This window comes from Mycobacterium sp. NGS27 (genome assembly GCF_059813005.1).
Genome location: NZ_JCALDT010000002.1, coordinates 562441 through 677783, shown reverse-complemented (window position 1 = coordinate 677783; position 115343 = coordinate 562441). Strand labels below are relative to the sequence as shown.

The window sequence follows — 115343 nt, the reverse complement described above, 5'->3', positions numbered from 1 at the left end:
CGAACTCGTCGCTGCACGCCTGGCTGGACCACGACGAGGTTCTGGCCACCGCCTCCCTGGTCGTCGGCCACGGCGGGCACAGCACGGCCATGCGGGCGCTGTCTTTTGGTGTGCCACTGGTGATCATGCCCGCCAACACGCTGATCGACCAGCGTCGCGTTGGTGCCGCCATCGAACGCCTCGGTGCGGGGATCCTGCTGCGCAAACACGCCGGTGTACGGCGCATCCGTGCGGCGATCGGCAAGGTGTTGCAGGACCCGACCTACCGGGAAACGGCTGCGCTTGTCGGGGCGGAGATCCGCCGGCGCGACGGCGCCGAAGTGGCGGCCGATGCTATCAGCCAGTTCACCAAGGCGTCCGCGACTCATGCACTGCGGCAAGGGCATTGACAACCTACGCGATAGGCTTTGGTTCAGCCGTCACCGCGCGTCGAACATCGCGTCGATGAGCCGGTGCAACACCTGACCGATTTCTCGACGGGTCCGTTGCGGGTCGTCGGCGGTGGCTATCACCATCGCCGCCTCGTCGAGCGCACCGATCAGCACGTGCGCCAACGGCCGCACCGGCTGCTCGGCCAGTTCGCCGACCCGAATGGCCTCGCTGAGCATCTGCTCGGTCATGCCGAGGCTGTATCGCTGTGCGACATCACGGAATTCGGCCCAGCCGAGCACGCTCGGCGCATCCAGCAGGATCAGCTGGCGCACCTCGGGATCGCCGGAAACCTCGAGCCACGCGTCGACCGCGGCCCTGACCGCCTCGGTCGGCGTAGCGGCCCCGGATTCGGCCACGACGACGGCCATCCGCGCCATCACATCCTGCTCGACGACTTCGACGACCTCACGGAATAGGGCTGCCTTGTCGGCGAATTGGTGATACATCGCGCCCCGGGTGACCCCGGCCGCGGTGGCGATCTCCGGCGTGCCCACGTCGGAGTAGCCCCGCAGCCCCCACAGCTTGCGGGCAGCCGCAATCAGCGCGTCGCGGGTCGCCGCGGAGCGCTCTTCCTGGGTCCGTCTCTTGCTTTCCATACAACCTGTTGGTAACTTACGAACAGGCAGCCTGTTTGTAAGTATATCTCTGAAGTAGGAGTTTGCTATGTCGACGATCGACATTAGTGCCGGAACCATCCATTACGAAGCAACCGGACCCGAGGACGGCAGACCGGTGGTCTTCGTGCACGGGTACATGATGGGCGGGCAGCTGTGGCGCCAAGTCAGCGAGCGCCTGGCCGCCCGTGGTTTGCGCTGTATCGCGCCGACCTGGCCGTTGGGCGCGCATCCGGAGCCGCTGCGCCGCGGCGCCGACCGGACCATCACCGGTGTCGCCGGCATGGTCGCCGAGGTACTCGACGCGCTGGACCTGCGGGACGTGGTGCTGGTCGGCAATGACACCGGCGGCGTCGTCACCCAGCTGGTGGCCGTGCACCATCGCGAGCGGCTGGGTGCGCTGGTGCTCACGAGTTGCGATGCGTTCGAACACTTTCCGCCGCCAATCCTCAAGCCGGTCATTCTGGCGGCGAAGACCAAGCCGACCTTCCGGGCCGCCGCACAGGCCATGCGGCTGCCGGCGGCGCGCAAGCGCGCGTTCGACGGGCTGGCGCATCGCAACATCGACGCCCTCACCGAGGCCTGGGTGCAGCCGGGGCTCTCCGACCCGCGCATCGCCGAAGACCTGCGCCAGTTCACGCTTTCGATGCGCACCGAGGTGACCACGACGGTGGCGGCCCGGCTGTACGACTTCGACAAGCCGACGCTCATCGCGTGGTCGGCCGACGACGTGTTCTTCGAGCAGGAAGACGGGGCGAGGCTGGCCGCGACCATTCCCAACGCCCGCCTCGAAGTCATCGCGGGGGCCCGAACCTTTTCCATGGTCGATCAGCCGGACCGGCTCGCCGACTTGCTCTCGACGATCGCGGTGCGCGCCTGACCGACCGACCGGCCGACGCCACCGCGGCGGATCCCGCCGCTCGCGGTAGCGTCAACGCATGTCAGATTCGACGCCTCCCCTGCTCGGCCGGCGAATCCTGGTCACCGGCGGCGCCACCGGCATCGGCGCGGCCGCCGTCGAAGTCCTCACGGCGGCGGGAGCCCAGGTCGCGGCGACCTATCACCAGACACCACCGCCGGAGGGCCTCGCCGCCGAGTGGTTGCAGTGCGACGTGCGCGAGGCCGAGGCGGTCGCGGCGATGGTCGGTGCGGCCGCCCAGCGCTTCGGTGGTCTCGACGCGTTGGTGAACGCCGCGGGGTTGTGGCAGGCGGGCGTTCCCGGCTACATCGGCGCCGACGACATCTCGTTTCTGTTGGACACCAACATCAAGGCGACCATCCTCACCAACCAGGCCGCATACGCGGTGATGAAGGACCAGGAACCCAAGGGCGGGCGCATCATCAACTTCGGCTCCTCGGAAGCCGTGATGGGCAGCCCGATCTCGGCCGTCTACGCCGCGACCAAGGGCGCGGTGCAGGCGTGGACGCGATCGGCCGCCAAAGCCTGGGCCGCCGACAACATCACCGTCAACGCCCTTGCGCCCGCGGTGCAGACGGCCGGTGCCGACCGGCTGCGCGAGTTCCTCGGCCCGGACGCCGCGGCGCTGATCGACCAGCAGATGCAAATGATGATCCCGCTCGGCGGCACGTTGGGCGATCCCGCCCGCGACGTCGGTCCGATGCTGGTGTTCCTGGCCGGACCCGGCTCGGGTTTCATCACCGGCCAACTGCTGGCCGTGGATGGCGGGTTGATGATGGTGGGTGGATAGCGCGGCCGCGCATCAACTTTGGCCGTCGTCCTTCGGCGCTGGCGATCCGGCCTGGTACCGCCGGCCGGACAAGTCCGCCGATCGCGATTGTGAGAGTTCACGACGAAATTCCCGCGCGCGATTCCTGAGCAGGAGCAGCGACCTGTGCAACTCGAACAGCATGAGCCAATGATGGCTGTTCGACCTCAACGGCCTCGCGATACACGCGGTCCGCGAAACGGAATCGTGAGCGAAATAAGTATGAAAACTTCACAACACAGGGGTGGTGCAAGGCGGCAGGGCACTTACCACGGCGCCGAGCCGCCCGCTACTATAAGACGGACCGTCTCGTCTCGTAGGGCGAGCGGAGTGAGGGTGGATCCAAACGGATGGCTGACGACACGATTCAAGCGCTGCTGCGCACCCGCTCATCCGATGCTGGAATCGCGGTGAAATACCGCGATATGCAATGGACTTGGCGTCAATACCTGACGGGCGCCGCCGCGCGGGCCGCCGCACTGTTGGCCGCCGCCGACCCGCAACGGCCGATGCACATCGGCGCCCTGCTGGGAAACACGCCCGAGATGGTCAGCCAGATGGCGGCGGCGGGGCTGGGCGGCTACGTCCTGTGCGGCCTGAACACCACCCGGCGCGGTGAGGCGCTGGCGGCCGACGTTCGGCGCGCCGACTGCCAGTTTGTCGTCACCGACGCCGAACACCGGCCGCTGCTGGACGGCTTGGATCTCGGCGCAACGCAGATCCTCGACTCCTCGACGCCGCAGTGGAGCGAATTCGTCGACGCCGCAGGGGATCTGAAGCCGCACCGCGAGGTCACCGCGGCGGACGCCTTCATGATGATCTTCACCTCCGGGACGAGCGGAAACCCGAAGGCGGTGCAGGTATCCCACCTCATGGCGACGTTCGCCGGTCTCAATCTGGTCCAGCGCTTCGCCCTCACCGAACGCGACACCTGCTACGTCTCGATGCCGCTGTTTCACTCCAACGCCGTCGTCGCCGGATGGGCGCCCGCGGTGTGCTCCGGTGCCGCGATGGTGCCGGCGAAGTTCTCGGCGAGCAGTTTCCTCGACGACATCCGCCGCTACGGCGCTACCTACATGAACTACGTCGGCAAGCCGCTGGCCTACATCCTCGCCACCGCGGAACGCGACGACGACGCCGACAATCCCCTGCGGGTGGCCTTCGGTAACGAGGCCAACGACAAGGACATCGACGAATTCGGCCGCCGCTTCGGTGTGCAGGTCGAGGACGGCTTCGGCTCCACAGAGAATGCCGTCATCGTGATCCGCGAGGAAGGCACCCCCAAGGGATCCATCGGCAAGGGCATGGACGGCATCGCGATCTACCACAGCGACACCGTGACCGAATGTGCGGTGGCCCGGTTCGACGCCGACGGGGCGCTTGCCAACCCCGACGAGGCGATCGGCGAGCTCGTCAACACGGCGGGCTCGGGTTTCTTCACCGGTTATTACAACGATCCGGACGCCAACGCCGAACGTATGCGCCACGGCATGTACTGGTCCGGCGACCTGGCCTACCGCGACGCCGACGGCTGGATTTACCTTGCCGGGCGCACGGCCGACTGGATGCGGGTGGACGGCGAGAACCTGGCCGCCGCCCCCATCGAGCGAATCCTGTTGCGTCACGGCGCTATCAGCCGTGTCGCCGTGTACGCCGTCGCGGACGACCACGTCGGCGACCAGGTGATGGCAGCGATCGTCCTCAACGACGGCCAGAGGATCGCACCCGCCGAATTCGAAGCGTTCCTGGACGCACAGCCCGACCTGTCCCCGAAGGCGCGCCCGCGCTACGTCCGCATCGCCCCCGACCTGCCCAGCACCGCAACGCACAAGGTGCTCAAGCGCCAGCTGATCGCTCAGGGAACGGACGTCGGGGCGGACGAGGTGCTGTGGGAGCGCGAACCCCGGGGCACGGCCTACGCGGCTACCCCGGGTTCCTCGGTGCCCGGCGGCGGATCTGGCCCTTCGACCGTCGCACCCGTTTGACCGGGTCTCGGGCTGTGCCGCAGGCGATCTCGTCGCGCAGTTGCGAGATGTTGGAGATCTCCGCGTACAGCCCGCGAATCGCGTAGTCCAACACGGCGAAGGAGTAGCGCTGCTCGGGGTCGTCGGTGATGCCGAGATCGATCGACCGCTGCCGCGACCACAGCGCCTCGTCCAGCCGGGCCCGGGTCGCGTCGAGGTGGCGCTCCAGGGTGTCGAGGACGTGTTCAGGGTCCTGGCCGCGGGCCAGCCAGGTCTTCAGGATGACCGGATGCTTGATGACCACCTGGTCCTGGCCCGGGAAGTGCTGGACCCAGCGACGCAGCGCGTCGAGGCCGGCATCGGTGGTCTCGTACAAAGTGATCGCACGCTTGCCGGATTGCGCGCCGGTCTCGCTGACCATCCCCCGCTGCAGCAGACGGGTCAGTTCGCGCCGCACGTGACTGACCGATGGGGACCAATAGAAGTGGCCGACCGACAGTTCCGCGCGCATCTTGATCTCGCCGGCGGTGAGTCGCTCGTCGTTGGCCGCCAGCACCCCCAGCACCAGGTAGGCGGTCACCGGCAGGCCGTTGGCGGTCCTGGGGCTCACGAGCTGTCCGTCTGCGCGCCGGTGAAGTATGGCAGCGTGACGTCGGGCCCGGTGGCGTGGAACTCCACGCGCACCCGCAGGCCTACCTCGAGATCCTTCGGCGCTACGCCGACAACGTTGGTCAGCATCTGGTAGCCCTCGTCCAGGGTGATGATGGCCGGGGCGTAGGGCGGCTCGAATTCCGCTGTGACCGGCCGATATACGACCGTCCAGCTGTAGATCTCGCCGCGACCGTCGCCCGGCTGCCAACGCAGGTTCTCCGAAAGGCATTGGCGGCAATGCTCGGTCGGCGGGAAGTTCGCCGATCCGCAAGCCGCGCAGCGCTGGTAGCGCAGCTCGTGGGACCGGCATCCCTCCCAGAACGGCCCGCTGACGTGGCTGCTCGCGTGCGGGACGGGTCCGGTCTGAGGCCGCAACGGGTCGGAGGTCATCGTGGTTCGTCTCCCAGGATTAGCACCGTCGTGAACAGGGCCCCCGCTCCCCCGTTGCTGCACAACGCGACATGGGCGTCGGGGACCTGAAGGTCGCCGGCTTGCCCGCGCAGCTGTTGCACCGCGCGGATCGCGCGCTGCATCATCTGCGGATTGGCTCCCGCGTGGCTGAACGACATGGTTCCCCCGTCGGTGGTGATCGGATGACTGCCGTCGATGCCGATATGACCATCGGCGACGAACGGGCCGCCCTCGCCGTCCCCGCAGAACCCGAAAGCCTCGAGCTGACGGATGATTTCGAAGGAGAACGGATCGTAGAGTTCCAGCACGTCGACGTCGTCGCGGCGCAGTCCGGCGTGGTTGAACGCGCACTCTGCGGCGCGCCGGCCCACTACACCGTTGACGTGATCCCCGTGCCGGCCGGCGAGGTCGTACGCGGGCGGATGCTGGTAGGACGGGCCGTGGAAGTCCGCGCCGCTGCCGAGCACGTAGATCGGTTGGCCCGCAACGTCGACGGCATCGATGTTGGCCACGACCAAAGCACACCCACCCTCGGAGGTGGTGGCGCAGTCCAGCAGATGGAACGGGTCGGCGATGGGCCGGGACGCGGTGATGTCCTCCGGGCTGAACGGCCCACGGTCGTAGTACACGGCCTCGGGGTTGCGCGAGCCGTTGTTGCGAATGGTGGCCGCCACCATCGAAAGTTGTTCGCGCGTCGTGCCATAGACATGCATGTGACGCCGCGCGATGAGTGCGAACTCGGCGGTGGTGAACATGCCCCAGGGGGCGACGAATTCGTTTTCGGGCCGGGTCCAGGGCGCAGTGGCCTCGTGATCCCGGTACTCGCCGGCCTGGGCCGCGACCAGCACCACCACGTCGGCCATGCCGTGCTCGATGGCGGTGACGGCTTCGGTGATCATGCCGACGCCGAAAGCCAGGCCCTGCCAGGCCGGCCCGATTCGCAGGTCATAGATCAGCGACGTCGAGTGCGGGCTCGCGCTGATGCCGTCGACGTCGTCGAGGGTCAGTCCCGCATCGTCCAACGCGCCAACAATCGCCTTGATCGCGAGGCCGCGCGAGGTTTCGCCGTCCAGGCGGCGTCCCTGCCGGGTGTTGTGCACGCCGACGATCGCCGGGGTGCGCGTGGTCGGGCTAGTTCTCATCCGCGACAACTCCCAAATACGTTCCCATGACGTCGTATTCACGCCCGCCGCGCGTGATGGTCCCGATCGTCGTGGCCCGTGAGTTGGCGGGCACTGCGCCTGGCTCCACGACATCGATTCGCACGTCCACCGGCCGTGCCGTCTGCGGGTCGGTGATCTCGACGACCATCGCGACCGCATGCTCGTCGTCGTCCCATTCGACGCTGGTGATGCGGTGCCGTGCCGTCAGCTCCATCACCACGGAGTCCTGACGCACCAAGAATCGCACCGGCGCACACAGCTCCCCGGCCCGGGGCGGCACGCACAGACTGACCGCCATGTCACAGACCCGCCGGCCGGGCGCTGATGGTTCCCGACCGCCGCAAGGCCGACAGGTCGTCTCGGTCGTGCCCGAGCACCTCGGTCAGCACCTCATCGGTGTGCTGGCCATAGAGCGGCGGCACCCGCCGGATCCAGCGCCGCGTCCTGCCGAGGAACGCGAAAGGCATTCCGGTGCAAAGGAACGAGCCCGCTACGGGATGGTCGACCGTCTCCCAGAAGCCGCGTGCCCGCAGCTGCGGATCGGTGAGCAGCGCCGCGGCCGGTGTGACACGCGCGGCGGCCAAACCGGCCCCGCGCAGCGCCTCGACCGCCTCGGACACCGATTGCCCCGCGGCCCAGGCGGAGATCAGTTTGTCGACGTCGTCGGCCCGCTCCGCCCAGCCGGATTCCTCCGGCGCGGGCTGGCCGAGCAGGCCGGCCAGCGACGCCCGGGCGGCGCCGTCCAAAGCGGCCAGCGCAACCCACTCGTCCTCGCCGCGGCATCGGTAGACGCCCTGGGGGTTGGCACCCGGCCCACGATTGCCGTTGCGGCGCATCGCGATTCCGTTGCGGGAGTACTCGACCAGCATTTCGGCCGCCACATTCAGCGCGGCCTCGACCATGGTCGATTCCACCTGCATTCCGTTGCCCTGGCGGTCGCGGATCGCCAGCGCCGCGACGGCGGCGAAGGCGGCGTGCAGGCCGGCGATCGGGTCGCACACCCCGCGCGGGATCACCGGAGGGCCGTCGGCGTGCCCGGTCATCCACGCCATGCCGGTCGCCTGTTCCATCGTCTGCGCGAAGCCGACCCGGTCGCGCCACGGGCCGTCGAGGCCGAACGCGGGCATCCGGACCATGATCGCCCGCGGGTTGGCCGCGCGCACCGCATCCCATTCCAGACCGAAGTTCGCCATCACCCGGGGGGAGAAGTTCTCGACGACGAGGTCGCTCGCGGCGATGAGCCCGAGCGCGAGCTGTCGTCCAGCCTCGGTGCCGAGTTCGACGCTGACGCCCCGCTTGTTGTTGTTGCTGCACAAGAACACCGGGCCCCATTCCCACCATTGGTCCCAGTCGGGCGGCCGGCCCGCGGAGAACCGCATGCCGTCGGGCCGGCGCACGCCCTCGATCTTGATGACGTCGGCGCCCAAGGCGCCCAGCAGTTGGGTGGCGACCGGCCCGGCCCAGAAGGCGGTGAAGTCGGTGACCCGGACGCCGGACAACGGCAGCGCGTCGGCGTCGTCGCCACACGGCGACTCGGGGCGCGCCGGCCACCGCACGCGTCCGGTGTCGGCGCCGAGCTGCGGCGGTTCCGCGGGCGCGCCGGTCGCCATCGCGTCGCTGCGATACGGCACCCGCGGCGCCAGCACCCCGGACGGTGATTCGACGAACACGCCGCGTTCCACGAAGTGGTCGATCTTGGGAAGCATCTCGGGAGTCGCGATGGGCGCCACCGGAATCCGAAATGCCACCGCGAGGTCGACGATCTCTTCGGTGGTCCGGCGCCCGGTCCATTCGGTGACCATGCGCAGGAACTCGTCGCGGCGCTCCACCCGCCCGGTGAACGACGCCAGCTCGGCGTCGCCGACGAGATCCGCGCGTTCGATCATCACCAAGAAGTCCTGGAACTGCTGGGCGGTGATGGTGCAGAACCCGACCATGCCGTCGGCCGTCGGAACGATCGAAGGCAGCTCCAAACTGCGTTCGTACAGCAGCGAATCGGCGCCCAACACGCTGGCCGACATGGCGGACAGGCCACCCATGGCGAGCGCCATGGCCTCGTACGTCGAGACGTCGATGACCTGACCGCGGCCGCTTCGGGCCGCGTGCCGGACGGTCGCCGCAGCCACCGCCGCCGCGAACGTCCCCGCCAGCCACTCACCGAGCCGGCCACCCGCTTGGACGGGTTCGTCGTCGGGCCAACCGCGACCGGCGATCGATCCGCACAGCGCTTGGAGGATGAATTCGTTGGCGATGACCTGGTTTTCGACATAGGGGCCGGTGGTGCCGAATGGTGTGACGGCGACCACGACGGCCGACGCGGCGGTGTGTGCGCTGATGGCGTCGAGCGTCCATCCGTCGGTGAGGTCGGTGACTATCAGGTCGGCGCCGGCCAGTAGCGACGCGATCTCGGCCTGACCGTGATTGACGACGGACTTCTTACCGGCGGCCAGATAGCCGAACAACGCCCCGGGTGGGCCGCCGGCCGACCAGTCACGCATCGAATCACCCCGCGGCGATTCGATTTTCACGACTTCGGCCCCGGCGTCGACGAACATCTTGCCGCAGTATGACGCCGCCAGGCCGTTGCACAACTCCAGCACGCGCCAGTCCGCGAAGGGCGCCTCGGCTCCCACGCTCAGTTGCCCAGGGTGGTGGCGCGACGCCGGGCGGATCGCCCGGAAATATCGGGAGCCTCGACCGTCACCGATGCCTGCGCCTGCAGGGCGAACTGGGTCATCCGCGTCCAGGCGTCACGGTCACGCTGACTTGCCTTGCGGCCGACGTGGGTGACCAGGTCGACGTCGGTCGCCTGCGCGCGCAGGTATCCGGCGCGCGCATGTTCCTTCGGGATGAATCGGAACGGGTCGAATGAGTATGCGGCCATGGCGTTTTGGTGAGTGATCTTGTCGATGACCGAGTCGTCGAGGTGGCCCATGGTGGCGACGATGTCCTCCGGCGCGAAGGGCCAGTTGCTGTCGGAGTGGGGGAAGTCGGACTCCCAGCACAGCATGTCCTCGTTGAACCAATCCATGTTCCGCACACCGACTTTGTCGCTGATGAAGCAGGTGTAGAAGTGCCGCTTGAACACGTCGGTGGGTCCGTCATAGCCGGGTGGGAAGGTCGCCAGCGTCCAGCCCGAGTGCCGGTTGTAGACGTGCTCGGCCCGCCAGAGGAAGTACGGGATCCAGCCGACGTCGCCCTCGGTCAGCGAGAACTTCAGTTGCGGGAAGTCGGCCCAGAACTGGGCCCAGATCAGCTCGGTGAAAGTGAACATGCTCATCATCGACGAGGCGGTCATCTGCACGCTGGGCGGGGCGTCGGTCGACACCTGCGGAGACCGCGACGCGGAGCCGACATGGGTGCACAGCACGGTGTCGCTTTCGCAGACGGCCTCGAACAGCGGGTACCAGTACGTGGTGTGAATGCTGGGCATCTCCAGCGCCTCTGGGTTCTCGGAGAACGTTACGGCGTGACAACCCTTGTCGGCCAGCCGTTTCACCTCGTTGGCGGCCTCGGCCACGTCGAACAGCGGCAGGATGCCGCACGGGATGAACCGGCCCGGGTAGGCCCCGCACCATTCGTCGACGTGCCAGTCGTTGTAGGCCTTGATCATCACCAGGTTCGTCTCGCGGTCGGGGCCCTGGTTGAGCACCTGACCGGAGAAGCCGGTGAAGTTCGGGAAGTTCAACCCCGCCAGCTGGCCGCCGGCGTTCATGTCCCGCACCCGCTCGTCCACGTTGAAGCAGCCCGGCCGCATCTCGTCGTAGCGTGAGGCGTCGATGTTGTACATCTCGCGCGGTTTCCCCGCGACGGCATTGAGACCCATGTTGCGTCCCCGGATCTCGCCGTAGTACCACTGCTGGACGCCGTCCGGCTCGAGGACCACCCGGGGCGCGCGATCCCGGTATGCGGCGGGAACGTGCGCGTCGAACATGTCGGCCGGCTCGGCGATGTGATCGTCCACGCTGATCAGGATCAGATCGTCCTTGTTCATGCCGCGCTCCTCGGTCGCCGGTATCGACTAGTAGACAATGTCGTGTATCACAGTGTCAACGTCGGTCGCGGTGCGCTGGCGAGCTAAACCACTGAATTGCAACGGCGCAGGTGCGCGCAGCCGTCCAGCCCGGAATCTCGCGCCCAGGCCGTAGTAGTGACTATTAGTCCTTGGGAGCGGCCGCGGCACGAACTCCCCGAGCGATATGGCGCGATACCTCTGCGCGTCGCGTGCCACCATGGGGCATGACTGGGCCCGGAAGGTAACGGAAGTTGAGCACCAACAAAGCTGCGCGTCCGACCACCGCCGACGTGGCCCGGCTGGCTAGCGTGTCGACCGCCACGGTGAGTTATGTGCTGAACAACGCGCGGGGCCGCCGCATCTCGCCGGAAACCCGCGACGCGGTGTACCGCGCGGCCAAACTTTTGGGTTATCGGCCCAACCTCGCCGCCCGTAACCTGGCGCGCGGCAAAAGCGGCGTGGTGCTCTACGTGGTGCCCCACGTGGCCGTGGGCGAGATGCCGATGCAGGCCGGCAGCCGGATGACCACCGCGCTGGCCCGCGAGGGTTTCCTGCAGGTGCAGATTTTCGAAACCGACGACGACCAGCACGTGGTCGACGCGATCGAGAATCTCGACCCCGTCGCGATCACCAGCCTGTTCCCCCTGAGCGCAGCCGCACGCCAAGCGGTGACCAACGCGGGCATTCCCCACATCGAGATCGGAACACTGCCCGCGCTCAAGGACCCGCATCTGTCCGTGGGCGAGATGCGGGTCGATCACCTGGTCGAGCGCGGACACCGCCGAATCGCGTTCGCCTACACCGGGATTGCCCGATGGCGTCCGCTGGGTGACTACTGGTTCGAGGGTGTTTCGCGGGCGGCGCAGAGGCGCGACCTCCCCGCGGTGCGGGTCGACGCGGTCACCCTGGACAACGCCGCCGACGTCGTCACCGGCTGGGTGCGCGACGGGGTCACCGCCGTGTGCGCGCAGAGCGACGAGATCGCCTGCCTCGTCCTGTACGGCATCCATCAGGCACGCCTGCGCTGTCCCGGCGACCTCGCGGTGATGGGCGTCGACGCCAGCCCGATGGGCGTCGTGAGCACACCGCCGCTGACCACCGTGCAATTCGATCCCTGCGCGGTTGCCGACGCCGCGCTTGCCGCCGTCTTCGAGCGGCTGGGTCACCCCGCGCCCCCGTCTCCCGAGCTGACCGACATCGCTCGCCTGGTGGTGCGGTCGTCGACCTAGATCAATCCGCGGGCTCGTAACGCAGCAGCGTGACGTCGTGTTCGGGGTAGTCGCAGAACACCGGCTTCACCCGCATTCCGACCCGGATGGCATTCGGCTCGACGTTGACCAGTTCGGTGGAAAACCTTGGGCCCTCTTCCCATTCGACGATGGCGAGCAGCTGGGGCACGGCATCGGCGAAATGCGGGCTGACCGGCCGGTGGGCCACCGTGTAGGAGTACAGGGTGCCCATTCCGGAGATCTCGCGCCACTCCAGGTCGTCGGCCAGGGTGCGCGGCGCGCGCACCCGCGGATAGAACACGTAGGACTGTAGCGACGGCGAGTACTGAATGACGATGCGATGCTCACCCAGCGCATCCCAAAACGGTCCGCTGGTAGGCGTTTTCACCGGCATCGGTCGTTCGAACGTCATCTGTCAGTCCCCTTGCAGAATCAGGGTGGTCTGCTCGGACAGGATGCCGCCGTTGCCGGACACGAAGGCCCGGTTGCAGTCGGTGACCTGCGCGGCCCCCGCGCGGCCCATGATCTGGCGGGTGGCGTCGCACACGTGGTGCATCCCGCCGGCCAAACCCGCCTGACCGAAGCCCAGTTGCCCGCCGGCCGTGTTGAGGGGGAAGTCGCCGCGGAAGGTCATGTCGTGGTTGGCGACGAATTCCATGCCCTTGCCCTTCTCGCAGAAGCCGGCGTCTTCTAGCGACAGCAGGACGGTGATGGTGTAGCAGTCATAGATGGAGACCATGTCCATCTGTTCACGACTCAGGCCGGTCATGGCGAACGCGGTGTCCGCCGCGGCGGCGATCGGGGTGTTGAGCAGATCCTCGGCGTACGTCGGGGTCTTGAACGGCACGTGTTCGCCGAATCCCTTGATCCACACCGGGCGATGGCGCGACCGCTTGGCGACGTCCGCGCTGGCGACGACGACCGCGGCACCGCCGACGCAGGGCATGACGATCTCGAGCATGTGCAGCGGGTCGGCGATGACCGGGCTGGCCAGCACGTCCTCGACGGTCAGCGGCTTGTCCTTCCAGATCGCGCCGTCGGTGTGGTTGGCGTTGGTGCGCGTGTCGACGACGATCTTGGCCATCGCGCGCTCGTCGTAGCCGTGCACCGCGGCATAGCGCTGGGCCACCTGGCCGTATGGCCCGTTCTGGCCGAGGTTGCCGTAGGGTATCTCGAATTCCGCTTGGGGAGAGCCGTATTGATTGCTCGACGAGCCGAAGTACAGCGCGTCGCCGTAGGCTTTGGGCTTCTTCGGCGACATCGGCGTGATGTAGCGGGCCGGCAGCGCGCACAGCACCGCGTCGCAGATCCCCAATTCGATGGCCGCGGCGGCTCGCCACACCATGGCGGCCGCGCTGGCCCCACCCAGGTCGACGTGCTCGGCGAATCGTGCACCCACACCCAGGTATTCGGCGATCGTGGAGGGGACGAAGATCTCCGACTCGGCCAGGTGTGAGGCGACGATCCCGTTGACGACTTCGCCGGGCAGGCCCGCATCCTCGAGCGCGGCGGCGCTCAGCTCCGCCCATTGTTCGAGGACGAACGGCGCGGGCGAGGCCTTGTTGAGCCGCTCGGGCGGCAGCTCGACGTATCCGACGATCGCGGCTTCTCCACGTAATCCCATGCTGTGCCTTACTTTCGGGGTAGGCCGAGGATCATCTGCGCGATGATGTTCAGCTGGATCTCCCTGGTTCCACCGCCGATCAGCTCGGCCGGCAGGTGCAGATAGGGTTCCACGACGGCCGCGTCGGGGTCGTCGACCATCCCGACCTGCCCGGTCAACTGCAGCGTGGCGGCAAAGGTGCGGCGCAACAGCACGTTCATCGCCACCTTGGCGATGCTGGACGCCGGACCGGAGGCCTGGCCGTCGAGCAGCCGAATGGTTTCGCGGACCCCGAGCGCCCTGATCGCGTTGGTGTAGGCGTCGAGCTCGCCGAGCTCACGCAACGCGTCCTCACGGTCGGGCCCGGGTTGAGCGGCGAGCCGGCGCAGGGCGACCGCCCGGTCGAACTTGACGTATCCCCCGATGGCGGAACGCTCTTCGGCCATCGTGGCGATCGCCAGGCTCCAACCGTCGGTCGGCGCGCCCAACAGCATCTCGTCGGGAATGAAGACGTCGTTGAGGAACACCTCGTTGAAGTGTGCCTGCCCGGTCGCCGTCTTGATCGGTTGGATCTGAACCCCGGGGGATCGCATGTCGAGGATGAAATAGCCGATGCCGCGGTGCTTGCTGGCCTCGGGGTCGGTGCGCGCGAGAAGCGCACCGAGGTCGGCGTACTGCGCCAGCGATGTCCAGATCTTGTGGCCGTTGATCCGCCAGCCGCCGTCGACCTTGGTCGCCCGCGTGGCCAGCGACGCGAGGTCGGAGCCCGCTCCCGGCTCGCTGAACAGCTGGCACCAGTGAATCTCGCCGCGTTGGGTCGGCGGAATCATCTTTTCCTGCAGGTCTTTTGGTGCGGCAGCCATCACCGAGGGCAGGATCCACTCGGCGATGTTCAGCGATGGTCGGACCAGCCCGGGCCGCTTGGCGAACTCCTCGTCGATGATGAGCTGTTTCAACGGATCCGCCCCGACGCCCCAGGGTGCCGGCCAGTGCGGCGCCATCAGGCCCGCGTCGGCGATCAACGTGCGCTGGGGTCCGGAGGCCTGGTCCGCGTAGTCGCCGTGCGGCGCGGGTGTGTCGTTGCGCAATTGCATTGCCGCATCCAGCGTCTCGGCGACCCAGGCACGGAACTCGGATTCCGCGTCGCCGAGGTTCACCGACATGTCGCGCGTCTGGGTGCAGGTGAGCTCGCCCAGCCGTCGCGCCCAGCGGTTCGCCGGACCAATCGATCCCGCCAGACTGATCGCCCGCCGCCAGTACAGGTGCACGTCGTGTTCCCAGGTGAAGCCGATGGCGCCGAGCATCGTCAGGGCGTCGAGCACCAAATCCGGGACCGGCGAGATCGCGATGACGGCCGCGCCGGCGGCGGCGATTCGGTGCTGGTCGAGTGGTTCGTCCACGGCGCGTACCGCGTCCCAGGCGGCCGCGGTGGCCAGCTCGCTGTTCACCAAAAGCATTGCCGCGTTGTGCTGCAGGGCTTGGAAGGTGCCGATCACCTTGCCGAATTGCTCCCGGCTGCGCAGATGCGCGGTGACAGCCTGCACGCACCACTGGACGATGCCGGCGGTCATGGTGGCGACGAGTCCGACGACCACACAGCGTGCCCGCTCCGGGTCGATGCCGCTGAGCAGATCGGCCTCCGGCGCCCGGTAGTCCGCGAGGCGCAGGATCCCGACGTCGCCGACAAGATCGGTGCCGGCAATGGCTTCGACTGTGGCCGTGGGCCGTTCGCGGTCGACGAGCGCCCAGACGATTGCGGCGTCCTGGGTCCGGGCGCCGACCAGGATGACCCGTGCCGCGCAGACGCCCGGGGTTACCTGTGACGCGCCGCTGATCACCCAGTGCCCGGCCTCGGCGCGGGCCTGCAGACCGCCGTCGTCGTCGGGTAACACCACCGCCGCAGTGCTGCCGGACGCGAGGTCGCGCAGGAACGACTCTGCGCTCGGCGTCGAATCGGCCAGTAGCCCGACGGCTCCGGCGGCGACCGTCGGCAGCAGCGGTCCGGGCAACAACGACTTGCCCGCCGCTTCGAGAACGCACGCGGCATCGATCGGCCGTCCACCCTGGCCGCCGAGGTCTTCGGGCAGATGCACCGCATGAAAACCGTTGGCAACCAGCGCATCCCACCATTTCGGCACGCGTCCTGCGGCAAGGTCGTCGAAGCTGTCACGCGTCGCGGCAATCGGAGCGTTCCGGGCGGCGAATTGGCCCACGGCGTCGCTGAGGTCCTGCTGCTCCGGGCTCAGTCCCAGGGTCACGAGGACGGCCCAGAGGTAACTGGCGTTGGCCGCACGGACTGCTATCCTTTCGTTACAAGACGGACCGTCTCGTCTTGTGGAAGAGTACCGGCGCGAGTCAGGATATGTAAAGCGCGCCCGATTACCGGCTTTCGATCTTCAGTTCGCAGAAGCGAGGACCACCAGATGCCAACCGATCTGAGCGCGGCGAACGCGCAAGCGACTTCGCCGAGGAGGCGCAGCGAGAAGTCCCGCAAAGCGATAGTCACCGCCACCCGGGAACTGCTCCTCGAGCGCGGCTTCGACGGGCTGACGATCGAGGCGGTCGCCGCGCGCGCCAGTGTCGGCAAGCAGACCATCTACCGCTGGTGGCCCACCCGCCCCGCGCTGGTCGCCGACGTCATGCTGGAAGACGCCGACAAGCTGATCGCGTCGGTCAACCACAGCGACAACCTCGCCGCCGATCTGGTCGGCTGGGTGGGCAAGCTGTTCACAAGCCTGACGACGCCGCGAGGTTCGGCCATGCTGCGCACGCTGACCGTTGCCTGCATGGAGCATGAGGACACCGCCGTCAAACTGCGCGCCGGTTTCAGTGCGCCGCTGCACGACAGCGTGCGGGCCCGGCTGCTGGCCGACGGCGTCAGCGAGGCCACCGCCGAGTCGGCGGCGGACGCGATCGTCGGCGGGGTGGTGTACCCGATTCTCTCCGGGGCGCAGCCCTACTCGCGGCGGCGAGCCGAACGGACCACCCGGCTCATCGTGGACGCCCTCACCGGAACCTGACGCAGTCCGCCGAACACGCTGCGGCGGTTGACGTCTGCGAACGGGTAGGCTGCCGGCAAGGCGACGGGAGCGGCGATGGACGACGATTGCCTGAAGCTCACCACCTATCTGGCCGAGCGTAGGCGGACCGGGGACAGCTTCGTCTCCGATGTCCTGCTCGGCCTGTACGCAGAGCACCGGATCGCCTGCGGCGTCCTGCTGCGGGGCATCGGCGGATTCGGCACCGGTCACCATTTGCGCACCGACGAGTCGTTGACGTTGTCCGAGGACCCGCCGGTGGCGATCATCGCGGTGGACACGAGAACGAAGATCGAGGCCCTGCTCCAACCGGTGCTCGCCGTCAAGCAGCGCGGCCTGGTCACCCTGGAGCGCGCCCGGTTGCTCTACGACAACGTCGGGGCGCCGCAGCCGGCCGAGGACCTGGGCGACGCCGTCAAGATGACGATCTACGTCGGCCGCAAGCAACGCGTCAACGGCTCACCGGCATACATCGCCCTCTGCGATTTGATGCACCGGCGTGGGCTCGCAGGCGCCACGGTGCTGCTCGGGGTGGACGGTGTCACGCACGGAAAGCGCCAGCGCGCCAACTTCTTTGGCCGCAACGCCGACGTCCCGATGATGATCGTCGCCGTCGGATCCGGCGGGCTGATCGGTCGCGTGTTACCGGAGATCGGCGAACTGCTAAGCAGGCCCCTGATCACCCTCGAACGGGTCCGGGTGTGTAAACGTGACGGCCAGTTCCTGGAGCGGCCGCACGCCCTACCGGGCGTCGACGAGCGCGGCTTGCCGCTGTTCCAGCAGCTGACGATCTACACCTCCGAGTCGGCACACCACGGCGGTGTGCCGATCCACCGCGGGATCGTTCAGCGGCTGCGCCGGGCCAGAACCGCGGACGGCGCGACGGTGCTGCGCGGCGTCTGGGGCTTCCACGGCGAACGCCCTCCCCACGGCGACGGACTGCTCTCGCTGACCCGCCGGGTGCCCGTCGTCACCATCGTGATCGACACCCCGGCCAATATCGCCGAATCCTTCGGCGTCATCGACGAATTGACGTGCGACGAGGGCTTGGTGACCAGTGAAATGGTGCCCGCTCTGGTCTCCGACGAAGGCGGCACCGGGCCACCGCGCATGGCCCGGCACCGCTATTAGCGGCGATCGCAAGCGCGGCGAAGCCGGGCGCAGCGGGTCGCCGCCATCGGGATAGCTCAGCCGGCGACGGAGGCGTCGTAGATCGACTGGATCGCCTTGTCCAACGTCGCGTTGAACTGCTCGTCGGACTGGTCGACGGTCAGGCCTTCGGTCAGGGCGCGGCTGAAGCTGGCGATCAAGCCGGTGTTCTTCGCCAACAGCTCGTTGGCTTCCTCGCGGGAGTAGCCGCCGGAAAGGGCCACCACCCGCATCACCTTCGGGTGCTCGATCAGGGGGCGGTAGAAGTTCACCTCGGTGGGCAGGCTCAGCTTGAGCATCACGCGCTGGCCCTCGGGCACCGCGTCGAGTTGCTTGGTGATCTCGTCGCGCAGGATGCCTTCGGCCTCGGCCTTATCGGATAACGAGATGGTCACCTCGGGTTCGATGATGGGCACCAGGCCGTGCGAGAGCACCTGGTGGCCGAGCTCGAACTGCTGCGCGACCACGGCCGCGATGCCCTTGGCGTTGGCGCCGCCGATCACCGAGCGCTCCTTGGTGCCGAAGACGCCCAGGCCGGCGGCCCGGTCCAGCAGCTCGTCGAGGCCCGGGATCGGCTTCATCAGCTGGACGTCGTCGGACGAGTCCGCCAGACCTTTGTCGATCTTGAGGATGGGCACCACGCCCTTGGTCTCCCACAGGTACGTGGTCGACGGCTTGCCCGCGATCTCACGGTCCATGGTCTGCTCGAACAGGATGGCCGCCAGCACGCGGTCACCGGTGAACGCCGGTGACGTGATGATCCGCGAGCGCATCTGGTGAATGAGGTCGAACATCTCCTTCTCGGAGGAGTACTCGTTGTCCTCGATGCCGTACAGGCGCAGCGCCTTGGGCGTCGAACCGCCGCTCTGGTCGAGCGCCGCGATGAACCCCTTCCCCGACGTCATCCGTTCCGCTTGCTGCTGGTTCGACATTGAACTCTCCCGCTTCCTCATGGCCCTCGCGGCCGCCGCACGCCCGGCCCGTGCCCGCGCGCTCAAGTCTGAATCGTGCCGATCATATTCGGCCACTTCGAGCCCGAGCAGGCAGGTCGTCAGACTGCGATTTCGGTCTCAGCAGTTTGGCCGCCTAGCTTCAGCGCCACAGCGCCATGCGGTCCAGCAGCCGGTCACGCAGAACGAGCGTGTGGAAGAGTACCGCCGTGATGTGGGCGGTAAACGCCAGGAAGAGCAGCAGCGCGAAAGCGCCGTGGCACTCCCGCAGCACCGCGAAAACGTCGACGTCGCGCGGCGCGATGCCGGGCAGCGCGACCGGCCCGAGCAGCGTGATCGGGAATCGCGCCGCGGACAACATCGCCCACCCGGTCACGGGCTGGACCAGCAACAGGCCGTAGAGCAGGTACTCCGACCACGTTGCGATGCGGCGTTCGGTTGCGCTCATCGTGGCCAGAAAAGCGGGCGGCCGGTGCCTGATCCGGTTCGCCATCCGAACCAGCGCGAAGGCGAGGATCAGCAGGCCGAGGGGCCGATGGACGGCCAGCAGCAGCGGGTAGTAGCTCAGTGCGGCGATCATGGTCACGCCGATGAGCAGTTGTGCGATGACCATCGGCGCCATCAACCAGTGCAGAACGCGCGACGGCACGGTGAAGCGCGCCCCGGCGGTCGCGCGCGTCATTGGAGGACCGCTTCGACGTCGACCGCGCTGACCGCTTTGGGTTCGCCGGCGCGGCGGGTGAACGAACGGGCATACACGGCCGATCGCGCGGCCAGCAGTGGGTCATCGGAGGCGGCGATGCCGTCGGGCAGCACCAGCGGGTCGAAGTTGACGTCGCGCGCGTTGCCGGCGTCTTCCGTCTGGACCGCGGCGATGGTGATGGTGCCGGCGTCGATGGTGCGCCGCGCAGCAGGCCAGGGTTGGGTGGCGTCATGGGTCGGGTCGCCCGGCTCGCCCACTATGAGGACGAGCCGCCAGCTCAGCGGCGTGTACGCCAGGGTGCGGATCAGGGCGTCGAACAGGTAGTCCCTCGCCGGTGGCGACGCCGTCACGTCGACGCCTTGCTGGGGAATCGCGGACCAGCGCACCGGTACCGTCGCGCCGGCGCCGTTGGTGAACCGGAAGGCGTTCAGCCCGTAAAAGGTGCTGTCGGCAAATCCCATGCTCGGCGGTGTCTGCTTGATGAGGCGCATGGCCGCGGCGGTCTCGGGGTGGCGCTGCAGGAACGCGGCCATCTGCTGCGGGTCGGGCTTGCCCGTGCCTGGCAGCGGCTTGGACGCGAGCAACCGGTCGTAGAACCCCTGCGGCGTGCTGTCCGGAAAGACCGGGATGTTGATCATCGCGGTGCGCCACTGCCGTCCGTCGGGGCCGTCGAACAACAATGCCAGCCCCCGGACGGTGTCGAACTTGTCGGCCTGGTCGGGCAGCCCACCGGACAGCGAGAACCGCCCGATCAGGGGAACGCTCCCGCGCCGGAAGACCGCGGCCCGGCATATCGCCGCGGCTGCTCCGTTGCTGACGAACGTCCCGGTGGCGCTCAGGCCTTTGGCGTGGTTTCGCCGGAACCCGTCATGGCGGCCGTAGACGCGCTCAAAGCGATCCGTGATCCCGGGCGGAGTCAGCGCGCCGGGGCGCAGCCAGCCACCGGCATACGCGAACCCACCGACGTCGACCGCGGCGAATCCGGCTACCGCGCCCATGCCCAGTAGCGCGCGACGCCGGTTCAGCGCGCCGAATTGCGACGGCGTGGCCGGGGTCTCCGGCGGCTCGGCGGGCGGCCCGTCGTCGTGTTGCCCGCCGTCGCGATCACGGGATTCCACGGCCCACCGCCCTTCCCGTTTGCGCAGGCCACGCCGCACAAGCGCAGGACGAAGCCGGTGGTAGCAATTCACGCACGGGCCGCTGCCCCGTGCAACTTCTGCGCCGCCCGTCACGCACATCCGGACGACGGCGCGGCGCCCGAAATCGTTCAGCGTTTTGAGCGTGGTACGCCGTGTGTCCTACCATTGACTAAACACTTGTAGCTGTATCTGCATTCAGTAGCGCAGATCGACGGAGTGCGTCTCCTCCGTAGGCAACCGTGTTCCCCGAGGGTTGAATACACAGCCCCCGGATATGGCAATGGCTGTTAGAGCTAGCGGTGTCCCGCACGGAACCGAATGTGAGTGATAGACCATGGGCGAACAATCCGGCGATCTTGTCGATCCAACCGCTTTCGAAGTCGGCAAACATCAGGTAGACCAGGCGGTTGTACTCACCGTCTCCGGCGAGGTCGACATGCTCAGCTCGCCGCTGCTGGCCGACGCCATCCAGACCGCGATGGCCACCAAGCCCGCGGCACTGATCGTTGACCTCTCCAAGGTCGGCTTTTTGGCCTCGGCCGGGATGACCGTCCTGGTGACCACGCAGGCGGAGATCGAGCCGCCGACGAAATTCGCGGTGGTCGCCAACGGCTCGGCCACCAGCCGGCCGATCAAGCTGATGGGAATCGACAGCGTGCTCTCGCTCTACAGCAGCCTCGACGGTGCGCTGAGCGGCATCGCTGGTGAGTGAGCCTCGGCGAAGTGAGCACGCAACTGGGGACGATGGGCCGCTCTGATCAACCGCAGAACGTGTCGAACATCGATGACCAATCCCGCTTCGTGCGGACGCGAGTGGGCGCCGACGCGCGCAGCGCGGCCCGGATCCGCGCCGAGTTCGGGGTGTGGCTCGGACGATATTTCTCCCTTGACGACGACCGCTTCAGTGATCTCCTGCTTGCGGTGAACGAGGCGATCGCCAATGCGGCGGAGTTCGCGTACGTCGACGCCGCGGAGCGCGGGACCGTCGACGTGCGGGCGGCCTACGACGGCGGCTCGGACACCTTGGCGGTGTCCGTCGACGACCGCGGCCGGTGGCGACAGAAAAAGCCGGTCCAGTACCAGCAGCAGATGCGCGGCCGTGGCATCCCGCTGATGGAGGCGCTCGCCGACGAGGTCAGCATCGACCGCACTCCGCAGGGAACTCGTGTCACGTTGACGTGGACCGGCCTGACGCGGCCCGGCTGTAGCGCCTGATCATTGCTGCAATCACGCTTTCCTGGCTAGCCATTGGGCGGCAAGAGGATTCATCGCACAAACCGCCCGTGGCGCGGTCAGCTCGCGTCAGACAGCCAAGCGGCACAACGCATCCCGTAACATCACCGGCATGGGCGGACGGCTCGCAAATCAGGGTGGATGGACATGAAGATTCCTCTTGCGCAAGCTTTCTCGATTCTCGGTCTGGCCGCCCACCTGGGCCGAGGCGCGGGCCGGGTGGCCACCGACGCAGCGATCGGCGGCAGATTCGGTCTGCCGCGGACGGTCGACGCGATCGATCCCACAGTCCTGTCCCGGGTCATGGGTACCACCGTCCGGTCGATCCGCGTTCTCAGCCGGGACGCGGGCACGTCCTCGCGGGGCCGGCTGGTGTTGACCGGAAAGAACGTCCCCGACTCGGTGTTCGTCAAGGTCGCGGCGCAAAGCGCCGCGACTCGGCTGATGGGCGAACTCGGTCGCCTCGGACACACCGAGGTGCGGTTCTACCGTGAGCTCGCGCCTCAAGTCATCGGTGTGCCCTATTGCTACGGCGCGGCATTCGACGCCCGGACGGGCCGCTACCTGCTGGTCCTGGAGGACCTTCCGGCCGAGTCGTGCGAGTTCCCCGACACCTTGCATCCGTTGTCGGCCGATCAGGCGAGCCTGATCATCGAGCTGCTGGCCGAACTGCATGCCACCTTCTGGGGCCGGCTCCCGCGCGACGGGCGCGGTCCGATGGGCTGGCTGTATACGCCGTCCGGCGACGTCACGTCGTTGCTGACCGGTTCGCTGATGCACCTTTCGATCAAGCGGCTCGCCGAGCGCACTTCCCTGGTCGACGTCCCCGTCGACACTGGCCGCTTTATCGCCGACAACTACCGCGCCGTCGCCACGCTCATCGACACTCCCCCGCACACCGTCATGCACGGCGACGCCCATCCGGGCAACATGTACTTCCAGGGCGGGAAGGCCGGGCTGCTGGACTGGCAGGCGGTGCGCCGGGGACACCCGTCGCGCGAACTGGCCTACACGCTGATCACCAGCCTGACGCCGGAGGACCGTCAGGCCAACCAGCGCGACCTCCTCGACGACTACCGTCGGGCGCTGATGGCCGCCGGCGGACCCGAGTTGGACCGCGACGACCTGTGGCTGCGATTCCGCCAAGGCGCGTTGTATGCATACGTCGCCGCGCTGATCACCGCCGGGATGGGCGGGATGCAGGTCGAGAACATCGCGATGGAGGGCCTGCGCCGTGGCGTCGCGGCGCTCGATGATCTGGAAACCGTCGCCGCGCTGAAGGGTTCTCTGTAGAACAGACCCAATTCGGCTGAGGCTATTGCCTTCGTCCCGCCGAGAGTTACGCTACCTACCGTAGCGAAATGCTGCGCGGCTAGCCGCTCAGCCCTCCCGAGACAGCCCCGGCGGCGAAGAGGAGTCTCATGTTCGACCTGAAGATCATCGGTGGCACGGTCGTCGACGGCACGGGCGCGGAGCGCTATGCCGCCGATGTCGGCATCAAGGACGGCAAGATCGTCGACGTCGTGCGACGCTCGGCCAACGGCCCCGCGATGAGCGGGGAAGCGGCCGAAACCATCGACGCGACAGGGCATGTGGTGGCCCCCGGCTTCGTCGACATCCACACCCACTACGACGGCCAGGTCAGCTGGGACAGCCTGCTCGAGCCGTCCAGCGGCCATGGTGTGACCACGATCGTGACCGGCAACTGCGGCGTCGGCTTCGCGCCCGTGCGGCCCGGCAGTGAGCAGTGGCTGATCGAGCTGATGGAGGGCGTCGAGGACATTCCCGGCACCGCGCTGACCGAGGGCATCACCTGGGGCTGGGAAAGCTACCCCGAGTACCTCGACGCGGTCGGCAAGCAGAAGTTCGCCGTCGACGTGGGCAGCCAGATCGCCCACGGCGCGGTCCGGGCCTACGCGATGGGCGAGCGCGGCGCGCGCAACGAGCCGGCCACCCCCGAGGACATCGAGACGATGGGACGGCTGGTTCGTGAGGCGATCGAGGCCGGCGCGCTCGGATTCTCCACCTCGCGCACGATGGGCCATCGCGCGATGGACGGCGAACCGGTGCCCGGCACGTTCGCCGCCGAGGAGGAGCTGTTCGGTCTCGGCCGCGCGATGGCGGCGGGCGGTCAGGCGGTGTTCGAGCTGGCACCGCAGGGCGCGGCGGGTGAGGACATCATCGGGCCCAAGAAAGAACTGGACTGGATGCGGCGACTGAGCGGCGAGATCGACCGTCCCGTGTCCTTCGCCCTGATCCAGGTAGACGCCGATCCGAAACTGTGGCGCGAGATGCTCGACCTGTCCGCGGACGCGCACGCCGCGGGCGCCCGCCTCTACCCCCAGATCGCGGCGCGGCCGTTCGGCATGATGATCGGCTTCCAAGGCCATCACGGTTTCAGCCATCGGCCCACTTACCGCCGGCTGAAGGCCGAGTGCAGCCGCGACGAGCTCGCGCAGCGGTTGGCCGACCCAGCGGTGAAGGCGGCGATCCTCTCGGAGGATGACCTGCCCGCCGATCCCACATTGTTGTTCGACGGGATGTTCGCCTTGGTGCAGCACTCGCTGGGCAGGCTGTACGCGCTCGGCGACCCGCCGGACTACGAGCCCACCCCGGACCGCACCGTCGCCGCCATCGCCAAGGCGCGCGGCGACGATCCGCTGTCCACGCTGTACGACCTCATGTTGGAGTCGAATGCAACTTCCATGCTGATGCTGCCGCTGTTCAACTACGCCGACGGCAACTGCGACGCGATCCGGGAGATGCTGCTGCACCCGGCGGGCGTGCTCGGCCTCTCCGACGGCGGCGCCCACTGCGGCATGATCTGTGACGCGTCCTACCCCACCTTTCTGCTCACGCACTGGGCACGGGACCGGCACCGGGGCGAGAAGCTGTCGCTGGAATACGTGATCCGCAAGCAAGCTCGCGACACCGCCCACCTGTTCGGCCTCACCGACCGCGGCACCATCGAGCCGGGCAAGAAGGCCGACATCAACGTCATCGACATGGACGCGCTGACCCTGCACCCGGCAGCGATGGCCTTCGACCTGCCGGCCGGTGGGAACCGAATATTGCAGGGCGCCAGCGGTTATGCGGCGACCATCGTCAGCGGGACCGTCACCCGCCGCAAGGACGTCGACACCGGGGCCCGCCCCGGGCGCCTGGTCCGCGGGGCGCGCTAAGAGCTCATGGCAACGGTGGCCGGCAATCCGGCGCGCGCCCGCGATGAGGATGCCGTCGGCACCCCGCCGGAAAGCCCGACGCTGGTGCCCGCAGAGCGCTACTACTCCCCCGCCTTCGCCGCGCTAGAGGCGCAGCGGATGTGGCCGAGGGTGTGGCAACTGGCCTGCATGGTCGACCACGTGGCGACACCCGGCGACTACTTCGAATACCGTTGCGGCCCATATGGGGTGCTGATCGTCCGTGACGACGACGGGACGCTCCGCGCCTTCCAGAACGTCTGCCGGCATCGCGGCAATTCGCTGTGCACCGGATCCGGTTCCGGCCTGCGCGAAGTCAAATGCGGCTATCACGGTTGGACCTGGGACCTGGCCGGTGCGCTCAAACGGGTGCCCAACCGCAAGGGCTTCGGCTCGCTGCGGATGTCCGATTTTCCCCTGATACCGGCGCGGGTCGAGACCTGGGCCGGGCTCGTCTTCGTCAACCTCGATCCTGGCGCGGTCTCGTTGACCGAATACCTCGAGGCGGTGCCCGACGACATCGCGTGGTGCCACCTGGAGGATTTCCGCTGCTACGCCACGCTCACCATCGAGGTCGACGCCAACTGGAAGACCATCGCGGACGGCTACAGCGAGACGTACCACATCCAGACCCTGCATCCCGAACTGCTGCGTTGCGTCGACGATATCCATGCGCCGCAACAGATCTGGGGCCACACCGGGAAATCGGACCAGCCCTATGGTGTGCAGAGCCCACGCTTTGGCGGCGCCCTGTCCGACGAAGAGGTCTGGAACGCCTATGTTGAAACCCAGGGCGCGCTGATGGGCGTCGCCGACGGCACGCCCATCCCGGCGCGCGAGTCCGGCCAGACCGTTCAGGACCTTATCGCCGCGCGCACAAGAGCATTCGCGGCCGAGCGCGGCGTCGACCTCGCCTGGGCCGATACCGACCGCATGACCCGGCTGCACCAGTACAACGTCTTTCCCAACATGACGCTGCTGGCCAACGCCGATCACCTGACCGTGATGTGCTCGCGGCCTGCCGCCGACCCCTCCCCCGACAAGGGCGAGCTGATCATGTTCTTGATGACCCGGCTACCGCCCGGTGCGCCGCACAACAAGCCGACGGATATGCGGACGACCGCCGGGGAGGCCGAACCGGGCCTGGTGCTCACCCAGGACATCGCGGTGCTTCCCGGCTTGCAACGCGGCATGCATCAACCCGGCTTCACGCATCTGGTGTTGTCCAGCGAGGAACGCCGCGTGATCAACATGCATCGCAACCTGGAGCGCTACCTCGAACTGCCCGACTCAGAGCGCATGACCGGCGGCGGGTGTTGACGGGTCTTGGGTCGCAGGCGGTATGGGTCGGGTGATCGGCCCCCGGTCACATCAACGAAGGTCTTGATGTAGCAACCTGTTTGACACTTGACGATGCACTGCCGGTAGTGACCCCGCTAACCCGACTCAATTGTTGGTCGGTGGTGGCTGGGGTTGGAACGGTGTGTACCACCACCAGTCGGCGCGTTCGCCGAGCGGCCCACGGCAGGGAGGGACGGCGGGTGGGGGTTGGGTTGGTGGGCGCGCGAGCGATCCCGGGTGCAGGGGTCGCCCGGAGTTGTCGGTGACGCTGAGGTTGTCTGCGGGTCCGGTGATGGTGATGACGCCGCGGTGGTGCAGCCGGTGGTGGTACGGGCATAGCAACACCAGGTTGGCCAGTTCGGTGGGGCCGCCGTCTTCCCAGTGCCGGAGGTGATGGGCGTGCAGACCACGGGTGGCCCCGCAGCCTGGCACCGCGCACATCCGGTCGCGATGCTCCAGCGCGCGGCGCAGCCGCCGACTGATCACCCGCGTCGCACGGCCGGCGCCGATGACTTCGCCGTCGCGGTGAAACCAGGCTTCACAGGTGGCATCACAGCTCAGGTAGCGGCGTTCGGCCTCGGACAGCAGCGGACCCAGATGCAGCGCCGCGGCGGGCTTTTCCACGTCGACATGCACCACCACGGTGGTGTGTTGCCCATGGGGACGCCGCGCCGCCTCGACGTCCGAACCCGTCTCGACCAGGCGCATGAACGCGTCGGCGGTGCCTGGCAGCGGCGGCGCCTGATCGCTGACGCCCTCGCCGTGCTCGCGCTTCCACTGAGCGATCAGCGCATCCCGATGAGACGCCAGCGCCGCGTCGAATTTCGCCGCATCCAGGTGTGGAAGTTTGATCCGCCAACAGGTGAACTCCTCGTTGGCGGCTTTGGTGATCGATCGCTCTGGTTGCGGCCCAGGATCGGGCTCGGGCCGCGGTTCCAACTTGACCACGGTACGCAGCTGGTTGACCGTGGCGACCTGGGCCAGCGCCGCATAGTGCCCATCGGAGCCCTCGCCGGCGCGCGCCGCGATGACCCCGACCTGATCCAGCGACAACCGGCCCTCCCGCATGCCCTGCGTGCAGCGGGGAAACTCCTCGAACCGGCGCGCGACGGTAGCCATCGTGTGCGCGTTCGTCGAGGACGCCCCGAGCTTCCAGGCCACCAACGCCGCAACCGAGCGTGCGCCCGTGATCCCGCAGAGCCCGTCGCGATCGATCTCGGCGACGATCTCGACCATGCGCCCATCGATCGCGTTGCGCTGACCGGTTAACTCCGCCATCTCCTCGAACAGCACCTCGAGACGATCCTTGGGGCGCACTTCGACGCTGGCTGCAATCGCGGTCGGAGACATGGCGCCATCATCGCAGCCACCACCGACAAACCCGACCGCCCGATCTGCTCAACGGGTCACCCTCGCCCTGCTCTACCGGCCGCAAACATCGTGGAAACCTCGTATCTCGCGCATCGACACCACTAGTAGCGCATTGATTCTGCGCCGGGCGCTCCCGCGTCCCAGCAAATGAGCGTCGGAACGCCGAAGTGATATCTCGCAACATAATTCGCGTTCACGGCGCGAAAGTGGCGTCCAGCGATTTAGAATCCCGCTTGTGATGACCCCGTCTTACCCCTGGGGGGGCAATCGAGGGCAACTTGCGCGGCACCTTCGGCTGCCGTATCACACGCTCCGCCGGCGGCGGACGCGACGTCTGTGCCAGAGTTTCGAACGGGTGGGCGTTCGAACGGCACCGGAGCGGCTGCGAGAAATGTTAGCGGGCGCGCCGCTGGCCGCGCACGAACTGCTCAACGTGAACTTCGCGTTGATCGCGATGCAGCTCGACCGCGAATCTCGCGCCGCGCGCTACAAGCGGCTCAAGAAGCGCGGCGCCCGTTCGTTGATGTTCGCGGGTCTGATCGTGGTGGTGCTGAACTTCCTGATGTGCATGGCCTACGTGCTGTTGAACCTGGCGGAACAGTCGGCGCCTTACTAGGTCTTCAGCGCGGCACGACGATGCCGTTGTCGTAGGCGTAGACGATCGCGGCGGCCCGGTCGCGCAGATCGAGCTTCCCGAAGATGCGGCCGACATGGCTCTTGACGGTGACGCCGGAGATGCACAGTTTGTCGGCGATCTCCGTATTCGACAACCCTTGGCCGATCAATGTCAGGACGTCGAGCTCGCGGGTGGTCAGTTCGCCGATGGCGATGCCGCGGGGACCGGGTGCGGCCTTGCGGTACGTGGTGAGCACGCGCGAGGTGACCGCGGGATCGAGATAGCTGTCACCCCTGGCGACCGCCCGCACCGCGCGGATCAACTCCTCGGCCGAAGAGTCCTTGAGCACGAAGCCGGCCACGCCGGCACGCAGCGCTCCCGACAGCAGCTCGTCCTCGTTGAAGGTGGTCAGGGCCAGCACCGGCGGCCTGCCACCCAGCCTGCGCGTCGCCTCGATCCCGTCGACGCGGCGCATCCGCAGATCCATCACGACGACGTCGGGCCGGTGCTCGGCCACCGCGGCCGGCACCTCGTCACCGTCGGCACATTCCGCGACGACGACGAAACCATCCTTGCGGCGCAGGATCCGGCGCAGGCCCGACCGCACCAGGTCCTGGTCGTCGACGAGCAGCACGGTGATCTCGGGCGTCGCTGAATTGTCTGGGATCATCCCTTGCACCACCACGGGCGCCAGGCGACATCGCCTTCGTGCAGCGGTATTTCCGCGCACACCGACCAGCCGTCGCGGGTGGGGCCGACGTCGATCGCGCCGCCGAGCAGCTCCACCCGCTGGCGCATACCACGCAAGCCGCGTCCCTCGGCCGACGGCGAGGCCGCCACCGCCGCGGGAAGCAGATTGGTGATGGCCAGCCTCGCCGACACCGCCGAAATATCCAACACCACACCGGCTTTCGACTCTGGGGCGTGCTTGGCGATATTGGCCAGCGACTCCTGGGTGATGCGGTACAGCGCGAGGCCGACCGCGGCCGACACGTGATCGGTGGGCCCTTCGACGCACAGCGCGACGGTCAAACCGGCCCGCTGAAAACCTTCGACCAGCACCGCGATGTCGTCGATGCCGGGCTCTGGAGCGGTCTGCGCGGTCTTGCTCGGCCAGTTGTCGAGCAGCCCGACGGTACGACGGATGTCGGCCATGGCCTGGCGGCCGAGCCGCTCGGCCTGCTCCAGGGCCTCGACCGCGTCATCGACGTCGCGATCCTGCTGCAGCGCGCGGCGCGCACCCGTCACGTGCAACAGGGTGATGCTCAGCGAGTGGGCGATGACATCGTGCACTTCGCGCGCGATGCGGCGGCGTTCGTCGGCGGCGGCGTGCTCGGCCAACATGTCTTGTGCCTCAATCTGTTCCGCCAGCAGCAGCCGCTGGGTTCGCATCAGGTAACCGAGCAGCCATCCCACCGCTATGAAACCCAGATACAGCACCACCGTGTCGAGGCGATGCAGGGCGGATGCGGTGAGCAACAGCGCCGCCGCCGAGAGGCTCGCCAGGATCCCGCCCAGCACCGACGCCAACGTCGCGACGACCAAGACCATCAGGACCAGCAACGCCGGGGCGAAATCGGCGTGGATGGGCGTGGACGTGCCAAACAGCGTCAGCGCGGTGGACGCCGTCCAGGTGGCCCACAGCGGCCCCGGGGTCATCTTCGTGTTGAAGATCAAGAACGCGAACGAGGGGGACAGCGCCAGGGCGAACGCCGTCAGCGCCACCGGCAGATCCGAGACGGGCCGCTGCAGCGTCCCGATCACCCCGCCGAGCACCAGGGCGACATCGACGGAGATCAGCGCCGCCCAGGTGATACCGACGGGAATCAGCTCGCTTCGCCGGCGCAGCAGTTCCCGCAAGTGATCCGCTGCGGCATGCAACATCGTCCAATCCTAGAAGAGCCGGCTGCCTCGTCACATCCTCCTGCGGGCGGCACCCGCCTCCGCCCGTGGTAGGAGACAAAGACTGCACTTCGGCACGACGCGCCGCGGGCCGCTGCTTTCCTAGCGTTTCAGTCATGACATGGACACTGCTGCACGACCGCATGGCCTTCATGGCCGAGGTGATACGCGCCGCCGAGACGGACCCCGAGGCGGCACTTGCGTTGATCGACAACTCATCCGAGGTGTCCGAGCTGTTCGGCGACCAGGAGGGCTTGATGCTCTCGCTCGGCCAACGCTGGATCACCATGCTGGTGGCCAAGCTGGATCAGGCCGCCTACGAGGGCGCGCCTGCCGAACAGGTGCGTGCCGATCTCGAGGCCGCCCATGCCGGGCTGCACGCGTTGGTGAAGATCGGCACTCGTCGCTCGCTGCGCGTGCGCTCGCTTACGCGCGGTGAGCACGTGGCCGTCGGCTTGTTCGGCGGGCCCAACGGTGATCGGCAGACCGTTGCATGACCGAATGGGCAGCCTTGCGCGATTGACCAGCCGGTACGCGGTCCTTATCGTCGGCCTCTGGGTGCTGGCGGCGGGAATCGCCAATGTGGCGGTGCCACAACTTGAGCGGGTGGTGGACTCCCATGCCCGGTCCTTCATGCCGCCCAGCGCGCCGAGCGCGACGGCCGCCGCCCGGGCCGCACAGTTGTTCAACCAGACGCCCAGCAACAACTTCGTTTACGTTGTGCTGGAACGCGATCAGCGGCTGACGCCGCAGGATCGCCAGTTCTACGACGCGCTGACGACGGCGTTGGGCTCGGATCAGCGCCACGTGTATGCGGTGACAGACCTGTGGTCGCAGCCGGCCACGGCCGCGGGCGCGCAGAGTTCGGACGGCAAGGCCGTCAGCGTGATGGTCCGGCTGGCCGGCATGCTCGGCACCGCGCAGGCGCGCGATTCGATCAACGCCGTGCGCGGGACCGTCCATAAGCTGTCACCGCCTACCGGTCTGGCAGTCCATGTCACGGGCCCCGGAGCCACGATCGTCGACGAATTCTCCGCGATCGATCGGCAGATGCTCGGGATCACCGCCGCCACCATCGGCCTCATCCTGCTGTTGCTGCTGGTGGTCTATCGATCACCCGTCGCGGCGGCGATCCCGCTGATCTCGGTCGGACTTGCCCTGGCGCTGGCCCGCGCCGTCGTCGCGGCGCTCGGTCAATCCAATGTGGTTGAGGTGTCGCTGTTTTCCGTGGCGCTCATGGCGGCCATGACGCTGGGAGCCGGAACCGACTATGCGATCTTCCTGGTCGGCCGCTACCACGAAGGCCGGCGCCGCGGCGTGGCTCCGGCCCAGGCGCTGACGCAGGCCTACCGGTCCATCGCGCCCGTGGTGATCGGATCGGCGCTCACCGTGTCGGTGGCGCTGGCGTGCCTGGTCTTCGCGAAGGTGGGCTCTTTCCGCAGCGCAGGATTGCCCTGCGCCATCGGCATTCTGGCGACAATGGTCGCGGCGCTGACCTTGACGCCCGCGCTGATGAGCCTGGCGATACGGCGCGCGTATCTCGAGCCGCGGCCGTCGAAAACCGCGCGGCGCTGGCGCCGGGTCGGAACGGCCGTCGCCCGCTGGCCCGGCCCGATCCTGGTCACCGCGCTGGCGTTGACCCTGCTGGTCGCGCTGCCGTTGGTGAGCATGCGGGTCGGCTTCAACGAACCCGCGGCCACGCCGTCGGCCACCGACTCCAACCGTGGCTATGCCAGCGCCGACCGGCATTTCGCGGCCAACGCGCTGCTGCCCGACGTCATCGCCGTCCAGGCCGACCACGACCTGCGCAACCCGGCCGGGCTGATCGCCATCGAACGGATCACCCGCCACGTCATGGCCGTACCGGGTGTGCGTGCAGTGCAGTCCGCCAGCCGTCCCGACGGCAAGGTGCCCGAACAGGCGACGTTGACCTATCAGGCCGGTGTGCTCGGTCGTCAGTTCGGTGACACCATGGATTCGCTGACCCAGCGGCTCAAGCGGGTTTCCGAGCTGGACAGCGCGCTGGCGCGGACCCAAGCCGCGGTCGACGGGTTGGGCAACGGATTGCGCGGTGGCAGCGCCGGATTGGCCGACATGTCCGGCGCCGCGCAAGACATGCGGGCCGGGATGGACGGACTGCAGAGCAATGTCACGACGGTATCGGGTTACCTTGACCCGCTGCGGGACTTCGTCGAGCGCACTCCCGACTGCGCCACCAATCCGATTTGCTCAACGGTGGACCGTGTCCTCCAGCCCGTCGATAGCCTGGTGCAGACGTCTACCCGGCTGGGCTCGGGCGCGGCGAAACTCACCAGCGGGTCGAGCACGGCCGCCGCCGCGATGGCCACCCTGCCGCAGAGCGTGGCGTCGATGAAAGACGCCCTGGGGCAAGCCCGTTCGGCCACCCGCGACTTGCTGAGTCTGTCCGATACGCTCGGTCCGCAACTGCGCCAGTTGACCGATTACATGAACGAGATCGCGACGCAGTTCCAGGGCAGCGCGGCAGGGGACTTCTACATGCCGCAGCGGGCGTTGACCGACCCGCGCTACACCACGGCGCTTAGCCACCTCATCTCCGAAAACGGGCGTGCGGCTTACCTGCTGGTGTACGGCGACGGGTCGGAGTGGGGCGCCGACGGTGCCAAACGGGCGGGGCAGGTGCGCGCCGCCATCGACGAGGCCACCAAGGAGGGCACCCTCACCCCGACCGAGATCGACCTGGCTGGAGTGGGCCCGGTGACCGCCGACCTACAGCGCTTCGTGGCCGGCGACACCGAGCTGTTGGTCGGTGCCGCGCTGGTCCTCATCTTCCTCATCGTCACCGCGATGTTGCGCAGCCCCGTCGCTGGACTGGTCGTCGTCGGGACCGTCGTCACTTCATACGCTTCGGCCATCGGTGCCAGCGTGCTGATTTGGCAGCACCTGCTTCATCATGACTTGCACTGGGCCGTCGCGCCGATCGCCTTCATCGCGCTGATCGCCGTCGGCGCGGATTACAACCTGCTGCTCGCGTTGCGCATCAAACAGGAAGCGGCGGCGGGCCTGAAGACCGGCATCATCCGCGCGTTTGGCGGTACCGGAGGGGTGGTCACGATTGCCGGCGTCATCTTCGGGCTGACCATGCTGGCGCTGCTGAGTAGCAGCGTGCTCAGCATCGCCCAGATCGGTACGACGATCGCGGTCGGATTGTTACTGGACACGCTGGTGGTGCGAGCGTTCATCGTGCCGTCGATCATGGCGCTGTTGGGCCGGTGGTTCTGGTGGCCGAGTCCGCTCCCCCGCCGCACCGTCGCGCCATCGGCGAAAACGCCTGAGCCGCAACTGGTTACTGCTGGGGCGGTATGACAGATGAGGGCAGTCCGACCAGTACGCCTTCGACGTCTCCGTCGACGCTGACCAGCAGGCCGCGCCCCGGCGGCAGTGTCTGGGCCCGGACGTTGCGGTTGATCCGGTTCTGCGGGTCGTTGTCCATATAGAGCTGCGCCACCTTCGCCGAGTTCTGGAAACGCATCCACGGATCCATCTGCAGCGTCGCCCAGTTCGCGCTGTTGCGCGTGGTGAAGACGTGTAATCCGATCTGCCGCGCACGCTCCATCAGCTTCCACAGCGCGGCGCCCACCGGAGGTTTGGGCGGGTAACTTTGGTCCGGACGCAAGTCCTGAATGTCGTCGATCAGGACGAAGTGCCGCGGGCCCTCCCACGGTTTGAGTGCGCGTAACTCCTCCTGGCTCAGGCCTTTCGGAGGCAGCCGGGGCAGCAGGACCTGCTGTGCGAGCGCGGTGATCACCTCGTCGATCTCGTCCTGGTCGTAGGCGTAGGCGCTGACGTAGCCGGGCCCGTGCAGGTCGCGCAGACCGTGCGGTGCGGTCTTGGGGTCGATCAGCGTCAGCTGCGCTTCCTCGGGGCTGAATCGGTTCATGATCGCCTCGCCAATGGCGACCAGCGACATGGTTTTTCCGCACCCTTGCCGTCCCAAAATCATCAATCCGGGGCTCTCGCGCAGCTTGATGGGCACCGGCCCCAGCTCGTGACGTTCACCGATGGCGAACGCGAGCGAGAGGTCCTCGCCGCTGGGGTGTGCGGCCTCGTACTCCAGAATCGCCTTCAGTGCCACCCGCTGAGGCAGACGCTGCAGGGTGGCGTGCTTGGTGACTCCGGCGACCTCCGCGATGCGGGCCCCGACGTCGACGATGCTCACCACCACGCCGGTGTTCGGATCGGTCAGGGCCGGAACACCCACCCGCAGTTCGTGCAGGCTGTCGGTCAGGCCGAAGCCGGGCCGGTTCAGCGTCCGCCGCGCCGCGTCGCGTGACTCCAGCGACGAGTGCCCCATCTGACTCTCGCTGGGGTCGGCCAACCGCAATTGGATTCGTGCCGTGGCGTTTTGCAGCAGGCTCTGCCGCTGGCCGTGAATCCACCCACCGGCGCTGCACATCACGTGCACGCCGTATTCGGGGCCGCGGCTGCTCAGCGAGATGATGCGGTCGCCCAGCACAGTGTCTTTCGAGTACAGGTCGTCGTAGTCATCGACCACCACGAAGACATCTCCGAACGGGTCGTTGGCGTCGGTGCCGCCCAATCCGTCACTGCCCGGCGCGAAGCGGCGTTCCCGGAAGCCGTCGAGGTCGATCTTGAGGCGTCGGAACGAGTCCTCGCGGGCGTCGATCAACGCGTCCATGCTGCTCAAAATGCGCTCGATGCCCTCAGCGTCCTTCGGCGAGACGATGTCGGTGACATGGGGCAGCGAGGCGGCCTGGGCCAGGGTCGCGCCGCCGATGCAGAAGAACGTCACCCGCGACGGGCTGTACATGGTTGCGGCCGAGCACATCAGCGTCATCAGCGTGGTGGTTTTGCCGCGCTGCTTGGCGCCCACCACGATCACGTTGCTGCGCAACGCGTCCACCGCATGGACAATCTGCTTCGACTCTTCGGGGATGTCCATGACGCCGACCGGGAACATCAGCCCCGCGTTGCGCCCGTAGTCGACGTGCCAGGGCTTGCCGCGGTATCCCGCGACCAGGGCGTCGATGGACTCGGGCTCCTCGAGCGGCTCCAGCCACGGCCGGCGCGGTGAGCGGTGCGGCACCTCGTGCAGCGACTCCCGCAGCACGTCGACGATCTTCTTCCGTTTGAAACCGTCGTCGTAGTAGAGGAATTCGTCGGGTTCGGCGTCGACGGCCGCGGCCGCCTCCAGCGCGGTGGCATCGGAGGCGTCCAGCGGCTGGAACTGCCAGTTGTACAGCCGCGGCTTGGTCAGCGTCATGTCGACGGTGGTGGCGACCTCCTTGGCCTTCGGCACCACGAACGGGGCGGAGAGATAGAAGCAGCGGAACGGTTCGAGATCACGCGGCCCCACCTTGAGCAGACCGAAGCCGTTTTCCTTCGACGGCAGGTGGTAGGCGGCGTCCGAGCCGATCACCTCGCGGCTGTCGTCACCGGACTCGGCGCGCAGCGCGATGCGGAACGCGATGTTGGACTTGACCTTTTGCAGCGACGACAGGTCCAGCCGCTGCCCACCCAGCATGAAGAAAACGTTCGCGCCGCGGCCCTCCTGGCCGATGTGGATGATGAGATTGATCCACTTCTCGTGATTGGCGAACAGCTCCAGATATTCGTCGACGATGACGAGCAGGACCGGCACCGGGGGCAGATCGCGCCCGGCAAGCCGGATCTCTTCATAGTCGTTGGCGTCGCGGGCGCCCACCGACGTGAACAGCTCGTAGCGTTGCTTGATCTCGCCGTCGATGACCCTGCGCATTCGCTCGGCCAAATGCCGTTCGTCCTTGCCGAGGTTCGACAGCGCGGCCACCACATGGGGAATGCCCAGAATATCCTGGGCTGCCGATTCGAACTTCATGTCGACGAAGATGACGTTGAACGTCTCCGGGGAGTGGGTCAGCGCGATGCCGTAGACCAACGACAAGAAGAACTCTGACTTCCCCGAGCCACTGGTACCGATGACCACGGAGTGGAACCCGAAGCCGCCGAAGTCTTTGGCGCGGATGGTGATGTTCTGCAGCTCGCCGTTGGGTTTGGCGCCGACGGGCACCTCGCACCAACGCTCGTCGCCGCGTCCCCGCCGCTCGGCCCACAGCCGGTCGACGTCGAGGTCTCGGGGGTCGCTAATGCCCAGGGCCCGCAGGAGTTCGGTTGCGCCGCTGACAGAGTCGGCGATCTCGCTACGGCTGGTCGGCGACCAGCGGGCCATCGCCCGCGCGTACCGGTAGGCGCGGTGCACGGACAGTTGGTCGGCGTGGGCGAAGAACTTGTTGCGCACCCGCAGCAGCGGCGCCGGGCGGTCGTCTTCGCCGTCGGCGTCGGAGCCGTTGCGGTGCAGGGCTACTTCGCCGTTGACCGATCCGTTGGGTGAGCTGTGCCGTTCGCTGAGGTCGAAAACCTGGTCATTGGCGAAGCCGACGCCGGTGCCGATGCGTGAGGCGATGCGCAGCAACGTGATTCCCGCTTTGCCGACCTGCCCGACGACGCTCTCCCACGCGTCGGGGCTGCCGGTGTTGTCGTCGATGATCACCAGGTGCGGGCCGAGATCGACCGTGTCGCTGCCGGTTTCCAGGGCCGAGCCCATCGCGGTGGGGCTGGCCGCGGCCAGCGGCGTCCAGGCGCCGCGCTTGCCCTTCATGTGCAGCTCAGCACCTAGGGTCTCTTCGAGTTCCTCGGGCGTGGCGAAGATCAGGCGCCGAAACCCGCACGCGTCGAACAGTTCGTCGTGCAGGTTGTGCGGCAGCCAGACGATCCACGACCACACCTCGGGGTTGCGGGTTACCACCAACAACTTGACGTCGCGCGGGTTGTGGAACACCGCCAGGGAGCACAGCACCGAGCGCATCAGCGACCGCAGCCGGTCGAGATCCTCGCCGACGAAGCTGAATCCGGGCGCCGAGCGCAGGTTGACCACCTTGGCGATGTCGCGAATCTTGCGCTGCTCCAGGATGAAATCGCGAAGTGCCTGCCCGGTGACGGGTTCGAGCTCCTCATCGGAGGCGATGTCGGGCCAGGTCACCGAAAGCACCGAGTCCGGCGCGTGCTGCACGCCCGTGCCGAGCCGCACCTCCAGGAAGTCGGCGTCGCCGCGCCCGCGCTCCCACATCCGGGGGCCGCCGATGATGGCGCCGAGCCCGCGCGGATCGGAGTGCACGGAGTTCTGCCATTCGCGTTGCGCACACACCGCGGTCTGGATCTCGTCGCGGTTGCCGTCGAGGTCACGCAGATAGCGGCGACGACCCTTTTCCATTTCGCCCCAGGTGATCTTGCGGGCACGACCGAAGCGGCCGGAGAACGCCAGCATGCTGAAGGCGCCGATCCCCATCAGGGGGAAGAAGCCGGTGGTCAGGCTGCGCACGCCCGAGACGTAGAGCATGACGATGGTGCCGATGAGCGCGACGATCAGCGCGGGCACCCCGATCATCACCCAGATGTTGCGCGGCTCGCGTTCTGGCAGCGCGATAGGCGCGCTGGGCGCTACCCGCACGGGTTTCGGCGGCTCGATCTTGACGCGGTTGATGGGGAACGCTTTCTTGGACATTCTCTAGCCTCCCGGCTTCGCCGATGTCGTCACCACAGCCACCTTGCCGAGCGCCGGGACGGTGTCCCGCGCCAAAAGCGCTGCCTCCCTTGACAACGCCGGGCCAGCGGCGAAGGTCCGCAGCAGCGGCCAGGGGGCCTGGACCGCCGATCCCGGATCGAGCCCGAGCGCGCGCAACGTCGTGTCGTCATTGGTGATGCCGAACCGCACCCCGTTGTCGGAGACCCAGAACAACGATTCGCGGGAATCGGAGGTGACCACGCCGCTGGTCGACGTGACGAAGTTGGCCGCGCCCGGCAACACCAGCACCTGGTTGGCGACCACCGAGGCCGGGTCGCGGTCGTCACGCACCAGGTGAACGATGCGGTTGTCCAGGTACGACGGTGTGGGAAGTCCGCGCCCGTTGTAGACGACAACGCGCGCCTGCGGATCCGTCGAGCCCTTCTCCCATCCGACACAGGTGGTCGGATCGGCGGCGGTGTCAATGAAATTCAGGCGCTTGGTCGGGTAGTAGTCCACCGCGAGCGAGGACACCTCGGGGATGTTGACCAAAACGTCGGGAGCCACGACGCGGGGCGCCGTGGAGCCGTACGAGTTGGCGCTGCGCAACAGGTCGGCGACGAAACTGGTGATCTTCTGCACTCCGTCGGGCAACAGGACGTAGAACTGCTTGCCGCCGCTGGCGGTCTGGGCCTGCAGCACCGCGCCGACCTGTGAGCCCGACACCCACGTCGAGGGCGTGCCCGCCAGGGGCACCGCGGGCACACCGAGCGGTTCGGTCGCCGGCAACGCGTCGTGGAGGGCCCGCGAAATCTCCACCGGCAGAGTCACTCCCGGGTCCAGACCCAGGCTCAGCGTGACCGCCCTGTTCGACGGATCGATCTGCGAGCGCTTTCCGCCCCAGATCACATAGGTATTGCCCTCGAACGTGACCAACACCCCGGCGTCATCACTGAGCGGTGTGGCGCGGTCGAAGCCCTCGAGCTGCCCGGCGATCGAAGTCACCAGCGGCCGCTCGGAGCTGCGCGGTCGGCCCGCCGTGTCGCACACCGCCCACGCCGACGTCGCCCCCCGATGAACCGGCATGGCCGCCGGCGCACCCGGGATACCGACCAGCGGCCCGGTCGGATACTTCGCTATCTCAGCCGGTTTCACCCATGTCGGCTGATTCGCCGTGCCAGTGGCCAGCCGCGCGGACGTCAAATTCAGCACCGGATACAGCCGCCCGTCGATCCTGGCGTAGAGCGCCCCGGAATCGCGGTCGCCGATGATCGCGGAATCACCCACGATGCCAGTCGGTTTCAGAACATTCAGCAGCAGCATCCAGCCCGACGCGATGGCCACCAGAAGTACTGACAACACCAGCGCGGCCGTCTGCTTGCGGTCGTCGTGTTTCATGCGCACCGAGAAACGGGTGGTCGCCGCGCGCAGCCGCCGGTTGTAGAACAGGTGCCCGGAGTTCTGGTCGCGGTTAGACAAACTCAGCGGCATGCTCAGTACCCCTTGGGTGCTCGGAGAGGATCGGCCTGCTGAATCCGATCAGCCAAATTCGCGGCGTCCACTGCCACCCCGTAGCGGCCCATCGCATAGTTGATGAACGCACACGCCTGCGCTACGAGATTGTGGATGTCGCGCGAGGTCCCCGGCTGGTGATACGCCGCGAAGGTCGGCGCGATGAATTGCCAGGCGCCCTTACTCGGTGTGCCCCGGGCCGCGTTGGAATCCCAGTCGTTAACCGCGTTGGCGTTGTAGTTGGATTCGCGGCGGGCCACCAGATCCATGCCGCGTTCCCAGCGAGCGCGCGCCGCCGGGTCGTGAATGCCCTTGATGTCCAAGGCTTTACGGATGGCCGCCAACACGGCCGGGCGTCCGCTGGCCTGGCTGTGGTGCATCGACCGCCCCCCAAGGTAGTGCAAGCGTCGCAGTCTGCGCGCGAGCAGCTTCGCCCGCCGGCGCGATCCGGCGACGTGGCGATGTTGGGTCCGCAGCCGCGCCACCATACGGCCTTCTGCCTCGCGTCGACCCATCGGTGTATCGGCGGCCGGTGTCGTGTCGGTTAAGGCGGCATCGAGCACCGTTCGCGTCGCAGCGTGGCTGTGCGTGTGATCGACCCGCGCCGCGGTGATGATCTGCCCCAGCATCCGGTCCGCATGGGCCGACCGTGTCAACCGCTTTCTTGAGGTATCCGACCGAGTAGCTGCCGCGCTGGGCAGCCTAGCGGTGCGATGCGTGAGCGCCGCGGCGCGGGCCTGTGCATCGTCGATGCCGTGGTCGGTGGTGAAGCCCGCGAACAGATTGTGGGCGCGAGACAACGCCGTGACCGCTTGCATTTTCAGAGGATCGGTCACCGACTTCCCCGCCGTGATTCACCTGTGCGCCCTCTTGACGCCGCATCCTTGCCGGACACTTCGCGCTAGTACTCCCACACACTCCTGGCCGCGCATTGCGCGGTCGCTGCAGACGTACCAATAGTGCACGTATCGACAGTTCTGCTGTCAATAACGGGCAACCCAACTTGGTGCGTGCGTTGGGATCGGCCGACCGCGATTACGTAGCGACCTTACTGCTGGGCAACCCCTCCGACCAGTCACCTTGCGGTGGGCTGGGATGTTTCCCCGGCTATTCCTTTGGCTCGTCCTCGGACGGCATGATCACGATCCGGCGGTTGGGCCTATTGGTGACGACGGTCGGCTTTGCCTCGCCGGATTTGTTGCCCGGGGCGTTCGGCGGAATCGTCAAGCGGCCCTTGATCGGCTGGCCGTTGGGCACGCCGGGCGCCATCACCCGCTTCTCGACCGGGCTGTCTTTCTTGCCGCCTTCGCCGCCGGCGCCCATCGCGCCCGGTGGCATCATCGGCATGCCGGTCATGCCGGATTGCCCGGGCATGGCGGGCATGCCACCGGTCGGCGGCATCATCGGCGCCTTGGCGCCCGCGGGTGTGGTTGGCGGGGACGACGTCGGCACCGGCGGTGGCCCCAGCGAGCTGGCCGGCGTGGTGCCGCCGCCCCCGAGGCCTCCACCGCCGCCGCCTAAGCCCGAGCCACCGCCCAGGCCGGAGCCACCGCCGCTGCCGACGTTGTCGACCAGATGCGCGCTGTCGGCAAGACCCGCGCCGTGGGCGCCCTGCATTGCGCTCATCAGCGGCTGAAGGGCACTCTGACCAGCCTGCATCGCCTGTTGGGGCAGCTGCGTCATCGGGCCCATGATGCCTCCGATCGCGCCACCGATGGCACCGGTCACGCTCTGCAGCATCTGCTGGACCATTTGCATGTCCTGCTGGCTATTTGCCTCGTTGGCCGGGAACTTGGCCTCCGCATCGGCGGCGTGGGCGCGGCGATCCGCGTCTGCCGCGGCTGCGTCCGCAGCGTCTTTGGGGACGCCGGCGTTTCCGGCTCCGCCTAAAACCCCCTGCCAACCGTCGGCGAATGAGGTGCCTCCGGGCGGAAGCGGACCGGCACCCGGCAGGTGCACAGGGACTGGATCAACCGTCGAGCCGGGTGTGAATTTTGTTTTCGGGTCGCCGCCCACAACTCACCTCCACCCCATTCGCAGATCCCACAAGTGCTTGAGCCGCTCACCACGGCACCCTTATGTCGCACTATTTTGTCACAGCGCCGCTAAATCGGTATTCAGGTCGTAAATCGGCTCTAGTGACTCCGACGACTGATCGCGTCAAACCACGCCAAATGATAGTTCGCGAGGTACTCGTGGCCATCGATCAGCGCCTCAATGGCCGCCAAGAGCATCCAATCTCCCACCACTGCTGGGTCGTGATTCGGATAGGCCGCGAGCACCGAATGCTGGATTGCTGCGGCGCATTCGCGCAACATCCCGCTTTCGCTGTCCAGAACACCGGTTTTCCGCACTGCCGGCGCCGCGACGGCCTGGGCGATACGTGGCAAGCCGTCCCGGCGGCGCACGGCATCAACCAGGGTTGGCCCCAGCTCTTCGACTTGGGGCGCAGCCGACCGGGCTGGCCGGTCACCGCTGAGCGCGGGCTCGTCGGGACCCGGCTCGCCGACGTAGGTGTTGGCGTGGTGGGCAGCCGCGACCGTGACGGCGCCCAGCAAATCCACGACATTGGCATCATGACGCCGCGCCGTGGGTTCGAGCAGGGTCACGTGCGCGGGCAACCGGACGTGGGGTGGAATCCAACCGCCGGCGAGGTCAGTAACCAGCAGCGTCGTGGTGCCGTCGTCCCGCAGTCCCGCCGCCCACGACAGCCGCGGCTCCTGGCGCGCGACCGCGTCGACCAGCCGCTGTAACCGCTGCTGCTCGGCCGTCCTTGCGGACACGGTGCCAGCGGTCGCGCCCGTCGCCGCTGAAGCTGCCGATGCGCCAACCATCGTGGATGACCCCGCGCCGGCCGGGCCTGCGGCCGCCCCGGAGGCCGTCCGTTCCACAGGAGACATAAGTGGTCCGCCTGCCCCGCCCGCAGAGGGGGATGATGCTGGCGAAGACGCTACCGGCGCACCCGACACGGGACCGGAGGGCGCAGAAGGCACCGACGGGGGCGCCACCACTGGCGGGCGTAGGTCGGAACCGTAGGCGGGCAGCGAACCAGTGGGAATGGACGAGGTGCCGCCGAGGGTCGGTGCGGGCGACGACCATGAGCTGGCGGTCATTACGGGCGCAACTGGTGTGCCTCCTCCGGTGGCTACTGGCGCGGGTGCCGGCGGCGGTGGCGCGTCGACCGGTGTGCCCGTTGGGATGAATGCTCCCGCACTGGGCACGGTCGGTGTCACCGACGGTGCCGCCGGAGGAGTTTGAGGCCCGCCAGCCTCCATCGCTTGGAGCGGCCCCGCCGTAAACGCTTGCCCGCCAGGCCCTGTCGACTGGCCGGTCGCTAAGCCGGATGTGAAGGCTTGTCCTATTCCGGGTTGGAGGCCCTGCCCCATGCCGACAGGTGAAGCTGGCACTGGCGCCGCGCTGGGGGCGCCAGGCATTGCGGGTGATGCCGATCCGCCGGTGGTGGGCATATGGACGCCTGTTGTGGGGGCTGCTGGTGGCGCACCTGGCGCTGGCCCGCCGCCCGGCACCGACGCCCCCTGCCCGAAACCGTGCCCATACCCGGCCGGCGAGGCCCCCGGACCGCCGCTTCCCGGCACTAACGCACCCTGTCCGGCGTTATGCCCGTAGCCGGCTGGCGATGCGCCCGGACCACCACTCCCCGGAACCTCCCCGTTCTGTCCGAAGTTATGACCATATGCCGGAGGCGGTGTTTCCAGATCCTTCGCGCTAATCGGGCTCGGCGGCTTGGCATCACCAACATCAAACCCGTTTGCTAGAGCCCAACTCCGAGCATCCCCCCCGCCTTCGGTATCAAGGATCTTCTGCGTGGCGGCGACAAGTTTGTCGACCGCGTCTCGGCTGGCGTTCGCCGCATCGGCGTTGCAACGCGCCTGGACAGCTTGCACTTCCGCCAACTGCTCGGGCGGCGGCTTCTTCGAAGCAAGGATGTCATCTATCTCTTTATTGCCCGTATTCGCTATCTCCGACAGGCGGCTGCGCAAATAATCGATGGCGTCCGCGCCTGAATTGAAGGCCGCCGCCTTCGTCCGGTACTTCTCAGCGAGATCCAAGTGAAACTTCTCGCCCTGTTGATATCGGGAAATAAGATCGTCGGCCGTGTGGCCCTCGTTGTGGGCTGCGATTTTCGTCCAAAGATTTCGCAGGTGCTGCGAGTAACCTTGCTGCTCCGCAGAAGCCTGGCTCCAGTGTTGCGCGCCTGCGCGCAGATTCGTTGACGGCGCTGGCCACCACGCACCGACGAGCGCAGCTGACCACTTACCAGGCGGAAGATCAACCGCCACCGCACACCTTCTTCATTACGGCATCTTTGGCCAGGACATCCTCGAGCGCCGACTGAAATTCTGCGTCAGTTGCGACACCATAACTACTCTTTGCCGTAACTGTGAGGTAAGCCGACTCTAGGGCGCGTGCGGTGTCGCGGTGGTTGGTATCGAGGGCCGGATTGTTCGCCCCCATGTCGAGCATCAGGGCCCCATTAGTGGTTGCGATGCGAGCGAGCGCCTTGTCTGTACCGGCGGTGTCGACTTGCACGGATTGGGCCGCCAACTTGTACATATCGCACAGTCGCTGTTGCGCGGCGGCAATCTCCGCCGGCGTATAACTGGGCGTCGTTGTGGCGTTGGCTGACGAATGGGAAGCCGTCGGTCGCATTAGTGCCACGAATAACGCAGCAACAGCCACTGCGGCGGTCACCATTCCAGCTAGCACCATCCGTGGGCGTGGACGCGATATTGGTTGCGGGAGATGCGGTGGTGGGCAACTTCCTGCGGGCGGGACAGGCGACCCTTCACCATGGCTCGAAGGCAAATCTCCCACCACGTCCTCCTCCTGCCAGCAAGCCCGTATGCGGTACCACATGGGTCGTTCCGCGACTTCCCTCCCCATCAATAGTGGAGCAGGCAGGGGGAGGTCGAGCAATTCACTGTGCGGCAATCCGCTTCGCCGACCTGGACATCGAAGACCGTATGCCGCCATTTCGCATCAGACCTACGACCATTCGGCGAAGGATCCTGCCAGCGCTCGACTCGGCAACTCGTCACGGATCCAGCCCATTATGCTGCTGATTCGACTGATCCACTGAGCATCGCGGTAGCGCCACGCATGCATGGTCATGGGGCGCCGTCGCAAGGAGCCAACCCAACCGATCCGACGCGGGTGGCTGATGTCGCGGACAGAGTTGAAGTGCCGCGCATTAACCCTTCATGGCGGCATTTTTTTGCGTGGAGGCCGTCAGACCAGCCGTGAAACTGTGTATCGGTAGCAACATCGCTATTCTTCCAGCCAATATCTCGAGAAGGATGCCGCGCGGAAGCACGTCATACGCCGCATACCTTCTTCATTGCAGCATCCTTCGCGTTGACATCGTCGACCTCCGAATTGAAAGCGGGGTCATCGCGCTGGAGCGAACTTCCCATCGCCGTGGCTTTGGTGTATGCCGCTGCCAATGCCAGGGCGACAGCTCGGTCACCAGGCGGGATCGCGGGAGCCTCATTCACTACCTGTTCAAGCATCACTGCGGCATTAACTCCGGCGACACCAGCCGCTGCCCGGTCGTTCCCATTTGTCTCTATTTGAACCGAGCGTGCGGCCAGCTTGTACGTGTCACACAGCTGCTGGTGCGCAGCCGCAGTTTGGTCCGCGGTGTATGACGCTGTGGTCGACCTGGTTGAGGATGCAACTGACTGACTAGTCCCAGGCCGCGTTAATGCGACAACGAGGGCCGCGATGCCCAGCAGGACGGCAATCGCGGCTAAGACGATAGCTGGCCATGCCCGAGGGCGCGCCGATGGCTGCGTGGGAAAGACTGGAGCCCAAGGCGTGGGGCCTGGCGGCGGGCCGGCGGCCGGCCTCTCCTCGGGAGCTGGAGGCAGATCCCCCACCATGCGTCCTCCTCATGATTGCCCGCGCTTTCGAGACCGTCTCGAATTTGCTTCCATAGTTCAACAGCTAACCGAGATACGAGCAATACCGCCGCTTTGCGGCCGCTAGGTCGGCTGCCGGACCGGTGGACCAACATAGGGCCCACCCAGAAGCGAAGCTGGGTCCTCCGTCACGGCACTCTCTACACGCTCTGTACAGAGGGACCAGAACTCGGTCGCAACGCCTTCATGTCGTCGGCGTTGTTGTCGTCCATGTTGGTGAACCCCTTGGCCGCGTGGTGCGCCTTGGTGCCGACACCCGTGAGCGTCTCACTATGGGCCTGCAGGGTTTTCACATGCTGACCGTGCGCGGCCGAGACCGCGCCGTGAAAGGCGTCGGCCGCAGCGAACTCACCGAACATCCCCGCTGCCACTGTTCCGCCAGCCAACTGATCCGCCCCGTCCTGGGCGTGCCCTCCTGCGCGGTGGGACTGATTGCCTCCGGAATGCAAAAGATCCGTATCGACGAACACTGGCACTCCTTCCGATCTGATGCGATAAACGGTCTCGACGCTGCGTACGCCTTTCGATCAGGCTAAATGCGGCTTCGGGGGTGGTCAATTCACCCACGGACCAGGCGGAGCCGCCAGCACGAGGACACCTAGAAACCATGGCCATTGGTGACCGATCGCGCGGGCCGATCCCATTCCGGATCGACAGTCACGGGCACCTGGATTTCGACATGCGGCAGCGAAACCGTGCCCAAGGGGGTGTGTAACTGGAAAGGAAGGGCGATGCGCGCTGCGGCCCGGTCCGGCGCCAGCATGCCCTCGCCGGCCAGCCGATCGCCGTGCCCGACGACGATCTCGGTGAGGTTGTGCAGCGATTCGCTGCCCACGTCGTAATAGCGCGAATGGTCGGTGAACCAGGGCATGACGCTGTGCGAGCCCGCGACTTCGGCACGGAACCGCACCGCCCCAAATCCCGCGTGCGCCGGGTCGCTGCCCAGCCCTGCCAACGGTCCCACCGGCCCGCCTAGCGTCTCGTTCAGTCCGTTCGGGAGGCCGCCACCCGTCTCACCGATCCAGCTGATCGCATCGGTCGACGCGGCGCCCACATACAGTCTGCCGCCGTTGAGAGAGAAGTCCGCGGCGCGATGCGCCAAATCGGTTCCTGGGCAACCGGTTAGCACAGCATCGTTGGTGCGCAGGCCGCTGTTCGCAAACGCATCGGCAACGGTGGTGGCACCGTAGGAATGTCCAAGAACCGTCACATGCGACGGGAACGACGACTCATGTGTCGCGGCTAGGCCGTTGACATCCGCGGCCAGCAGCGCCCCTGCTTGCCTCGCCCGCCAGGGGGTGCCAACCTGCTCCAATTCCGCGGGATCGGTGATGGCCTGCTGCCAATGCGGTTGGCCGAATTCGGGTGCGTCGTAACCCATCCAGGCCAGCACCGCCGTCGAGTGGCTGGGGTCGGCTTTCATTGACTGTTCGTAAAGGTTGATCGCGTCGTCGGTCCCGTCGGACATCCACCCTCCCCGCACGCTGCTGTTGGTGCCCGGGACGATGACCGCCGTGTTGCGAGACTTGTCCGGGTTGCCGATCGCGATGGCCGCCCTGCCCTTGCCGTTGAAAGCCAGCGGGTCGTAGGCCCACAGCATGACCGGGTGCCCCTCCGGCAGATCGGACCTTTTGTCGCGCTCGAGAAAGTCGTTCGTTTTCACCGCGTTCTGGTATCGCGAAATGTCGGTGGCGCACAACCCGTAATCGCCGGGGTCGGTGAACACATCCGACTTCCGGTTGTTGAGCGCGTCCTCGCGGAGCGCCGAGGGCACCAGCCCGCGCTGACGGGCGGCGTCTTCGACCTTGCGCAGGTCGTCCTTCATCGCCGCCTGGTTCACCGCGTCACGCGCGTCGGCCGGTATGCCGTTCATGTTGCCTAACTCGCGCGGGTGCTGGTCTATCAGCAGCCGCTTTTGGTTGGCATTCAACGATTCCCACCATCGCCTGCCCTCCTCTGAGCTGCTGCCCGCCCACGGAATCGATAGTTCGTCGACGCTTTGAATGTCTGCCGGGTCGACCCCCTCGACGCGGAGATCCCCTAACGCGGCCGCAAGGCTGACCGAATACCGATCGCGAACCTGCCGGAGTACCAGCACTATCGCTTTCGTTTCGGTAACCGCCTCGACGCGCAGATCGTCGGCCGCGCAGTGGTCGTTGTCTGCGAGGGCGTCGCAGAGCTCGTCGTCGATGACTTCCAGGTCGTACTCCAGTGCGGCGAGGTACCACGCGGAGGCTCGCTGAGCCTCGGCCAACGCTGCGGCAATAGTCTCCAATTCGACTGCGATCATGGGCAATCGCTCGGCCTGCAGACCCAACGACCGGGTCACGCGCTCTACCTCATCGGCGTCGTTGATCGGGTGCTCGCTGTTCTGGCGGTTCCACGACGCTTCGAAGCGACGGCGAGCGGCCTCGAAGGCAACGACCGCCTCCGACGTGCTCGCTCCGGCGTCGCGGAACGCCCGCGCCAACGACGAGATCTGTGCTGGGCGGCCCGCTTGCACGCTGGCATCGGTCGACCAGGGATCTCCGCCGGCTTCGGCGACGAGAAGTGGAATGCTTATGTGGCGCAATAACATCGCGCCGTCGCTAGGCCAGCGCCACCCTCAGAGCGAACTCGCACCGTCGGCGAGGCCGTCGCCATCCGAATCGGTCAGCCGCACATTCCATTTGCCGTCGCCGTCGGTGTCGACATAGCCGGTCACGCCGTTTTCGTCGGAACGCAAGACGCGGTCCGCCAACCCGTTGCCATCGGTATCGACGAGGCGGGCGTCGGCACGCCCGTGCGCGTCGAAGTCGACCAGGGGGCCGCCGGTGTGTTCGACACCATCGAGGCCGAACCAGCGCAGCTGGCCGCCGCGGTCCATGGCCACCGCCCATGTCCCGGATCCGTCGTCGGTGAAGTACGCCTCGGGGGTACCGTCGTTGTCGATATCCAGCACAGAGTGATCCACGATGCCGTCGCCGTCGAGATCGGCGAGGGCGTCGTCGCGTAATCCGTCGTGGTCGAAATCCAGTCCGATCGATTCGAAGCGCCCGTCGTGGTCCAGATCGAGGTCGGGTTGCCCGTGCCAGAAGGCGGCGCCGTTATCACCAGCCATGCAGTAGTCCATGCATATTCGGACGCGTGGCTGCCGCTACTCGTTCCCCCGAGACTTCCACCACGCCAACAACTCTGCGGTCGCCTCGTCGTTGTCCAGCGGTCCGCGCTCCAACCGGAGCTCCTTTAAGAACCGCCATGCCTCGCCGACCTGGGGGCCGGCCGGGATGCCGAGCAACTCCATGATCTCGTTGCCGTCCAAGTCGGGGCGTACCCGCGCCAGATCCTCCTGGGCGGCCAGCTCGGCGATCCGCGTCTCGAGCCGGTCGTAGCTGGCCTGCAGCCGCGCGGCGCGGCGCTTGTTGCGGGTCGTGCAATCGGCTCGCACCAGCTTGTGCAGTCGGGGTAGCAGCGGGCCGGCGTCGGTGACGTAGCGCCGGACGGCGGAATCGGTCCACTTCCCGTCGCCGTAGCCATGAAACCGCAGATGCAGATACACCAGTTGCGAAACGTCCTCGACCATCTGCTTGGAATACTTCAACGCCCGCAAGCGCTTTCGCACCATCTTGGCGCCGACGACTTCATGGTGATGAAAACTCACGCCGCCGTTGGCTTCGTGGCGCCGAGTCGCGGGCTTGCCGATGTCGTGCAGCAGCGCGGCCCAACGCAGTACCAAGTCCGGGCCGTCGTCCTCCAAGGCGATCGCCTGGCGCAGCACCGTCAACGAGTGCTCGTAGACGTCCTTGTGTTGGTGGTGTTCATCGATGGCCATCCGCATGCCGCCGACCTCGGGCAGCACCACCTCACCCATGCCGGTCTGCACCAGCAGATCGATGCCGGCCGTTGGGTCGTCGCCGAGCACCAGTTTGTCCAGTTCGGTGGCTACTCGTTCGGCGCTGATGCGCGCCAGCTGCGGGGCCATCTGATCGATCGCGTCTCGCACTCGCGGTGCAACGCCGAAGCCGAGCTGTGAGACGAACCGCGCCGCGCGCAACATCCGCAATGGGTCGTCGCCGAAGGACACCTCCGGCGCGGCAGGCGTGTCCAGCACCCGCGCGCGCAGCGCCGCCAAACCGCCCAGCGGATCCAAGAATTCGCCCGGCCCCTCTGGCGAGATCCGCACGGCCATCGCGTTGGCCGTGAAATCGCGCCGCACCAGATCGTCCTCCAGGCGGTCGCCGAATCGCACCTCGGGATTGCGGGACACCTGGTCGTAGGTGTCGGCGCGAAAAGTGGTGATCTCCAGGCGGTGCTCGCCCTTACCGACACCAACGGTCCCGAATTCGATCCCGGTGTCCCATATGTTGTCGGCCCACCGACGCAGGATCTGTTGCACCTGCTCGGGGCGTGCGTCGGTGGTGAAATCCAGGTCGGGACTCAACCTGCCCAACAACGCGTCTCGTACCGAACCGCCGACGAGGTAGAGCTCGTGGCCGGCGGCGGCGAAAGCGGAGCCGAGCTCGGCCAGCACGGGCGCATGCCGATTCAGGGCGACCGCGGCGGCGGTCAGCAGGTCGGCATCCTGGGCGGCGTCTGGCACGTTCGATCAGCCTAGTCGGCCGCTCGCGAAATGCCCGTGTGAGGAGCCTCGCACGTCACCAAAGGTGAATTGACCCGGCGTGGCGCGTCAGTACCGTTACGTGCGACAAGAAGGGTTGGCGGCGGGACGATGCGGTGCATCTCCGATACATAAGCAAGGGCGCACTGATCATGTTCGCGGGCGGAGACCCGTGGAAGATCAATGCCACATTGCAGAGCGGGCGGCCGGCCCAGATCTCGAATCTCGCAAAAGCGTTTCATGACGCGGGGCGATCCACAGGCGAAGCGGAAGCCGCATTCAACCTGGCGCGGAGTCGCTTCGACAAAGCCTGGACACGCGAGAACGGCGAGAACCCGATCAACGACTCGGCCGAGGTACAGCGGGCCACGAACGCGCTCGGGGTACAAGCAGCTCAGTTGCCCAGAATCGGCGCGGATCTCGAGAACGTCGCGGCCTCCCTGGCCGAGGCCCAACGATCGGGAAAGGGCGAGATTTCGTCGCTTGAAGGAGCGCTGCAAGATCACGACGATCAAATCGGCGAGGCGGTCGAGCTGGAGAAGAACGCTCAGTTGACGGCTTCGGAGAGGCAGTTGCTGGATCACTACATCGACGGACTCGAGAAGCACGCGATCGATGACACCAAGGCGTCGGTAAGCAATCTGACGCGAATTCGCGATCAATATTCTCATCAGCTGCACGCTTCGATCGCCAACCTGGGTAAGCAGGACGGGTACGACCCGCCGATCCAAGCATTTGACGGCGATGTTCCGGAATCGCCCTCGCAGGACCAGCGTCGTCATAACCAGATTGAGGCCTTCAAACAGGTCTTTGGCCGTGAACCATCTTCGGACGCCGACTGGGAGACAGCGGCCGCGCTGGATTCGCAGACCTATGACCCCAAGTTCAACGGCGCCAAATCGGAGATCCGTGTGGTCAGGATCCGCCCCGTACCCGGGCAGGGAGTGGTCCGTGTCTCGCAGTGGATCGAACAACGCGACGTGACCAGCTTTCCGCCATGGAAGCGAGACCTTGGGAACAACCGAGGACCTAATGCAAACTTCGACCCGGAAGACACCAAGGTCACCACATACATCGACTACGAGAACGGCATCGTCGTGTTACGGCAGAATCCTTCCGTCGAGGAGAATTCCACCGGCGGGCCCGGCCGGGTGAAGGTCGGCATACCCAAAGGCAGCGTGACGCAACTTCCAGATGGATCCGTTCGGATCAAATACGACGCGGGCAACCCTTTTGCTCCTGTAATCACCGGAGATCCCACGGGCCCGTTCGCGGGCCATACAGTAACGGTCAACGGCGACCTCGTTTTCTCGCCCGGGCCAGGAGGTGTGCAGGTTAACGGAACGCGCACCGACTATCCGTCCTTGGAGGTGTATCAGGACATGCCCAACGGCGGCACCCGCACAGTACTGATCGACCCCGCCAAATCCGGCCGATCCTGGGGGCCGGCGTTCAATCTGCCCGGCCATCACGACGTCGGCCCCCTCGGCGGAAAGGCGTTCGCACCGTTCGACACAGGTGGCTGGAACACGAAATACGATGTGCCGGCTCCTTTGCCTGCGACTGACTTTGGCCCGGTTATCGACATACCGTCGGTGCCTCCCTTGCCTACCGGAACTGCGGTTCCCGCATGACCATGGATTATTGAAAGCAACAGAAGATGCGGTCTTTACTTCGAGTTGGTGAGCTGGACTCAGGCGCATGGCGCGTGGCGACATTGTCTGCGCCAGTCGTCGTGCAGATAGTCTTGGGATTGCTGCTTGCCACGATGTGGTTGCTGGGCAAGTGGCCGTTCGAAACGCATAGTGCGTTCGCCGGTGAGCGAGCATGGATGCTGGCTTCGACCGGCGTTACGACCTTGGCAGCGCTGCTAGTCAGCGTCGCGTTCCTGAGGTCGTCGTCGCCGCGCAATCACGGTCTTGCGCTTAGCATTGCGGGATCGTCCGCCACTGTGCTTATCGGTGGGATTGTCTACGCCTATCTAGTCTTGCGCTGAAAGGTCTTGTGTTGGCCGACGAATCGATGGTCCAGGTATCGAAACCGCGTTATGGCCCGGTCGCTTTCGTGGTTGCAATTCTTCACGTTCTCATCGTCGAGTTCACCACGTGGCTTTTCATGCCGTATTCAATCGTCTTCGTGCTGCCGGTCGTATTGATTTACATGGCGATCTCAGCTGTGGTCATGCAGGCTCCGGGAACAACTGGTCAGATCGGGCGCGGCATGCTCATCGGCAGCCTCTCCGGGCCGCTCTCGCTACTTATCTTTGGCGCTGTGTGGGCTATCGCCCACGCGATAGGCCCCATCTGACCGAAACCCAGGACTGGGAACTGGACGAGACGCACGTCTTCCGCCGCGTCCTCGCGCACTCAGCCCGCGGCGAGCATCTCCAGGAGAATATGCCGTGCCAGCTACTATCGCTTGGGTGTCGGACGGCGAACAAGGCAAACCGCGTCGGCGCCGGGGGCGGCGCCGGGGCCGTGGCGCCGCGGCTTCGTCCGAGAAGCAGACCACCGGTCAAGCGACCGGAGACTCGACAGCCATCAAATCGCGCCGATCCCGGGCGTCTCGCCGCGGACCGGATCAGCTGCGGACCGTCCACGAAACCTCGGCCGGGGGGCTGGTCATCGACGGTCTCGACGGACCGCGCGAGTCTCAGGTCGCGGCCTTGATCGGACGCATCGACCGGCGGGGGCGGATGCTGTGGTCGCTGCCCAAGGGGCACATCGAACTCGGTGAGACCGCCGAGCAGACCGCTATTAGAGAAGTGGCCGAAGAGACCGGCATCCGGGGCAGCGTGCTCGCCGCGCTGGGCCGCATCGACTATTGGTTCGTCACCGACGGCCGCCGCGTGCACAAGACCGTGCACCACTATTTAATGCGTTTCTCGGGCGGCGAGTTGTCCGACGAGGACCTCGAAGTCGCCGAGGTGGCCTGGGTCCCGATGGGCGAGTTGCCGTCCCGGCTGGCCTACGCCGACGAACGCCGGCTGGCCCGCGTGGCCGACGAGCTGATCGACAAGCTACAAAGCGACGGTCCGGCTTCGCTCCCCCCGCTGCCGCCCAGCTCCCCGCGGCGCCGCCCTCAGACCCATTCGCGGACTCGGCATGCTGACAAACCGGCCACGGGCCGAAAGAACGGCCACGGACCGGGGCCGTGACAGCTCCGCGTCTCCGGTGGGCCGGCTTGGTGCGTATCGCCGCCGTGCTCGCCATCGTGGCCGGACTTGCGGTGCTCACCGGTCCGGTGACGCCGCGTGCGGCGGCGGGCGAGCCGGGGGTGACACCGTTCGTCCGGGTTCGCATCGATCAAGTCACTCCCGACGTGGTCACCACGAGCAGTCCGCCCGTCGTGACCGTCAGCGGCATGGTGACCAACATCGGCGACCGGCCGGTCCGCGACGTCATGGTCCGCCTTGAGCACGCGGGACCCGTCACCGCCTCCGCGGGTTTGCGCACCACCCTCGACGGCGACACGGATGGGTATCAGGCGGCCGCGGATTTCCTCACAGTGGCGCCCGAACTGCAACGCGGGCAAGAGGTCGGCTTCACCCTGTCGGCCCCACTGCGCGCCCTGACCAAGCCGTCGCTGGGCGCGGAGAAGCCGGGCATCTACCCCGTCCTGGTCAACGTGAACGGCACACCGGACTACGGTGCACCCGCCCGGTTGGACAATGCGCGCTTCCTGCTGCCCGTGGTGGGCGTGCCGCCCGACCGCGCCGACGACGTGGGCTCCGCCGTCGCACCCGACACCTCTAAACCGGTGCTGATCACCATGCTGTGGCCGCTGGCCGACCGGCCCAGGCTGGCTCCCGGCGTGCCGGGCGGAACCATCCCGGTGCGGTTGGTTGACGACGAGCTGGCCACCTCGCTGGCCGGCGGCGGCAGGCTCGACATCCTGCTGGCCTCGGCCGAAGTCGCCACCAGTCACGACGTCGACCCCGACGGCGCCGTCGGCCGTGCGCTGTGCCTGGCGATCGACCCGGATCTGCTGGTCACGGTCAACGCGATGACCGCCGGCTATGTCGTGTCCAACTCCCCCGACGACTCGGCCCAACTGCCCGGCACCCCCACCCACCCAGGCGCCGGGCAGGCCGCCGCGACCGAATGGCTGAACCGCCTACGCGCCCTGGCCCACCGGACGTGTGTGGCCCCGCTCCCCTACGCGCAAGCCGACCTGGACGCCGTCCAGCGCGTCAACGATCCCGGCCTGAGCGCCATCGCCACCACGAACCCCAACAGCATCGTCGACAAAATTCTGGACGTCTCCTCGATCCGCGGCGCCACGCTGGTGCCGAACGGTCCGCTGACCAACCGCATGGTCAAGCTGCTCAGCGCCAGCGACAACACGGTCGCCATCGCCGCGGCCGACCTGTCGGCCACCGAGGCGCAGGGCTCCCCCGGGAGCGGCGCCGACACCGCGCCGCGGCGGTTGTCCCCGCAAGTCATGGTTGCGCCGTTCGACCCCGCCGTCGGCGCCGCGCTGGCCGGAGCGGGCACCACCCCCGGGGTGCCGACGTACCTGGACTCGTCCCTGACGGTTCGCCTGGGCCACGACTCCGCGACCGCGCGCCGGCAGGACGCGCTGGGCTCGATCTTCTGGCATGCGCTCGACCGCGACGAGCCCCGCACCCAGATCCTGGTTCCGCCGTCGACGTGGAATCTGCAGGCCGACGACGCCCAGGTCATCCTGACCGCCCTGACCACCACCATCCGCTCCGGTCTGGCGGTACCGCGACCGCTGCCGGCCGTGGTCGCCGACGCCAACCAAGCCGCACAAGCCCGCACCGAGCCGCAGGGAGGCGTCGGCGCCTACGCCTCCGCACCCGGCCAGTTCAGCGACGACGTCACCGCCGGCATCAGCGGGCAGGTCGGCCGGCTGTGGGGCCTGACGGCATCGCTGATGACCGACGATCGCACCGGGCTGACCGGCGTCCAGTACACCGCCCCGCTGCGCGAGGACATGCTGCGCGCGCTGAGCCAATCCGAACCACCCGACACCCGCAACGGGCTGGCCCAGCAGCGCCTCGTGGTGGTCGGCAAAACGGTTAACGACCTGTTCGGCGCGGTGACGATCGTCAACCCGGGCGGCTCCTACACCCTGGCCACCGAGCACAGCCCGCTGCCGCTGGCGCTGCACAACGGCCTGGCCGTCCCGATCCGGGTGCGGCTGCATGTCGACGCGCCGCCGGGGATGAACGTCACCGACATCGGCCAGATCGAACTGCCGCCGGGTTACCTGCCGCTGCGCATCCCGGTCGAAGTGAACTTCACCCAGCGCGTCGCCGTTGACGCGACCCTACGGACTCCGGACGGTTTGCGGCTGGGCGAGCCCGTGCGATTGTCGGTGCACTCCAACGCCTACGGCAAGGTCCTGTTCGCCATCACGCTGTCCGCCGCGGCGGTCCTGATCCTGCTAGCCGGCCGACGGCTGTGGCACCGGTTCCGTGGCCAGCCCGACCCCGCCGACCTGGACCGCCCCGACCCACCCGATGCCCGGCCCGCCGCTGACCCCGACGACGACCGGGTCGAACAAGAGCACCGAGTATGACCCCCACCTATCGGCAGGCCCAACCGCACCACCGCCTGCCCGAGCCGTCGCGGCAGTCCCGTGCGGCGGGCTCGCCGCCGACCGGTCCACTGCCGCCCGTTGCCGCCGAGATCGATCGGCGGCGCCCCGAGCTGTCTGACGCGGCGTTGGTATCGCGGTCGTGGGCGATGGCCTTCGCCACGTTGATCAGCCGGCTGACCGGCTTCGCCCGGGTGGTGCTGTTGGCCGCGATCTTGGGCGCCGCACTGTCCAGCGCGTTCTCGGTGGCCAACCAGCTGCCCAACCTCGTCGCGGCGCTGGTGCTGGAGGCGACCTTCACCGCGATCTTCGTGCCGGTGCTGGCCCGCGCCGAGCAAAGCGACCCCGACGGCGGCGCGGCGTTCGTGCGGCGCCTGGTCACGTTGACGACGGCGCTGTTGATCTTCGCCACAGCGCTGTCGGTAGTGGCCGCCCCGCTGCTGGTGCGGTTGATGCTGGGCCGCAACCCGCAAGTCAACGAGCCGCTGACAATTGCCTTCGCCTACCTGCTGCTTCCCCAGGTCCTGGCCTATGGGCTGACATCGGTGTTCATGGCGATCCTGAACACCCGCAACGTATTCGGGCCCACGGCGTGGGCGCCGGTTGTCAACAACGTCGTCGCGCTGGTCACCCTGGCGGTCTACGCACTGGTTCCCGGCGAGCTCTCGGTCGATCCCGTCCGGATGGGCAACGCCAAGCTGCTGGTGCTCGCTGTCGGCACCACGCTGGGCGTGTTCGCCCAAACCGGGCTGCTGCTGGTGGCGCTGCGCCGCCAACGCGTCGACTTGCGTCCTCTGTGGGGAATCGACCAGCGCCTCAAGCGCTTCGGCACCATGGCCGCCGCCATGGTGCTCTACGTCCTGATCAGCCAGCTCGGTCTGGTGGTCGGGAACCAGATCGCCAGCACCGCAGCGGCATCGGGACCTGCGATCTACAACTACACCTGGCTGGTCCTGATGCTGCCGTTCGGCATGATCGGCGTGACGGTGCTGACGGTCGTCATGCCGCGGCTGAGCCGCAACGCCGCAGCCGACGACACCGAGGCCGTGCTCGGCGACCTGTCCTTGGCTACCCGGCTGACGTTGATCACGCTCATCCCGATCGTGGCGTTCATGACCGTCGGCGGACCCGCGATGGGCAGCGCGCTGTTCGCCTATGGCCATTTCGGGAACGTCGACGCCGGATACCTGGGCGCCGCGATCACCCTCTCGGCGTTCACGCTGATCCCCTACGGGCTGGTGCTTCTGCAGCTCCGAGTGTTCTACGCGCGCGAACAGCCGTGGACGCCGATCGTCATCATCCTGGTCATCACGGCCGTCAAGATCCTCGGCTCAGTGCTGGCGCCGCACCTCACCGACGACCCCAAGCTGGTGGCCGGCTTCCTGGGGCTGGCCAATGGCGCCGGGTTCCTCGCCGGCGCCATCATCGGCTACGTCCTGCTGCGAAGGGCCTTGCTGCCGGCCGGTGGTCACTTGATCGGCGTCGGCGAAGTCCGGACGATCCTGGTGACGCTCACCGCGTCCATGCTGGCCGGATTGATCGCCCATGTGGTCGACCGCCTGCTCGGGCTGAACACTTTGACCGACCACGGCGGCGCCGGTTCCCTGCTTCGCCTGGTCGCGCTGGGGCTGATCATGCTGCCGATCACCGCCGCGGTCATGCTGCGCGCCGAGGTCCCCGAGGCGCGGGCGGCCCTGGACGCCCTGCGCTACCGCATCACGGGCCGCGGACCGCGCCCGCGCAAGCCGAGTGCCACGGATCGATCGTCCCACCGGCGCCCGGTCACGTACCCTGAGCAGAGGAATTCGTCCCCGCCTGGGGTAAATGCGGTCCAGGAGCCGATCCGGCGCAGGCCTCCGGAGCGGGCAAACCGAGCCCGGCTAGTGAAAGGACCGGAGGTGACCGACCGCCCGATGGAGAGCGCAGCCCCCAGCTCTGGCCCTGGTACAGGCTCAGATACTTCGCTGCCGCGGCCGATCGCCGACGACTTCCAGCCCGACATTCCCGCCGCCGGGCCAAAGCCGTCCGCCCCGTCCCGCCCGTCGGACCAGTTCAACGGCGATATCCCCGGCTCCCGCCATGCACAGACCCCGTTCGAGGCGCCGCGCGGCCGTACGGCGGATTCCACCGGAGATGACGTGCACCTTGTTCCCGGCGCCCGCATCGCCGGCGGCCGGTACCGGCTGCTGGTGTTCCACGGCGGCGCCCCACCGCTGCAGTTCTGGCAGGCGCTGGACACCGCCCTGGACCGGCAGGTGGCGCTGACCTTCGTCGACCCGGACGGCGCCCTGCCCGACGAGGTCCTCCAAGAGATCTTGTCGCGCACCCTGCGGCTCAGCCGCATCGACAAACCCGGCATCGCCCGCGTCCTCGACGTCGTGCACACCGGCTCCGGCGGCCTGGTGGTATCCGAATGGATCCGCGGCGGCTCGTTGCAGGAGGTGGCCGACACCGCACCCTCGCCGGTGGGCGCTGTGCGGGCCATGCAGTCGCTGGCCGCCGCCGCCGACGCGGCCCACCGCGCCGGCGTGGCCCTGTCGATCGACCACCCCAGCCGAGTGCGGGTCAGCATCGAAGGCGACGTCGTGCTGGCCTACCCGGCGACGATGCCCGACGCCAACCCGCAGGACGACATCCGCGGCATCGGCGCCGCGCTCTACGCCTTACTGGTCAATCGGTGGCCGATCGTGGAGAGCGGGGTGCGCAGCGGGCTCGCGGCGGCCGAACGCGACCCGTCCGGCAACCCCGTCGAGCCGATGTCCCTCGACCGCGATATCCCCTTCCAGATCTCCGCGGTCGCCGTCCGAGCGGTCCAGGAGGACGGCGGAATACGCAGCGCGTCAACGCTTTTGAACCTCCTTCAGCAGGCCACCGCGGTCGCCGACCGCACTGAGGTCCTCGGCCCCATCGACGATTCGCCCTCGCCCTCGACGGCGTTGATCTCACCCGGTCAGGAGCAGGCGGCCTTCGCCCGCCGTCGGCGCAACGTGCTCATCGGGGTCGGCGCCGGCCTCGCCGTCATCGTGGTGGCCCTGCTGGTGCTGGCGTCGATAGTGAGCAAGATCTTCGGCAACGTCGGCGGTGGCCTCAACAAGGACGAGCTCGGACTGAACGGGCCCTCGTCGTCGTCATCCGCGCCTGCGTCGTCGAGCGCGCCGCCCGCGGCCGCGGGAAGCGTCGTCAAACCCACCAAAGCGACGGTCTTCTCCCCCGACGGCGACGCCGACAACGCGGGGACGGCCGGGCAGGCCATCGACGGCGATCCCTCGACGGCCTGGGCGACCGAGGTGTACACCGACGCCGTGCCCTTCCCCAGTTTCAAGCAGGGCGAGGGGCTGATCTTGCAGCTGCCCAGCCCCACCGTCGTCGGCCAAGTCAGCATCGACACCCCCAGCAGCGGGACCAAGGTCGAGATCCGCGCGGCATCCTCGCCGACGCCGTCCAGCCTCAACGACACCACCGTGCTGGCCCCTGGCTTCACGCTCAAGCCCGGCCACAACGTGATCCCGGTCAAGGCGGGCTCGCCGACGTCGAATCTGCTGGTGTGGATCTCCACCCTGGGATCCACCAACGGCAAGAGCCAAGCCGGATTCTCGGAGATCACGGTCCAGGCCGCGTCCTGATCCGCGGCCCATTCGACCCACTCACATGAGCCCGTCCAAGTGAAGTGCCGCGCCATAGGCGATTGGTTAATGTCCGGCCGTGGGCTTCGGGAGAAACGCCAAGCACGAGCGCAGTGACGCCGAACTGCTCGCAGCCCATGTGGCCGGCGACCGTCACGCCTTCGGCGAGCTCTTCGGACGGCACCAGCGGCACCTGCACCGGCTTGCCCGGCTGACCACCCGCACGCCCGAGGACGCGGAAGACGCGCTGCAAGATGCCATGCTTTCCGCGCATCGCGGTGCGGGCGCATTCCGGCACGACGCCGCCGTCGGCAGCTGGCTGCACCGCATCGTCGTCAACGCCTGCCTGGACCGGCTGCGCCGCACCAAAGCGCATCCGACCGTGCCGCTGGAAGACATCTATCCGGTTGCCGACCGCACGGCTCAGGTCGAGACCAAGTTGGCCGTGCAGCGCGCCCTGATGCGGCTTCCCCTCGAACAGCGGGCCGCGGTGGTGGCCGTCGACATGCAGGGTTACTCGGTGGCCGACACCGCCCGCCTGCTCGGCGTCGCCGAAGGCACGATCAAGAGTCGCTGCGCTCGCGGCCGGGTCCGGCTTGCCGAGCTGCTGGGCTACCTCGACGCCGACACACACGCCCTGCCAGACGCCGCCGGCCAGCCCTGACTGTGCCCGACATGCAACCGGCCGCGCGGGGCTATGCGTGGCCATCGGGGCGCGCATGACGGACACTGTGTGCGATGAGTGCACCGGACGACGATGCGGCAAGTGACCGCAACCCGGGATCAGACCGACCGCTGACCGTCGAACTGCTCGCCGACCTACAGGCCGGGCTCCTCGACGACGAGACCGCCGCCCGCCTCCGCAGCCAAGTCCGCGCTGACCCGCAAGCCGCCGCCGTGCTGGGTGCCTTGAACCGGGTCCGCAACGACGTCGCCGCCGTCGGCGCCGACCAGGGCTCCGCACCCGACCCGCCCCCGCGGGTAACGGCCCGGATCGCGGCGGCACTGCGTTCCGCAGAGCCCGCTTCCGGTGATGCGCCGGAACCGCCCGTTCACTCCGCTCGCCCACACATCCGTCCGGCCCGGGCCATCGCGGCCGCGGCGGGCCTGTGCGCGGTGCTCTTCGCGATCGGCGTCGGGACCGTCGCGCTCCTGCATGCTCCCGAACCCGTCCCGGATACCCCTGGCGACGTCCAGCACATCACGCTGTCGACACCACCGATGGAGATCCCGCTCTCGCGGAACGAGATCCTCGGCCTGCTCGACCGCAGCCCCGACTACGGAACGCTCGACGACCCGGGGCGGCGCGCCTCCTGCCTCACCGGCCTCGGCTATCCGGCGTCGACGCCGATCCTGGGCGCACGCCCGGTCGAGATCAATGCCCGCCCCGGCGTCGTTCTGGTGGTACCCGGCGACAGCCCACACGTCCTGGCCGTCTTTGCGGTCTCCCCCAACTGCAGCGCCGCCGATACCGGCCTACTGGCCAACACCGGGGTCCCCCGCCCTTAATGTGGTGCGATAGCTGGTGCGACCCACCCGGGAACAGCCGTGCCTACGCTGGTGTTTACACAGATCCAGAGACGAATCGTTTGAAAGGTTTTCATGACCTCCGACACTGTGCATGACGTGATCGTTATTGGTTCGGGTCCTGCTGGGTATACCGCGGCGCTGTATACGGCGCGGGCGCAGTTGGCGCCGGTGGTGTTTGAGGGGACGTCATTCGGTGGGGCGTTGATGACGACCACCGAGGTGGAGAATTTTCCGGGTTTTCGCGACGGGATCACCGGTCCGGAGTTGATGGATGAGATGCGTGAGCAGGCGTTGCGCTTCGGTGCGGATCTGCGGATGGAGGACGTCGAATCGGTCTCGCTCGACGGTCCGGTCAAGACGGTGACCACGGCTGAGGGTGAGACGGTGCGGGCGCGGTCGGTGATCTTGGCGATGGGTGCCGCCGCGCGGTATTTGGGGGTGCCCGGCGAGCAGGAGCTGCTGGGCCGCGGCGTGTCCTCGTGCGCGACCTGTGATGGGTTCTTCTTCAAGGATCAAGACATCGCTGTGATCGGCGGCGGGGACTCGGCGATGGAGGAGGCGACGTTTTTGACCCGGTTTGCCCGCAGCGTGACGTTGGTGCACCGGCGCGAGGAGTTCCGGGCGTCGCGGATCATGCTGGACCGCGCCCGGGCCAACGACAAGATCACCATCGTGACCAACAAGGCGGTCGAGGCGGTCGAGGGCGAGTCCACGGTGACGGGTTTGCGGCTGCGCGACACCGGCACCGGTGAGGTTTCGACGTTGGCGGTGACCGGGGTGTTCGTGGCGATCGGCCATGACCCGCGCTCGGAGCTGGTGCGCGACGTTTTGGAGACCGACCCCGAGGGCTATGTGCTGGTGCGTGGCCGCACCACCAGTACGTCGATTGAAGGGGTGTTCGCCGCCGGGGACCTGGTGGACCGCACCTATCGCCAGGCCATCACCGCCGCCGGCAGCGGCTGCTCGGCGGCCATCGACGCCGAGCGCTGGCTCGCGGACCACGAAGAGTCCAGCGCCGCCGCGCAAGGCGACGCAACCGAATTTCCGGGCAGTACCGACACATTGATTGGAGCACCACAATGACCGACGCCGAAAAAGCAGGTGCCACAATAGAAGTCTCCGACGCTTCGTTCTCAACCGACGTGCTATCCAGCAATAAGCCTGTGCTGGTTGACTTCTGGGCAACGTGGTGCGGCCCCTGCAAGATGGTGGCGCCGGTTCTCGAGGAAATCGCCAGCGAGCGGGGCGAACAGCTCACGGTCGCCAAGCTCGACGTGGACGCCAACCCCGAAACCGCACAGAATTTCCAGGTGGTCTCCATCCCCACCCTCATCCTGTTCAAAGACGGGCAGCCGGTGAAGCGGATCGTCGGCGCGAAAGGCAAGGCGGCGTTACTGCGGGAGCTCTCGGACGCGGTTCCCAACCTCAGCTGATTTCAATTACGTCGCCGCACCACGCCCCGCGCACAGCCTGCGGTTTTCCGAAATCTGAGAAGCGTCTGCGACAATACCGGTAGCTGTTGCCCAACATCTGAGCTTGTGAATAGTCCCGGAGGGCCCTTGGTATGTCGAGTCCGCGCCGCGAATACGGCGACGCGCTGCGTTGTGGTGACCACAGCGCAGCTGTGACCGAAATTCGGGCGACGCTGGTCACACTGGGCCTGCTGGATAGCTCCGAGGACGATCTCAACACCGGCCGGCACGTGGCCCTCGAACTCTTCGACGCCGAACTCGACCAAGCGGTCCGTGCCTTCCAGCAGCATCGCGGCCTGCTGGTGGACGGCATCGTCGGCGAAGCGACCTACCGCGCGCTCAAGGAGGCGTCGTATCGGCTCGGTGCCCGCACGCTGTATCACCAATTCGGGGCCCCGCTGTTCGGCGACGACGTCGCAACGCTGCAGGCGCGGTTGCAAGATCTGGGCTTCTACACCGGCCTGGTCGACGGATATTTCGGCCTGCAGACCCACAACGCATTGATGTCCTACCAGCGCGAGTACGGGCTTTCCGCCGACGGTATCTGCGGCCCAGAAACGTTGCGCTCCTTCCATTTCCTGAGTTCGCGGGTCACCGGCGGATCTCCGCATGCGCTCCGCGAAGAAGAGCTGGTTCGCTCATCTGGCCCCAAATTGTCTGGCAAGCGGATCATCATCGATCCGGGCCGCGGCGGCGCGGACCACGGCACGATCATGCAGGGCCCGTCGGGACCGATCAGCGAAGCAGATGTGTTGTGGGACTTAGGCAGTCGTTTGGAAGGGCGGATGGCCGCCATCGGCATGGAGACATTCCTGTCGCGACCGGTCAACCGCAGCCCCCTCGACGCCGAACGCGCCGCCACCGCCAATAACGTCGGCGCCGACCTGATGATCAGCCTGCGCTGCGAAAGTCAGATCAGCGCCGCGGCCAACGGGGTGGCTTCCTTTCACTTCGGCAACTCGCACGGTTCGGTGTCCACCATCGGGCGCAACCTCGCCGACTTCATTCAGCGAGAAGTGGTGGCTCGCACCGGTTTACGGGACTGTCGGACGCACGGCAGGACGTGGGATCTGCTGCGCCTGACGCGGATGCCGACGGTACAGGTCGACGTCGGCTACATCACCAACCCTCGGGACCGCTCGATGCTGGTCTCGACGCAGGCCCGCGACGCCATCGCCGAGGGGATCCTCGCCGCGGTGAAGCGGCTCTACCTGTTGGGCAAGAACGACCGCCCCACCGGCACCTTCACGTTCGCCGAACTGCTGGCCCACGAGCTGTCGGTGGAACGCACCAGCCAACTCGGCGGCTCCTAATCCTCAACCGCCCGGGGCGGTTTCAGGCGCATTCGCTGTCGTAGACCCCGCTGCCGTGGAGCCGGCGCCGACCGGCTGTTCCAGATGTGCGTTCTCCAGCAGGCGCTCCAGGGCGGCCTCCACCTCCGCCTTCCAGCCGAGGCCCTTGTCGAGTTCCAGCCGCAGCCGCGGGAAGTACGTATGTGGCGCTACCACAACGAAACCCGTGTCCTTCAAGAATTCCGCATCCATGACACAGTGGTCCACCGAACAGTCGCCGACGGCTTCCAGCACGGGCCGTACGTCGGGTCCGACCAAGCGCGGATCCTGCAATTCCGACGCCGCCGGGGTACGGCCGAACGCCTCGAGTGCGCGCACGCCGCGGCGTACCAGTTCATCGATGACCCGGGCGATCAAGCCGTGCGGGAGGTCGTCAGCCGCCGGCCCGGGTTCGATGCCCATCGACGTCAACAGCACCGCGTCGGCGGACACCGGACCGGTGGGGAACCGCTGTGCCCGCGGCACCGCCCGCGGCGGCGCGTAGAACACGTATCCCAGACACGGGGGCTCGGCTTGGCTTCGCTCGTCCGGGACAGCGGTGGCGACTTGCCCACACGATCCCCACTCCAGCATCACCATCGACAGCCACGCTTCTTTTTCGAATTCGGGGTCGGCGAGGTGGTCCTGATTACCGAGGGTCGCTGGATCGACTTCCCAGAAGACGCACCGGCGTGCGTGCTTGGGAAGCTGCTCGAATGCCTCGAGCCGTAGCGGCATGATTCGAGCGGACACTAGCCTCCTGGCTCTTGTGCGGTACTGCAGCCATCTGCGCCGGCAACCCCTCCAGGATAGGAGAGGTGGTCGTCATCGGGCCAGCTTTGGCCTGGTCATCGAGATTGGCGCGCATCACGGCCGGCCTCGTGGCGCCGCCGCGGCCGCCTATGTTCGAAAGTCGTTGATGCGCATGCCGTTTCGTCGAGCCACAGCACCCGGGACGGATGAATTTGTCACAAAAGTTGTCCGAGTGTCACAGTGACGTAATTACACGGTGTCCTCGTTCACGCCTTGGGCGGGGACATAACGTCGAGAATCCGCTGTAGATCGTCCACCGAACCGAACTCGACCACGATCTTGCCCTTGCGCTTGCCCAGGCTGACCGTGACGCGGGTATCGAAGGCGTTCGACAGCCGGTCGGCAACGTCTTGCAGGCCCGGCATCTGGATGGGTTTGCGGCGCGGGGCCGTCGGCGTGGCCGTACCACTCCGGTTGGCCAACGTGACGGCCTCCTCGGTTGCCCGCACCGAGAGTCCCTCGGCGACGATCCGGGTGGCCAGCTCCTCCTGAGCCTCGGGGCCGGCCTCGAGCGACAGCAGGGCGCGAGCGTGACCGGCGGACAGCACTCCGGCGGCCACCCGCCGCTGAACCGCGATCGGCAGCTTGAGCAATCGGATCATGTTGGTGATCAACGGCCGCGACCGGCCGATCCGCGCCGCCAGTTCATCGTGGGTGACGCCGAATTCGTCGAGCAGCTGTTGGTAGGCGGCCGCCTCTTCCAACGGGTTCAGCTGGACCCGGTGGATGTTTTCCAACAGGGCGTCGCGCAGCAGATCGTCATCGCCGGTCTCGCGCACGATGGCCGGGATGGTCGCCAGGCCGGCCTCTTGAGCCGCGCGCCAGCGCCGCTCCCCCATCACGATCTGGTAACGCGCACCGGTAGTGGAATCCTTGACGGCTCGCACCACGATCGGCTGCAAGAGGCCGAACTCGCGGATGGAGTGCACCAGCTCCGACAGGGCTTCCTCGTCGAAAACCTGCCGGGGCTGACGCGGGTTGCGTTCGATGTCGGCCGGCGCGATCTCGCGATAGACCGCCCCCATCGACGACGCGTCCTGCGGTGGCGGACCCCCGATCAAGACGTCCGCGGCGGCGTCGCCCATCCGCGGGCCAAGCGTCGCCGGCCCCGAGTCGCCCTCCGCGGGACCGGTCGGGATAAGCGAAGCCAGGCCCCGGCCGAGGCCACCCTTTTTGCGTAACGGCTGCGTCATGGTCGTCCCTTCGGTGGTCAGTCGCGCTCGGCGAGTTCGCGACTCGCGTCGAGGTAGCTCATCGCCCCGCGTGAGCCGGGGTCGTAATCGATGATGGTCATGCTGTAGCCCGGTGCCTCGGAAACCTTCACGCTGCGCGGAATGACCGTGCGCAACACCTTGCTCCCGAAATACCGGCGTACCTCTTCGGCGACCTGGTCCGCGAGTTTGGTGCGCCCGTCGTACATGGTCAGCACCACGGTGCTCACCTCGAGCTTTGGATTCAGGTGTGCCTTCACCATTTCGATGTTGCGCATCAATTGCGAGACACCCTCGAGGGCGTAGTACTCGCATTGGATCGGGATCATGACCTCCGGCGCGGCGACGAGCGCGTTGATGGTCAGCAGCCCGAGCGATGGCGGGCAGTCGATGAAGACGCAGTCGAAATCCAGGTTCTCGAGGTCGGCCAGTGCGGTGCGCAGCCGGTTCTCGCGCGCCACCATGCTGACCAATTCGATTTCGGCGCCGGCCAAATCGATCGTGGCCGGGATACAGAACAGGCGTTCATTGTGCGGGCTTTGCCGCAGCGCGTCGTGCACGGCGACCTCGCCGAGTAGGACCTCGTAGGAGGAGGGCGTCCCCGATTGCCGATCGGTGATGCCGAGCGCCGTGCTCGCGTTGCCCTGCGGATCGAGGTCGATGACGAGGGTCTTGAGTCCCTGTAGTGCGAGCGCGGCCGCGAGGTTGACAGCGGTCGTCGTCTTGCCGACTCCGCCCTTCTGGTTGGCAACGGTGAAGACCCGGCGCCGGGACGGCTTGCGCAGCGGCGGGTAGGTGGTGTGCAGCACCCGCATCGCGCGTTCGGCGGCCGCTCCGATCGGGGTGTCGAAATCGACCACTGTTTCACGTGAAACATTCGCCGTCGCGGTCGGCGCGGAGGCGACCGGCGGCGGTGCCGGCACGTCCGAATTCGCCGCCGCTGGGCCCGCCGCGCCCGCTCCGTGGACGCCTGCCGGCGCTTGCGAGGCCGGGGGCCAATCGCCTGAAGAAGTCATCGGTTTCCGGCCTTCCCGGTCCGTGCCGATTTGTGGTGCGGCGGCTTTCCGCGTCGCGCTGAAACTACGGTTGCGGGGGGACGCAAATAGTTCGCGCCACATGTCACCACCCTGACATCAGCGGCGCCCGATGCTGTCATCACACGCCGGAATTGTTCAACTTCATCGAAGGCCCGCTCCCCCTTGATGGCGAGCATCCGCCCGGCGGGCCGCAATAACGGCAAGCTCCACTTCGTCAACTTGTCCAACGACGCAACCGCTCGCGACACCGCAGCATCCCTCTCCCCGAACCGGTTACGCACTCCCGGTTCCTCCGCACGGCCTCGGACCACCTCGACGGCTAACCCTAGTTCGTCGGCGACCTCGTTGAGAAATTCGCTACGCCGCAGCAGGGGCTCGAGCAACACGACCTCGATATCGGGCCGCGCGATCGCCAGCGGTATCCCCGGCAGCCCCGCCCCGCTGCCGATGTCGACAATGCGCTCGCCCCGGTCGAGGAGCTCGGCGAGTACCGCGCTATTGAGAATGTGGCGGTCCCAAATGCGGTCGACTTCGCGCGGGCCGAGCAGCCCACGTTCCACACCCGCGGTAGCGAGAATTTCCGCATACCGTCGTGCAATTTCGAACCGGTCGCCGAAGATTGCGGCTGCGGCGTCTTCGCCGCTGTGGTTCCCGGCGTCCGCCGAGCGGTCCGCCCCGGGGTTCGTGGGGCCGCCATGTTTCACGTGAAACATCCTCTAGTCGGTGCGCACGACTGACGCAGGCCGGCGGACGACGGGAAAACTACACCGCTGTAACTCTGTGGGGTCAGCCGCGCAGGACGACCACGCGACGCGCGGGCTCAACGCCCTCGCTCTCGCTGTGCACCCCCGAGACCGCGGCGACAGCGTCGTGCACGATCTTGCGTTCGAACGGCGTCATCGGCGCAAGCTCTTCGCGCTCGCCGGATTCGAGCACCCGGCGCGCGACCTTGTCGCCCAGCGCCGCCAGCTCCTCCCGCCTCCGCCGGCGCCAGCTCGCGATGTCGAGCATCAATCGGCTTCGCACTCCGGTCTTTTGGTGCACCGCCAGTCGGGTGAGTTCCTGGAGCGCGTCGAGAACCTCGCCGCCGCGACCCACCAACTTGTTCAAGTCGTCGCTGCCATCGATGCTTACGACGGCGCGGCTGCCCTCGACGTCCAAGTCGATGTCGCCGTCGAAGTCCAACAGGTCCAACAACTCTTCGAGGTAGTCGCCGGCTATCTCTCCCTCGGCGACCAACCGCTCCTCCAGGTCATCGATCTCCTCCGAACCGGCATCTGCGGCATCTTCGGCGGCCGATCGTGTGTCGATCTCCGTATCAACGTCGCGCTCGGTGGTGTCGGCGTCTGCCATGTCTTCTCTCCTCAATCCATGGGCCCCAGCCCAATTCGGATCGCCCTGTGCGGGCGGCCCTGATAGCTATTCCGCCCGTATCAGCGTTTGCGTTTTTTCGGTCTGGCCCCGGGCCGCGGCGTGCGGTTGCTCGGGCCCCCGCTCGCGTCAGGTGCCGGGCCGTCAGCCACATCGGCATCTGTCGCCGCGGGCGCGTCGGTGTCGCCGTCGGCCGCCGGCGAACCGTTTCCGGTCGGCGATGCCGCCTTGGGATTCCGCTTCGGCTTGGCACCCGGCGCCGGCGCATTCGCCGCCCGGCGCTGGATCGCTTCCTGCTTCTTGGCTTCGTCCTCTTTCTCGATCATCCCGAAGACGTAGTGCTGCTGCCCGAATGTCCAGATGTTGTTCGCGAACCAGTACAGGATGATCGCGAGCGGAAGGAACGGCCCACCGACCACGACGCCGAGCGGGAACACGTACAGCGCGAGCTTGTTCATCATCGCGGTCTGCGGGTTGGCCGCCGCCTCCGGACTCTGCCGCGCGACCGACGCCCGGCTGTTGAAGTAGGTCGCGACACCGGCCAGGATCATCACCGGCAGGCCCACCGCGATGACGGCCGGCCGGCTGAAGAAGGTGAACGCATCCAACCCCGTGCGCTGCGTCATGAAGGCGCCGATCGGTGCGCCGAACAAGTTGGCGTCCAGGAAGTGCCCGACGTCCGTCGGGGTGAAGACGTAGTTTCCGGTCAACCGGTTCTGCGCCACCGACAGGTGGGGCTGCCCGAAGCCGCCGGTGGTCCGGTTGAACGAGCGCAGCACGTGATACAGACCGATGAACACCGGGATCTGCGCCAACATCGGCAGGCATCCCAGGATCGGGTTGAAGCCATGTTCGCGCTGAAGCTTCTGCATCTCGAGCGCCATGCGCTGGCGATCCTTGCCGTACTTCTTCTGCAGCGCCTTGATCTGCGGCTGCAGCTCCTGCATCTGGCGAGTGGTGCGGATCTGCCGAACGAAAGGCTTGTAGAGCAGCGCGCGCAGGCTGAAGACCAAGAACATCACCGACAGCGCCCAGGCGAAGAAGTTCGACGGCCCCAGCAGGGAGGCGAACAACTTGTACCAGACCCACATGATCCACGACACCGGGTAGTAGACGAAGTCGAGGCTGAAGAAATCAAACAAAGGATCCACTCTCCCCTCGCGACGCTCGGACAGCCCGGGCGTCGCTGGCATCTTGGCAATTCACGTGGCTTCCGGGGCGGTCCGGTATCGGATCCCATCCGCCGTCATGCCATGGTCCGCACTTGGCGAGTCTGGCCGCAGCCAACCAGCTCCCCCGAATCAGGCCGTACTCGTTGAGCGCATCGACCGCGTACTGGCTGCAGGTCGGGACGAAGCGACAGGTCGCCGGGCGTAGCGGCGACACCATATGCCGGTACAGCTGGATCAGAAAAATCACGCCGCGCGCGGCCAGCCTTCCGGTCGCATGGGCGAACGCGCGCGGCCGCGCCCACGCGGTCACGACGGGCTCCCCGCCGTTGGCACTCGTCGCAGACAGCGGCGCAGCTCCTGCTCGAGTCGGGCCGAGGAGGCGGTCCGGCTGCTCGGCAGCGCGCGGATCACCAACTGATCAGATTGGCCGAGCTCTCCCAGCAGGGTGCGGGCGACATGCCGCAGCCGGCGAGCGACGCGATGCCGTTCGACGGCGGATCCGACGGGCTTGCCCACCACCAATCCGACGCGCGGCGCGCGGGTTTCATCGCAGTCCGACCCCCGGCGAAGGTGCACGACGACGTCCGGCTGCGCCAGACGAATCCCGTGCTTCACCGTCGCGTCAAAGTCAATTGACCGCGTCATGCGGTTGCGTGCGGGAAGCACCGCTGAAAAACCTGACGCTGCGATCAGGCAGAGAGCGCGCGGCGACCCTTGCGGCGGCGACCGGACACGATCGCGCGCCCGGCACGTGTACGCATCCGCAAGCGGAAGCCATGCACGCGGGCTCGGCGCCGGTTATTCGGCTGGAAGGTCCGCTTGCCCTTGGCCACGACGTTCTCCTCGTTGTGCTGCCATCCGGCCGCTCAGACGTTTCGCATCGGGCGCGTCTGCGGTTCGACCGGAGGTGGTCTTGGTGCTGCTGGCCGGCGCGGTCCCCAGGTGGTTCGGGTCGCAGCCGTATCGCCGACTTTCGGGCGACTGTTTGAGGGTACTGACGAGCCTTCGCCTGGTCAAACCTGGCTTGCCACAACGAACCCGCGGCGTGGCGAGAAGAAAGATTTCCGTTTCGATCACACTCGCCGCGGCCGTGGCTACCATAACGAGCCGAAGCAAGCCCCACGTACCCTAAACGACCCGATTGGAATGCGGCAGAACTGTTGGCAGCCGAACGGAAAACTGTTAGCTTCTGCGAAGTCGTTTTAGACGACAAGCGGCGCTCGGCAACGAAGCGAGGATGGTGGATCGACTAGCTGAGACAACCCCTCGAGGTTCTCTTTCAGCGCGGAGATCGCGAGCCGGCCAGTAGGCTGTGGCTCGCCTACGATCATCCTGTCCACACCTGTGTATAACTATGTGGACAGTTGTTTTGTCACCAAGCGCGGTGTAATCGGGTCGGGACGTTCGAGAACCAGGGAGATGCGTCGTTGACCGATGACCCCGGTTCCAGTTTCACGACAGTGTGGAATGCGGTCGTTTCCGAACTCAACGGGGAACCCACCGCAGACGGCATGGCCGCCAATCGCGCGACCCTTGTCACTCCCCTCACTCCGCAGCAACGAGCGTGGCTCAATCTGGTCCGCCCGCTGACCATCGTCGAGGGATTCGCCCTGCTGTCGGTGCCGAGCAGTTTCGTGCAAAACGAGATCGAAAGACATCTCAGGGCCCCGATCACCGACGCGCTCAGCCGCCGGCTCGGGCAGCAGATCCAGCTGGGAGTCCGCATCGCTCCCCCGCCCGACGACGTGGACGACGCGCTCATCCCGCCGGCGGAACCGTTCCCCGGATCCGACCAGCCCTTCCCCGCCGACGACGCGGCCGTCGACACCGAGGAAGCTTTCGAAAACAGCGAAACCGTCAACGACAACCAGCCGGGCTGGCCCAACTACTTCACCGAGCGTCCGCACGCGATCGATCCGGCCGTGGCCGCCGGAACGAGCCTCAACCGCCGCTACACGTTCGACACCTTCGTCATCGGCGCCTCCAACCGGTTCGCTCACGCCGCCGCCCTGGCGATCGCGGAAGCGCCGGCCCGGGCCTACAACCCGCTGTTCATCTGGGGTGAGTCCGGTCTGGGCAAGACCCATCTACTGCACGCCGCCGGGAATTACGCGCAGCGGCTCTTCCCGGGGATGCGGGTCAAGTACGTCTCCACCGAGGAATTCACCAACGACTTCATCAACTCGCTCCGCGACGACCGCAAGGTCGCGTTCAAGCGCAGCTACCGCGACGTCGACGTGCTGCTCGTCGATGACATTCAGTTCATCGAGGGCAAGGAAGGTATCCAGGAGGAGTTCTTCCACACCTTCAACACCCTGCATAACGCCAACAAACAGATCGTCATCTCGTCGGACCGGCCGCCCAAACAGCTGGCCACTCTCGAAGACCGGCTCAGAACGCGGTTCGAGTGGGGCTTGATCACCGATGTGCAGCCCCCCGAGCTGGAAACGCGCATCGCCATCTTGCGCAAGAAGGCTCAGATGGAGCGCCTGGCGGTCCCCGACGACGTGCTGGAACTCATCGCCAGCAGCATCGAACGCAACATACGAGAGCTCGAGGGAGCCCTCATTCGGGTGACCGCATTCGCCTCGCTGAACAAAACGCCGATCGACAAGGCGCTGGCCGAGATCGTGCTGCGCGACCTCATCGCCGATGCCAGCACCATGCAGATCAGCGCGGCCACCATCATGGCCGCTACCGCCGAATACTTCGACACCACCGTGGAGGAACTCCGCGGCCCGGGGAAGACCCGGGCGCTGGCGCAGTCGCGCCAGATCGCCATGTATCTGTGCCGCGAACTCACCGATCTCTCACTGCCCAAGATCGGGCAGGCCTTCGGCCGCGATCACACGACGGTCATGTACGCGCAACGCAAGATCTTGTCCGAGATGGCCGAGCGGCGTGAGGTTTTTGATCACGTCAAGGAGCTGACCACTCGCATCCGCCAGCGCTCCAAGCGCTGAGTCCTCCTCTCCCCAGCGCCGCGGAACGAGCGATTTTCGGGCTTCGGCCGCCCGTGTTCGGAATTTTTTCGAGAAACTTCACGCGCGTCTGTCACACGAGTCCCACCGAGGGCATGTGGGCAGGGCTGTGCACAACGCGATTAATCAACCGTGTATCAACGCCGCCGGGGTGCACAGCCGTCGTTCGTCCCCACCCGCCCAACACGTCACCCACAGGCGTTCACTGTGCGATGCACAACCCGATCGTGGCGCTAGCTGCACCAAGGCGATGCTGTCCCCAGAATGCACAGGACTTAATACTGGTACTGAGATATCTTCATCGGTTCTTCTTTGAAATACAGGCTTGGGGACGCGCCGTGCAGATCCGTCGTCCGGGCCTTCGTCGGGCCGGGTTGTCGGGCTTTGCGATTAGCTTTCAAGATGGCGTCGAAGGATCTACGGTTGTTCTTCGACTGCCGTTGCGGTCGTCGTTGGCATTACCGCCATCGGCGTTCGTGGCGGAGCCCCGTGCTAGCGGGGGCGGCTAGCCAATTGGATTCGAAAACGCTGGGTAGGTGAAGGGACGCTATGGACGCGGCGACGACAACGGCTGGCCTCAGCGACTTGAAATTTCGTTTGGTGCGGGAGTCTTTCGCAGACGCGGTGTCATGGGTGGCGAAGAATCTGCCGTCCAGGCCTGCCGTGCCCGTGCTTTCCGGTGTGCTGCTGTCGGGGACCGACGAGGGCCTGACGATCTCCGGATTCGATTACGAGGTTTCCGCCGAAGCGCAGGTTGCAGCCGAAATAGCTTCTCCGGGAAGCGTTTTGGTATCCGGTCGGCTGCTGTCGGACATCGTGCGGGCGTTGCCCAACAAACCGATCGACTTCTACGTCGACGGTAACCGGGTGGCGCTGCATTGCGGAAACGCCAGGTTCTCGCTGCCGACGATGGCCGTTGAGGATTACCCGACGTTGCCGGCGCTGCCGGAGGAGACCGGGACGTTGCCCGCTGATCTGTTCGCCGAAGCGATCAGCCAGGTTGCCATCGCGGCCGGCCGTGACGACACGTTGCCGATGCTGACCGGGATCAGGGTGGAGATCTCCGGGGACACGGTGGTTTTGGCAGCCACCGACAGGTTCCGTTTGGCAGTCCGTGAGCTGACTTGGTCGGCGGCCTCGCCCGACATCGACGCCGCGGTCCTGGTCCCGGCCAAGACGCTGGCCGAAGCCGCCCGAACCGGCGCCGACGGCTCCGAGGTCCGCTTGTCGTTGGGCGCGGGATCGGGCGTCGGAAAAGACGGATTGCTCGGCATCAGCGGTAACGGCAAGCGCAGCACCACGCGCCTACTCGATGCCGAATTCCCGAAGTTCCGTCAGTTGCTGCCGGCCGAGCACACGGCGGTCGCGACCATCGATGTGGCGGAGCTGACGGAGGCCATCAAGCTCGTCGCACTGGTGGCCGACCGGGGCGCGCAGGTCCGGATGGAATTCACCGAGGGGTCGCTGCGGCTATCCGCCGGCGCCGACGACGTCGGCCGCGCCGAGGAAGATCTGGCGGTCGATTTCGTCGGAGAGCCGCTGACGATCGCGTTCAACCCGACGTATCTGACCGACGGGCTGGGATCGGTCCATTCCGAGCGGGTGTCTTTTGGTTTCACGACTCCGGGCAAACCGGCGTTGCTGCGCCCGGCGTTGAGCGACGACAGCCACCCGACGGGCACGGGCCCCTACAGCGCCCTACCGACCGATTACGTCTACTTGTTGATGCCTGTCCGGTTGCCTGGCTAGGTGTACGTCCGGCATTTGGGACTGCGCGATTTCCGGTCCTGGGCACACGCCGACCTCGAATTGCAGCCTGGTCGGACGGTCTTCATCGGATCCAACGGCTTTGGGAAGACGAATCTTCTTGAGGCACTGTGGTATTCGAGCACCATGGGCTCCCATCGGGTGGGAACGGACGCGCCGTTGATCCGCGCCGGTGCCGACCGCGCCGTGGTTTCCACGATCGTGGTCAACGACGGCCGGGAGTGCGCGGTCGATCTGGAGATCGCGGCGGGCCGGGCCAAGAAGGCCCGGCTGAACCGCTCACCGGTGCGCAGCACCCGCGAGGTGATCGGGGTGTTGCGCGCGGTGTTGTTCGCTCCCGAAGACCTCTCCCTGGTCCGGGGTGACCCGTCGGACCGGCGGCGCTACCTCGACGACTTGGCGACTGTTCGCAGACCGGCGGTGGCCGCGGTGCGCGCCGACTACGACAAAGTCCTGCGGCAGCGCACCGCGCTGTTGAAATCCCTGTCCGGCGTCCGCTATCGCGGCGACCAGAGCGCACTGGACACTCTCGACGTCTGGGACAGCCGCCTCGCCGAGCACGGTGCCCAATTGATGGCCGCCCGCATCGGTTTGGTGAACCAATTGGCACCCGAGGTGGAGAAGGCCTATCAGCTGTTGGCCCCCGGATCGCGTGCCGCTTCCATCGGCTATCGATCCAGCCTGGGTGCCGGCGCCGCGGCGGATATCGCCGATGCCGACCGTGACTTCCTGGAAGCCGCCTTGCTGACGGCCTTGTCGGCGCGCCGCGATGCGGAGCTGGAACGCGGCATGTGCCTCGTCGGGCCACACCGCGACGATCTGGAATTGTGGCTCGGCGACCAGCCCGCGAAAGGCTTTGCCAGCCATGGGGAATCGTGGTCGTTGGCGTTGTCGTTGCGGCTGGCCGCCTACGAGTTGCTGCGAACCGAAGACAGCGAACCGGTGTTGTTGCTCGACGACGTGTTCGCCGAACTCGACGCCGCCCGCCGCCGCGCGCTGGCCACGGTGGCCGAATCGGCCGAACAGGTGTTGGTCACGGCGGCTGTGCTCGAAGACATTCCGGCGGGCTGGGATGCCAGGCAGATCTATGTCGACCTGCGCGACAGCGACGCCGGGCGGGTATCGGAGATGCGCTCATGACCGGCGGGGACGAAGGGTCGCCTCGCACCGAGCCGTCGAACGCCCTGAGCGGGATCGATTTGGTCCGGCGCACCCTCGAGGAAGCGCGCGCGGCGGCCCGAGCTCAGGGGAAAGACGCCGGCCGCGGCCGCGCGGCCGCCCCCGCCCCGCGCCGTGTGGCGGGCCAGCGACGCAGTTGGTCTGGACCGGGTCCCGATGCCCGCGATCCCCAGCCCCTGGGCAGGCTGGCGCGTGATTTGGCGAAGAAACGCGGTTGGTCGGCCCAAGTCGCCGAGGGGACGGTGCTCGGCAACTGGGCGACCGTCGTCGGCCACCAGATCGCCGACCACGCCGCACCGACCGCCCTGAAGGACGGGGTGCTCAGCGTGGCTGCCGAATCGACGGCGTGGGCCACCCAATTGCGGATGATCCAGTCACAGTTACTGGCCAAGATCGCGGCCGCCGTCGGCAACGGAGTGGTGACGTCGCTGAAAATCACCGGCCCGGCCGCGCCCTCGTGGCGCAAGGGGCCGCGCCACATCGCTGGACGGGGCCCGCGCGACACCTACGGTTAGGGGGTCGACGACCCGGCCGCGGATCCCCAGACGCGGGTTTGTCCACAGCCCCTGAAATCCGCCAGGACGACGCGGACCCCCTCGACATACGTCGGGACGCGGCCAGAATAGAGAAATCGTCCGCACGGCGCGGTTAGCTGGGTAGAAACGCGCCCAGAATATCGGTGCGGGCGGGTGCTCACGCTAGACTGACGGGATGCGACTGTTGCGGTGATCAGGAACCGCCCGCATGAAACCCCAAGGAGAGCATTCCGACCGTGGCTGCCCAGAAGAAGAAGGCACAAGACGAATACGGCGCTTCGGCGATCACCGTGCTCGAAGGCCTCGAGGCCGTCCGCAAACGCCCCGGCATGTACATCGGATCCACCGGAGAGCGTGGCCTGCACCACCTCATCTGGGAGGTGGTGGACAACTCGGTCGACGAGGCGATGGCCGGCTACGCCGACAAGGTCGACGTCCGCATCCTCGGGGATGGCAGCGTCGAGGTCTCCGACAACGGCCGCGGCATTCCGGTGGCGATGCACGCGACCGGTGCCCCCACCGTGGACGTGGTGATGACGCAACTACACGCCGGCGGCAAGTTCGGCGGTGAGAACAGCGGCTACAACGTCAGCGGTGGTCTGCACGGCGTCGGTGTGTCGGTGGTCAACGCGCTCTCGACGCGCCTCGAGGTGGACATCGCCCGCGACGGCCACGAATGGTCGCAATATTACGACCGCGCCGTGCCCGGCACCCTCAAACAGGGCGAGGCCACCAAGCGCACCGGCACGACCATCCGATTCTGGGCCGATCCCGAGATCTTCGAGACCACCGAGTACGACTTCGAGACCGTCGCGCGCCGGCTGCAGGAAATGGCTTTCCTCAACAAGGGGCTGACGATCAACCTCACCGACGAGCGGGTGAGCGACGAAGAGGTCGTCGACGAGGTCGTCAGCGACACCGCCGAAGCGCCCAAGTCCGCGCAGGAAAAAGCCGCGGAATCCACTGCGCCACATAAGGTCAAGCACCGCACCTTCCACTACCCCGGTGGGCTCGTCGACTTCGTCAAGCACATCAACCGCACCAAAAGCCCGATCCAGCAGAGCATCATCGACTTCGACGGCAAGGGTCCGGGCCACGAGGTCGAAATCGCGATGCAGTGGAACGGCGGCTACTCGGAATCGGTGCACACCTTCGCCAACACCATCAACACCCACGAGGGTGGTACCCACGAAGAGGGCTTCCGCAGCGCCCTGACGACGGTGGTCAACAAGTACGCCAAAGACAAGAAGCTGCTCAAGGACAAGGATCCGAACCTCACCGGCGATGACATCCGCGAGGGCCTGGCCGCGGTGATCTCGGTCAAGGTCAGCGAACCGCAATTCGAGGGCCAGACCAAGACCAAACTGGGCAACACCGAAGTCAAGTCGTTCGTACAGAAGGTCTGCAACGAACAACTCACGCATTGGTTCGAAGCCAACCCCGCGGACGCCAAGGTCGTGGTCAACAAAGCCGTGTCGTCGGCCCAGGCCCGCATCGCCGCCCGCAAAGCGCGAGAGTTGGTCCGCCGCAAGAGCGCCACCGACCTCGGCGGGCTGCCAGGCAAGCTCGCCGACTGCCGCTCCACCGACCCGCGCAAGTCGGAGTTGTATGTGGTGGAGGGTGATTCGGCCGGCGGCTCGGCCAAGAGCGGTCGTGACTCGATGTTCCAGGCCATCCTGCCGCTGCGCGGCAAGATCATCAACGTGGAGAAGGCCCGCATCGACCGGGTTCTGAAGAACACCGAAGTCCAGGCGATCATCACCGCGCTGGGCACCGGCATTCACGACGAGTTCGACATCACCAAGCTGCGTTATCACAAGATCGTGCTGATGGCCGACGCGGACGTGGACGGGCAGCACATCTCGACATTGCTGTTGACGCTGTTGTTCCGGTTCATGCGGCCGCTGATCGAGAACGGACACGTGTTCTTGGCGCAGCCGCCCCTGTACAAGCTGAAGTGGCAGCGCAGCGACCCCGAATTCGCCTACTCCGACCGCGAGCGCGACGGGTTGCTCGCCGAGGGCCGCAAGGCCGGCAAGAAGATCAACGCCGAGGACGGCATTCAGCGCTACAAGGGTCTGGGCGAGATGGATGCCAAGGAGTTGTGGGAGACCACGATGGACCCGTCGGTGCGGGTGCTGCGCCAGATCACCCTCGACGACGCCGCCGCGGCCGACGAGTTGTTCTCGATCCTGATGGGCGAGGACGTCGACGCCCGCCGCAGCTTCATCACCCGCAACGCCAAAGATGTTCGCTTCTTGGATGTTTAAGACGTACCCGTCTAACTCGAACGAGGAATAGATGACAGACACCACGCTGCCGCCCGGCGGCGATGCCGCCGACCGCATCGAGCCGGTCGATATCCAGCAGGAGATGCAGCGCAGCTACATCGACTATGCGATGAGCGTGATCGTCGGCCGGGCGCTGCCCGAAGTCCGGGACGGCCTCAAGCCTGTGCACCGCCGGGTGCTCTACGCAATGTTCGACTCGGGCTTCCGCCCGGACCGTGGCCACGCGAAGTCGGCCCGCTCGGTCGCCGAGACGATGGGTAACTACCACCCGCACGGCGACTCGTCGATCTACGACACCCTGGTCCGGATGGCGCAGCCGTGGTCGCTGCGCTACCCGTTGGTCGACGGGCAGGGCAACTTCGGCTCGCCGGGTAATGACCCGCCGGCCGCAATGCGCTATACCGAGGCGCGACTCACCCCGCTCGCGATGGAGATGCTGCGTGAAATCGACGAGGAGACAGTCGATTTCATCCCCAATTATGACGGCCGCGTGCAGGAACCGACCGTGCTGCCCAGCCGGTTCCCCAACCTGCTGGCCAACGGCTCCGGCGGTATCGCGGTCGGCATGGCGACCAACATCCCGCCGCACAACCTGCGGGAGTTGGCCGAAGCCGTCTACTGGTGCCTGGACAACCACGAGGCCGACGAAGAGGCCACACTGGCCGCGGTCTGCGAGCGGGTCAAGGGCCCGGACTTCCCCACCTACGGCCTGATCGTCGGGTCGCAAGGCATCCACGACGCATACAACACCGGCCGCGGCTCCATCCGGATGCGCGGAGTCGTTGAGGTGGAAGAAGATTCACGCGGCCGCACCTCGCTGGTGATCACCGAGCTGCCGTACCAGGTGAACCACGACAACTTCATCACCTCGATCGCCGAGCAGGTCCGCGACGGCAAGCTGGCCGGCATCTCGAACATCGAAGACCAGTCCAGCGACCGGGTCGGTCTGCGCATCGTGGTGGAGATCAAGCGCGACGCCGTGGCCAAGGTGGTGCTGAACAACCTCTACAAGCACACCCAGCTGCAGACCAGCTTCGGCGCGAACATGCTGTCGATCGTCGACGGGGTGCCGCGCACGCTGCGGCTCGACCAGATGATCCGCTACTACGTCGCGCATCAACTCGACGTCATCATCCGGCGTACCACCTATCGGTTGCGCAAGGCGAACGAACGCGCACACATCTTGCGCGGTCTGGTCAAAGCGCTCGACGCGCTCGACGAGGTGATCGCCCTGATCCGGGCGTCGGAGACCGTGGAGATCGCGCGGGCCGGTCTGATCGAGCTGCTGGACATCGACGAGATTCAGGCCCAGGCCATCCTGGACATGCAGCTGCGCCGGTTGGCCGCCCTGGAGCGCCAGCGCATCATCGACGACCTGGCCAAGATCGAAGCCGAGATCGCCGACCTGGAAGACATCCTGGCCAAGCCCGAGCGGCAGCGCCGGATCGTGCACGACGAGCTCGCCGAGATCGTCGACAAGCACGGCGACGAGCGTCGTACCCGGATCATCGCCGCCGACGGTGACGTCGCAGACGAGGACCTGATCGCCCGCGAAGACGTGGTGGTCACCATCACCGAGACCGGCTACGCCAAGCGGACCAAGACCGACCTGTACCGCAGCCAGAAGCGCGGCGGCAAGGGGGTTCAGGGCGCCGGGTTGAAGCAGGACGACATCGTGCGGCACTTCTTTGTGTGCTCGACGCACGACTGGATCCTGTTCTTCACCACCCAGGGCCGCGTGTATCGCGCCAAGGCCTACGACCTTCCGGAGGCCTCGCGGACCGCTCGCGGTCAGCACGTCGCGAACCTACTGGCCTTCCAGCCCGAGGAGCGGATCGCTCAGGTCATCCAGATCAAGAGCTACGAGGACGCGCCCTATCTGGTGCTGGCCACCCGCAACGGTCTGGTGAAGAAGACCAAGCTGACCGATTTCGACTCGAACCGGTCGGGCGGGATCGTGGCGGTCAACCTGCGCGACGGCGACGAGCTGGTCGGTGCGGTGCTCTGCTCCGCCGAGGATGACCTGCTTCTGGTGTCGGCCAACGGCCAGTCCATCCGGTTCTCGGCGACCGACGAAGCGCTGCGCCCGATGGGCCGCGCCACGTCCGGCGTCCAGGGCATGCGGTTCAACGCCGACGACTACCTGTTGTCACTCAACGTCGTCCGCGAAGACACCTACCTGCTGGTGGCGACGTCGGGCGGATACGCCAAGCGAACCGCGATCGAGGAGTATCCGGTGCAGGGCCGCGGCGGCAAGGGAGTCCTGACGGTGATGTACGACCGCCGGCGTGGCAGGCTGGTCGGTGCGTTGATTGTCGATGAGGACAGCGAGCTCTACGCAATCACCTCGGGAGGCGGCGTCATCCGGACCGCAGCGGGCCAGGTCCGCAAGGCGGGACGGCAGACCAAAGGCGTGCGCCTGATGAACCTGGGTGAGGAGAACACGCTGTTGGCCATCGCCCGCAACGCCGAAGAAAACGCGGACGAGGTCGTCGAGCAAAGCGACGGTGCGGAGTCAGATAGTTAGTCGGTAGCGAGCCACTAGACTCAGCCCGACCAGACATAACGCGACTGCCACCGCCTGGGCGGCCTGGGTAGCTGACCAAAGGAGTCGGGGTGACCTCACCGAACGAGCCGGGCACCCCCAAGCAGGGGGATGGCCCCAACGGGGATGGTTCGGCCGAACGCGCCGGTGCGCGCCACGGGGCGCCGCCCGCACAGGCGGGCCGCGCTCAGGAGGGCGGGGATGGACCACCGTGGCAGCGCAGTGGTGCCCGGCCGCAGGACCCAGGCCCTCGCCAGAACGAGCCGTTCACCGAGAAGCGACCACCGGGCCAGGCGGGCGGCGTCGAAGGCCGGTTGAACCGATTCATCTCCGGCACCGCGGCGCCGGGGGCCGGGGCCGGATCGCATGCCAAAGAGCCGGAGCCCGCGGCCACCCGCGGTGAACATTCGCCGACCGAGGCCTACGCCAGCGAATTACCCGACCTGTCCGGCCCGGTGCCGCGTGGCCCGCACCGCAAGCCCGCCCCCGAGCGGGCCGCGGAATCACCGGCCTCATCGGCGGGACGTCCGGCCGCCGGCGAAACCCGGGAGGGCCGAGAAAACCGCGATAGCCGGTTGCAGGTATCACGCCGCACGCGCGGCCCGGTGCGCGCCAGCATGCAGATCCGCCGCATCGATCCGTGGAGCACGTTGAAGGTGTCGCTGCTGCTCTCGGTGGCGCTGTTCTTCGTCTGGATGATCGCCGTCGCATTCCTGTACCTCGTGCTCGGCGGCATGGGCGTGTGGTCGAAGTTGAACAGCAACGTCGGTGACTTACTGAACAACACCAGCGGCAGCAGCGGCGAACTGGTGTCCAGCGGCACCATTTTCGGCGGGGCCGTTCTGATCGGGCTGGTGAACATTGTGCTGCTGACCGCGGCGGCCACCATCGCCGCATTCGTCTACAACCTGACGACCGATCTGATCGGCGGCATCGAGGTCACGTTGGCGGACCGCGACTAGCATGGGTGCTGCAATTTTGGGAGTCGGACGGGGATTGCGGTAATCTCGTCGCTCGGCCGTACGCGAGTACGGGCCTATAGCTCAGGCGGTTAGAGCGCTTCGCTGATAACGAAGAGGTCGGAGGTTCGAGTCCTCCTAGGCCCACAACCATGTGCCCGTCAAGACGTTGCGTAAGACTCGCACTGCCGCTGGGACTTATCGCCGTATTGGCGGCGGTGGCGTGGTCGCGACGTGGAGTCGAGGTCTGGCACGTGGCTGTGGATGACCAAGGTCAGCCACTCGGTCACGATGAGGGGCCTTAGCTCAGTTGGTAGAGCACCGCCTTTGCAAGGCGGGTGTCAGGGGTTCGATTCCCCTAGGCTCCACAAGTCTCACGCGCAGCGACGGGCCGACCGCCTTCTAGTTAACTCTTGTCTCGCACATAACCTGGGTTTCCGGATACCCCCGCGGACCCGTGGTGATCAGCTAACATGCCCGACAACTGACCGGTCGCTACCGAGCGATAAGGCAGCCCATAGCGCAAACTCCACCTTCGCGGGGAGGAGGAAACGGCTTTGTTCGGGCCAGTTCGTCATCGGGTGTGGACTCAGGATCGGCCGTGTCTGTGGTCCCGCTAGGCAAGGCGCCCCTTACCCCCGTCGCGATCATCGGCATGGCGTGTCGGCTGCCCGGCGGCATCACCTCGCCGGACCAGTTGTGGGAGGCGCTGCTGCGCGGTGACGACCTGGTCACCGATGTTCCACCGGAGCGGTGGGACGCCGACGAATATTACGACCCGCAGGCCGGGGTGCCGGGCCGGTCGGTGTGCAAGTGGGGGGCGTTCCTCGATGACGTCGCGGGATTCGACGCCGAGTTCTTCGGCATCACCGAGAAAGAGGCGACCGCGATGGATCCGCAGCATCGCCTGCTGTTGGAGACCTCATGGGAGGCCATGGAACACGGCGGCCTCACCCCCCATGCGCTAACCGCCGCGCGCACCGGCGTGTTCATGGGGTTGATGCATGACGACTACCAATTCGTGCATGCCGAGGCCGACGCGTTGGAGGGGCCCTACGGATACTTGGGCAACAGCTTCGCCATGGGCTCGGGGCGGATCGCCTACACGCTGGGACTGCGTGGTCCGGCGATGACCGTGGATACCGCGTGTTCGTCCGGCCTGGCGGCGGTCCATGTGGCCTGCCGCAGCCTGCACGACGGCGAAAGCGATATCGCCCTGGCGGGCGGCGCTTCGGTGTCGCTCGAACCCCGCAAGTCCTGTTCGGGTTCCGCCATCGGAATGCTGTCGCCGACCGGACGCTGCCACGCGTTCGACGTCGCCGCCGACGGATTCGTGGCGGGCGAAGGATGCGTCGTCCTGATGCTGAAGCGATTGCCGGACGCGCTCCGCGCCGGCGACCGGATCCTGGCCGTACTCCGGGGTACGGCCGCCAACCAGGACGGCCACACCGTGAACATCGTGACCCCGTCGAGGACGGCACAGGTCGAGGTCTACCGCTCGGCATTGGCCGTAGCCGGTGTGGACGCCCGCACCATCGGCATGGTCGAGGCGCACGGCCCCGGTACGCCCGTGGGTGATCCCATCGAATACGCAAGCCTGGCAGAGGTTTACGGCCACGACGGGCCGTGCGCGCTGGCGTCGGTGAAGACCAACTTCGGGCACACCCAATCGGCTGCCGGGGCGCTGGGGCTGATGAAGGCGGTCCTCGCGCTGCAGCACGGCGTGGTTCCACGCAATCTGCATTTCACCCGGCTGCCCGACGACATGGCCGAGATCGAGACCAACCTCTTTGTGCCACGGCAGAATACGGGCTGGCCGAGCAGTGGTCACCACGGCCCCCGCCGGGCAGCGGTGTCGTCGTACGGCTTCTCGGGAACCAATGTGCACGCGATCGTGGAACAGGCACCCGAGGCGGCCTCGCAAACCGGTCCCGGCCCCGACGGTCCGCTGCTGTTCGCCCTGTCGGCCACGTCGGCCAGCGGACTGCGGCAAACCGCGGCGCGTCTTGCCGAGTGGGCAGGCGCACACGCGTTGGACCTTGCCCCAACGGATCTGGCGTACACCCTCGCTCGCCGGCGGGCGCACCGGCCGGTCCGCGCGGCGGTCATCGCACGCAGCATCGAGGAGCTGACCGACGGTCTGGGCGAGATCGCCGCAGGCCACTTCCCTTATCAGGCCGCGGCCGGACACGACGATCGCGGCCCGGTATGGCTGTTCTCCGGACAGGGTTCGCAGTGGGCGGCGATGGGCGGCGAGTTGCTCGCGACGGAACCGGTGTTCGCCGCGACCGTGGCCCAGTTGGAGCCCTTGATCGCCGAGGAGTCGGGATTCTCTGTCACCGAGGCCATTTCAGGACCCGACACGGTGAGCGGGATTGACCGGATTCAGCCCGCGCTGTTCGCCATGCAAGTCGCACTGGCGGCCACGATGAGGGAATACGGTGTGCGGCCGGGGGCCGTGATCGGCCACTCGATGGGCGAAGCGGCGGCCGCGGTGGTGGCCGGAGCGCTGACGCTGGAGGACGGCGTCCGCGTGATCTGCCGCCGATCGCGGCTGATGTCCACGATCGCCGGCTCCGGATCGATGGCATCGGTGGAATTGCCGGCCGAGCAAGTGCTTTTGGAACTGATGGCGCGTGGCATCGACGACGTCGTGCTGGCGGTGGTGGCCTCACCCCATTCTTCGGTGATCGGCGGCGGCGCAGCGACGGTGCGCGATCTGGTCACCGCATGGGAGCAGCGGGACGTGTTGGCGCGCGAGATCGCGGTCGATGTCGCCTCGCACTCTCCGCAGGTCGATCCGATCCTCGACGAGCTGGTCGACGCGCTGGCCGAGATCAAGCCCAGGACAACGGAGTTGCCCTTTTACTCTGCGACCGCGTTCGACCCGCGTGAACAGCCCAGGTGTGATGCCTGGTATTGGTCGGACAATCTGCGCCATATGGTGCGCTTTGCCGCGGCGGTGCAGGCGGCGCTGGAAGACGGCTTCCGGGTCTTCGCGGAGTTGGCCCCGCACCCCCTACTCACCCACGCCGTCGAGCAGACTGCCGGAAGCATCGGCATGCCGGCGGCCGCTCTCGCCGCGATGCGCCGAGAGCAAGCGCTGCCCCACGGGCTTCGCGGCTTGGTGGCGGAGCTGTTCGGTAGCGGTGCGGCAATCGACTTTTCGGTGCTCTTCCCGGGCGGTCAGCTGGTGGACGCACCATTGCCCAGCTGGAGCCACAGCCAGTTGCTGCTGACCCGCAAGAGCCCGGATCTGCGGGCGCGCGGCGCGAGCACGGTTCCGGTGCACCCGTTGCTGGGGGCGCATGTCCGGTTGCACGAAGAGCCGCAGCGCCACGTGTGGCAGGGCGAGGTCGGCACCGCGGCTCAGCCCTGGCTGGGCGACCACCGGGTCCACAATGTGTCGGCGCTTCCAGGCGCGGCCTACTGTGAGATGGCGTTGGTCGCGGCTCGCACGGTGTTTGGCGAGGGGTCCGAAGTTCGCGACATCCGCTTCGAGGCGATGCTGTTGCTGGACGACGAGACACCGGTGTCGGTGGCTGCGGCGGTGACCCCGACGGGCGCAATCGATTTCGCGGTAGCGACCGTCCAGGACGGCACCCAGATTCGGCGGGCGGCCGCGATGCTGCATCCGGGGGCAGACGAGGACCAGCCACCGGCGTACGACATGGCCGAGCTGATCAAGGCCCACCCGCGCCGGCTCGACGGGACCGAGCTGCGCGAGCAGTTCGACGCGCACGGCTTGCAGTATGGACCGGCATTCGCGGGATTGGCTGCGGTGCACCACTGCGACGAGACGTTCGACACGGTGCTGGGCGAGGTGGGCCTGCCCGGGCCCATCCGCTCGCAACAAGGTCTCTACACGGTGCATCCCGCCTTGCTGGACGCCTGTTTCCAATCGGTCGCCGCCCATCCCGGGGCCCGGCTTGCCGGCAGCGCTGGTCTGCTGCTGCCGCTGGGCGTGGACCGAATCCGTGCCTACGGTTCCGCCCGCACCGCGCGTTACTGCTATACGACGGTGACACGGGCCGACCCGGCCGGGTTGGAGGCGGATCTCGATGTGCTCGACGAGCGCGGGACGGTCCTGCTGGCCGTGCGCGGATTGCAATTGGGCACCGGGACATCGGAGAGCGTCAACCGCGATCGCGTGCTGAACGAGCGGCTGCTGTCCGTCGAGTGGAGGCAGCGAACGCTGCCGGATGTGGAGCCCATCGGCGTCGGAACGTGCTTGCTGATCAGCACTTCCGCGACCGCCGACGTCGTGGCGACAAGGCTGACCGACGCGTTGAAAGCCGAGGGCGCCCGGTGCGCGACCATGACCTGGCCGCGGCATGCAGATCACGGGGCGACTGCCGCGGCGCTCGGCATGCACTTTGCCGACCAGGTCAGCGCAATCGCCATACTCCTTGACCCCGAGGACGATGCCCCGGAGAACGAGTGGGGCCGGCTCGGCGAGGACCAAGTGCGTCACCTGGTGCGAATTACCCAGCGAATCGTGGACATTGGCGAAGAACCTCCCCGCCTCTACGTCGTCACGCGGAACGCACGAAACGTGTTGCCGGGTGACGTGGCCAACCTCCAGCAGGCCGGGCTGCGCGGCCTGGTGCGAGCGATCGGCACCGAACATCCGCATCTGCGCGCCACCCAGATCGACATGGACAAGAACAGCGAGGCCGAGCAGCTGGCGCGGCAACTGCTGGGGAGTTCGGACGAGGACGAGACAGCCTGGCGGAATGGCCAGTGGTACACCGCGCGCCTCAGCCCCGCACCGCTACGCGCCGAGGAGCGGCGAACGGTCGCGGTGAACAACCAGCACGATGGCCTGCGCATGCAGATCCGCACGCCCGGCGACGTGGGCACGATGGAACTGACTGCGTTTCAACGCGTTCCGCCCGGCCCGGGCGAGATAGAGGTCAGGGTGAACGCGGCAGCCGTCAATTTCGCGGATGTCCTGTTGGCCTGCGACCCGTATTCCAGCGCCGACGGGGATACACCCCGGCTCGGTACGGATTTTGCCGGCGTGGTGACCGCGGTCGGTTCCGGGGTCACAACCCATCGTCCGGGTGACCACGTCGGCGGCTTCTCCACGAACGGTTGCTGGGCCACGTTCGTCACATGTGACGCCCGCCTGGCCGTGACGCTGCCGCAGGGCCTCACCGATGCCCAGGCGGCGGCGGTGAGTACGCCGCACGCGATCGCGTGGTACGGGCTGCACGATCAGGCCAGGATCGCCGCCGGTGACCGAGTGTTGATTCACTCCGCCACCGGCAGCGTGGGACGGGCGGCGATCGCGATCGCGCGCGCCGCGGGAGCCGAGATCTTCGCCACCGCGGGCAGCGACGAGCACCGGAAGCTATTGCGCGACATGGGCGTTGAACACGTCTACGACTCCCGTAGCACCGACTTCGCCGAGCAGATCCGCCGGGAAACCGACGGCGGCGGGGTTGACATCGTGCTCAACTCCTTAACCGGTGCCGCGCAGCGCGCCGGGTTAGAAGTGCTGTCCATCGGGGGACGATTTGTGGAGATCGGTCAGCGCGACGTCTACGCAGGCACCCGGCCGGGACTTGTCCCGTTGCATCGCAATCTCACGTTGCATCACGTCGACCTGGCACTGATGTCGCACAGTCATCCACACCGAGTCGGCGACCTGCTACGCGCGGTGTACCGGCTCGTCGCAGACGGCGAGTTGCCACTACCGGAGATCGTTCGCTGTCCGCTCGGCGATGCCACCGGCGCTGTCAGCGCGATCAACGCGGCAGAGCAGGCGGGCAGGGTGGTGCTCGACATACCCCAGTCCGGACACAGCTGTGTCGTGGTACCGCCCGAGCAGGCCCGGCCATTCCGGCACGACGGCTCCTACATCGTCACCGGCGGCCTCGGTGGCATAGGACTCTTTCTCGCCGAGAAGATGGCCGAAGGCGGCTGCGGTCGCATCGTGCTCAGCTCCCGCACAGAGCCCAATCCCAAGGCGCTGCAAACGATCGAGCTCATTCGGGCGATGGGAACCGACATCGCGGTGGAATGCGGTGACATCACCGAAGCCGACACAGCGCCGCGGCTGGTGAGCGCTGCGACCGCGACAGGGCTTCCGTTGCGCGGGGTGCTGCACGCCGCTGCGGTCTTCGAAAACGCGATGCTGGCCAATATGACGGACGATCTCATCAGCCGCAACTGGGCTCCAAAGGTCCACGGCGCGTGGAACTTACACCAGTCCACGGCCGCGCTCCCGCTGGATTGGTTCTGTTTGTTCTCCTCGGCCGTGGGCCTGGTGGGCTCACCCGGGCAGGGGGCGTACGCGGCCGCCAACGGCTGGCTGGACGCATTCGCGCGCTGGCGGCGAACCCAGGGTCTGCCCGCCACGGCGATCGGGTGGGCGTTGTGGGCCGAGGTGGGTCGCGCCGCCGAAGTCCGAGCCGAGGGCGGCGAAGAAACGACGCCCGGCCGCGACGGCGAAGGCACCGCCATCGCACACTGGCGTGACACGGCTTTCACCGCGGACGAAGGTGCCTACGCGTTTCAGGCCCTGCTGCGTTACGACCGTCCGTACTCCGGTTACGCAACGTTGACGGGAACGCCCTGGTTCGCCGCCTACGCGCAACGCAGCCGGTTCGCTGAAGTGTTCCGGTCCAACGACCAAAGCGCCTCGGACACGGGCGAACTGCTGAACGAGTTATACGCGCTGCCATCGGACGAATGGCCCGTTCGACTGCGCCGGATGATCTCCGATGCCGTCAGCCTGATTCTGCGCCGCACCATCGATCCTGATCATCCCCTCTCCGAATACGGCCTCGACTCCATGGGCAACCTCGAGCTGCGCACCCGCATCGAGGCCGAAACGGGGATCCGGGTCACCACCAACGACATCACCACCATCCAGGGCCTGGCCGGGCTCCTGTGCGAAAGGCTGGCTCCCGCGGGTCGTCTCGGCGGCCTTGAGACAAGTCAGCACGGCACGGCGTGGGCCGAGCCGCAGGTGGACTGAAGGAGGCGTGGGTGTTCATAGGTGCAGGGCCAACGCGGGGGCTGTTCGTGGGAACCGTCTACGACTGGACACCCGAGGCGGGAAGGATCGTGACTTGGCAGCCATCGCCCGCTTCGCTGGCGAAAGCCCGGCAAGCTCCGATCAGTGCGGTGCCGCTGAGCGCGATGCAGGACGCACACCTTCGCGGCTTTTCCCGCTACGCCGCACGCGGGCTCGACTATGCGCGGCTGGTGATCGGCTCCGGCGACGAGCCCGGCCGATGCGATGTCCGAGCCATGGGCTACGTCATCAACTCTCACCTGCGCCGGCACAAGACGTATCACAGTTGGTTCGAGTACGGCGATGCGGAAAGCATTGTGCGGCACACGATCGTGGACCCCGCCGACATCGACTTCGTTCCGGTCCGGCAGGACAACATGACGCCACGGGAGTGGCACCAGTTCGTGCTGTCGACTCCGGACCCGTTGCAGTGGGATTGCTTCAGGTTTGGCATCATTGCGCGCGACGACCACTTCACCATTTTTGCGATCGTCGACCACCTGCACTGCGACCCAACGATTATCGCCGGCCTCTACACCGAGATCGTGATGAACTACCGCGTCCTGGTGGCCGGCCGTGCGCTCGTTCAGGCGCCGCCCCCGGCCAGTCACGACGACTTCTGCATCAGAGAACAGCAGCACGTAGCATCCCTGTCCGCGGACTCCACCCAGGTTCGCAGGTGGATCGAATTCGCCGAGCGCAACGGCGGGACCTTGCCGGACTTCCCGCTGCCGCTCGGTGATCTCTCGCAGGCCACCGGCGGCGACGTGGTGGTCGATCGGCTGATGGATCAGAAGCAGACGGCCGAATTCGAATCCCGCTGCATCGCGGCGGGTGCCCGAGTCAGCGGCGGTTTGTTCGCCTGCATAGCTCTCGCGCAGCACGAGTTGACCGGCGCCACAACATATTACGGCCTTGCACCGACCGATAAACGCAGGTCGTTGGCGGAATTCTCGACGATGGGCTGGTTCACCGGCGTGGTGCCCTTCACCGTGCCGGTGAACCCGGCATCCTTCGAAGAGACCGCCCGGGCCGCGCAGGCGTCCTTCGATTCGAATATGGACCTCGCCAGCGTGTCGTTCAACGAGATATTGAAGTTGGCACCGTGGCTCAGGGCATGGGGCCCGAACTGCACGATGGTCAACTACATGGACGCGGGCCTTCCTCCCTTCTCTGCCACCGTCACCTCCCACATGAAGGATGCGAATGTCAGCATCTACTGCGACCCCAGGGATCCGGCGCACCTCTACTTCTCGATAATCCGCCTCTTCGATGAGGTGTCGATGTGGGTGAACCTGCCGAAAAACACGATCGCCAAAGACTCCGTGATCCGGTACGTCAGTGCGATGAAATCGGTGTTGCAGCGTGCCGCGGACGGTCGCTATACAGGTACAGCGGTTCAGGTGTCCTGATGAAATTTGATATCGGGTTGCGCCGATGAAAGTCGTGTTGGCCGCCCATGGGACTCGCGGGGACGTAGAGCCATGCGCCGCAGTCGGTGTGGAACTGCTGCGCAGGGGGCACGACGTGCGCATCGCGGCCCCGCCCAACCTCATCGGCTTTGTGCGGTCGGCCGGCCTTAGCGCGGTCGGGTACGGCCCGGATTCGCACGAGCAGGTCAGCGCGCTTGCCGAATTCGTTCACCACGCCTTCAGGCCGCAGAATCCCCTCGACTTCATGCGCTCAGGCAGGGACCTCTTCGTCGCGGGCTGGGCGCAGATGAGCCGGACGCTGGCCGAACTCGCGGACGGCGCCGACATGCTCGTAACCGGCCAGACCTACCACGGCGTCGTCGCCAACGTCGCTGAGTACTACGACATTCCGCTGGCGGCGATCCACCACATGCCGATCTGCGTCAACGGGCAACTCGCCCTGCCTTCCATACCGTCGCCCACTCCCCTGGTTCGCTCTACATTGAGGGCGGCGTGGTGGCTGTATTGGCGCATCACCAAGGACGCCGATGACGCGCAACGACGCGAACTGGGGCTGCCGCGGGCAGCCGCGCCCGCGGCCAAGCGGATGGCGCAACGCGGATCTCTCGAAATCCAGGCCTACGAGCAGGCTTGCTTTCCCAAGCTTGCCGCCGAATGGCACGGCCGGCGACCCATCGTCGGCGCGCTGACGTTGCAGTTGCCGACGGATGCCGACGGTGAGGTCGCGAAATGGATCGGCACCGGCACGCCGCCCATCTACTTCGGCTTCGGCAGCACGCCGATCCAATCCTCCGCCGACACGATCGCCATGATCGGCGCGGCCTGCGCGGAACTAGGTGAACGTGCCCTGATCTACGGCGATGCGCGCGATTCCACCGGCATCCAGCACCCCGACGAGGTGAAACTGGTGGGCCCGGTGAACTATGGGGCCATCTTTCCGCTTTGTCGCGCAGCAGTCCACCACGGCGGCGCGGGTACCACCGCCGCAGCCCTTCGGGCCGGAATCCCGATGCTGATCCTTTGGGACGTAGCCGATCAGCCGCTATGGGCGGCCGCGACGGTCCGGCTGAAAGTCGGCCGCGCTCAACGCTTCTGCACGATCACCCGAAAATCGCTGGTGGCACACCTACGCCGGATCCGCGCGGCGCACTACGTCGCGCGCGCCGGTGAAGTCGCCACCCACCTGACCGATCCGGCCGAAAGCGTGAGCGTGGCGGCCGATCTCATCGAGGGGGTCGTTCACCGGAAGCGCGTTGCCTGATGTGGGCCACGGTGCTGGTAGTGGCGTCATGGGTCGCGATGGACCCGACGCGCCTGGTCGTGGTCGTGGCCCTGATGTCGCGCATGCGGCCCAAGCACAACCTGATCGCATACTGGCTGGGCGGCCTGGCGGCCGGTATCGCCCCTGGAATCGCGGTCTTCGGCTTGATGCTGGCGATGCGCGATTCGGTGCCGCTGGTCATGGGAGATATGAGGTCCGCAGTCTTCCGATTCACCGGCGGGTATTTCCAGATCACCATCGGCGTGCTCGCACTGCTGATCGCGGGAGTGTTGTCAACGAGGTATCGGACGCGACTGCCTGTCGAAGTGTCGACCTACGGCGCCCTTTCGGCGGCCCCGGATCGCCAAAGCACGTCAACCGCGATCGCACGGATCAGGGCCCGCGCCGGTCGGGCGTTGCAAGGCGGCAACCCGTGGTTCGCGTTCGGGATCGGTCTGGTGTCCACGATGCCGCCCATCGATTACCTGGTCGTGCTCATCGTCATCGTCTCCTCGGGCGCCGCATTCGGCACTCAGCTCAGCGCGGTCGTGATGTTCACCCTCGTGGTGCTGGCTCTGGTTGAGATCCCGCTCATCGGCTACCTGGTCATGCCGGCAAAAATCCGGGCGCTCGTGCTGCAGCTGCAGAGGCTTGCCGTAGCGCACCGGCGGCGGATTCTGATCGCCGTGCCCACAGCGGCGGGGCTTGCGTTGATCGCGGCGGGTCTGGGCAGCATCTGAGCCCCGCCTAGGGCAGGAGATGGTTTCCGCGGCCGAGCTTTTCGGCGTTCGACTGAATGAGTCGATAGGGATAGGGAGTGTGCTGCTCGATGACATCGCGCAGGTGCGTCATCGACTTGCGCAAGCGCTTGTCGCGCACCACGGTCACCTTGAGGAAGGGGAACCTGAAGTCCTCGATGAGGCCGTCCCAGAAGTAGAGGGTGCCGTTGTTTCGCCCCGACCGTTTGCTGCCCCATCGCTGCGATGGGTGCCCACCGCAGGTTCTTACGGCGGCGGCGGAGACGTACGGTTTGACGCTGAGCCCGGCTTTACGCGCGCGCCTGGATAGGCCAACCTCGTACCGCCAGATGAGAGTGCCTTTGTGCACGGGGTACTGGAACTCGGCCCACAGGTCGTTGAGGAAGGGGCGGGTGCGTGAATTGAGATCCCACGCCAGGAAAAAGGACTGGAGGTGGGAAAACATCTGGGTGTTTTCGATGGCGCCGTACATGTCGGCACCGCGGAAGGAACCCCACATCTCCTCGAGAGGGAAGAGGGGACCGAAGACGCTGTCGTTCGCGATGGCGAAACGGTCGAACTGATCAAGCGACCATCCGCGCTGCCGGAGGACGCACCACGCGAGGTGCCACGAGCCGAAGTCGAAGGAAAGCGTGCGACGGGTGTAAATGCCCGCACAGAACGGGCGGATGGTGGCGACCGATTCCGCGGAGAGGACGGGCGAGGCAGAAACGAAGACAATGGTTGCCCCGAGCCCGTGCAGCGCCTTCAGGTAGTAGGTGACGTATGGGTCGACGACGCCTTGGACATCGAAGTGTGCGAACAAAAGGAGGGTGCGACGACCGGAAGGCGGCTGCGATGGAAGCTCCAGATGGCTTTGACAGATGAACCGTAAAGCGTTGGGGCTCAGTCGGTATCGAAAAGCGTCGATGGCGCGCGCGGATTCCGTACCCAGCACGCGTTTCATGGCGCCGCGACGAGATCGGCTGCATCCGGTGCCGGCAGTGTGGCCGCGGCGCCGGTCTTCACGGCGAGCGCGAAAAGGTCGGTTCGCGTGGTTGTCACGTCCACGATGCCGAATCCAACACGCTCCAGCATCTCCTCGATCAGCTCGACATCAAAAACATGATGGTGAAGGGTTCGGTTGTAAAAGTTGTTCAGGCTTCGCTTCCTGAACCGCTGACGCCCGCGTGCCGGCCAGTCCCTGCGTAAGTCGTGGAGGGCCAGGATCTCATCGAGATGAGTCAGGTCGTCCTCGCCGACATCGGCGGTGAAATCAGCCAGCAGGTGTTCGAACTTCGTGACCGGGCGCCGGTGGTCGAAGTTGTGCTTCTTGTTCGGGACCACGAGCACCAGTGCTCCGCCCGCCTTGACGACCCTTCTCCATTCGACCAGAGCCTTCAACGGGTTTGCGGTGTGCTCCAAGCAGTTCGAGGACAGCACGAAATCGTATCGGGCGGTCGACAGCCCGGGCAGGTCGGTGGCGTCGGCAATGAATTGGCGACCGCGTTTGTTGCGGTGGTAGTGGTAACCCGCATCGGCCTCGATGCGTCCCTCCCAGATGGTGTCCGCGGAGAAGTTGACGCCATCGAGCCCCCTGACCCGTTGATAAAGGGGCAGCACGGTTCTGAAAAGCACACTCGGGCCGCCGATCTCGACACCGTATTTGCCGTCGACGAATGACTGATACCTGTGACGTAGCGGTAGCCGCCACCGAGCGTGTCGCATCGTGAACCCCGGACCGTTCTCCCGCAACGAATACTGGTACCAGTACGTCAATTCCGTGATCGTCCGTGTCCGGGGCACTAAGCGTCCAAGCGGGCGAACTGATTCTGGCGATAGCGCTCGACGCAGGCCGCTCTTCTGACCTTGCCACTGGTGGTGATGGGAATCGAACCCGGGGCTACCACAACGAGATCCGCGACGCTGACCCCGTGCACATCGGAAATCGCCGAGGTGACTTTGCGTTTGACGACGTCGAATCCGTCCCCCGCCTCCTCCTGAGAGGCGGCCCGATTCTTGAGTTCGATGATGGCGACGAGCTTTTCGGTGCCCTTGTCCGGAACAGCGATCGCCGCGCACCGTCCCGGTGCGACACTCTGGATGGTCCCCTCGAGGTCGTCGGGACAGTGGTTGCGCCCGTACACGATCAAAAGATCCTTGGTACGGCCGATCATGAACAGTTCGCCGTCGGAGATGAACCCCAGGTCCCCGGTTCTCAACCAAGGCCCTTCGGGGGTTCCAGCCGACGGGGCGACCAACGTTGCGCCGAACGTATGCTGCGTCTCGGTCGGCTTCTGCCAATATCCGCTAGCGACGTTGCGGCCGTGCACCCAGATCTCACCGGTGGTTCCCGCCGGGCACTCGATACGGCTCTCGGGATCCACGACACGCACCATCGGCGACCGCGGCACGCCGTAACTGACGAGCGCCGTGCCGCCGATGTCTGACTGGCGCTTCGCGTGGCCCGCGGTCAGTTCTTCGGAGTCGAAATGCACGACCCGCGGTGGCTGACTCGCCTCACGAGTCGAGACGTACAGCGTTGCCTCGGCCAATCCATACGATGGCCGCAACACCTTGGACTGGAGGTTGAAGCGGGCGAACCGCTCGGCGAAGCGCTGCAGGGTGGCGGGCTGTACCCGCTCACCACCGTTGAAGATGCACGACACGTCGCCGAGGTCGAGCCCGGCAAGGTCATCGTCTGAGGTTTTTCGAACCGCCAACTCGAAGGCGAAGTTAGGCGCTGCCGAATGCGCCCGACTGTTCTGTGCCAGCAATCGCATCCATCGGGCCGGCCGCTGCAGAAAGGAAACCGGACTCGTGAGCACACTGCGAAATCCCGTGAGAACCGAAAAGATGACCCCTAGTTGCAAACCCATGTCGTGATAGAGCGGCAACCAGGACACCATCGTGCTGTCCGGTGGGGCGACTCCCCCGTGGTCCCCGAAGAAGGCGGCATTCATGTGCTCGAAGTTGGCCAGGATGTTCTTGTGCGACACCATGACCCCGGCCGGGGTGCGCGTCGATCCCGACGTGTACTGCAAATACACTGTGTCCGTTGAACTCTCGACCCTGGTAGCGGGCGCCTTCTTCGAATCGAGATCCAGCAAGTCAACTGCGATGAGCGAGGGGGCCGCTTGGCGCGACTTCGGCTCGAGACAACCGGCGATATCGTCAGCGACCGAGGACGTCGTGAGAACCGCAGCGGGCGACGCGTCGCGCAGCACCGAGCCGACCCGTTCGTCGCTGTCGGCGCCCAACGGAACCGCGATGAAGCCGGCCTGTATCGCGCCGAGAAACGCAATGACGTAGTCGAGGCTTTGGGGCGCCAGTATCAGGGCACGGTCACCGGTTGACCCGTGCAGCCGAAGCTCGTCGGCAACGTTCAGCGCCCGCCGGTACAGCTGCGCCCACGTCAAACTCTCCTCGATGCCGGCCCAATCCCGTTGATAATTCATAAACGTGAACGCCGTCCGATTCGGCGCCAGACTGGCGCGTTCGCGCAGCAGGGCCGGAATGGGAGACTTGAGCATGGGCGTCAGGTTACCTCGGCCGTTATCACCACGCCGGTTTTGCAGCAAAGACGATGGGCGGCTCCAACACACCCCGATCGAAGGCATCATCGACCGGCTGAATCGCAACCCGGTCTTGCTGAAGCTTTTGAACCTGCGCTTCAAATACGGCTACCAATTTCTTAGCCGCCTACTCATCAGGGACGACGTGTTGTTCCTGAATTACGGATATGAAGAGGACCCGCCGATGGCGTTGCCGCTGACGGCGGCCGATGAGCCCGATCGGTTTCCGATTCAGCTCTACCACCGCACGGCCACGCAGGCGGACCTGGCAGGCAAGGACGTGCTGGAGGTGAGCTGCGGCCACGGTGGCGGCGCATCGTATTTGATGCGGACCCTGCGCCCGGCGACCTATACGGGCCTGGACCTGAACCCGGTCGGCATCGAGTTCTGCAGAAAGAGGCACACTTTATCCGGCCTGAAGTTCGTGCAGGGCAACGCCGAAAGCCTGCCCTTCCCCGACGGGTCCTTCGACGCAGTGGTGAACGTCGAAGCCGCGATCAACTATCAGGACGTTCCCAGATTCTTCGCGGAGGTGGAACGCGTGCTGCGCCCCGGCGGGCGGTTCTTGTACGCCGATATGCGCTACGCCGACGAAATCGCCGCCTGGGAGGCGGACCTGGCCAACATCCCCATGCGGCTGCTGTCCGAACGGGTCATCAACGCGGAGGTCATGCGCGGACTGGAGAAGAATCGGTTCGTCGATCAAATCACGCGTCGCCTACCGAACATCGCGCTGCTGCGCGGCCTGGCTGATGACTACGCGGGTGGGGTTGGGTCGTTGATCCATCGCCGGCTGCAAAACGGCCAGGCCTCCTACCGGATGTTCGCCTTTGCTGCCAAGGATTGAGGCGCGTGGCACCAAAATTTTGTGCCGCAGGCGTCTGAGTGAAGGAGCTAACACTCCCTAGTGGGGGGCCCGACGGCCTATTCTGTGAAGATTCCAGCAAACGCGGGGGGCAAGGATCGGCGGAGGGTCGGATGGCGGCCGTAGGAGCGTGCCAGGCGTGTGGCACCGAACTCCTCCACGATGCGCGGTTCTGCCACGGCTGCGGCGCGGCAGTCGCCGAACCCGCCGCACCTGCGGAATACAAGCAGGTGTCGGTGTTGTTCGCCGACGTGGTGCATTCCATGGACATCGCAGCGACCGTCGGCCCCGAGCGACTGCGCGAAATCATGGCCGCACTGGTGCACCGCTGCACCAAGGTGGTGCACCGCTACGGGGGCACGGTGGACAAGTTCACCGGCGACGGCATCATGGCGGTGTTCGGGGCACCGGTAACCATGGAGGACCACGCGTTTCGCGCCTGTCTGGCGGCCTTGGGCCTCCAGGAGGAGGTCAAGTCGCTCGCCGTCGACGTTCGCGAGCGCGACGGTGTGGACCTTCAACTGCGGGTGGGGCTCAACTCCGGTCAGGTGATCGCGGGCGAACTCGGTTCGAAAGCGTTGGGCTACACCGCCATCGGTGAACAGGTCGGAATGGCGCAGCGGATGGAATCGGTGGCGCCGGCGGGTGGAGTGATGCTCAGCGAATCCACCGCCCGACTCGTTCAGCAAGTCGCCATGCTGGCCGACGCCGAGCAGGTGCGCATCAAAGGCAGCGCCAACCCGGTGCTGGCCCGTCGTCTGATCGGCCTGACCGGCGGACCGCAACGAAGTCGCGACCTGCAAGGCGCATTGGTCGGGCGAGAGCTGGAAGTCACCACGATCGCCGGCCTGCTGGATCGATCGAAGGGCGGGCGCGGATGCGTGGTCTGTGTCGCCGGGCCGGCGGGCATCGGCAAGACGCGACTCGCCGACGAGACCGTCGCGTTGGCGCTCAGCAAGGGCGCCGAGGTGGTCTCGGCCTTCTGTGAGTCACACACCAGTGATGTCCCTTTTGTCGGGGCGGCAGCGCTGCTGCGTGCGGGGCTCCGAATCGCCGAGCTCGATGACGAGCCGGCGCGGGCACAGGTACGGGCCAGGATCCCCGACGCCTCCGATGAGGACGTGCTGTTGCTCTACGACCTGATGGGCATCCGAGACCCTGACACCCCCCCTCCGACGATCCATCCCGACGCGCGGCGACGGCGGCTGACCGCTCTGATCAACTCGATGTCGCTGGCCCGCACCCAACCTGTCCTCTACGTGATCGAGGATGCGCACTGGATCGATGAGGTCAGCGACTCGCTGGTGGCGGACTTCCTCGCGGTCATTCCGCGGACGCCGTCGATGGTGCTGATCACCTACCGCCCCGAATACACCGGTCTGCTCGCGAGTGTGCCTGGAGCGCAGACGATCTCGCTCTCGCCCTTGAGCGAGGCGGAAACCGCGGCGCTTCTAGACGAGTTGTTGGGCCCCGATCCGTCAGTCGCCGGGATCAAAGCGCTTGTCGCCGAACGGGCCGGCGGGAACCCGTTCTTTGCGCAGGAGATGGTGCGCGAGCTCGCCGAGCGAGCGGTGCTCGAAGGCGACCGCGGCGGTTTCACCTGTGGTGCGGATCTGGCCGAGGTGACCGTCCCGGCGACGCTGCAGGCCACCATCGCCGCGCGCATCGACCGTCTGGACCCTGATGCCAAGCAGACGCTGAACGCCGCGGCCGTGATCGGCTCGCGATTCACGCCCGAGCTACTCGAGGCGGTGGGCAATGCACCCGTCCTCGATACGCTCGTGAAGGCCGCGTTGATCGATCAGGTCCGTTTCACGCCCACCGCGGAATTCGCCTTCCGCCACCCGCTGATTCGCAGCGTGGCTTACGAGTCACAACTGCGGTCCGATCGCGCCGTGATGCACCGGCGGCTGGCCGGCGCCATCGAGGCGCGTGAGCCGGAATCCGCCGACCAGAACGCGGCGCTGATCGCCGAACACCTCGAAGCCGCGGGCGACCTGCGGGACGCCTACGGCTGGCACATGCGCGCGGCAACCTGGGCGACATACCGCGACATCGCCGCGGCGCGGCTCAGTTGGGAAAGTGCAACGCGGATCGCCGACGCGTTGACCGCCGATGACCCAGACCTGGTCACCATGTGCATCGCCCCCCGAACCATGTTGTGCGGGATCGCCTGGCGGCTGCATGTGAACGACGTCGGAGACCGTTTCGACGAGCTGCGCACATTGTGCAACGCCGCGGGGGACAAGGCGTCGCTGGCCATCGCGATGGCGGGGCTGGTGGTCGATCACGCGTTTCAGGACAGGGTGCGCGAGGCGTCGCGGCTGGCTTCGGAGGCCGTCGCCCTCATCGAGTCCATCGGAGACCCGACTTTGACGGTTGGGCTCTCCTTCACCGCGATCCGCGCCAAGATAGGGACCGGCGAGTGGGCCGAGATGCACCGCTTGTCGCAGCGGGTCATCGACCTGGCCGACGGCGACCCCACCAAGGGCAATTTCCTCTTCGGGTCGCCCCTCGCGCTCGCGTTCGCCCAGCGGGGCACCGCCCGTTGGGCCCTGGGTCGTACCGGATGGCGAGACGACCTGAAGCGCGGCGTTGCCATGGCGCACGGCGCCGACTCCCTGTCCTACGTCACGGTCGTCAGCTATGTGTACACCACGGGCATACCGGCCGGTGCGCTTCGACCCGACGATTCCACCCTGCGCGAGATCGAGGATGCGCTGGTGATCGCCCAACCGTCCGGCGACAACCTCCAATTGGGCGTCGCCTGGCTGACTTTGGGGCTGGCGCTGGTGCACCGCCCCACGGACGACGAGCGTGATCGCGGACAGCAACTTCTGGCCGAGGTCCGCGAAGTGTTCCGGCGCGGGGGGCACTTCCTGTGCGACATACCGATGCTCGACGTGTACGTGGCACGCGAGCAGGCGCGCCGCGGCGAGCGCGACCATGCGATACCGCTCATGCGCGCCGCGGTCGACCATCTCATGCTTGGGGGACAAGGGCTTTCGTGGGGTACTTTGACCACCGGTGTCCTGGTGGAGACGCTGCTCGACCGCGGGACCGAAAGCGATGTCAGCGAAGCCGCGGCCGCAATCGAACGGGTGGCGTCCGAGCCTGCCGATGGGCACCTGGCGATGCGTGAGACCTGGCTGCAGCGGATGCGCGCCGCGCTGGCGCGCGCCCAAGGCGACGTCGAGGCCTACACGCGCCTCAGGGATCGCTACCGTGACTTGGCGAAAACCCTTGGCTTCGAGGGACATATCGCGTGGAGCGAGGAGATGCCCTGACAGCGGCGGCTGCTCGCTGCGGGCCTAGCCCCGCTGCCTCGTATACGACGAACCCAGAAACCGTTCCACCAAGGCGCGCTCGGCGGCCGCATCCTTGAGCGGCCATCCCCACAGCGCAAGGAAGACGCGGATCAGCCACTGCGCGGCCAGCGGATCGTCATTGTCGGGCCCCAGCATTTCGGCCGCCAGGGCCGTGACGGTCGGCGAGCTGATGACCCAATCGCTGACCGGGGCCGCGTGGATCGACCGCATGAGTTGAGCCAGTGGGTCGGAGCGCAGGCGCTCCAGCGCCATGATCGTGGCCGTCACGACGCGCTCGGGGCCCCGAAGGTCCTTGATGGCCTCTCGGATCTTATCGACGATGCGAGCCGCTTGAATACCGACGACGGCGTCGCGGATGGCCGCCTTACCGCCGGCATGCCGGTAGATCGTCGCGGGTGAGCAGTGCACCCGGGCCGCCAAGGCCTCGATCGTGAATCCTTCGTATCCCCGGCGAGCGATGATGTCGGCGGCCGCGGCGTAGATCCGTTCGACGGCTTCGCCACGGCGGTCGCGGCCCACCAACCAGTCGTCACGCGGCATCCACCCATGTTCCCCCACAATGCGGAGCACAGAAACAGTTCTCGCAGCCTGAGAATTTTGTGGCGATCTCTCTCAACCGAACGGCCTGCTGGCGGGCGGTCCACGCGGTCATCCGCGCTCGACGTCTGCCGCGACCGCCCCTCAACTTTCCCGCGATCCATTGACCGCCGGGGCGAGAGGCACCGAGCCTGAAGCGCATGACGGTCTTGGACAGCGCAACCCGGTTCTTCGGCAGCGAGGCGATACAGGATCCCTACCCGCTGTATGACCGGATGCGCGCCGAGGCACCCGTGCACCGGATCGGCGACTCGGTGTTCTACGCCGTGTGCGGTTGGGATGCGGTGCAAGAGGCCGTGGAACGGGTCGACGACTTCTCGTCGAACCTGACGGCGACCATGGTCTTTCACGAGGACGGCACCGTCACACCGCTCGACATGGGATTGCCCGGAGCCCCGATGCACGCGTTGGCCACCGCGGACGACCCTGTGCATGCGCTGCATCGCAAGCTTCTGCTGCCGCACTTATCAGCCAAACGCGTGCGGATCATCGAGGAATTCGCCGTCGGAACCGCGGACCGGCTCTGGGAAGAGAACCTGCGCGACGGCCAGATCGAATGGATGAGCGCCATCGCCAACCGGTTGCCGATGATGGTGGTCTGCAAGCTGCTGGGCCTGCCCGACGACGACGCCGACAAACTCATTCGGCTCGGCTACGCCACCACCACACTGCTCGACGGGATCGTCACTCCCGAACAGGTCACGCAGGCCGGGCTGGCCGCGATGGAGCTGTCCGGCTACGTATTGGAGCATTTCGAAAAGGCCAGCGGCAAGCCAGATTCCGGGTTGATGGGCGACCTTGCGGCGCGCTGCGCCTCGGGGGAACTCGAGCAACTCCCGGCGTTGGGCATCATGCTCACGCTGTTCAGCGCCGCCGGCGAATCGACCGCATCGCTGCTGGGCAGCGCGGCGTGGATCCTCACCGACCGTCCCGCAATCCAACGGCAGCTTCGCGAGAACCCCGAATTACTAGGCACTTTCATCGAAGAGACCTTGCGGTTCGAGCCGCCATTTCGCGGTCACTACCGCCACGTGTGGCGCGACACCACGCTAGGAGGGGCCCAGGTGCCGGCCAACTCCCACCTGCTGCTGATGTGGGGAGCGGCCAACCGCGACCCGGTGCACTTCGAGGCCCCAAACGAATTCCGCCTGGACCGCACCGCCGCCAAGAGTCATCTGAGCTTCGGCAAGGGCGTGCACTTCTGCGTTGGAGCCGCACTGGCCCGGTTGGAAGCCACCATCGTGTTGCGCATGCTGCTGCAGCGCACCACCTGGATCGATGCGGCCGATATCGGGGAATGGCTGCCGAGCATCCTGGTCCGGCGCCGCGAACGGTTGGGGTTGGTCGTGCGGTGACCCTAGGGACGCGGCTGCACGTCGACGCTGGGCGGCCGCGACTGCGGCTCCTGAGGCTTCGCGCGCACGGAGCGCCGGACGACGCTGAACGCGGCGGCACCCCCGACCAGGACCGCGACGGCGACCCCCGCGAGAACCAACGGGCGCTTACCGCGACGCTGCGCGCGGCGCGCGTCCTGTAGCGCTTGGGGCAGGCTCGTGACCACTTCCTGGGCGGCGGCCAGCTCCTGGGCCAAGGTTTCCTGGGCAGAGGCGAGGTCCCGGGCCAGCCGCCCCTCTTGGTAGCGGCGGCGCAACTGCGAGGCGGTCGACCGCGCGGACTGAACACTCAGCCCGACAACTCCCCGGGTGACGTCCACCGGTCCCTGCGCCGAATAGGTCAGGCCGCGGGAAAGTCGCTGCCGCGGGGTCAGCCGGGAATCCATCTTCGCCCTCATCTGCCGCCTCTCTGTCCCGCCGATTGAGCCTGCCGTGGCGCCGGCCGATTTCTGAACAGACTGCCAGCATAGGGACGTCGGCGTCCGCGGTGTGTACTCGCCGCGATTTGCGCGGGATTCGGCGTGGGTGACACCGCGTGCGGCGACGCCCGCCCGTAGTGGCAGACTCTCATGCCGTGACCAACAGCCCCTTTCAGACTGCTACCGCCACGCTTCACACCAACCGCGGCGACATCAAGGTCGCCCTCTTCGGAAACCACGCGCCCAAGACCGTCGCCAACTTCGTCGGCCTGGCACAGGGCACCAAGGAGTACTCGACGCAGAATGCATCGGGAGGCTCCTCCGGCCCCTTCTATGACGGCGCGGTTTTCCACCGGGTGATCCGGGGTTTCATGATCCAGGGCGGCGACCCGACGGGAACCGGTCGCGGCGGCCCGGGCTACAAGTTCGCCGACGAATTCCACCCCGAACTGCAATTCGACAAGCCCTACTTGCTGGCGATGGCAAACGCCGGCCCGGGCACAAACGGCTCGCAGTTCTTCATCACGGTGGGCCAGACCCCGCACCTGAACCGTCGCCACACGATCTTCGGTGAAGTGACCGACGCCGAGTCGCAGAAGGTCGTCGATGCGATCGCGACGACCGGCACCGACGGCAACGACCGCCCCACCGAGCCGGTCGTCATCGAGTCGATCACGATTTCCTGAACCGGCCCGGACGGGCGTAGGTCAGTCCCGCTGACGGCCCGCGTAGCCGGCTGCAGTCAGTGCGTCGAGCACGCCTACCGGGTCTGTCCCCAGGTCCCAGCGAGAGAACAGCACCAGGTCGCCGTCGGCCGTCTCGACCTCGAGCAACCGCACCTTGCGTCCGTAGCGGCGGAACTCGATGATGCGGATGATCTTGATGTCGGAATGCTGCAATACCTGCGTCCGGAACCAGCCGCGCAGCATGAGACCACCGGGCGTGATTGCCAGCTTGGGACGCGCGTGCCACGACACGCCGGCAAACAAGATCAGACCTGCCGCGGCAACGCCCGCAAGAATCCGGCCGGGCGGGTCTGTGACCACGGTCACAGCGGCGATAGCCATCAAAACGCCCGCGGCTCCACAACCAGCGATTCCGGCGGCGTGCGGCTCCCATTGTGTTTGCTGCATGCGCTTCTTAACCCCTCCCACCACTGCCTATGCAGTTATCCACATCAGCTATCAACAGTGGGGATAAATCACACGCGTGTGATTGGGTGGCCGGATAGTTGCTGACGCGGTGTCGAATTAGACCGAAAATGAATTCATTACGCCGACCGTCCTGGTCAGTGCCAGCGCATCGTGAGCAACAAGCCGGTGATCATGAAAGCGAACGCGATGGCGTAGTTCCAGGGGCCCAATTGCGCCATCCAGTTCAGGGCGGTCGGCGCGTTGCTGCCGACCGCGGCCAACTGGAACACCATCAGCCAGACCAGACCGATCAGCATGAGGCCGATGAACAGCGCGACGAACCACACGCTCGATGGTCCGACCTTGACTTTCACCGGGGTGCGGCTGACCGAGCTGACGGCGAAGTCGTTCTTCTTGCGGACCTTGGACTTGGGCATGATTACCTCGCGGATTACCTCAACGACACGGTGAGCGGGACGGGGTGCAACGATAAACACTGCAACTGCAACCCATGGCTTGGCTACGAGACTAACTCACCTGCAACGGTGACCAGGAAATGGAGACGCGATGACGCAGACGCGCCGGTCGCCATGGCGCTTCGGCGTCCCGGTCGTCTGTCTGCTGGCCGGACTTCTGCTCGCCGCCACCCACGGAGTCTCCGGCGGCGCCGAAATCCGCCGCAGTGATGCCCCGCGGCTGGTGGACTTGGTCCGCGAGACCCAGTCTTCGGTGAACCGGCTGAATGCCCAGCGCGAAGCCCTGGCGGGCAAGATCGACGCCGCGCACGGGCGGTCGCCGGATGCGGCGCTCGCGGCGATGCTGCGGCGCTCCGCCCAGCTCGCCGGTGAGGCGGGGATGAGCCCGGTGCACGGACCGGGCCTGGTGGTGACCCTCGCGGATGCGCAGCGCGACGCCAATGGGCGGTTCCCCCGGGATGCATCCCCCGACGACCTGGTGGTGCATCAGCAGGACATCCAGGCGGTGCTCAACGCGTTGTGGAGCGCCGGCGCCGAGGCGATCCAGATGCAGGATCAGCGGATCATCGCGACATCGGTGCCGCGCTGTGTCGGCAATACGCTGCTGCTCAACGGGCGCACCTACAGCCCGCCGTACACGATCACCGCGATCGGCAACGCGACGGCCATGCAAGCCGCCCTCGCCGCCGCTCCCCTGGTGGTCCTGTACAAGCAGTACGTCGTCCGCTTCGGCCTCGGCTACCAAGAAGAGGTCAAGTCCGACGTGCAGGTCGTCGGCCATTTCGAGCCCGAGCGGCTGCATTCCGCGCGGCCCGACGGCCCGATCGGCTACTGACGCCTACTGACCGGTATCGGCACGGCCATCGGACGGTAACCTGGCACGATGCGGATCCTGGTCGTCGACAACTACGACAGCTTCGTGTTCAACCTGGTGCAGTACCTCGGTCAGCTCGGTGTGGACGCTGAAGTCTGGCGCAACGACGACACCCGCCTGTCCGACGAGGCCGCAGTGGCCGGTCAGTTTGACGGGGTGCTGCTCAGCCCGGGGCCGGGCACCCCGGAGCGCGCGGGCGCGTCCATCCAGATGGTTCGGGCGTGTGCCGCCGAGCGGACTCCGCTGCTCGGGGTCTGCCTGGGGCACCAGGCCATCGGCGTCGCATTCGGTGCGACCGTCGACCGCGCCCCGGAACTGCTGCACGGCAAGACCAGCAGCGTCCACCACAGCAATACCGGTGTGCTACAAGGACTTCCGGATCCCTTCACGGCGACCCGCTACCATTCGCTGACCATTCTGCCCGAGTCGCTGCCGCCCGTGCTTCAGGTGACGGCTCAGACCCGCAGTGGCGTGATCATGGGCGTGCGGCACACCGAACTGCCGATTCACGGCGTCCAGTTCCACCCGGAGTCGATCCTGACCGAGGGCGGTCATCGAATGCTGGCGAACTGGCTCGCCGATTGCGGGTGGGAGCGTAACGACACATTGGTGCGGCGGCTCGAGAACGACGTGCACGCCGCGGTGCGGCCGTACTTTCCGGCCGACCCGACCGCTACTGACCGAACTTCAGCGTGATGATGCCGTCCCGGTTGACCCCGGAGCCGGCCGGCGGGTTCTGATAGACCACCCGATGGGACTGGGAGCCGCCGGCGTCGACGTCGGCGCCCTTGTCCAGAATTCCCGTCCAGCCCAGCGCGCGTAGCCGCGGTTCGGCGTCGGTCCAGAACATGCCGGACAGGTCGGGCATGACGAACTGGTTGCCCTTGGACACCTGCAGCTCGATCACCGAGTCCACCGGAACCATCTGTCCCTTGGGCGGATTGGTCCCGATCACCTCACCGGCCGGGCGGGTGCTGTCCACCTGCACCTGGGTGACCTTGCTGAATCCGTAGACGGTCAGGTTCTTCTGTGCGATGTCGACGGTTTGGCCCGCGATATCGGGAACCTGCTTGGTCTCCGGCCCCGATCCGACAATGAGCGTGACAACGTTGGTGATCGCCGACGTCTGATTGGCCGGCGGGTTGGTCCCGATCACCTTGCCCAGCAGTTCCGGGGTCGACGGGGAATTGGCCTGCTTGAACTTACTGAAGCCGGCGGCCTTCAGCTTGCTGACCGCGTCGGAGTAGCTCAGCGAGGACACGTCGGGCACCTCGCGCTGCTCCGGCCCGGTGGAGACGTTGATGGTGATCTCGTCGCCCGCGTTGACCGACGCGTTGGCGCCCGGATCGGTGCCGATGACATGGTCGGGCGGGATGGCCGAGTCCGGCTTCTGCAGGGTGCGGGTCTTGAAGCCGCGATTCTGCAGCGCCGCGATCGCATCGGCGGACACTTGCCCGCGCACGTCGGGCACCTGCACGTCACGGGTATTGCCGCCGAATGTGTTGAAAGCAATGACGACAACGATCGTCAGCACCGCGAGCGCGGCCACCGCGACAATCCAGCGGCCGACCGAGCCGACGCTGCGGTCCTCGCCCGCGTCGGCGAGAACCTGACGGGGCAGCGGGTCGGTCCGGGACGGGCCGGAGTTGCCCACATTGGCCGACATCAGTGAGCTCCGGTCGGCGTCGGTAAGCACCTTGGGCGCCTCGGGTTTCTCGCCGTTGTGCACCCGAATCAGGTCGGCACGCATCTCCGCCGCGGTCTGATAGCGGTTGTCGGGATTCTTGGCCAGCGCCTTGAGCACCACGGCGTCGAGGTCGGCGGAGATGCCTTCGTGCCGCTGCGACGGCGGGATCGGGTCTTCCCGAACATGTTGGTAGGCAACGGCCACCGGCGAGTCACCGGTGAAAGGTGGTTCGCCCGTGAGGATTTCGTAGAGAACGCAACCCAACGAATACACATCGGAACGAGCATCGACGGCGTCACCGCGAGCCTGCTCGGGGGAGAGATACTGCGCGGTTCCGATTACCGCGGCGGTCTGGGTAACGCTGTTGCCGCTGTCGGCGATCGCGCGGGCGATGCCGAAGTCCATCACCTTGACCGCGTTGGTGGTGCTGATCATGATGTTGGCCGGCTTGACGTCTCGGTGGATGATGCCGTTCTGGTGGCTGAAGTTCAGCGCCTGGCACGCGTCGGCGATGATCTCGATGGCCCGGCGCGGTGGCAGGGGGCCGTCGGTGTGCACGATGTCGCGCAGGGTTACCCCGTCGACGTACTCCATGACGATGTAGGGCAGCGGCCCGGTGGGCGTCTCGGCCTCGCCGGTGTCGTAGACGGCGACGATCGACGGGTGATTCAGCGCGGCGGCGTTTTGCGCCTCACGCCGGAAGCGCAGGTAAAAGCTCGGGTCGCGGGCCAGATCCGCGCGCAGCACCTTGACCGCGACGTCGCGATGCAGTCGGACGTCACGGGCCAGGTGAACCTCGGACATACCGCCGAAGCCGAGGATTTCGCCCAGTTCGTAGCGGTCGGACAGGTGTTGCGGCGTGGTCATTGCGGTGTTCCGTGTCGGGCCGGCACGTTGTGGAAGCCGGAGGTCCCTATTGTCCCGGCATCGGGCCAATTAATTCGCATTTCGGGACGGGCCCCAGCACCGCTCGGAGTCTTGGTCGGCGGCGGCCCCGAGGCGGGCGGTGTCCCCGTGTCGGTCACCGTCGGCGGCTGTTGCTGCTGGTCCGCCCGCGAATTGATGACGATCAGCACCGCAATGATGATTGCCAGCGCGCCGAGCACACCGGCGGCCCACAGCAACGCGCGCTGACCAGAGGAGAAGGTGCGACGGGCAGGGGGCGTGCGGTGGCCGCCGGTCGTCGGCCGCGAGCGACGGGGCGCGGCGCTTCGGCTCGGGGACACCGCAGCGGCGCGGGTGGTCGGGCTGGACGGGATGGCTGCCGGCGAGGCCCGGCCGGCGGGCGGTGTCGCACTGGGCCGCGGCGGGCGACGGCCGGCCCGTACCGCGGCCACGGCGTCGGCGAACGGCCCGCCGCTGCGGTACCGCATCGCCGGGTTCTTCACCAGCGTTATCTCGATGAGTTCGCGCACGTTGGGCGGCAGCTCCGCGGGCAGGGGCGGCGGCGGTTCCTTGATGTGCTTCATCGCCACCGTCAGGGCACCGTCACCGGTGAACGGCCGCTTGCCCGATACCACCTCGTACCCGACGACGCCCAGCGAGTACACGTCGCTCGACGGGGTGGCGTCGTGGCCCAGGGCCTGTTCCGGCGCGATGTATTGGGCGGTGCCCATCACCATCCCCGTCTGGGTCACCGGAGCGGCGTCCACGGCCTTGGCGATACCGAAGTCGGTGATCTTCACCTGGCCCGTCGGGGTGATCAAGATGTTGCCGGGTTTGACGTCGCGGTGCACCAGGCCGGCGGCATGGGCCACCTGCAACGCACGACCGGTCTGCTCGAGCATGTCCAGTGCGTGCCGCAGCGACAGTCGGCCGGTCCGCTTGAGCACCGAATTCAGCGGCTCGCCATTGACGAGCTCCATCACCAGATACGCAGTCCGGCCCTCCCCGTCCAACTGGCTCTCGCCGTAGTCGTGGACGGCCGCGATGCCCGGGTGGTTGAGCATCGCGGTGGTGCGCGCTTCGGCGCGGAACCGCTCGATGAACTCGGGATCCTGGGAGAACTCCTGCTTGAGCACCTTGACCGCGACGCGCCGGCCCAGCCGGCTGTCTACCGCCTCCCACACCTGACCCATGCCGCCGGTGGCGATCAGGCGCTGCAGACGGTATCTGCCGGACAGCGTCACACCAACTCGCGGGCTCATGGTCCTCCCTGTAGCGCGGCCTGGATCACAGCCCGTCCGATCGGCGCGGCGAGTGCACCCCCCGTCGCAGACAGGCGGTCGGCGCCATTCTCCACCAACACCGCCACAGCGACCTTCGGGGTCTGTGCGGGCGCGAAAGCGATGTACCAAGCGTGCGGCGGTGTATGCCGCGGATCGCTGCCATGCTCCGCGGTACCAGTCTTCGATGCGATCTGCACGCCGGGAATGGCCCCTTTCTGCTGTGCGACCTTCTCGGCGCCGACCATCAGCTCTGTCAGCTTAGCGGCGACCTGGGGCGACACGGCGCGCCGCTGCTCATACGGTGCCGTGGTGCTGATCGTGGTCAGGTCGGGCCCCTTGAGGCTGTCGATCAAGTAGGGCTGCATCGTCACCCCGTCGTTCGCGATGGTCGCGGCGATCTCGGCGTTCTGCAAGGGCGTCAGCGCGACGTCCTTCTGGCCGATGCTCGACATCCCCAGCGCCGCGGCGTCCGGGATGATCCCCACGGTCGACTCCGCGACTTGCAGCGGGATGACGCTCGGCGTGCTGTCCAGACCGAACGAGCGCGCCATGTTGCGCAGCGCATCGGATCCGGTGAGGAGCCCGAGCTGGACGAACGCGGTGTTGCAGGACAGGGCGAACGCCTGCCGCAGGGACACCGTCGGCTCGTTTCCACACGGCTCGCCGCCGTAGTTCTCCAAACTTGCGGTGCTGTTGGGCAACGGAATGGAGGGTGCGGCGGTCAGCTGTTCGGTGTCGGAGGCGCCGGCCTGCAGCGCCGCCGCCGTGGTGATCACCTTGAAGGTGGACCCCGGCGGGTATGTCTCGGAGATCGCGCGGTTGGTCAGCGGATTGTTCGGGTCGTCACGCAGCTTCTGCCACGCCTGCGCCTGGACTTCGGGATCGTGCGACGACAGCAGGTTGGCGTCATAGGACGGCGATGACACCATCGCCAGAATCTTGCCGGTCGCCGGTTCGAGGGCGACGACGGCGCCCTTGCACGGCGGTCCGCCGCAGTCCTGTTGCATCGCATCCCAGGCGGCGCGCTGGACCCGCGGCTTGAGCGTGGTGTCGACATTGGCGCCCCGCGGGTCGCGGCCGGTGAAGAAGTCGGCCAGCCGGCGGCCGAACAGCCGCTCGTCGGACCCGTTCAACAGTGGATCTTCGGCGCGTTCCAGACCGGTGCTGGAATAGCGCAACGAATAGAAGCCGGTCACGGGGGCGTACTCCGCCGGGTTGGGATACACGCGCAGGAAGCGGTAGCGGTTGTCGGTGGCGACCGAATAAGCCAACAGCTGCCCGCCCGCCACAATCTGGCCGCGCTGGCGCGAGTACTCATCGAGCAGAACCCGCTGGTTGCGCGGATCGGCGCGCAACGAGTCCGCGGCGAAGACCTGCGTCATCGTGGCGTTGATCAAGAGCAACACGATCAACGCCATCACGGTCACCGAGATACGGCGCAGCGAGGCGTTCATACTTTTTCGATCACCTCGGTGCTGGCCGCGGCGATCGACGGCTTGCGGGCGCGGGTGCGCAGGGGACGACGGGCGCTGTGCGAGATCCGCGCCAGTATGGCCAGCAGCACGTAGTTCGCCAGCAGGGATGAGCCGCCGTAGGACATCCAGGGAGTCGTCAGCCCCGTCAGCGGAATGAGCTGCGTTACCCCGCCGACGACAATGAACAGCTGAAGGGCCAGGGTCGACGCCAGGCCCGCGGCCAGCAGCTTGCCGAAGCTGTCACGGGTGGCGATCGCCGTGCGCAGGCCCCGCACGATGACGATCGTGTAGAGCATCAGGATGCTCGCCAGGCCCACCAACCCCAGCTCTTCGCCGAACGCGGCGATGATGAAATCGGTTGACGCGGCGGGCACCGTATCCGGCTGACCGTTACCGAGGCCGGTCCCGAAGATCCCGCCGGTGGCAAAACTGAAGAGCGACTGGACGATCTGGTAGCCGCTGCCGTCGGGGTCGGAGAACGGGTCCCACCACATCTGTACCCGCACGCGGACGTGGGCGAAAATGTAATACGCGACAACGCTTCCCGCGGCGAACAGCACCAGCCCGATACCCACCCAACTGAAGCGCTGGGTGGCGAGGTAGACCACCACCAGGAATGACGTGTACAGCAATAGCGAAGTGCCAAGGTCCTTTTCGAAGGCCATTACGCCGACCGAGATCACCCACGCCGCCAGCAGGGGCGCGAGGTCGCGGGGCCGGGGCAGCGTCAAACCCATGAAATGCTTGCCGACGCTGGTGAACAGGCCGCGCTTGGCGATCAGCACCGCGGAGAAGAAAATCAGCAGCAGGATCTTGGAGAACTCGGCGGGCTGAATTGAGAAGCCGGGCAAGCGAATCCAGATCTTGGCGCCGTTCTGTTCGGACAGCGATGCCGGCAACAGGGCGGGAATCACCAGAAAGATCAGGCCGGCCAGGCCGCATATGTAGCCGTAGCGCGCAAGCTGCCGATGGTCTTTCAAAAACGTGACCACCAGGGAAAAGGTCACGACGCCGATCAGGGTCCACAGCATCTGCTGGGTCGCGCTGGGGTGGTGCCGGCCGCTGAGCTGATTGGTGACCAGATCCAATCGGTGAATCATCACCAGGCCAAGGCCGTTGAGTAGTGCCACTATTGGCAGCAATAGCGGATCGGTGTAGGGCGCGAAGCGCCTGATGGCCATGTGCGCCGAGCCGAATACGACAAGGAACACCAGCCCGTAGCTGATGGCGGTCCAGTGCAGATCGCGCTGTTGGTTGGCTTCGACGATCAGCAGCGCGGCGACGGTGATCAGTGCGGCGAAGCCCAGGAGCAGCAACTCGGCATTGCGCCGGGTAGGCAACGGGGGCGTGACCGCGACCGGCGGCTGCAGCTGTGTCGTCATGCCACCGTCCGGCAATCGATGCCTGGTTGAGGTGGCGGCCCGGGAAGCGCGGTCACTGGCTGCGAGGTGGTCGTCGGGCCTGCCGGCGCGGAGTTCGCGGGGCCGTTGGCGCTCGCGCCCGGTGGGGGGCTGGGGCTCGGAGAGCCGGTGTTCGGTGGTGCTGGTGGTGCTGTCGTGCCGGATTCTGGTGTTTCGCCGCGGGTGCCCGGTGATCCGGGGGGAGACGTGGCGCGCGGGGGCGGACAGATGGGCAATAGATATTCGGCCAGCAGCTGGCGCAGCTGCGACTCGGCCTGGTCCAGGCTGCCGCCCGGCAGTCCGGTTTGAACTTGGACTTGTCCGGGGCGGCGCAGGTCTTGCAGCGTCATCAGCTGGCAATAGGCATGGCCGTCGGATTGCCCGTAGCTGACGAGAGAGAGCTCGTTCCGGGTGTTGAGGCAGCCCACCAGATAGGGATGTTGCAACTGTATGCCCAGCAGGGTGCCCTGGATTCCGCGGACGATGGAGACCCGACCGTTGTACTCGGCCACGTAATAGTTGCGCTGGATAACCCACCATCCGACGCCGAGGCCCGCCAGCACCAACAGCACCGCCAGGGCGCCGGCAAAGAACATCTTGCGCCGCGGCCACCGCGGTCGCTGCGGTGTCTCCGGTTGCGGCGCAACGCGTTTGGCAGACTCATCGCGGGGCCGAATCGCTGAGGCGCGCCCGGCCGAGGTGTTGGGCAGGGTCATCTGATCTTCGTCGCCCGACACCGCGCCGGCGAGGATCGGTTGGGTCTGCCCGTAGTCATAGTCGACCACGTCGGCGACCACTACGGTCACGTTGTCCGGGCCGCCGCCACGCAGCGCCAGCTCGATGAGGCGGTAGGCGGCCTCAGCGACGTCGGGTATCTGGAGGGCCTCGAGGATCGTCTCGTCGCTCACCGGATCGGATAACCCGTCCGAGCACAGCAGATAGCGGTCACCGGCGCGCGCCTCGCGCATGGTCAGCGTCGGCTCGACCTCGTGACCTGTGAGCGCCCGCATGATCAACGACCGCTGCGGGTGGCTGTGCGCCTCTTCCCGGGTGATCCTGCCTTCGTCGACCAAGGTCTGGACGAATGTGTCGTCCTTGGTGATCTGGGTCAGCTCCCCGTCGCGCAGCAGGTAGCCGCGCGAGTCGCCGATGTGCACCATTCCGATGCGGTCGCCCGCGAACAGGATCGCGGTAAGGGTGGTGCCCATCCCCTCGAGCTCTGGCTCGGCTTCCACCTGGGCGGCGATGGCCGCATTGCCGGAACGCACCGCGTTGTCGAGCTTGGCCAGCAGGTCGCCGCCCGGCTCGTCGTCATCCAGGTGGGCCAGGGCCGCGATCACCAGTTGGGAGGCCACCTCGCCGGCCGCGTGACCACCCATGCCGTCGGCGAGCGCGAGCAGTCGCGCGCCGGCATAGACGGAGTCTTCGTTGTTGGCGCGTACCAGGCCGCGATCACTACGCGCGGCATATCGCAGGACCAAGGTCACGGGCGTGCCCCCACGATCCCCGGTGCTCCGGCACCATCGTCGTAGGCCCGGATCACGGGCGCAACTCAATCGCCGTTTTGCCGATTCGAATCGGCGTTCCGATCGGAACTCGTACCGCAGTCGTCACCTTCGCCCTGTCAAGGTAAGTGCCGTTGGTCGATCCTAGATCCTCGACGTACCACTCCGAGCCGCGCTGAGACAGCCGGGCGTGCCGCGTCGAGGCGTAGTCGTCGGTGAGCACCAGCGTCGAGTCGTCAGCCCTTCCGATCAACACCGGCTGTCCGCTCAGCGTGATGCGGCCGCCCGCCAGCGCGCCTTCGGTGACAACCAGATAGCGGGCCGCATGCCGGCGCTGGCGTGACGGCAGCAGAGTGCTGCGCAGCGCCAAGCCGCGGCGCACCATGACGGCACCGGTGGGCGCGTAGATGTCGGTCCGAAGTATTCGCAGCACGGACCAGATGAAAACCCACAGCAGCATTAAAAAGCCGGCGCGCGTCAGCTGCAGTACCAGTCCCTGCATCTGGCGTCCTTTCCGTCCTAGCGTCGCATCCCTGGCGCCCGTGACTCCGAGCACATCGGCTACGTCACGATACTTGGACGGCGGATGACACGGGGCAAAGCACGGCAGCGTTAAGCCCAGTGGCTTAGTGGATCCGGACGATGATCTCCGAATGGCCCAAGCGGATCACGTCGCCGTCGGCCAGCTGCCACTCCTGGATCGGTGCGTTGTTCACCGTGGTGCCATTGGTCGAGTTCAGATCCGACAGCAGCGCGACCTGTCCGTCCCAGCGGATTTCGAGGTGACGCCGTGACACGCCCGTGTCGGGCAACCGGAATTGGGCGTCTTGTCCGCGGCCCACGATGTTGGAGCCCTCGCGCAGTTGATAGGTGCGGCCGCTGCCGTCATCGAGCTGAAGGGTGATCGTCGTTCCACCGGGGCCGTAGCCGCCCTGGCCGTAGCCGCCGTAACCGCCCTGTTGCCCGTAGTCGGCGGACTGGCCGTAGTCGGCCTGCTGTCCGTATTCCGGTTGTTGGCCGTACTCCGGCTGCTGGCCGTAGTCGTACTCCGGGCTGGCGGTCTCCGGGTAGCCGCCGGCTTGACCGCCGTACGCCCCGCCCTGCGCGTGCTCGGAGTACTGGGTGTACTCGGCGGAGCCGTAGTCCTGGCGGCCGTATCCCCCGCCCTGCTGGTAGCCCTGGTCGTATCCGCCGCCCTGCTCGGGGTAACCGGGTCGTTGTTCGGGCGGGGCGTAGCCGCCCTCGTCCTGGCGGGCCGGACCGCGACCGTAATCGCCGTAGCCGCCGTAGCCCTGCTGGCCACCGCCCTGCTGACCGCCGGGAGGGGCATAACCGCCGGCCTGCCGGTACCCCTGGTCGTAGCCCTGGCCGCCGTAGCCGCCGGGCGCGGGCGGACGCTGCTCGTAGGACTGCGGGTAGCCACCCTGTCCCTGCTCGGGATAGCCGCGCTGGTCTTGGTAGCCCTGCTGCTGAGGGGTATAGCCGCCCTGGCCCTGCTGGTCGGGGTAGCCGCGCTGGTCCGGATAGCCGCCCTGGTCCGGGTAGCCCTGCTGAGGTGCGTAGCCGCCGCCGTGTCCCTGTTCGGGGTAACCACCCTGGTCCGGGTAGCCGCCCTGCTCGGGTTGGCGGGGCGGCGGGTAGCCCTGCTGAGGTGGGTAGCCGTGCTGCTGTTCGGGTGGATATCCGCCCCGCTGGTCTGGTGGTCCCTGCGGGTCTGGGCCACCGCGCGCGTCGTCCTGCGGGCGCCCGTAGCGGTCGTCGTAGTACTCGTCGCCGGATCGGCCCGGCCCCTGACCCCCGCGGTAGCCAGAATTGTCAGTCATTGGTGCTACTCCTCGTTCTTCGCCGAACGCGTTATTTGATTGTGGCCGGACGGGGTCGTCGACCGTCGGGCGGGGCTGGACATCAGGGTTGACAGCACCGCGGGCGCGGTACTGGCCGGTGTGCAGGTTCGACGACTGCTCGAACCGAACGACCACCTCACCATACGTTTGCCACCCCTGTTCGTGGATGTAGTCAGTCAAGTACCTCGCGAAACCGCTCGACCTGAGATTCGAATCGGCGCTCACCTTCTCGAAGTCGTGCATACCGAGGGTAATGATGTATTCGTTGGGGGCCAAAAGGCGGTTTCCGTGAAGTTTCTGCACGCCGTCACGAGCCTCGCGGCATAACAGGGCTTCAACCTCTTGCGGAACGATCGATCCACCGAATACCCGGGCAAAGGCGTTGTCTACCGTCGCCTCGAGTTTGCGCTCGATCCGCGTGACCAGCCCCCGTTGGCTACTCATGTCCTACCGTTCGCGTGCACTTGCCATCAGGTATTGCCGTTGGTCGGCAAACGAATCACCCCAGCGCTGGCACACTCCCGCATCGTATCGGGACATCGTGGCGCTGCGGCACTTTCGAAATCGTGAGAACTGAATCGGCCCAGTTCAGAGCCGTGCGCGCCACCGGCCGTTCGGTGCGGTACGGCTTCGGATCCCGCTTCGCCGGTTCGAGAATCGGGCCATTAGAGTGATATGGTCCATCGGTTGTTTTTCCGGGCGAGTGGCGGAATGGCAGA

At 66.7% G+C, this 115343-nt stretch carries 91 protein-coding genes and 3 tRNA genes (2 of these 94 only partly in view); 45 read left to right on the top strand and 49 right to left on the bottom strand.

The window, feature by feature from the left end; genetic code table 11:
- Positions 1-389 carry the 3' end of a glycosyltransferase gene (locus tag AC5Y30_RS07795; protein ID WP_499917494.1) on the top strand. It extends 733 nt beyond the left edge of the window, so the window shows 389 of its 1122 coding nt (coding positions 734-1122); its start codon lies beyond the left edge, outside the window; it ends in the stop codon at positions 387-389.
- Positions 390-419: 30 nt separating this feature from the next.
- On the opposite strand, the gene AC5Y30_RS07790 is transcribed toward AC5Y30_RS07795, so the two are convergent.
- Complete coding sequence (locus AC5Y30_RS07790) at positions 420-1028, bottom strand: TetR/AcrR family transcriptional regulator (RefSeq protein WP_499917493.1); 609 nt, start codon at positions 1026-1028, stop codon at positions 420-422.
- A gap of 67 nt (positions 1029-1095) precedes the next feature.
- Between AC5Y30_RS07790 and AC5Y30_RS07785 the strand changes: the two genes are divergently transcribed.
- The 3 genes from AC5Y30_RS07785 (at position 1096) to fadD1 (ending at position 4758) form a co-directional block, all read left to right on the top strand.
- A complete protein-coding gene (locus tag AC5Y30_RS07785; protein ID WP_499917492.1) occupies positions 1096-1926 on the top strand; it encodes an alpha/beta fold hydrolase in 831 nt (276 codons plus the stop codon).
- Positions 1927-1984: 58 nt separating this feature from the next.
- On the top strand, positions 1985-2755 hold the full coding sequence (locus AC5Y30_RS07780; RefSeq protein WP_499917491.1) for an SDR family NAD(P)-dependent oxidoreductase: 771 nt from the start codon (positions 1985-1987) through the stop codon (positions 2753-2755).
- Between the two features lie 368 nt (positions 2756-3123).
- On the top strand, positions 3124-4758 hold the full coding sequence (gene fadD1, locus AC5Y30_RS07775) for a fatty-acid--CoA ligase FadD1 (protein WP_499917490.1): 1635 nt from the start codon (positions 3124-3126) through the stop codon (positions 4756-4758).
- Here fadD1 and AC5Y30_RS07770 read toward each other — a convergent pair.
- The 6 genes from AC5Y30_RS07770 to AC5Y30_RS07745 are packed head-to-tail and all read right to left on the bottom strand — an operon-like array spanning position 4697 to position 10956.
- Entirely contained in the window at positions 4697-5347 is a 651-nt protein-coding gene (locus tag AC5Y30_RS07770; RefSeq protein ID WP_499917489.1) for a PadR family transcriptional regulator, read from the bottom strand. The two genes, fadD1 and AC5Y30_RS07770, sit on opposite strands and share 62 nt — an antisense overlap.
- Complete coding sequence (locus AC5Y30_RS07765) at positions 5344-5778, bottom strand: Zn-ribbon domain-containing OB-fold protein (RefSeq protein ID WP_499917488.1); 435 nt, start codon at positions 5776-5778, stop codon at positions 5344-5346. The genes AC5Y30_RS07770 and AC5Y30_RS07765 overlap by 4 nt, the downstream gene beginning before the upstream one ends.
- The gene (locus tag AC5Y30_RS07760; RefSeq protein WP_499917487.1) at positions 5775-6941 is read right to left on the bottom strand and encodes a thiolase family protein; all 1167 of its coding nucleotides are present in this window, start codon (positions 6939-6941) and stop codon (positions 5775-5777) included. Before AC5Y30_RS07760 ends, AC5Y30_RS07765 begins: the two co-directional genes overlap by 4 nt.
- Positions 6931-7260, bottom strand: a complete 330-nt coding sequence (locus AC5Y30_RS07755) for a hypothetical protein (protein WP_499917486.1) — start codon at positions 7258-7260, stop codon at positions 6931-6933. The genes AC5Y30_RS07760 and AC5Y30_RS07755 overlap by 11 nt, the downstream gene beginning before the upstream one ends.
- Before the next feature lies 1 nt (position 7261).
- On the bottom strand, positions 7262-9595 hold the full coding sequence (locus AC5Y30_RS07750; RefSeq protein ID WP_499917485.1) for a CaiB/BaiF CoA-transferase family protein: 2334 nt from the start codon (positions 9593-9595) through the stop codon (positions 7262-7264).
- 2 nt (positions 9596-9597) lie between these two features.
- Complete coding sequence (locus AC5Y30_RS07745) at positions 9598-10956, bottom strand: amidohydrolase family protein (RefSeq protein ID WP_499917484.1); 1359 nt, start codon at positions 10954-10956, stop codon at positions 9598-9600.
- A gap of 272 nt (positions 10957-11228) precedes the next feature.
- On the opposite strand from AC5Y30_RS07745, the gene AC5Y30_RS07740 reads away from it, so the two are divergent.
- Positions 11229-12206 carry a LacI family DNA-binding transcriptional regulator gene (locus AC5Y30_RS07740; protein ID WP_499917483.1) on the top strand — a complete coding sequence of 326 codons (978 nt, stop codon included), beginning with the start codon at positions 11229-11231 and terminating at the stop codon, positions 12204-12206.
- A gap of 1 nt (position 12207) precedes the next feature.
- Here AC5Y30_RS07740 and AC5Y30_RS07735 read toward each other — a convergent pair whose 3' ends face one another.
- From AC5Y30_RS07735 to AC5Y30_RS07725, 3 genes are read right to left on the bottom strand one after another with little or no spacing between them, the layout of a single operon-like run.
- Positions 12208-12618, bottom strand: coding sequence for a Zn-ribbon domain-containing OB-fold protein (locus AC5Y30_RS07735; protein ID WP_499917482.1), 411 nt, complete (start codon positions 12616-12618; stop codon positions 12208-12210).
- A gap of 3 nt (positions 12619-12621) precedes the next feature.
- Complete coding sequence (locus AC5Y30_RS07730; protein WP_499917481.1) at positions 12622-13830, bottom strand: thiolase family protein; 1209 nt, start codon at positions 13828-13830, stop codon at positions 12622-12624.
- Between the two features lie 8 nt (positions 13831-13838).
- Positions 13839-16067: an acyl-CoA dehydrogenase family protein gene (locus AC5Y30_RS07725; protein ID WP_499917480.1), complete on the bottom strand. Its 2229-nt coding sequence runs from the start codon at positions 16065-16067 to the stop codon at positions 13839-13841.
- Between the two features lie 165 nt (positions 16068-16232).
- Between AC5Y30_RS07725 and AC5Y30_RS07720 the strand changes: the two genes are divergently transcribed.
- Positions 16233-16829 (top strand): TetR/AcrR family transcriptional regulator, encoded by a 597-nt coding sequence (locus tag AC5Y30_RS07720; protein ID WP_499917479.1) that lies wholly within the window; start codon positions 16233-16235, stop codon positions 16827-16829.
- A gap of 75 nt (positions 16830-16904) precedes the next feature.
- A complete protein-coding gene (locus tag AC5Y30_RS07715) occupies positions 16905-17978 on the top strand; it encodes a DUF190 domain-containing protein (protein ID WP_499917478.1) in 1074 nt (357 codons plus the stop codon).
- A gap of 56 nt (positions 17979-18034) precedes the next feature.
- Here the strand turns inward: AC5Y30_RS07715 and AC5Y30_RS07710 are convergent, their stop codons facing one another.
- From AC5Y30_RS07710 to AC5Y30_RS07700, 3 genes are all read right to left on the bottom strand, one after another.
- Complete coding sequence (locus AC5Y30_RS07710; protein ID WP_499917477.1) at positions 18035-18928, bottom strand: fructose bisphosphate aldolase; 894 nt, start codon at positions 18926-18928, stop codon at positions 18035-18037.
- Positions 18929-19088: 160 nt separating this feature from the next.
- A complete protein-coding gene (locus tag AC5Y30_RS07705; RefSeq protein WP_499917476.1) occupies positions 19089-19628 on the bottom strand; it encodes a cytochrome b in 540 nt (179 codons plus the stop codon).
- Positions 19625-20647 carry a catalase family peroxidase gene (locus AC5Y30_RS07700; RefSeq protein WP_499917679.1) on the bottom strand — a complete coding sequence of 341 codons (1023 nt, stop codon included), beginning with the start codon at positions 20645-20647 and terminating at the stop codon, positions 19625-19627. Before AC5Y30_RS07700 ends, AC5Y30_RS07705 begins: the two co-directional genes overlap by 4 nt.
- 475 nt (positions 20648-21122) lie before the next feature.
- Here AC5Y30_RS07700 and AC5Y30_RS07695 point away from each other — a divergent pair, with 475 nt between their 5' ends.
- From AC5Y30_RS07695 to AC5Y30_RS07675, 5 genes are all read left to right on the top strand, one after another.
- On the top strand, positions 21123-21500 hold the full coding sequence (locus AC5Y30_RS07695; protein WP_499917475.1) for an STAS domain-containing protein: 378 nt from the start codon (positions 21123-21125) through the stop codon (positions 21498-21500).
- Positions 21501-21559: 59 nt separating this feature from the next.
- Positions 21560-22003: an ATP-binding protein gene (locus AC5Y30_RS07690; protein WP_499917678.1), complete on the top strand. Its 444-nt coding sequence runs from the start codon at positions 21560-21562 to the stop codon at positions 22001-22003.
- Between the two features lie 165 nt (positions 22004-22168).
- On the top strand, positions 22169-23314 hold the full coding sequence (locus tag AC5Y30_RS07685; RefSeq protein ID WP_499917474.1) for a phosphotransferase: 1146 nt from the start codon (positions 22169-22171) through the stop codon (positions 23312-23314).
- Between the two features lie 128 nt (positions 23315-23442).
- The gene (locus tag AC5Y30_RS07680) at positions 23443-25203 is read left to right on the top strand and encodes an N-acyl-D-amino-acid deacylase family protein (protein WP_499917473.1); all 1761 of its coding nucleotides are present in this window, start codon (positions 23443-23445) and stop codon (positions 25201-25203) included.
- Positions 25204-25209: 6 nt separating this feature from the next.
- Positions 25210-26541: an aromatic ring-hydroxylating oxygenase subunit alpha gene (locus AC5Y30_RS07675; RefSeq protein ID WP_499917472.1), complete on the top strand. Its 1332-nt coding sequence runs from the start codon at positions 25210-25212 to the stop codon at positions 26539-26541.
- A gap of 126 nt (positions 26542-26667) precedes the next feature.
- Here the strand turns inward: AC5Y30_RS07675 and AC5Y30_RS07670 are convergent, their stop codons facing one another.
- Positions 26668-27912 carry an HNH endonuclease signature motif containing protein gene (locus AC5Y30_RS07670; RefSeq protein ID WP_499917471.1) on the bottom strand — a complete coding sequence of 415 codons (1245 nt, stop codon included), beginning with the start codon at positions 27910-27912 and terminating at the stop codon, positions 26668-26670.
- 376 nt (positions 27913-28288) lie between these two features.
- Here AC5Y30_RS07670 and AC5Y30_RS07665 point away from each other — a divergent pair, with 376 nt between their 5' ends.
- Complete coding sequence (locus tag AC5Y30_RS07665; protein WP_499917470.1) at positions 28289-28549, top strand: hypothetical protein; 261 nt, start codon at positions 28289-28291, stop codon at positions 28547-28549.
- Between the two features lie 4 nt (positions 28550-28553).
- On the opposite strand, the gene AC5Y30_RS07660 is transcribed toward AC5Y30_RS07665, so the two are convergent.
- Together AC5Y30_RS07660 and AC5Y30_RS07655 are read right to left on the bottom strand one after the other, a co-directional pair.
- Positions 28554-29219, bottom strand: coding sequence for a response regulator transcription factor (locus AC5Y30_RS07660; protein ID WP_499917469.1), 666 nt, complete (start codon positions 29217-29219; stop codon positions 28554-28556).
- Positions 29216-30433 carry a sensor histidine kinase gene (locus AC5Y30_RS07655; protein ID WP_499917468.1) on the bottom strand — a complete coding sequence of 406 codons (1218 nt, stop codon included), beginning with the start codon at positions 30431-30433 and terminating at the stop codon, positions 29216-29218. The genes AC5Y30_RS07660 and AC5Y30_RS07655 overlap by 4 nt, the downstream gene beginning before the upstream one ends.
- Before the next feature lie 134 nt (positions 30434-30567).
- On the opposite strand from AC5Y30_RS07655, the gene AC5Y30_RS07650 reads away from it, so the two are divergent.
- Positions 30568-30948 carry a hypothetical protein gene (locus tag AC5Y30_RS07650; RefSeq protein WP_499917467.1) on the top strand — a complete coding sequence of 127 codons (381 nt, stop codon included), beginning with the start codon at positions 30568-30570 and terminating at the stop codon, positions 30946-30948.
- Entirely contained in the window at positions 30941-33796 is a 2856-nt protein-coding gene (locus tag AC5Y30_RS07645; protein ID WP_499917466.1) for an MMPL/RND family transporter, read from the top strand. Before AC5Y30_RS07650 ends, AC5Y30_RS07645 begins: the two co-directional genes overlap by 8 nt.
- Here AC5Y30_RS07645 and eccCa read toward each other — a convergent pair.
- The 10 genes from eccCa to AC5Y30_RS07595 form a co-directional block, all read right to left on the bottom strand.
- Positions 33777-37991, bottom strand: coding sequence for a type VII secretion protein EccCa (gene eccCa, locus AC5Y30_RS07640; RefSeq protein WP_499917465.1), 4215 nt, complete (start codon positions 37989-37991; stop codon positions 33777-33779). The two genes, AC5Y30_RS07645 and eccCa, sit on opposite strands and share 20 nt — an antisense overlap.
- Positions 37992-37994: 3 nt before the next feature.
- On the bottom strand, positions 37995-39482 hold the full coding sequence (gene eccB, locus AC5Y30_RS07635) for a type VII secretion protein EccB (protein WP_499917464.1): 1488 nt from the start codon (positions 39480-39482) through the stop codon (positions 37995-37997).
- Between the two features lie 2 nt (positions 39483-39484).
- Positions 39485-40321, bottom strand: a complete 837-nt coding sequence (locus tag AC5Y30_RS07630; protein ID WP_499917677.1) for a transglycosylase SLT domain-containing protein — start codon at positions 40319-40321, stop codon at positions 39485-39487.
- 289 nt (positions 40322-40610) lie between these two features.
- On the bottom strand, positions 40611-41456 hold the full coding sequence (locus AC5Y30_RS07625) for a hypothetical protein (RefSeq protein ID WP_499917676.1): 846 nt from the start codon (positions 41454-41456) through the stop codon (positions 40611-40613).
- Positions 41457-41638: 182 nt separating this feature from the next.
- Positions 41639-42286, bottom strand: a complete 648-nt coding sequence (locus AC5Y30_RS07620) for a DUF5631 domain-containing protein (protein ID WP_499917463.1) — start codon at positions 42284-42286, stop codon at positions 41639-41641.
- A 1507-nt stretch (positions 42287-43793) separates the two neighbouring features.
- The gene (locus AC5Y30_RS07615) at positions 43794-44204 is read right to left on the bottom strand and encodes a hypothetical protein (RefSeq protein ID WP_499917462.1); all 411 of its coding nucleotides are present in this window, start codon (positions 44202-44204) and stop codon (positions 43794-43796) included.
- A 1381-nt stretch (positions 44205-45585) separates the two neighbouring features.
- Complete coding sequence (locus tag AC5Y30_RS07610) at positions 45586-45921, bottom strand: DUF2563 family protein (RefSeq protein ID WP_499917461.1); 336 nt, start codon at positions 45919-45921, stop codon at positions 45586-45588.
- A 122-nt stretch (positions 45922-46043) separates the two neighbouring features.
- A complete protein-coding gene (locus AC5Y30_RS07605; RefSeq protein ID WP_499917460.1) occupies positions 46044-48023 on the bottom strand; it encodes a putative alpha/beta hydrolase in 1980 nt (659 codons plus the stop codon).
- A gap of 27 nt (positions 48024-48050) precedes the next feature.
- Positions 48051-48557, bottom strand: coding sequence for a pullulanase (locus AC5Y30_RS07600; RefSeq protein ID WP_499917459.1), 507 nt, complete (start codon positions 48555-48557; stop codon positions 48051-48053).
- Positions 48558-48581: 24 nt separating this feature from the next.
- Positions 48582-50024, bottom strand: coding sequence for a CCA tRNA nucleotidyltransferase (locus AC5Y30_RS07595; RefSeq protein WP_499917458.1), 1443 nt, complete (start codon positions 50022-50024; stop codon positions 48582-48584).
- 170 nt (positions 50025-50194) lie between these two features.
- Between AC5Y30_RS07595 and AC5Y30_RS07590 the strand changes: the two genes are divergently transcribed.
- From AC5Y30_RS07590 to AC5Y30_RS07545, 10 genes are all read left to right on the top strand, one after another.
- Entirely contained in the window at positions 50195-51676 is a 1482-nt protein-coding gene (locus AC5Y30_RS07590; RefSeq protein WP_499917457.1) for a putative alpha/beta hydrolase, read from the top strand.
- A 370-nt stretch (positions 51677-52046) separates the two neighbouring features.
- Complete coding sequence (locus AC5Y30_RS07585; RefSeq protein WP_499917456.1) at positions 52047-52349, top strand: hypothetical protein; 303 nt, start codon at positions 52047-52049, stop codon at positions 52347-52349.
- A 115-nt stretch (positions 52350-52464) separates the two neighbouring features.
- A complete protein-coding gene (locus tag AC5Y30_RS07580; protein WP_499917455.1) occupies positions 52465-53199 on the top strand; it encodes an NUDIX hydrolase in 735 nt (244 codons plus the stop codon).
- Positions 53196-55589 (top strand): hypothetical protein, encoded by a 2394-nt coding sequence (locus tag AC5Y30_RS07575; protein ID WP_499917454.1) that lies wholly within the window; start codon positions 53196-53198, stop codon positions 55587-55589. Before AC5Y30_RS07580 ends, AC5Y30_RS07575 begins: the two co-directional genes overlap by 4 nt.
- On the top strand, positions 55586-59230 hold the full coding sequence (locus AC5Y30_RS07570; RefSeq protein WP_499917453.1) for a lipid II flippase MurJ: 3645 nt from the start codon (positions 55586-55588) through the stop codon (positions 59228-59230). The genes AC5Y30_RS07575 and AC5Y30_RS07570 overlap by 4 nt, the downstream gene beginning before the upstream one ends.
- 79 nt (positions 59231-59309) lie before the next feature.
- Positions 59310-59894 carry an RNA polymerase sigma factor SigM gene (sigM, locus tag AC5Y30_RS07565; RefSeq protein ID WP_499917452.1) on the top strand — a complete coding sequence of 195 codons (585 nt, stop codon included), beginning with the start codon at positions 59310-59312 and terminating at the stop codon, positions 59892-59894.
- Between the two features lie 74 nt (positions 59895-59968).
- Entirely contained in the window at positions 59969-60739 is a 771-nt protein-coding gene (locus AC5Y30_RS07560) for an RsmA family anti-sigma factor (RefSeq protein ID WP_499917451.1), read from the top strand.
- A 93-nt stretch (positions 60740-60832) separates the two neighbouring features.
- Entirely contained in the window at positions 60833-61843 is a 1011-nt protein-coding gene (gene trxB, locus AC5Y30_RS07555; RefSeq protein WP_499917450.1) for a thioredoxin-disulfide reductase, read from the top strand.
- Complete coding sequence (gene trxA, locus AC5Y30_RS07550) at positions 61840-62193, top strand: thioredoxin (protein ID WP_406813330.1); 354 nt, start codon at positions 61840-61842, stop codon at positions 62191-62193. Before trxB ends, trxA begins: the two co-directional genes overlap by 4 nt.
- Before the next feature lie 131 nt (positions 62194-62324).
- Complete coding sequence (locus tag AC5Y30_RS07545; protein ID WP_499917449.1) at positions 62325-63545, top strand: N-acetylmuramoyl-L-alanine amidase; 1221 nt, start codon at positions 62325-62327, stop codon at positions 63543-63545.
- A 3-nt stretch (positions 63546-63548) separates the two neighbouring features.
- Here AC5Y30_RS07545 and AC5Y30_RS07540 read toward each other — a convergent pair whose 3' ends face one another.
- The 9 genes from AC5Y30_RS07540 to rpmH all read right to left on the bottom strand — a co-directional run bounded on the left by AC5Y30_RS07540 (position 63549) and on the right by rpmH (position 70000).
- Entirely contained in the window at positions 63549-64316 is a 768-nt protein-coding gene (locus AC5Y30_RS07540) for an acetyltransferase (protein WP_499917448.1), read from the bottom strand.
- 266 nt (positions 64317-64582) lie between these two features.
- Positions 64583-65569, bottom strand: coding sequence for a ParB/RepB/Spo0J family partition protein (locus tag AC5Y30_RS07535; protein ID WP_499917447.1), 987 nt, complete (start codon positions 65567-65569; stop codon positions 64583-64585).
- A gap of 17 nt (positions 65570-65586) precedes the next feature.
- Positions 65587-66603, bottom strand: coding sequence for a ParA family protein (locus AC5Y30_RS07530; protein ID WP_499917446.1), 1017 nt, complete (start codon positions 66601-66603; stop codon positions 65587-65589).
- Positions 66600-67337 carry a 16S rRNA (guanine(527)-N(7))-methyltransferase RsmG gene (gene rsmG / locus AC5Y30_RS07525; RefSeq protein ID WP_499917445.1) on the bottom strand — a complete coding sequence of 246 codons (738 nt, stop codon included), beginning with the start codon at positions 67335-67337 and terminating at the stop codon, positions 66600-66602. Before rsmG ends, AC5Y30_RS07530 begins: the two co-directional genes overlap by 4 nt.
- Positions 67338-67410: 73 nt before the next feature.
- Positions 67411-67977, bottom strand: coding sequence for a Jag family protein (locus AC5Y30_RS07520; protein ID WP_499917444.1), 567 nt, complete (start codon positions 67975-67977; stop codon positions 67411-67413).
- A gap of 80 nt (positions 67978-68057) precedes the next feature.
- Entirely contained in the window at positions 68058-69146 is a 1089-nt protein-coding gene (gene yidC, locus AC5Y30_RS07515) for a membrane protein insertase YidC (protein ID WP_499917443.1), read from the bottom strand.
- Positions 69130-69477 (bottom strand): membrane protein insertion efficiency factor YidD, encoded by a 348-nt coding sequence (yidD, locus tag AC5Y30_RS07510; protein ID WP_499917442.1) that lies wholly within the window; start codon positions 69475-69477, stop codon positions 69130-69132. Before yidD ends, yidC begins: the two co-directional genes overlap by 17 nt.
- The gene (gene rnpA, locus AC5Y30_RS07505) at positions 69474-69833 is read right to left on the bottom strand and encodes a ribonuclease P protein component (RefSeq protein WP_499917441.1); all 360 of its coding nucleotides are present in this window, start codon (positions 69831-69833) and stop codon (positions 69474-69476) included. The genes yidD and rnpA overlap by 4 nt, the downstream gene beginning before the upstream one ends.
- A gap of 23 nt (positions 69834-69856) precedes the next feature.
- Entirely contained in the window at positions 69857-70000 is a 144-nt protein-coding gene (gene rpmH / locus AC5Y30_RS07500; protein WP_003874369.1) for a 50S ribosomal protein L34, read from the bottom strand.
- A gap of 594 nt (positions 70001-70594) precedes the next feature.
- Between rpmH and dnaA the strand changes: the two genes are divergently transcribed.
- The 13 genes from dnaA (at position 70595) to AC5Y30_RS07435 (ending at position 91886) form a co-directional block, all read left to right on the top strand.
- Positions 70595-72130, top strand: a complete 1536-nt coding sequence (gene dnaA / locus AC5Y30_RS07495; protein WP_499917440.1) for a chromosomal replication initiator protein DnaA — start codon at positions 70595-70597, stop codon at positions 72128-72130.
- Between the two features lie 567 nt (positions 72131-72697).
- Complete coding sequence (dnaN, locus tag AC5Y30_RS07490) at positions 72698-73897, top strand: DNA polymerase III subunit beta (protein ID WP_499917439.1); 1200 nt, start codon at positions 72698-72700, stop codon at positions 73895-73897.
- Positions 73898-75055, top strand: a complete 1158-nt coding sequence (gene recF / locus AC5Y30_RS07485) for a DNA replication/repair protein RecF (protein WP_499917438.1) — start codon at positions 73898-73900, stop codon at positions 75053-75055.
- Positions 75052-75609 carry a DUF721 family protein gene (locus AC5Y30_RS07480; protein ID WP_499917437.1) on the top strand — a complete coding sequence of 186 codons (558 nt, stop codon included), beginning with the start codon at positions 75052-75054 and terminating at the stop codon, positions 75607-75609. The genes recF and AC5Y30_RS07480 overlap by 4 nt, the downstream gene beginning before the upstream one ends.
- Positions 75610-75866: 257 nt before the next feature.
- Positions 75867-77900 carry a DNA topoisomerase (ATP-hydrolyzing) subunit B gene (gene gyrB / locus AC5Y30_RS07475; protein WP_499917436.1) on the top strand — a complete coding sequence of 678 codons (2034 nt, stop codon included), beginning with the start codon at positions 75867-75869 and terminating at the stop codon, positions 77898-77900.
- Between the two features lie 31 nt (positions 77901-77931).
- Positions 77932-80448, top strand: coding sequence for a DNA gyrase subunit A (gene gyrA / locus AC5Y30_RS07470; protein WP_499917435.1), 2517 nt, complete (start codon positions 77932-77934; stop codon positions 80446-80448).
- Between the two features lie 89 nt (positions 80449-80537).
- On the top strand, positions 80538-81428 hold the full coding sequence (locus AC5Y30_RS07465) for a DUF3566 domain-containing protein (protein WP_499917434.1): 891 nt from the start codon (positions 80538-80540) through the stop codon (positions 81426-81428).
- A gap of 70 nt (positions 81429-81498) precedes the next feature.
- Positions 81499-81572, top strand: a tRNA-Ile gene (locus tag AC5Y30_RS07460).
- Positions 81573-81720: 148 nt separating this feature from the next.
- Positions 81721-81793: transfer RNA gene (locus AC5Y30_RS07455), tRNA-Ala, on the top strand.
- Positions 81794-82026: 233 nt separating this feature from the next.
- Positions 82027-88413, top strand: coding sequence for a sulfolipid-1 biosynthesis phthioceranic/hydroxyphthioceranic acid synthase (gene pks2, locus AC5Y30_RS07450; RefSeq protein WP_499917433.1), 6387 nt, complete (start codon positions 82027-82029; stop codon positions 88411-88413).
- Positions 88414-88424: 11 nt separating this feature from the next.
- Positions 88425-89864, top strand: a complete 1440-nt coding sequence (locus AC5Y30_RS07445; protein WP_499917432.1) for an acyltransferase — start codon at positions 88425-88427, stop codon at positions 89862-89864.
- 25 nt (positions 89865-89889) lie between these two features.
- A complete protein-coding gene (locus tag AC5Y30_RS07440; protein ID WP_499917431.1) occupies positions 89890-91146 on the top strand; it encodes a glycosyltransferase in 1257 nt (418 codons plus the stop codon).
- Positions 91147-91166: 20 nt separating this feature from the next.
- Positions 91167-91886: a GAP family protein gene (locus AC5Y30_RS07435; protein ID WP_499917430.1), complete on the top strand. Its 720-nt coding sequence runs from the start codon at positions 91167-91169 to the stop codon at positions 91884-91886.
- A gap of 7 nt (positions 91887-91893) precedes the next feature.
- Here the strand turns inward: AC5Y30_RS07435 and AC5Y30_RS07430 are convergent, their stop codons facing one another.
- Genes AC5Y30_RS07430 through AC5Y30_RS07420 form a run of 3 tightly spaced genes read right to left on the bottom strand, consistent with a single transcriptional unit; the run spans position 91894 to position 95416 of the window.
- Positions 91894-92850, bottom strand: a complete 957-nt coding sequence (locus AC5Y30_RS07430; protein ID WP_499917429.1) for a rhamnan synthesis F family protein — start codon at positions 92848-92850, stop codon at positions 91894-91896.
- Positions 92847-93662 (bottom strand): methyltransferase domain-containing protein, encoded by an 816-nt coding sequence (locus tag AC5Y30_RS07425; protein ID WP_499917428.1) that lies wholly within the window; start codon positions 93660-93662, stop codon positions 92847-92849. The genes AC5Y30_RS07430 and AC5Y30_RS07425 overlap by 4 nt, the downstream gene beginning before the upstream one ends.
- A gap of 26 nt (positions 93663-93688) precedes the next feature.
- Positions 93689-95416: an AMP-binding protein gene (locus tag AC5Y30_RS07420; protein WP_499917427.1), complete on the bottom strand. Its 1728-nt coding sequence runs from the start codon at positions 95414-95416 to the stop codon at positions 93689-93691.
- Between the two features lie 115 nt (positions 95417-95531).
- Here AC5Y30_RS07420 and AC5Y30_RS07415 point away from each other — a divergent pair, with 115 nt between their 5' ends.
- Both AC5Y30_RS07415 and AC5Y30_RS07410 read left to right on the top strand, forming a co-directional pair.
- Positions 95532-96305 carry a phthiotriol/phenolphthiotriol dimycocerosates methyltransferase gene (locus AC5Y30_RS07415; RefSeq protein WP_499917426.1) on the top strand — a complete coding sequence of 258 codons (774 nt, stop codon included), beginning with the start codon at positions 95532-95534 and terminating at the stop codon, positions 96303-96305.
- Positions 96306-96436: 131 nt separating this feature from the next.
- Positions 96437-99610: an AAA family ATPase gene (locus AC5Y30_RS07410; RefSeq protein ID WP_499917425.1), complete on the top strand. Its 3174-nt coding sequence runs from the start codon at positions 96437-96439 to the stop codon at positions 99608-99610.
- A 24-nt stretch (positions 99611-99634) separates the two neighbouring features.
- On the opposite strand, the gene AC5Y30_RS07405 is transcribed toward AC5Y30_RS07410, so the two are convergent.
- Complete coding sequence (locus AC5Y30_RS07405) at positions 99635-100192, bottom strand: TetR/AcrR family transcriptional regulator (RefSeq protein WP_499917424.1); 558 nt, start codon at positions 100190-100192, stop codon at positions 99635-99637.
- A 197-nt stretch (positions 100193-100389) separates the two neighbouring features.
- Between AC5Y30_RS07405 and AC5Y30_RS07400 the strand changes: the two genes are divergently transcribed.
- Positions 100390-101604, top strand: coding sequence for a cytochrome P450 (locus AC5Y30_RS07400; protein ID WP_499917423.1), 1215 nt, complete (start codon positions 100390-100392; stop codon positions 101602-101604).
- A gap of 2 nt (positions 101605-101606) precedes the next feature.
- Here AC5Y30_RS07400 and cwsA read toward each other — a convergent pair whose 3' ends face one another.
- Positions 101607-102041 (bottom strand): cell wall synthesis protein CwsA, encoded by a 435-nt coding sequence (cwsA, locus tag AC5Y30_RS07395; RefSeq protein WP_499917422.1) that lies wholly within the window; start codon positions 102039-102041, stop codon positions 101607-101609.
- A gap of 158 nt (positions 102042-102199) precedes the next feature.
- Here cwsA and AC5Y30_RS07390 point away from each other — a divergent pair, with 158 nt between their 5' ends.
- Entirely contained in the window at positions 102200-102748 is a 549-nt protein-coding gene (locus AC5Y30_RS07390) for a peptidylprolyl isomerase (RefSeq protein WP_499917421.1), read from the top strand.
- Between the two features lie 21 nt (positions 102749-102769).
- Here the strand turns inward: AC5Y30_RS07390 and AC5Y30_RS07385 are convergent, their stop codons facing one another.
- Complete coding sequence (locus tag AC5Y30_RS07385) at positions 102770-103195, bottom strand: PH domain-containing protein (RefSeq protein ID WP_499917420.1); 426 nt, start codon at positions 103193-103195, stop codon at positions 102770-102772.
- 155 nt (positions 103196-103350) lie between these two features.
- Entirely contained in the window at positions 103351-103632 is a 282-nt protein-coding gene (gene crgA, locus AC5Y30_RS07380; protein WP_499917419.1) for a cell division protein CrgA, read from the bottom strand.
- Between the two features lie 130 nt (positions 103633-103762).
- On the opposite strand from crgA, the gene AC5Y30_RS07375 reads away from it, so the two are divergent.
- On the top strand, positions 103763-104506 hold the full coding sequence (locus tag AC5Y30_RS07375; protein ID WP_499917418.1) for a DUF881 domain-containing protein: 744 nt from the start codon (positions 103763-103765) through the stop codon (positions 104504-104506).
- A gap of 48 nt (positions 104507-104554) precedes the next feature.
- Positions 104555-105241, top strand: coding sequence for an aminodeoxychorismate/anthranilate synthase component II (locus AC5Y30_RS07370; RefSeq protein ID WP_499917417.1), 687 nt, complete (start codon positions 104555-104557; stop codon positions 105239-105241).
- Here AC5Y30_RS07370 and pknB read toward each other — a convergent pair.
- From pknB to AC5Y30_RS07335, 7 genes are all read right to left on the bottom strand, one after another.
- Entirely contained in the window at positions 105219-107099 is a 1881-nt protein-coding gene (gene pknB / locus AC5Y30_RS07365; protein WP_499917416.1) for a Stk1 family PASTA domain-containing Ser/Thr kinase, read from the bottom strand. The genes AC5Y30_RS07370 and pknB overlap by 23 nt on opposite strands.
- Positions 107096-108379: a serine/threonine-protein kinase gene (locus tag AC5Y30_RS07360; RefSeq protein WP_499917415.1), complete on the bottom strand. Its 1284-nt coding sequence runs from the start codon at positions 108377-108379 to the stop codon at positions 107096-107098. The genes pknB and AC5Y30_RS07360 overlap by 4 nt, the downstream gene beginning before the upstream one ends.
- The gene (gene pbpA / locus AC5Y30_RS07355; RefSeq protein WP_499917414.1) at positions 108376-109854 is read right to left on the bottom strand and encodes a D,D-transpeptidase PbpA; all 1479 of its coding nucleotides are present in this window, start codon (positions 109852-109854) and stop codon (positions 108376-108378) included. The genes AC5Y30_RS07360 and pbpA overlap by 4 nt, the downstream gene beginning before the upstream one ends.
- Positions 109851-111257 carry an FtsW/RodA/SpoVE family cell cycle protein gene (locus AC5Y30_RS07350; protein WP_499917413.1) on the bottom strand — a complete coding sequence of 469 codons (1407 nt, stop codon included), beginning with the start codon at positions 111255-111257 and terminating at the stop codon, positions 109851-109853. The genes pbpA and AC5Y30_RS07350 overlap by 4 nt, the downstream gene beginning before the upstream one ends.
- Entirely contained in the window at positions 111254-112762 is a 1509-nt protein-coding gene (locus AC5Y30_RS07345) for a PP2C family protein-serine/threonine phosphatase (protein WP_499917412.1), read from the bottom strand. The genes AC5Y30_RS07350 and AC5Y30_RS07345 overlap by 4 nt, the downstream gene beginning before the upstream one ends.
- A gap of 52 nt (positions 112763-112814) precedes the next feature.
- The gene (locus AC5Y30_RS07340) at positions 112815-113282 is read right to left on the bottom strand and encodes an FHA domain-containing protein FhaB/FipA (protein WP_007771646.1); all 468 of its coding nucleotides are present in this window, start codon (positions 113280-113282) and stop codon (positions 112815-112817) included.
- Between the two features lie 124 nt (positions 113283-113406).
- Entirely contained in the window at positions 113407-115068 is a 1662-nt protein-coding gene (locus AC5Y30_RS07335) for an FHA domain-containing protein (protein WP_499917411.1), read from the bottom strand.
- Positions 115069-115321: 253 nt separating this feature from the next.
- On the opposite strand from AC5Y30_RS07335, the gene AC5Y30_RS07330 reads away from it, so the two are divergent.
- Positions 115322-115343: transfer RNA gene (locus tag AC5Y30_RS07330), tRNA-Leu, on the top strand (it continues 61 nt past the right edge of the window).

Excerpts from the sequence above, each read along its gene's own strand:
- AC5Y30_RS07680 (WP_499917473.1), top strand. The coding sequence starts at position 23,443 with ATGTTCGACCTGAAGATCATCGGTGGCACGGTCGTCGACGGCACGGGC.
- AC5Y30_RS07360 (WP_499917415.1), bottom strand. The coding sequence starts at position 108,379 with ATGAGCCCGCGAGTTGGTGTGACGCTGTCCGGCAGATACCGTCTGCAG.
- AC5Y30_RS07535 (WP_499917447.1), bottom strand. The coding sequence starts at position 65,569 with ATGACGCAGCCGTTACGCAAAAAGGGTGGCCTCGGCCGGGGCCTGGCT.
- dnaN (WP_499917439.1), top strand. The coding sequence starts at position 72,698 with ATGGACGCGGCGACGACAACGGCTGGCCTCAGCGACTTGAAATTTCGT.
- AC5Y30_RS07660 (WP_499917469.1), bottom strand. The coding sequence starts at position 29,219 with ATGATCCCAGACAATTCAGCGACGCCCGAGATCACCGTGCTGCTCGTC.
- AC5Y30_RS07410 (WP_499917425.1), top strand. The coding sequence starts at position 96,437 with ATGGCGGCCGTAGGAGCGTGCCAGGCGTGTGGCACCGAACTCCTCCAC.
- AC5Y30_RS07785 (WP_499917492.1), top strand. The coding sequence starts at position 1,096 with ATGTCGACGATCGACATTAGTGCCGGAACCATCCATTACGAAGCAACC.
- eccB (WP_499917464.1), bottom strand. The coding sequence starts at position 39,482 with ATGCCGCTGAGTTTGTCTAACCGCGACCAGAACTCCGGGCACCTGTTC.
- AC5Y30_RS07730 (WP_499917481.1), bottom strand. The coding sequence starts at position 13,830 with ATGGGATTACGTGGAGAAGCCGCGATCGTCGGATACGTCGAGCTGCCG.
- AC5Y30_RS07350 (WP_499917413.1), bottom strand. The coding sequence starts at position 111,257 with ATGACGACACAGCTGCAGCCGCCGGTCGCGGTCACGCCCCCGTTGCCT.
- trxB (WP_499917450.1), top strand. The coding sequence starts at position 60,833 with ATGACCTCCGACACTGTGCATGACGTGATCGTTATTGGTTCGGGTCCT.
- AC5Y30_RS07755 (WP_499917486.1), bottom strand. The coding sequence starts at position 7,260 with ATGGCGGTCAGTCTGTGCGTGCCGCCCCGGGCCGGGGAGCTGTGTGCG.
- AC5Y30_RS07735 (WP_499917482.1), bottom strand. The coding sequence starts at position 12,618 with ATGACGTTCGAACGACCGATGCCGGTGAAAACGCCTACCAGCGGACCG.
- AC5Y30_RS07790 (WP_499917493.1), bottom strand. The coding sequence starts at position 1,028 with ATGGAAAGCAAGAGACGGACCCAGGAAGAGCGCTCCGCGGCGACCCGC.
- pknB (WP_499917416.1), bottom strand. The coding sequence starts at position 107,099 with ATGACCACGCCGCAACACCTGTCCGACCGCTACGAACTGGGCGAAATC.
- AC5Y30_RS07695 (WP_499917475.1), top strand. The coding sequence starts at position 21,123 with ATGGGCGAACAATCCGGCGATCTTGTCGATCCAACCGCTTTCGAAGTC.
- AC5Y30_RS07670 (WP_499917471.1), bottom strand. The coding sequence starts at position 27,912 with ATGTCTCCGACCGCGATTGCAGCCAGCGTCGAAGTGCGCCCCAAGGAT.
- fadD1 (WP_499917490.1), top strand. The coding sequence starts at position 3,124 with ATGGCTGACGACACGATTCAAGCGCTGCTGCGCACCCGCTCATCCGAT.
- AC5Y30_RS07370 (WP_499917417.1), top strand. The coding sequence starts at position 104,555 with ATGCGGATCCTGGTCGTCGACAACTACGACAGCTTCGTGTTCAACCTG.
- AC5Y30_RS07530 (WP_499917446.1), bottom strand. The coding sequence starts at position 66,603 with ATGACTTCTTCAGGCGATTGGCCCCCGGCCTCGCAAGCGCCGGCAGGC.
- AC5Y30_RS07700 (WP_499917679.1), bottom strand. The coding sequence starts at position 20,647 with ATGGGCGCGGTAGCCGGATTCGCCGCGGTCGACGTCGGTGGGTTCGCG.
- AC5Y30_RS07335 (WP_499917411.1), bottom strand. The coding sequence starts at position 115,068 with ATGAGTAGCCAACGGGGGCTGGTCACGCGGATCGAGCGCAAACTCGAG.
- cwsA (WP_499917422.1), bottom strand. The coding sequence starts at position 102,041 with ATGAGGGCGAAGATGGATTCCCGGCTGACCCCGCGGCAGCGACTTTCC.
- AC5Y30_RS07745 (WP_499917484.1), bottom strand. The coding sequence starts at position 10,956 with ATGAACAAGGACGATCTGATCCTGATCAGCGTGGACGATCACATCGCC.
- AC5Y30_RS07570 (WP_499917453.1), top strand. The coding sequence starts at position 55,586 with ATGACCCCCACCTATCGGCAGGCCCAACCGCACCACCGCCTGCCCGAG.
- AC5Y30_RS07780 (WP_499917491.1), top strand. The coding sequence starts at position 1,985 with ATGTCAGATTCGACGCCTCCCCTGCTCGGCCGGCGAATCCTGGTCACC.
- AC5Y30_RS07385 (WP_499917420.1), bottom strand. The coding sequence starts at position 103,195 with ATGCAGCAAACACAATGGGAGCCGCACGCCGCCGGAATCGCTGGTTGT.
- gyrA (WP_499917435.1), top strand. The coding sequence starts at position 77,932 with ATGACAGACACCACGCTGCCGCCCGGCGGCGATGCCGCCGACCGCATC.
- pbpA (WP_499917414.1), bottom strand. The coding sequence starts at position 109,854 with ATGAACGCCTCGCTGCGCCGTATCTCGGTGACCGTGATGGCGTTGATC.
- AC5Y30_RS07405 (WP_499917424.1), bottom strand. The coding sequence starts at position 100,192 with ATGCCGCGTGACGACTGGTTGGTGGGCCGCGACCGCCGTGGCGAAGCC.
- AC5Y30_RS07765 (WP_499917488.1), bottom strand. The coding sequence starts at position 5,778 with ATGACCTCCGACCCGTTGCGGCCTCAGACCGGACCCGTCCCGCACGCG.
- AC5Y30_RS07520 (WP_499917444.1), bottom strand. The coding sequence starts at position 67,977 with ATGGCAGACGCCGACACCACCGAGCGCGACGTTGATACGGAGATCGAC.
- AC5Y30_RS07340 (WP_007771646.1), bottom strand. The coding sequence starts at position 113,282 with ATGCAGGGACTGGTACTGCAGCTGACGCGCGCCGGCTTTTTAATGCTG.
- AC5Y30_RS07590 (WP_499917457.1), top strand. The coding sequence starts at position 50,195 with ATGTTCGCGGGCGGAGACCCGTGGAAGATCAATGCCACATTGCAGAGC.
- crgA (WP_499917419.1), bottom strand. The coding sequence starts at position 103,632 with ATGCCCAAGTCCAAGGTCCGCAAGAAGAACGACTTCGCCGTCAGCTCG.
- trxA (WP_406813330.1), top strand. The coding sequence starts at position 61,840 with ATGACCGACGCCGAAAAAGCAGGTGCCACAATAGAAGTCTCCGACGCT.
- eccCa (WP_499917465.1), bottom strand. The coding sequence starts at position 37,991 with ATGTCCAAGAAAGCGTTCCCCATCAACCGCGTCAAGATCGAGCCGCCG.
- AC5Y30_RS07675 (WP_499917472.1), top strand. The coding sequence starts at position 25,210 with ATGGCAACGGTGGCCGGCAATCCGGCGCGCGCCCGCGATGAGGATGCC.
- AC5Y30_RS07710 (WP_499917477.1), bottom strand. The coding sequence starts at position 18,928 with ATGTCGAACCAGCAGCAAGCGGAACGGATGACGTCGGGGAAGGGGTTC.
- AC5Y30_RS07650 (WP_499917467.1), top strand. The coding sequence starts at position 30,568 with ATGACATGGACACTGCTGCACGACCGCATGGCCTTCATGGCCGAGGTG.
- AC5Y30_RS07430 (WP_499917429.1), bottom strand. The coding sequence starts at position 92,850 with ATGAAACGCGTGCTGGGTACGGAATCCGCGCGCGCCATCGACGCTTTT.
- AC5Y30_RS07760 (WP_499917487.1), bottom strand. The coding sequence starts at position 6,941 with ATGAGAACTAGCCCGACCACGCGCACCCCGGCGATCGTCGGCGTGCAC.
- AC5Y30_RS07375 (WP_499917418.1), top strand. The coding sequence starts at position 103,763 with ATGACGCAGACGCGCCGGTCGCCATGGCGCTTCGGCGTCCCGGTCGTC.
- AC5Y30_RS07685 (WP_499917474.1), top strand. The coding sequence starts at position 22,169 with ATGAAGATTCCTCTTGCGCAAGCTTTCTCGATTCTCGGTCTGGCCGCC.
- AC5Y30_RS07560 (WP_499917451.1), top strand. The coding sequence starts at position 59,969 with ATGAGTGCACCGGACGACGATGCGGCAAGTGACCGCAACCCGGGATCA.
- AC5Y30_RS07600 (WP_499917459.1), bottom strand. The coding sequence starts at position 48,557 with ATGGACTACTGCATGGCTGGTGATAACGGCGCCGCCTTCTGGCACGGG.
- AC5Y30_RS07545 (WP_499917449.1), top strand. The coding sequence starts at position 62,325 with ATGTCGAGTCCGCGCCGCGAATACGGCGACGCGCTGCGTTGTGGTGAC.
- AC5Y30_RS07705 (WP_499917476.1), bottom strand. The coding sequence starts at position 19,628 with ATGACGCGCGCGACCGCCGGGGCGCGCTTCACCGTGCCGTCGCGCGTT.
- AC5Y30_RS07480 (WP_499917437.1), top strand. The coding sequence starts at position 75,052 with ATGACCGGCGGGGACGAAGGGTCGCCTCGCACCGAGCCGTCGAACGCC.
- AC5Y30_RS07605 (WP_499917460.1), bottom strand. The coding sequence starts at position 48,023 with ATGTTATTGCGCCACATAAGCATTCCACTTCTCGTCGCCGAAGCCGGC.
- AC5Y30_RS07655 (WP_499917468.1), bottom strand. The coding sequence starts at position 30,433 with ATGTTGCATGCCGCAGCGGATCACTTGCGGGAACTGCTGCGCCGGCGA.
- AC5Y30_RS07400 (WP_499917423.1), top strand. The coding sequence starts at position 100,390 with ATGACGGTCTTGGACAGCGCAACCCGGTTCTTCGGCAGCGAGGCGATA.
- AC5Y30_RS07715 (WP_499917478.1), top strand. The coding sequence starts at position 16,905 with ATGGACGACGATTGCCTGAAGCTCACCACCTATCTGGCCGAGCGTAGG.
- AC5Y30_RS07420 (WP_499917427.1), bottom strand. The coding sequence starts at position 95,416 with ATGCTCAAGTCTCCCATTCCGGCCCTGCTGCGCGAACGCGCCAGTCTG.
- AC5Y30_RS07440 (WP_499917431.1), top strand. The coding sequence starts at position 89,890 with ATGAAAGTCGTGTTGGCCGCCCATGGGACTCGCGGGGACGTAGAGCCA.
- AC5Y30_RS07630 (WP_499917677.1), bottom strand. The coding sequence starts at position 40,321 with ATGCAAGCGGTCACGGCGTTGTCTCGCGCCCACAATCTGTTCGCGGGC.
- AC5Y30_RS07720 (WP_499917479.1), top strand. The coding sequence starts at position 16,233 with ATGCCAACCGATCTGAGCGCGGCGAACGCGCAAGCGACTTCGCCGAGG.
- rsmG (WP_499917445.1), bottom strand. The coding sequence starts at position 67,337 with ATGTTTCACGTGAAACATGGCGGCCCCACGAACCCCGGGGCGGACCGC.